This window comes from Aeromonas bestiarum (genome assembly GCF_028751155.1).
Taxonomy (GTDB): domain Bacteria; phylum Pseudomonadota; class Gammaproteobacteria; order Enterobacterales; family Aeromonadaceae; genus Aeromonas; species Aeromonas bestiarum.
This window is the reverse complement of the sequence record NZ_CP064746.1, coordinates 3,812,501-3,925,000: the sequence shown is the minus strand read 5'-3', so window position 1 is coordinate 3,925,000 and position 112,500 is coordinate 3,812,501. Positions and strand designations below refer to the sequence as shown.

General features: G+C 61.1%; 100 protein-coding genes, 2 tRNA genes and 2 rRNA genes (2 of these 104 only partly in view). 67 read left to right on the top strand and 37 right to left on the bottom strand.

What is annotated here, in order from left to right:
* From IU367_RS18035 to IU367_RS18020, 4 genes are all read left to right on the top strand, one after another.
* A 23S ribosomal RNA gene (locus IU367_RS18035) occupies positions 1 to 1,517 on the top strand (it extends 1,373 nt beyond the left edge of the window).
* Between the two features lie 125 nt (positions 1,518 to 1,642).
* Positions 1,643 to 1,757 (top strand): 5S ribosomal RNA (rrf, locus tag IU367_RS18030).
* Positions 1,758 to 1,853: 96 nt separating this feature from the next.
* Positions 1,854 to 1,930: transfer RNA gene (locus tag IU367_RS18025), tRNA-Asp, on the top strand.
* Between the two features lie 178 nt (positions 1,931 to 2,108).
* The gene (locus tag IU367_RS18020) at positions 2,109 to 2,609 is read left to right on the top strand and encodes an NUDIX hydrolase (protein ID WP_274452628.1); all 501 of its coding nucleotides are present in this window, start codon (positions 2,109 to 2,111) and stop codon (positions 2,607 to 2,609) included.
* Between the two features lie 29 nt (positions 2,610 to 2,638).
* On the opposite strand, the gene IU367_RS18015 is transcribed toward IU367_RS18020, so the two are convergent.
* Positions 2,639 to 3,922, bottom strand: coding sequence for a HAMP domain-containing sensor histidine kinase (locus IU367_RS18015; protein ID WP_274452626.1), 1,284 nt, complete (start codon positions 3,920 to 3,922; stop codon positions 2,639 to 2,641).
* Positions 3,919 to 4,599: a response regulator transcription factor gene (locus IU367_RS18010; protein WP_274452624.1), complete on the bottom strand. Its 681-nt coding sequence runs from the start codon at positions 4,597 to 4,599 to the stop codon at positions 3,919 to 3,921. Before IU367_RS18010 ends, IU367_RS18015 begins: the two co-directional genes overlap by 4 nt.
* A gap of 161 nt (positions 4,600 to 4,760) precedes the next feature.
* On the opposite strand from IU367_RS18010, the gene IU367_RS18005 reads away from it, so the two are divergent.
* On the top strand, positions 4,761 to 5,921 hold the full coding sequence (locus tag IU367_RS18005; protein WP_274452622.1) for an efflux RND transporter periplasmic adaptor subunit: 1,161 nt from the start codon (positions 4,761 to 4,763) through the stop codon (positions 5,919 to 5,921).
* 2 nt (positions 5,922 to 5,923) lie between these two features.
* A complete protein-coding gene (locus tag IU367_RS18000) occupies positions 5,924 to 7,870 on the top strand; it encodes a MacB family efflux pump subunit (RefSeq protein WP_274452620.1) in 1,947 nt (648 codons plus the stop codon).
* 307 nt (positions 7,871 to 8,177) lie between these two features.
* Here IU367_RS18000 and IU367_RS17995 read toward each other — a convergent pair whose 3' ends face one another.
* The 5 genes from IU367_RS17995 to IU367_RS17975 all read right to left on the bottom strand — a co-directional run bounded on the left by IU367_RS17995 (position 8,178) and on the right by IU367_RS17975 (position 12,397).
* A complete protein-coding gene (locus tag IU367_RS17995; RefSeq protein ID WP_274452619.1) occupies positions 8,178 to 9,014 on the bottom strand; it encodes a transporter substrate-binding domain-containing protein in 837 nt (278 codons plus the stop codon).
* Positions 9,011 to 9,772 (bottom strand): amino acid ABC transporter ATP-binding protein, encoded by a 762-nt coding sequence (locus IU367_RS17990; RefSeq protein WP_274452618.1) that lies wholly within the window; start codon positions 9,770 to 9,772, stop codon positions 9,011 to 9,013. Before IU367_RS17990 ends, IU367_RS17995 begins: the two co-directional genes overlap by 4 nt.
* The gene (locus tag IU367_RS17985; protein WP_043142248.1) at positions 9,769 to 10,431 is read right to left on the bottom strand and encodes an amino acid ABC transporter permease; all 663 of its coding nucleotides are present in this window, start codon (positions 10,429 to 10,431) and stop codon (positions 9,769 to 9,771) included. The genes IU367_RS17990 and IU367_RS17985 overlap by 4 nt, the downstream gene beginning before the upstream one ends.
* A 92-nt stretch (positions 10,432 to 10,523) precedes the next feature.
* Positions 10,524 to 11,189, bottom strand: coding sequence for an amino acid ABC transporter permease (locus IU367_RS17980; RefSeq protein WP_274452617.1), 666 nt, complete (start codon positions 11,187 to 11,189; stop codon positions 10,524 to 10,526).
* Positions 11,186 to 12,397, bottom strand: coding sequence for a threonine synthase (locus tag IU367_RS17975; protein ID WP_274452616.1), 1,212 nt, complete (start codon positions 12,395 to 12,397; stop codon positions 11,186 to 11,188). Before IU367_RS17975 ends, IU367_RS17980 begins: the two co-directional genes overlap by 4 nt.
* 239 nt (positions 12,398 to 12,636) lie before the next feature.
* Between IU367_RS17975 and IU367_RS17970 the strand changes: the two genes are divergently transcribed.
* The 4 genes from IU367_RS17970 (at position 12,637) to IU367_RS17955 (ending at position 18,628) form a co-directional block, all read left to right on the top strand.
* A complete protein-coding gene (locus tag IU367_RS17970) occupies positions 12,637 to 14,784 on the top strand; it encodes a prolyl oligopeptidase family serine peptidase (RefSeq protein ID WP_274452615.1) in 2,148 nt (715 codons plus the stop codon).
* Between the two features lie 191 nt (positions 14,785 to 14,975).
* Positions 14,976 to 17,126, top strand: a complete 2,151-nt coding sequence (locus IU367_RS17965; protein WP_274452614.1) for an AsmA family protein — start codon at positions 14,976 to 14,978, stop codon at positions 17,124 to 17,126.
* 195 nt (positions 17,127 to 17,321) lie between these two features.
* Positions 17,322 to 17,861, top strand: a complete 540-nt coding sequence (locus tag IU367_RS17960) for a GNAT family N-acetyltransferase (RefSeq protein ID WP_043142235.1) — start codon at positions 17,322 to 17,324, stop codon at positions 17,859 to 17,861.
* Positions 17,862 to 17,893: 32 nt separating this feature from the next.
* Positions 17,894 to 18,628, top strand: coding sequence for an SDR family oxidoreductase (locus tag IU367_RS17955; RefSeq protein ID WP_274452613.1), 735 nt, complete (start codon positions 17,894 to 17,896; stop codon positions 18,626 to 18,628).
* A gap of 57 nt (positions 18,629 to 18,685) precedes the next feature.
* Here IU367_RS17955 and IU367_RS17950 read toward each other — a convergent pair whose 3' ends face one another.
* The 4 genes from IU367_RS17950 to IU367_RS17935 form a co-directional block, all read right to left on the bottom strand.
* Positions 18,686 to 19,780 carry a type I restriction endonuclease gene (locus tag IU367_RS17950; RefSeq protein ID WP_098980718.1) on the bottom strand — a complete coding sequence of 365 codons (1,095 nt, stop codon included), beginning with the start codon at positions 19,778 to 19,780 and terminating at the stop codon, positions 18,686 to 18,688.
* Positions 19,781 to 20,053: 273 nt separating this feature from the next.
* Positions 20,054 to 22,936, bottom strand: coding sequence for a bifunctional [glutamate--ammonia ligase]-adenylyl-L-tyrosine phosphorylase/[glutamate--ammonia-ligase] adenylyltransferase (gene glnE, locus IU367_RS17945; RefSeq protein WP_274452612.1), 2,883 nt, complete (start codon positions 22,934 to 22,936; stop codon positions 20,054 to 20,056).
* A gap of 191 nt (positions 22,937 to 23,127) precedes the next feature.
* A complete protein-coding gene (locus IU367_RS17940) occupies positions 23,128 to 23,574 on the bottom strand; it encodes a GNAT family N-acetyltransferase (RefSeq protein ID WP_043142230.1) in 447 nt (148 codons plus the stop codon).
* 261 nt (positions 23,575 to 23,835) lie between these two features.
* Entirely contained in the window at positions 23,836 to 25,086 is a 1,251-nt protein-coding gene (locus IU367_RS17935) for a methyl-accepting chemotaxis protein (RefSeq protein ID WP_043142228.1), read from the bottom strand.
* Positions 25,087 to 25,117: 31 nt separating this feature from the next.
* Between IU367_RS17935 and IU367_RS17930 the strand changes: the two genes are divergently transcribed.
* The 10 genes from IU367_RS17930 (at position 25,118) to IU367_RS17885 (ending at position 38,654) form a co-directional block, all read left to right on the top strand.
* A complete protein-coding gene (locus tag IU367_RS17930) occupies positions 25,118 to 25,939 on the top strand; it encodes a potassium channel family protein (protein ID WP_274452611.1) in 822 nt (273 codons plus the stop codon).
* A gap of 153 nt (positions 25,940 to 26,092) precedes the next feature.
* On the top strand, positions 26,093 to 26,698 hold the full coding sequence (locus tag IU367_RS17925; protein WP_043554990.1) for a TIGR04211 family SH3 domain-containing protein: 606 nt from the start codon (positions 26,093 to 26,095) through the stop codon (positions 26,696 to 26,698).
* 374 nt (positions 26,699 to 27,072) lie between these two features.
* Entirely contained in the window at positions 27,073 to 30,237 is a 3,165-nt protein-coding gene (gene putA, locus IU367_RS17920; protein ID WP_274452610.1) for a bifunctional proline dehydrogenase/L-glutamate gamma-semialdehyde dehydrogenase PutA, read from the top strand.
* 208 nt (positions 30,238 to 30,445) lie between these two features.
* On the top strand, positions 30,446 to 31,225 hold the full coding sequence (gene nudC, locus IU367_RS17915) for an NAD(+) diphosphatase (protein ID WP_274452609.1): 780 nt from the start codon (positions 30,446 to 30,448) through the stop codon (positions 31,223 to 31,225).
* Between the two features lie 156 nt (positions 31,226 to 31,381).
* Positions 31,382 to 32,449 (top strand): uroporphyrinogen decarboxylase, encoded by a 1,068-nt coding sequence (gene hemE, locus IU367_RS17910; RefSeq protein WP_043554988.1) that lies wholly within the window; start codon positions 31,382 to 31,384, stop codon positions 32,447 to 32,449.
* Positions 32,450 to 32,653: 204 nt separating this feature from the next.
* The gene (locus tag IU367_RS17905) at positions 32,654 to 33,583 is read left to right on the top strand and encodes an ROK family protein (RefSeq protein WP_274452607.1); all 930 of its coding nucleotides are present in this window, start codon (positions 32,654 to 32,656) and stop codon (positions 33,581 to 33,583) included.
* Between the two features lie 46 nt (positions 33,584 to 33,629).
* Positions 33,630 to 34,640 (top strand): erythrose-4-phosphate dehydrogenase, encoded by a 1,011-nt coding sequence (epd, locus tag IU367_RS17900; RefSeq protein ID WP_043142216.1) that lies wholly within the window; start codon positions 33,630 to 33,632, stop codon positions 34,638 to 34,640.
* Positions 34,641 to 34,702: 62 nt separating this feature from the next.
* Positions 34,703 to 35,866, top strand: a complete 1,164-nt coding sequence (locus tag IU367_RS17895; RefSeq protein WP_005318809.1) for a phosphoglycerate kinase — start codon at positions 34,703 to 34,705, stop codon at positions 35,864 to 35,866.
* Between the two features lie 116 nt (positions 35,867 to 35,982).
* A complete protein-coding gene (gene fbaA, locus IU367_RS17890; RefSeq protein WP_042872748.1) occupies positions 35,983 to 37,062 on the top strand; it encodes a class II fructose-bisphosphate aldolase in 1,080 nt (359 codons plus the stop codon).
* A 287-nt stretch (positions 37,063 to 37,349) separates the two neighbouring features.
* Positions 37,350 to 38,654, top strand: a complete 1,305-nt coding sequence (locus IU367_RS17885; RefSeq protein ID WP_274452605.1) for an NAD(P)/FAD-dependent oxidoreductase — start codon at positions 37,350 to 37,352, stop codon at positions 38,652 to 38,654.
* A gap of 51 nt (positions 38,655 to 38,705) precedes the next feature.
* Here the strand turns inward: IU367_RS17885 and IU367_RS17880 are convergent, their stop codons facing one another.
* The 4 genes from IU367_RS17880 to cutA all read right to left on the bottom strand — a co-directional run bounded on the left by IU367_RS17880 (position 38,706) and on the right by cutA (position 41,787).
* The gene (locus IU367_RS17880; RefSeq protein ID WP_043142210.1) at positions 38,706 to 39,119 is read right to left on the bottom strand and encodes a hypothetical protein; all 414 of its coding nucleotides are present in this window, start codon (positions 39,117 to 39,119) and stop codon (positions 38,706 to 38,708) included.
* A gap of 70 nt (positions 39,120 to 39,189) precedes the next feature.
* On the bottom strand, positions 39,190 to 39,681 hold the full coding sequence (locus IU367_RS17875) for a GNAT family N-acetyltransferase (RefSeq protein WP_274452603.1): 492 nt from the start codon (positions 39,679 to 39,681) through the stop codon (positions 39,190 to 39,192).
* Positions 39,671 to 41,473 carry a protein-disulfide reductase DsbD gene (locus IU367_RS17870; RefSeq protein ID WP_274452601.1) on the bottom strand — a complete coding sequence of 601 codons (1,803 nt, stop codon included), beginning with the start codon at positions 41,471 to 41,473 and terminating at the stop codon, positions 39,671 to 39,673. The genes IU367_RS17875 and IU367_RS17870 overlap by 11 nt, the downstream gene beginning before the upstream one ends.
* The gene (gene cutA / locus IU367_RS17865) at positions 41,470 to 41,787 is read right to left on the bottom strand and encodes a divalent-cation tolerance protein CutA (protein WP_274452599.1); all 318 of its coding nucleotides are present in this window, start codon (positions 41,785 to 41,787) and stop codon (positions 41,470 to 41,472) included. Before cutA ends, IU367_RS17870 begins: the two co-directional genes overlap by 4 nt.
* 193 nt (positions 41,788 to 41,980) lie before the next feature.
* On the opposite strand from cutA, the gene IU367_RS17860 reads away from it, so the two are divergent.
* Positions 41,981 to 42,322 (top strand): hypothetical protein, encoded by a 342-nt coding sequence (locus IU367_RS17860; protein WP_042872738.1) that lies wholly within the window; start codon positions 41,981 to 41,983, stop codon positions 42,320 to 42,322.
* Positions 42,323 to 42,417: 95 nt separating this feature from the next.
* Here IU367_RS17860 and IU367_RS17855 read toward each other — a convergent pair whose 3' ends face one another.
* A complete protein-coding gene (locus IU367_RS17855) occupies positions 42,418 to 42,855 on the bottom strand; it encodes a PACE efflux transporter (RefSeq protein ID WP_043142200.1) in 438 nt (145 codons plus the stop codon).
* A 138-nt stretch (positions 42,856 to 42,993) separates the two neighbouring features.
* Between IU367_RS17855 and IU367_RS17850 the strand changes: the two genes are divergently transcribed.
* Positions 42,994 to 43,881 (top strand): LysR family transcriptional regulator, encoded by an 888-nt coding sequence (locus IU367_RS17850; protein WP_043142196.1) that lies wholly within the window; start codon positions 42,994 to 42,996, stop codon positions 43,879 to 43,881.
* 21 nt (positions 43,882 to 43,902) lie between these two features.
* On the opposite strand, the gene ygfZ is transcribed toward IU367_RS17850, so the two are convergent.
* Positions 43,903 to 44,814: a tRNA-modifying protein YgfZ gene (ygfZ, locus tag IU367_RS17845; RefSeq protein ID WP_274452597.1), complete on the bottom strand. Its 912-nt coding sequence runs from the start codon at positions 44,812 to 44,814 to the stop codon at positions 43,903 to 43,905.
* Between the two features lie 113 nt (positions 44,815 to 44,927).
* Between ygfZ and sdhE the strand changes: the two genes are divergently transcribed.
* Together sdhE and IU367_RS17835 are read left to right on the top strand one after the other, a co-directional pair.
* Entirely contained in the window at positions 44,928 to 45,197 is a 270-nt protein-coding gene (sdhE, locus tag IU367_RS17840; protein ID WP_042033786.1) for an FAD assembly factor SdhE, read from the top strand.
* Between the two features lie 18 nt (positions 45,198 to 45,215).
* Positions 45,216 to 45,593 carry a protein YgfX gene (locus IU367_RS17835; RefSeq protein WP_274452596.1) on the top strand — a complete coding sequence of 126 codons (378 nt, stop codon included), beginning with the start codon at positions 45,216 to 45,218 and terminating at the stop codon, positions 45,591 to 45,593.
* A gap of 162 nt (positions 45,594 to 45,755) precedes the next feature.
* On the opposite strand, the gene nadB is transcribed toward IU367_RS17835, so the two are convergent.
* Positions 45,756 to 47,363, bottom strand: coding sequence for an L-aspartate oxidase (gene nadB / locus IU367_RS17830; protein ID WP_043142188.1), 1,608 nt, complete (start codon positions 47,361 to 47,363; stop codon positions 45,756 to 45,758).
* A gap of 182 nt (positions 47,364 to 47,545) precedes the next feature.
* Between nadB and rpoE the strand changes: the two genes are divergently transcribed.
* The 10 genes from rpoE to pdxJ all read left to right on the top strand — a co-directional run bounded on the left by rpoE (position 47,546) and on the right by pdxJ (position 56,294).
* Complete coding sequence (rpoE, locus tag IU367_RS17825) at positions 47,546 to 48,127, top strand: RNA polymerase sigma factor RpoE (RefSeq protein WP_042033782.1); 582 nt, start codon at positions 47,546 to 47,548, stop codon at positions 48,125 to 48,127.
* Positions 48,128 to 48,149: 22 nt separating this feature from the next.
* Positions 48,150 to 48,743: an RseA family anti-sigma factor gene (locus tag IU367_RS17820; protein ID WP_043142185.1), complete on the top strand. Its 594-nt coding sequence runs from the start codon at positions 48,150 to 48,152 to the stop codon at positions 48,741 to 48,743.
* Between the two features lie 21 nt (positions 48,744 to 48,764).
* Positions 48,765 to 49,745 (top strand): MucB/RseB C-terminal domain-containing protein, encoded by a 981-nt coding sequence (locus tag IU367_RS17815; protein ID WP_098980705.1) that lies wholly within the window; start codon positions 48,765 to 48,767, stop codon positions 49,743 to 49,745.
* A gap of 93 nt (positions 49,746 to 49,838) precedes the next feature.
* The gene (locus IU367_RS17810) at positions 49,839 to 50,300 is read left to right on the top strand and encodes a SoxR reducing system RseC family protein (protein ID WP_098980704.1); all 462 of its coding nucleotides are present in this window, start codon (positions 49,839 to 49,841) and stop codon (positions 50,298 to 50,300) included.
* A 118-nt stretch (positions 50,301 to 50,418) separates the two neighbouring features.
* Complete coding sequence (lepA, locus tag IU367_RS17805) at positions 50,419 to 52,212, top strand: translation elongation factor 4 (RefSeq protein ID WP_043142180.1); 1,794 nt, start codon at positions 50,419 to 50,421, stop codon at positions 52,210 to 52,212.
* A gap of 3 nt (positions 52,213 to 52,215) precedes the next feature.
* Complete coding sequence (lepB, locus tag IU367_RS17800) at positions 52,216 to 53,139, top strand: signal peptidase I (protein ID WP_043142178.1); 924 nt, start codon at positions 52,216 to 52,218, stop codon at positions 53,137 to 53,139.
* A complete protein-coding gene (gene rnc, locus IU367_RS17795) occupies positions 53,140 to 53,811 on the top strand; it encodes a ribonuclease III (RefSeq protein WP_043142176.1) in 672 nt (223 codons plus the stop codon).
* Positions 53,812 to 53,869: 58 nt separating this feature from the next.
* Positions 53,870 to 54,775, top strand: a complete 906-nt coding sequence (gene era, locus IU367_RS17790) for a GTPase Era (protein WP_043142174.1) — start codon at positions 53,870 to 53,872, stop codon at positions 54,773 to 54,775.
* Positions 54,776 to 55,483: a DNA repair protein RecO gene (recO, locus tag IU367_RS17785; protein WP_274452594.1), complete on the top strand. Its 708-nt coding sequence runs from the start codon at positions 54,776 to 54,778 to the stop codon at positions 55,481 to 55,483.
* A gap of 73 nt (positions 55,484 to 55,556) precedes the next feature.
* Positions 55,557 to 56,294 (top strand): pyridoxine 5'-phosphate synthase, encoded by a 738-nt coding sequence (gene pdxJ, locus IU367_RS17780; protein WP_274452593.1) that lies wholly within the window; start codon positions 55,557 to 55,559, stop codon positions 56,292 to 56,294.
* A gap of 76 nt (positions 56,295 to 56,370) precedes the next feature.
* Here pdxJ and IU367_RS17775 read toward each other — a convergent pair whose 3' ends face one another.
* From IU367_RS17775 to barA, 3 genes are all read right to left on the bottom strand, one after another.
* A complete protein-coding gene (locus IU367_RS17775) occupies positions 56,371 to 57,300 on the bottom strand; it encodes an N-acetylmuramoyl-L-alanine amidase (RefSeq protein ID WP_274452592.1) in 930 nt (309 codons plus the stop codon).
* 3 nt (positions 57,301 to 57,303) lie between these two features.
* Positions 57,304 to 57,783 (bottom strand): YehS family protein, encoded by a 480-nt coding sequence (locus tag IU367_RS17770; protein WP_005318863.1) that lies wholly within the window; start codon positions 57,781 to 57,783, stop codon positions 57,304 to 57,306.
* A 131-nt stretch (positions 57,784 to 57,914) separates the two neighbouring features.
* Entirely contained in the window at positions 57,915 to 60,626 is a 2,712-nt protein-coding gene (gene barA / locus IU367_RS17765) for a two-component sensor histidine kinase BarA (RefSeq protein ID WP_274452591.1), read from the bottom strand.
* Between the two features lie 230 nt (positions 60,627 to 60,856).
* Between barA and rlmD the strand changes: the two genes are divergently transcribed.
* The 14 genes from rlmD to rpoS all read left to right on the top strand — a co-directional run bounded on the left by rlmD (position 60,857) and on the right by rpoS (position 75,707).
* Positions 60,857 to 62,176: a 23S rRNA (uracil(1939)-C(5))-methyltransferase RlmD gene (gene rlmD / locus IU367_RS17760; RefSeq protein ID WP_274452590.1), complete on the top strand. Its 1,320-nt coding sequence runs from the start codon at positions 60,857 to 60,859 to the stop codon at positions 62,174 to 62,176.
* 273 nt (positions 62,177 to 62,449) lie between these two features.
* Positions 62,450 to 64,660 carry a GTP diphosphokinase gene (gene relA, locus IU367_RS17755; RefSeq protein WP_043142131.1) on the top strand — a complete coding sequence of 737 codons (2,211 nt, stop codon included), beginning with the start codon at positions 62,450 to 62,452 and terminating at the stop codon, positions 64,658 to 64,660.
* Between the two features lie 174 nt (positions 64,661 to 64,834).
* Positions 64,835 to 65,632, top strand: coding sequence for a nucleoside triphosphate pyrophosphohydrolase (mazG, locus tag IU367_RS17750; protein WP_098980696.1), 798 nt, complete (start codon positions 64,835 to 64,837; stop codon positions 65,630 to 65,632).
* Positions 65,633 to 65,773: 141 nt separating this feature from the next.
* Complete coding sequence (pyrG, locus tag IU367_RS17745; protein WP_042872670.1) at positions 65,774 to 67,411, top strand: glutamine hydrolyzing CTP synthase; 1,638 nt, start codon at positions 65,774 to 65,776, stop codon at positions 67,409 to 67,411.
* An 89-nt stretch (positions 67,412 to 67,500) separates the two neighbouring features.
* Positions 67,501 to 68,802 carry a phosphopyruvate hydratase gene (gene eno / locus IU367_RS17740; RefSeq protein ID WP_043142126.1) on the top strand — a complete coding sequence of 434 codons (1,302 nt, stop codon included), beginning with the start codon at positions 67,501 to 67,503 and terminating at the stop codon, positions 68,800 to 68,802.
* A 179-nt stretch (positions 68,803 to 68,981) separates the two neighbouring features.
* Positions 68,982 to 69,299 carry a cell division protein FtsB gene (gene ftsB, locus IU367_RS17735; protein WP_042872668.1) on the top strand — a complete coding sequence of 106 codons (318 nt, stop codon included), beginning with the start codon at positions 68,982 to 68,984 and terminating at the stop codon, positions 69,297 to 69,299.
* Positions 69,292 to 69,978, top strand: a complete 687-nt coding sequence (gene ispD / locus IU367_RS17730; protein WP_098980695.1) for a 2-C-methyl-D-erythritol 4-phosphate cytidylyltransferase — start codon at positions 69,292 to 69,294, stop codon at positions 69,976 to 69,978. The genes ftsB and ispD overlap by 8 nt, the downstream gene beginning before the upstream one ends.
* Positions 69,979 to 70,146: 168 nt before the next feature.
* Positions 70,147 to 70,623 carry a 2-C-methyl-D-erythritol 2,4-cyclodiphosphate synthase gene (gene ispF, locus IU367_RS17725; protein ID WP_042872662.1) on the top strand — a complete coding sequence of 159 codons (477 nt, stop codon included), beginning with the start codon at positions 70,147 to 70,149 and terminating at the stop codon, positions 70,621 to 70,623.
* Positions 70,623 to 71,681: a tRNA pseudouridine(13) synthase TruD gene (truD, locus tag IU367_RS17720; protein ID WP_098980694.1), complete on the top strand. Its 1,059-nt coding sequence runs from the start codon at positions 70,623 to 70,625 to the stop codon at positions 71,679 to 71,681. The genes ispF and truD overlap by 1 nt, the downstream gene beginning before the upstream one ends.
* Positions 71,662 to 72,423, top strand: a complete 762-nt coding sequence (gene surE, locus IU367_RS17715; RefSeq protein ID WP_098980693.1) for a 5'/3'-nucleotidase SurE — start codon at positions 71,662 to 71,664, stop codon at positions 72,421 to 72,423. The genes truD and surE overlap by 20 nt, the downstream gene beginning before the upstream one ends.
* Before the next feature lie 4 nt (positions 72,424 to 72,427).
* The gene (locus IU367_RS17710; protein WP_043142113.1) at positions 72,428 to 73,045 is read left to right on the top strand and encodes a protein-L-isoaspartate(D-aspartate) O-methyltransferase; all 618 of its coding nucleotides are present in this window, start codon (positions 72,428 to 72,430) and stop codon (positions 73,043 to 73,045) included.
* A complete protein-coding gene (locus IU367_RS17705) occupies positions 73,042 to 73,623 on the top strand; it encodes a YqaA family protein (protein ID WP_172955193.1) in 582 nt (193 codons plus the stop codon). Before IU367_RS17710 ends, IU367_RS17705 begins: the two co-directional genes overlap by 4 nt.
* Before the next feature lie 9 nt (positions 73,624 to 73,632).
* Entirely contained in the window at positions 73,633 to 74,676 is a 1,044-nt protein-coding gene (locus IU367_RS17700) for a peptidoglycan DD-metalloendopeptidase family protein (RefSeq protein ID WP_241280531.1), read from the top strand.
* A gap of 47 nt (positions 74,677 to 74,723) precedes the next feature.
* Entirely contained in the window at positions 74,724 to 75,707 is a 984-nt protein-coding gene (gene rpoS / locus IU367_RS17695; protein ID WP_042872653.1) for an RNA polymerase sigma factor RpoS, read from the top strand.
* An 88-nt stretch (positions 75,708 to 75,795) separates the two neighbouring features.
* Here the strand turns inward: rpoS and tsaD are convergent, their stop codons facing one another.
* Positions 75,796 to 76,809, bottom strand: a complete 1,014-nt coding sequence (gene tsaD / locus IU367_RS17690; protein ID WP_043142105.1) for a tRNA (adenosine(37)-N6)-threonylcarbamoyltransferase complex transferase subunit TsaD — start codon at positions 76,807 to 76,809, stop codon at positions 75,796 to 75,798.
* A 179-nt stretch (positions 76,810 to 76,988) separates the two neighbouring features.
* Between tsaD and rpsU the strand changes: the two genes are divergently transcribed.
* The 5 genes from rpsU to IU367_RS17665 all read left to right on the top strand — a co-directional run bounded on the left by rpsU (position 76,989) and on the right by IU367_RS17665 (position 81,890).
* On the top strand, positions 76,989 to 77,204 hold the full coding sequence (gene rpsU, locus IU367_RS17685) for a 30S ribosomal protein S21 (protein WP_005309452.1): 216 nt from the start codon (positions 76,989 to 76,991) through the stop codon (positions 77,202 to 77,204).
* 15 nt (positions 77,205 to 77,219) lie between these two features.
* Positions 77,220 to 77,663, top strand: coding sequence for a GatB/YqeY domain-containing protein (locus tag IU367_RS17680; RefSeq protein WP_043554942.1), 444 nt, complete (start codon positions 77,220 to 77,222; stop codon positions 77,661 to 77,663).
* 88 nt (positions 77,664 to 77,751) lie between these two features.
* A complete protein-coding gene (gene dnaG, locus IU367_RS17675) occupies positions 77,752 to 79,539 on the top strand; it encodes a DNA primase (protein WP_043142101.1) in 1,788 nt (595 codons plus the stop codon).
* Between the two features lie 183 nt (positions 79,540 to 79,722).
* Positions 79,723 to 81,618 carry an RNA polymerase sigma factor RpoD gene (gene rpoD, locus IU367_RS17670; protein WP_290019324.1) on the top strand — a complete coding sequence of 632 codons (1,896 nt, stop codon included), beginning with the start codon at positions 79,723 to 79,725 and terminating at the stop codon, positions 81,616 to 81,618.
* Positions 81,619 to 81,813: 195 nt separating this feature from the next.
* Positions 81,814 to 81,890, top strand: a tRNA-Ile gene (locus IU367_RS17665).
* 148 nt (positions 81,891 to 82,038) lie between these two features.
* On the opposite strand, the gene IU367_RS17660 is transcribed toward IU367_RS17665, so the two are convergent.
* From IU367_RS17660 to purH, 4 genes are all read right to left on the bottom strand, one after another.
* Entirely contained in the window at positions 82,039 to 82,602 is a 564-nt protein-coding gene (locus IU367_RS17660) for a cytochrome b/b6 domain-containing protein (RefSeq protein WP_274452586.1), read from the bottom strand.
* A complete protein-coding gene (locus IU367_RS17655) occupies positions 82,583 to 82,957 on the bottom strand; it encodes a cytochrome b562 (RefSeq protein WP_043142093.1) in 375 nt (124 codons plus the stop codon). Before IU367_RS17655 ends, IU367_RS17660 begins: the two co-directional genes overlap by 20 nt.
* A 280-nt stretch (positions 82,958 to 83,237) precedes the next feature.
* Positions 83,238 to 84,533: a phosphoribosylamine--glycine ligase gene (gene purD / locus IU367_RS17650; RefSeq protein ID WP_274452585.1), complete on the bottom strand. Its 1,296-nt coding sequence runs from the start codon at positions 84,531 to 84,533 to the stop codon at positions 83,238 to 83,240.
* 117 nt (positions 84,534 to 84,650) lie between these two features.
* Positions 84,651 to 86,243, bottom strand: a complete 1,593-nt coding sequence (gene purH / locus IU367_RS17645) for a bifunctional phosphoribosylaminoimidazolecarboxamide formyltransferase/IMP cyclohydrolase (RefSeq protein ID WP_241280526.1) — start codon at positions 86,241 to 86,243, stop codon at positions 84,651 to 84,653.
* Between the two features lie 420 nt (positions 86,244 to 86,663).
* On the opposite strand from purH, the gene zntR reads away from it, so the two are divergent.
* The 3 genes from zntR (at position 86,664) to IU367_RS17630 (ending at position 88,010) form a co-directional block, all read left to right on the top strand.
* A complete protein-coding gene (zntR, locus tag IU367_RS17640; protein ID WP_043142084.1) occupies positions 86,664 to 87,101 on the top strand; it encodes a Zn(2+)-responsive transcriptional regulator in 438 nt (145 codons plus the stop codon).
* Entirely contained in the window at positions 87,091 to 87,657 is a 567-nt protein-coding gene (locus IU367_RS17635; protein ID WP_274452584.1) for a dihydrofolate reductase family protein, read from the top strand. Before zntR ends, IU367_RS17635 begins: the two co-directional genes overlap by 11 nt.
* A 134-nt stretch (positions 87,658 to 87,791) precedes the next feature.
* Entirely contained in the window at positions 87,792 to 88,010 is a 219-nt protein-coding gene (locus IU367_RS17630) for an alternative ribosome-rescue factor A (protein WP_043554937.1), read from the top strand.
* Positions 88,011 to 88,127: 117 nt separating this feature from the next.
* Here IU367_RS17630 and hemW read toward each other — a convergent pair whose 3' ends face one another.
* Both hemW and IU367_RS17620 read right to left on the bottom strand, forming a co-directional pair.
* A complete protein-coding gene (gene hemW / locus IU367_RS17625) occupies positions 88,128 to 89,273 on the bottom strand; it encodes a radical SAM family heme chaperone HemW (RefSeq protein WP_274452583.1) in 1,146 nt (381 codons plus the stop codon).
* An 85-nt stretch (positions 89,274 to 89,358) separates the two neighbouring features.
* Complete coding sequence (locus IU367_RS17620) at positions 89,359 to 89,955, bottom strand: XTP/dITP diphosphatase (RefSeq protein ID WP_098980684.1); 597 nt, start codon at positions 89,953 to 89,955, stop codon at positions 89,359 to 89,361.
* A 236-nt stretch (positions 89,956 to 90,191) separates the two neighbouring features.
* Here IU367_RS17620 and IU367_RS17615 point away from each other — a divergent pair, with 236 nt between their 5' ends.
* The 3 genes from IU367_RS17615 to IU367_RS17605 all read left to right on the top strand — a co-directional run bounded on the left by IU367_RS17615 (position 90,192) and on the right by IU367_RS17605 (position 93,050).
* Positions 90,192 to 91,355 (top strand): multidrug effflux MFS transporter, encoded by a 1,164-nt coding sequence (locus IU367_RS17615; RefSeq protein ID WP_181003709.1) that lies wholly within the window; start codon positions 90,192 to 90,194, stop codon positions 91,353 to 91,355.
* Between the two features lie 102 nt (positions 91,356 to 91,457).
* Positions 91,458 to 92,507, top strand: coding sequence for an oxidoreductase (locus tag IU367_RS17610; RefSeq protein ID WP_274452582.1), 1,050 nt, complete (start codon positions 91,458 to 91,460; stop codon positions 92,505 to 92,507).
* 309 nt (positions 92,508 to 92,816) lie between these two features.
* Positions 92,817 to 93,050, top strand: coding sequence for a hypothetical protein (locus IU367_RS17605; protein WP_043142271.1), 234 nt, complete (start codon positions 92,817 to 92,819; stop codon positions 93,048 to 93,050).
* A gap of 99 nt (positions 93,051 to 93,149) precedes the next feature.
* On the opposite strand, the gene IU367_RS17600 is transcribed toward IU367_RS17605, so the two are convergent.
* Positions 93,150 to 93,701, bottom strand: a complete 552-nt coding sequence (locus tag IU367_RS17600) for a GNAT family N-acetyltransferase (RefSeq protein ID WP_098980682.1) — start codon at positions 93,699 to 93,701, stop codon at positions 93,150 to 93,152.
* A gap of 55 nt (positions 93,702 to 93,756) precedes the next feature.
* A complete protein-coding gene (locus IU367_RS17595; RefSeq protein ID WP_274452581.1) occupies positions 93,757 to 94,311 on the bottom strand; it encodes a GNAT family N-acetyltransferase in 555 nt (184 codons plus the stop codon).
* Positions 94,312 to 94,663: 352 nt separating this feature from the next.
* Here IU367_RS17595 and IU367_RS17590 point away from each other — a divergent pair, with 352 nt between their 5' ends.
* Positions 94,664 to 96,433, top strand: coding sequence for a M4 family metallopeptidase (locus IU367_RS17590; RefSeq protein ID WP_043142062.1), 1,770 nt, complete (start codon positions 94,664 to 94,666; stop codon positions 96,431 to 96,433).
* Between the two features lie 51 nt (positions 96,434 to 96,484).
* Here the strand turns inward: IU367_RS17590 and IU367_RS17585 are convergent, their stop codons facing one another.
* Complete coding sequence (locus IU367_RS17585) at positions 96,485 to 97,384, bottom strand: LysR family transcriptional regulator (RefSeq protein ID WP_043142060.1); 900 nt, start codon at positions 97,382 to 97,384, stop codon at positions 96,485 to 96,487.
* Positions 97,385 to 97,593: 209 nt separating this feature from the next.
* On the opposite strand from IU367_RS17585, the gene mdtH reads away from it, so the two are divergent.
* Complete coding sequence (gene mdtH, locus IU367_RS17580; RefSeq protein WP_098980680.1) at positions 97,594 to 98,787, top strand: multidrug efflux MFS transporter MdtH; 1,194 nt, start codon at positions 97,594 to 97,596, stop codon at positions 98,785 to 98,787.
* Between the two features lie 89 nt (positions 98,788 to 98,876).
* Here mdtH and IU367_RS17575 read toward each other — a convergent pair whose 3' ends face one another.
* The 3 genes from IU367_RS17575 to aspA all read right to left on the bottom strand — a co-directional run bounded on the left by IU367_RS17575 (position 98,877) and on the right by aspA (position 103,052).
* Positions 98,877 to 99,962, bottom strand: a complete 1,086-nt coding sequence (locus tag IU367_RS17575; protein ID WP_274452579.1) for a porin — start codon at positions 99,960 to 99,962, stop codon at positions 98,877 to 98,879.
* A 200-nt stretch (positions 99,963 to 100,162) separates the two neighbouring features.
* Entirely contained in the window at positions 100,163 to 101,482 is a 1,320-nt protein-coding gene (locus IU367_RS17570; protein WP_274452578.1) for an anaerobic C4-dicarboxylate transporter, read from the bottom strand.
* Positions 101,483 to 101,609: 127 nt separating this feature from the next.
* The gene (gene aspA, locus IU367_RS17565; protein WP_043142053.1) at positions 101,610 to 103,052 is read right to left on the bottom strand and encodes an aspartate ammonia-lyase; all 1,443 of its coding nucleotides are present in this window, start codon (positions 103,050 to 103,052) and stop codon (positions 101,610 to 101,612) included.
* A gap of 451 nt (positions 103,053 to 103,503) precedes the next feature.
* Between aspA and IU367_RS17560 the strand changes: the two genes are divergently transcribed.
* Positions 103,504 to 103,980 carry an FxsA family protein gene (locus tag IU367_RS17560; protein WP_274452576.1) on the top strand — a complete coding sequence of 159 codons (477 nt, stop codon included), beginning with the start codon at positions 103,504 to 103,506 and terminating at the stop codon, positions 103,978 to 103,980.
* A 24-nt stretch (positions 103,981 to 104,004) separates the two neighbouring features.
* Here the strand turns inward: IU367_RS17560 and IU367_RS17555 are convergent, their stop codons facing one another.
* Entirely contained in the window at positions 104,005 to 105,357 is a 1,353-nt protein-coding gene (locus IU367_RS17555; protein ID WP_420796486.1) for an MATE family efflux transporter, read from the bottom strand.
* 233 nt (positions 105,358 to 105,590) lie between these two features.
* On the opposite strand from IU367_RS17555, the gene IU367_RS17550 reads away from it, so the two are divergent.
* The 5 genes from IU367_RS17550 (at position 105,591) to IU367_RS17530 (ending at position 110,354) form a co-directional block, all read left to right on the top strand.
* Complete coding sequence (locus IU367_RS17550) at positions 105,591 to 105,884, top strand: co-chaperone GroES (protein ID WP_005318973.1); 294 nt, start codon at positions 105,591 to 105,593, stop codon at positions 105,882 to 105,884.
* A gap of 39 nt (positions 105,885 to 105,923) precedes the next feature.
* Positions 105,924 to 107,558 carry a chaperonin GroEL gene (gene groL, locus IU367_RS17545; RefSeq protein ID WP_043554921.1) on the top strand — a complete coding sequence of 545 codons (1,635 nt, stop codon included), beginning with the start codon at positions 105,924 to 105,926 and terminating at the stop codon, positions 107,556 to 107,558.
* Positions 107,559 to 107,654: 96 nt separating this feature from the next.
* Entirely contained in the window at positions 107,655 to 108,152 is a 498-nt protein-coding gene (locus tag IU367_RS17540) for a putative pterin-binding protein (protein WP_274454393.1), read from the top strand.
* Between the two features lie 23 nt (positions 108,153 to 108,175).
* Positions 108,176 to 110,107: a putative bifunctional diguanylate cyclase/phosphodiesterase gene (locus IU367_RS17535; RefSeq protein ID WP_098980676.1), complete on the top strand. Its 1,932-nt coding sequence runs from the start codon at positions 108,176 to 108,178 to the stop codon at positions 110,105 to 110,107.
* Between the two features lie 58 nt (positions 110,108 to 110,165).
* Positions 110,166 to 110,354, top strand: coding sequence for a hypothetical protein (locus IU367_RS17530; protein WP_080741189.1), 189 nt, complete (start codon positions 110,166 to 110,168; stop codon positions 110,352 to 110,354).
* Positions 110,355 to 110,411: 57 nt separating this feature from the next.
* On the opposite strand, the gene rluA is transcribed toward IU367_RS17530, so the two are convergent.
* Positions 110,412 to 111,068, bottom strand: coding sequence for a bifunctional tRNA pseudouridine(32) synthase/23S rRNA pseudouridine(746) synthase RluA (gene rluA, locus IU367_RS17525; RefSeq protein WP_098980675.1), 657 nt, complete (start codon positions 111,066 to 111,068; stop codon positions 110,412 to 110,414).
* A gap of 109 nt (positions 111,069 to 111,177) precedes the next feature.
* Positions 111,178 to 112,500: the 3' end of an RNA polymerase-associated protein RapA gene (rapA, locus tag IU367_RS17520; protein WP_241280520.1), read on the bottom strand. The gene runs 1,545 nt beyond the window's last position; the window shows 1,323 of its 2,868 coding nt (coding positions 1,546-2,868); the start codon falls outside the window, past its right edge; it ends in the stop codon at positions 111,178 to 111,180.

Genomic DNA, 112,500 nt, shown 5'->3' with positions numbered 1-112,500 from the left:
AGGTTAATATTCCTGCACGACTTGTAATTGCGATGGGGGGACGGAGAAGGCTAGGTGGGCCAGGCGACGGTTGTCCTGGTGAAAGTGCGTAGGTGGTGTTTCTAGGCAAATCCGGAGACACAACACTGAGACACGAGACGAAGCCACTACGGTGGTGAAGCCATTGATGCCCTGCTTCCAGGAAAAGCCTCTAAGCTTCAGATTACAAGTCATCGTACCCCAAACCGACACAGGTGGTCGGGTAGAGAATACCAAGGCGCTTGAGAGAACTCGGGTGAAGGAACTAGGCAAAATAGAACCGTAACTTCGGGAGAAGGTTCGCTCTTGACAGTGAAGTCCCTTGCGGATGGAGCAGTTGGGAGTCGCAGTGACCAGATGGCTGGGACTGTTTATCAAAAACACAGCACTCTGCAAACACGAAAGTGGACGTATAGGGTGTGACACCTGCCCGGTGCCGGAAGGTTAATTGATGGGGTTAGCGCAAGCGAAGCTCTTGATCGAAGCCCCGGTAAACGGCGGCCGTAACTATAACGGTCCTAAGGTAGCGAAATTCCTTGTCGGGTAAGTTCCGACCTGCACGAATGGTGTAACCATGGCCATGCTGTCTCCACCCGAGACTCAGTGAAATCGAATTCGCCGTGAAGATGCGGTGTACCCGCGGCTAGACGGAAAGACCCCGTGAACCTTTACTACAGCTTGGCACTGAACATTGAACCTACATGTGTAGGATAGGTGGGAGGCTTTGAAGGCGTGACGCCAGTTGCGCTGGAGCCGTCCTTGAAATACCACCCTTGTATGTTTGATGTTCTAACGCAGGTCCCTGAATCGGGATCGCGGACAGTGCCTGGTGGGTAGTTTGACTGGGGCGGTCTCCTCCCAAAGAGTAACGGAGGAGCACGAAGGTTGGCTAATCCTGGTCGGACATCAGGAGGTTAGTGCAATGGCATAAGCCAGCTTAACTGCGAGACGGACAGGTCGAGCAGGTACGAAAGTAGGTCATAGTGATCCGGTGGTTCTGAATGGAAGGGCCATCGCTCAACGGATAAAAGGTACTCCGGGGATAACAGGCTGATACCGCCCAAGAGTTCATATCGACGGCGGTGTTTGGCACCTCGATGTCGGCTCATCACATCCTGGGGCTGAAGTCGGTCCCAAGGGTATGGCTGTTCGCCATTTAAAGTGGTACGCGAGCTGGGTTCAGAACGTCGTGAGACAGTTCGGTCCCTATCTGCCGTGGGCGTTGGATGATTGAAGGGAGTTGCTCCTAGTACGAGAGGACCGGAGTGAACGAACCTCTGGTGTTCGGGTTGTCACGCCAGTGGCACTGCCCGGTAGCTAAGTTCGGAATCGATAACCGCTGAAAGCATCTAAGCGGGAAGCGAGCCCTGAGATGAGTCATCCCTGACCCCTTGAGGGTCCTAAAGGGCCGTTGGAGACCACAACGTTGATAGGTGGGGTGTGTAAGCGCGGCGACGTGTTGAGCTAACCCATACTAATTACCCGTGAGGCTTAACCATACAACACCCAAGAAGTGTTCTGAGACTTGTAGCAAGTGCATGAACTACTTACCTAATTCAGTGATAGCGACGAAGCCCAAGGCATCAGTCGTTATTCACGTCAGCTTTCTGGATTGAAGATTTTGCCTGGCGGCCATAGCGCCGTGGAACCACCTGATCCCATGCCGAACTCAGAAGTGAAACGCGGTAGCGCCGATGGTAGTGTGGCATTCGCCATGCGAGAGTAGGACACTGCCAGGCACCCAATTAAACGGTGATGTGAAAACACATAGCCGGCTGCGAGGATGACACCTCAATGAAGCGGCAGACAATTTAGCAAAAAGCTAACCAGACAGCGGAGCGGTAGTTCAGTCGGTTAGAATACCGGCCTGTCACGCCGGGGGTCGCGGGTTCGAGTCCCGTCCGCTCCGCCAAAAACAAGAAGCCCAGTCGAAAGACTGGGCTTTTTTTCGTTTCACTTCTCCTGAATTGCCCTTTCCCTCTTTTATACCCTGCGGATTTATCACGTCATGGGGGTTGTGCCTCAAGGCTTTCCATCAGGGATGGGGTTCGGCATACAATGCACCTTTGGTGTCAGATGGGAGTCACCCTATGCTTTGTCCGCGTTGTGGTTCCGGATCGCTGCAACAGCGCAGCGAGAAAGAGTTTGCCTGTGGCTGTGGTTTTCACTATTTCCAGAATGTGGCGTCGGCCGTGATGGTGGCGCTGTGCTGGCAGGACGAGCTGCTGGTCGCGGTGCGGGCCCGTGATCCCGGCCGGGGCTTGCTGGATCTGCCGGGCGGCTTCGTCGATCCCGGCGAATCGCTGGAGGAAGCCTTGGTGAGGGAGCTCAAGGAGGAACTGGGGCTGGATCTGACGGGGGAGACGCCGCACTACCTGGGCTCTTATGCCAACGTCTATCCCTATGACGATGTGACCTATCACACCTGCGACACCGTCTTTCTGCTGGAGTTGGCAGACAAGCCTGCTGTGGTGGCGGCCGACGATGTGGCTGCCTGCGAGTGGCGCAAGCTGGCCGGCCTTGCCCCTACCGAGTTTGCTTTCCGCTCTACCGGCGCCGCCATCAGTCAATTGCAGCGGCTGCGGGGCTAACCGATAGCAGTGATGACAGGGCGGAGCAGCTAGCCCGGCAGGTGGAGGCTGACGATGAGGCCACCCTCTTCACCGTTTCTGGCCTCGACCCGCCCGCCCTGGGCCTGGATCGCCTTGCGGGTGATGGCAAGGCCCAGCCCATAACCCTTGCCTGCCGCAGGGGAGCCGATCCGCACGAAGGGATCGAAGATGCTGGAGAGCTTGCTCTCATCCACCCCCATCCCCTGATCCGCCACCTCGACGATGAACTCGTCGCCCTGCCGCATCAGGGTCAGGCGGATGGTCTGGCCCGCTTGCGAGAAGCGCAGAGCATTGCGCAGCACGTTGTCGAGGGCCCGGCGGATCAGCTCCGCCTGCCCACAGACCGTGTATTCCTGGGTCTCATCCACCCAGGTTTTGATCTCGACGCCCATGTGCTGCGCCTCGTAGCGGGCATCGCTCACCACGGCGTCGACCAGTCCCTGCAGATCGTAATACTCCTCACTGTCCCGCTCGCCATGGCCGGCGCGGGTGAGGGTCAGAAGCTCGCCGATCATCTTGTCCATGCGCTGGGTCTCGAGCTGGATCCGCGCGAGGGATCCCGCGATCCTGGCCGGATCCTGCTGAGCGAGGCCGATGGCCAGCTGCAACCTGGCAAGGGGGGAGCGCAGCTCGTGAGAGACGTCGTGCAGCAGCTGCTCACGGCTCTCCACCAGCAGTTGCAGCCGCTCGGCCATGGCATCGAAGTCGCGGGCCGCATCGCTGATCTCGTCGTGGCGCCGCCGCATGGCGGGGTAGAGGCGCACTGCCAGATCCCCCTGGGCGAGGCGCTCGAATCCCTGCCGGAAGCGGTTCATGGGGCGGGTCAGGTGCCAGGCGAGCAGGGCGCTGAAGAAGAGGCCGCCAAGCCCGCCGATCCACCACATGGGCGGTGGCATGTTGAGCCAGTTGCGGCGGGGCTGGGGTGGTGCCAGCAACTGCTGCAGGCCGGCACTGTCGTAGTCGAGCCGGTAGTGCTGGCCATCGGCTCCCAGCAGGATGCGGCCGCCCTGTGTTGTGGATTGCTCTGCTGTGACCGGTTCAAGCTGCAGCAGCCTTCGTTCCCGTGCCGGCCAGCTGGCCTGCAGGGCCGCAACCGCAGCCGGTCCCTGCCGCTGCAACAGGCTGGCGGCGGTTGCCAGATGACGCTCGGCCAGCTGACTTGCCATCCGCTGCTCTGGCGGCCCTTCGTGGCGATAGAGGCTGAACGCCACCCACAGCAGCTGGCTCATCATGATGATGGTGAACCAGAAGCCGAACAGGATCTTCCAGAACAGGCGCCCCTTGAGGATCATGCCAGCCGGTATCCTATGCTGCGCACCGTCTCGATGCCGATGGCTTCACCCGCCAGAGCCTGCAGCTTCTGGCGGATATTGCAGATGTGCACGTCGACGCTGCGATCATAGGGCTCGCGCGGGCGGCCGAGCCCGTGCAGGGAGAGCTCATCCTTGCTGACCACTCGCTCCGGCGAGCGCAGCAGCAGTTCCAGCAGGTTGAACTCGGTGGCGGTCAACTCCAGCGGCTGCGCCTGCCAGTGACACTGACGGGTGGCGGGGGAGAGCACCAGCTCGCCAAGGCGCAGGCCCTGCTCTTTGCCCGGATGGGCGGGGGCAGGCTCGACCCGGCGCAGCACGGCCCTCAGCCTGGCCACCAGTTCCCGCGGGTAGCAGGGCTTGGGCACATAGTCATCGGCCCCCATCTCCAGCCCGATCACTCGATCGATGTTGTCCCCCTTGGCGGTGAGCATGATGACGGGGATCCGGCTGTCGCGGCGAATGTGGCGCAGCACCTCGCTGCCATTCAGATCAGGCAGCATGATGTCTAGCACCACGGCGGCATAGTTGCCGGAGAGGGCGTGTTGTACGCCGCTCTTGCCGGTCAGCACATGGGTGGTGGCAAAGCCTTCGCCAGCCAGGTATTCGCTCAGCATGATGCCAAGCTCCAGATCATCGTCCACCAGCAGGATCTTCATCGCTCTTCTCCGTCTCGGGCTGGCGCCATTTTCCCGTGTCCGTCTCCGCCTGACAGCTGCTTTTACGCAATCCTTACACTGCCCTGCAAGAGGCTTAACCGGACATTGGAGTAGATTGCCCGGGTCTGTTTCACCCTCTGTTTTAGCCAAGGATATCCGCGATGGCCCGTGTCCGTCTCCCCGTTGTTCGCCTGCTGCTGCCCGCCCTGGTGCTGGTCGGTGCCGGCTGGCTGTTGCTGCCTTCCACTGCGGCACCAACTGCCTCTTACATCACGGCCCCGGTCGAGCGGCGGGATCTGGAGCAGAGCGTGCTGGCCGACGGCACTCTGCAGGCCCAGAAGCTGGTGAGCGTGGGGGCGCAGGTGTCGGGGCAGATCAAGGCGCTGCACGTGGCGCTGGGGGACGAGGTGAAGCAGGGTGATCTGCTGGTCGAGATCGACGATCTCACCCAGCAGAACGCCCTCAAGGATGCCGAAGCCGCCCTCGACAACGTGCAGGCCCAGCTGGCCTCGCGCCAAGCAACTTTGCGCAACAACCAGCTGGCCTTCGAGCGCCAGCGCAAGGTGCTGGCCCGGGGATTGGGCAGTCAGGCCGACTACGACAGCGCGGAGGCGACCCTGACGGCGACGCGTGCCGACATCCGGGCGCTGACGGCGCAGGCGGTGCAGGCCCACATCGCGGTGGACACCGCCAGAGTGAATCTGGGTTATACCCGCATTGTCTCCCCCATGGCGGGCACCATAGTGGCGATCCCGGTGGAGCAGGGGCAGACGGTCAACGCGGTGCAGAGTACTCCGACCATGGTCAAGGTGGCGCGGCTCGATACCATGACGGTGGAGGCGCAGATCTCGGAGGCGGACGTGATCAGGGTGAAGGCCGGCCTGCCCAGCTATTTCACCGTGCTGGGGGCGCCCGAGCAGCGCTACCAGGCCCGTCTGCGCGCCATCGAGCCCGCCCCCGACACCATCAACGACGACACGACCAGCAGCAGTTCGACCAGCACGGCCGTCTACTACCACGGTCTGTTCGAGGTGGAGAACCCTGAAGGGGCTCTGCGCATCGGCATGACGGCCCAGGTGCACATAGTGCTGGCGACCGAGCGCAACGCCCTGGTGATCCCGGCCATCGCCCTGAGCGGTGACAGGGTGCAGGTAGTGGATGGTGCGGGCCAGCCCCAATGGCGGCAGGTGAAGGTGGGCCTCAACAACAAGGTGGATGCCCAGATCCTGGCGGGGTTGGCCGCCGGGGAGGCCGTGGTGGTGAGCCAGCTGACGGCCCAGCACCAGCAGAGCGGGCGGATGGGCCCGCCGATGGGGATGTGACCATGAGGGAACCACTGCTGCAACTGAGCGGGATCCGCCGCCATTTTGGTGACGGAGAGCGGCGCGTCGAGGTGCTCAAGGGGATCGATCTGACCATAGCACGGGGCGAGATGGTGGCCATCGTCGGCGCCTCCGGCTCCGGCAAATCGACCCTGCTCAATATTCTGGGCTGCCTGGATCAGCCGAGTGAGGGTAGCTATCGGGTGGCCGGACGGGAGGCGGGCCGGCTGACGGCCGATGCGCTGGCGACCCTGCGCCGCGAGCACTTCGGTTTCATCTTTCAGCGCTACCACCTGCTGGGTGATCTCAGTGCCCGCGACAACGTGGCGCTGCCCGCCCTCTATGCCGGGTTGGCCGGCGATGCACGCAAGGCGCGGGCCGAGAGTCTGCTGCAGCGGCTTGGGCTCGGCAGCCGGCTCGACTACAAGCCGAGCCAGCTCTCCGGCGGCCAGCAGCAGCGGGTCAGCATTGCCCGCGCCCTCATCAACGGCGGTCAGGTCATCCTGGCGGACGAACCGACCGGTGCCCTCGACAGCCAGAGCGGCGCCGAGGTGCTCGCCATCCTGGGCGCGCTGCATCGGCAGGGCCACACGCTGGTGCTGGTGACCCACGACATGGCGATCGCCGAACAGGCCGAGCGGATCATAGAGCTCAAAGACGGGGCGGTGGTGGCCGACCGTCGTCGCGAGCCGGCACCGCCGTCCCCTGCGCCAACCACTCCCCGTGCCGACACCGAGGGACGCAGCGCTCTGGCCGGGCGGCTCGGCGCCGCCTTCAAGATGGCGCTGCTGGCCATGCAGGCCCAGCGGATGCGCACCTTCCTCACCATGCTCGGCATCATCATCGGCATCGCCTCCGTGGTTTCCGTGGTGGCGCTGGGGCGCGGCTCCCAGCAGCAGGTGCTGGCCAACATCAGCGCCATGGGCACCAGCACCCTGGAGATCTTCCCCGGCAGCGGCTTCGGTGATCGGCGGGCCGAGGCGATCCAGACCCTGAGAGCCGAGGATGCCGACGCCCTGACCAGGCTCGACTACGTGCACAGCGTGACCCCCAGCCTGACCACCAGCGCTACCCTGCGCCGGGGCAGTCAGGCGGTCTCAGGCACGGTAAACGGGGTGGGGGAGCAGTTCTTCCAGGTGCGCGGCTATCGGCTGCTGCAGGGCATGTTGTTCGATGCCGCCAGCGTGGCCAGCCTGGCGCAGGAGGTGGTGATAGACGCGAGCAGCCGGGATCGGCTGTTCGCGGCGGGGGAGTCGCCGCTCGGGCAGGTGATCCTGCTGGGCACACTGCCGTGCCGGGTGATAGGTGTGGTGGCCCGCAATCAGAGCGGGTTTGGCAGCGATGAGAACCTCAACGTCTGGATCCCCCACACCACGGCCATGAAGCGGATGCTGGGCCAGAGCCATCTGCGCAGCATCAGCGTGCGGGTACGGGATGAGGTGGCGCTGGCCGCCGCCGAGGACGGCCTCACCCGGCTGCTGCGCCAGCGCCACGGCACTCAGGATTTCTTCGTGCTCAATACCGACAGCATCCGCCAGACCATCACCAGCACCAATGCCACCCTGACCCTGCTGATCGCCATGATAGCGCTCATCTCCCTGGTGGTGGGAGGCATAGGGGTGATGAACATCATGCTGGTGTCGGTGACCGAGCGTACCCGCGAGATCGGCGTGCGGATGGCGGTGGGGGCCAGTGCCGGCGACATCATGCAGCAGTTTCTGATCGAGGCGGTACTGGTCTGCCTGCTGGGCGGGGTGGCCGGTGTGCTGCTCGCCCTGCTGGTTGGCGTCTTGTTCGCGCACTTCAGCAGCCAGTTTGCCATGAGCTACTCCCTGGGCGCCGTGCTGGCGGCCTTCCTCTGCTCCAGCCTTATTGGCGTGTTGTTCGGCTTCTTCCCGGCGCGGCGGGCGGCGCGGATGGACCCTATCCACGCGCTGGAGCGGGAGTAAGCACACTCTTAGGCGCCTTGGCGCGCCACCCCATTCGCCTGCGGGGGCGGGAGTTCATCCCTCTTCTGCACCCGGGGCGGATTGGCCAGACGGCACCCTGTGCCAGTCCGGCAGCCTGAACAGTGTCATCGACGTGACACAGCCTGCTCTGCGCGGGTTTTCAACCGGGCCCCGTGGCCCGGTTCTTTTTCCCATGCGAAAAAAAGGCGCCACCCGAGGGGGACGCCTGAAAGGTCAAACCTTGCGGTTTGCGGACCAACGGAACCAAGACTTCACACACTTCACACTCTCAGCACTTCTGGCAGGCTCAGCCCTGCCACTTGCCTCCTTCCACTATCACGTCGTTGGGATTTGTATCGGCGCTCAACTTGTCGCGCACATACTGGTCATACAGCTTGAGCAGGTACTTCTCTTCCCCCAGCTTGGCGAGACGGTCGTTGACCCAGTCACGCAGCTCGATATTGCCCTTCTTCACCGCCGGTGCGATCGGATCTTCCGAGCCCAGCTTCTGGGGCAGAACGCGATAGCCCGGGTTCTCCTTGGCCCAGCTGAACAGCACCAGGTTGTCCTGGGCGTAGGCATCGCCACGACCCTGGGCCAGGGCCTGCAGGGATTCGGTGTTCTTCTCGAACTTGAGTACCTTCCAGTCCGGGTGGTTGCGGGTCAGCCAGATGTCGGCCGTGGTGCCAGTGGTGACGATCAGGGTCTTGTCCGCGAGATCGTCCAGCCCCTTGGCGGCACTCTTCTCCGGCACCAGCACCTGTACCGCCACTCGCAGGTTCGGGTTGGTGAAATCCACCACCTGACGCCGCTCCGGGGTCACCGTCATGTTGGCGAGGATCAGATCCACCTTGTCGCTCTGCAGGAAGGGGATGCGGCTGGCGGGCTCGACCGCCACGAATTCGATCTTGTTTTCATCCCCCAGCAGATCCTTGGCGAAGCGGCGGCCGAGATCCGTGTCAAAGCCCACGTAGTTCCCCTTCTCATCCACGTAGCCAAACGGCGGCTTGTCGGTGAAGACGCCGACGATGAGCTTGTCGCGGGCCTTGATCTTGGCGAGGGAACCGTCCGCCGCCTGGGCGGCGCCGCTGGCGATACCCAGCCCTATCAGGGCACTGAACAGAACCGAGGTGATTTTTTTCATGCTGACTCCTTTCGTTTGATGACATTTGTATAAGAAAACTTGGCGAGGAACTGGCGTGCACGCTGGCTCCTCGGGTTATCGAAGAACTGGTGGGGGGCGCCCAGCTCCAGAATGTGGCCGCCATCCATGAAGACGATGCGATCCGCCACCGCCTGGGCAAACGCCAGCTCGTGGGTGACGATGAGCAGGGTCATGCCGCTGCCGGCGAGATCCCGGATCACCTCCAGCACCTCCTGTACCATCTCGGGATCCAGGGCGGCGGTCACCTCGTCAAACAGCATCACCTGGGGGTTCATGCACAGGGCCCGCACTATGGCGATGCGCTGCTGCTGGCCGCCGGAGAGCTGGCGCGGATAGTCGTGACGCCGCTCCCACAGGCCGATGCGGGTCAGCAGCTGCTCCGCTTGCAGCAGGGCCTCCTGCCGCTCCCGTTTTTGCACCTGAAGGGGGCCGAGCAGCACGTTCTCCAGCACCGTCAGGTTGGGGAAGAGGTGATAGCTCTGGAACACCATGCCGATGCGCTGGCGTACCCGTTGCCAGTCGGTGGCACCATCCAGCAGCACGCCGTCGAAGCGGATCTCGCCCCCCTGAATCGGCTCGAGCCCGTTGAGGGTGCGCAGCAGGGTGCTCTTGCCGCAGCCACTCGGCCCCAGGATGACGATCACTTCCCCTGGGTTCACCGTGAGGCTGACCTCGTCCAGTACTCGGTTTTGGCCGAATTGTTTGCTGACAGCATTGAGTTCAAGCAGAGGTGTCATACCGCATTACCCCATTTTTGCTCCAGCCGGCGCGAGGCGAGCGAGAGCGGATAGCAGACCGATAAGAAGAACAGAAACAGCAGGCCGTAGATGAGCACGGAGGCATAGGTGCGCTCTATGATCTGCTGGCCCACCTTGATCACCTCCACCACCCCGATCAGCACCGCCAGCGAGCTGGTCTTGATGATGCGGGTATAGATGTTGATGGTCGGCGGCGTCAGCCGCTGCAACGCCTGGGGCAGCAGCACGTGGCGATAGAGCTGCCAGGTCGAGAGCCCGAGCGCCAGCCCGGCCTCCTGTTGACCACGGGCCAGGGATCCCAGGCCGCCGCGCACCACCTCCCCCACCTCGCTGGCGCCCCAGAGGGCGAGCACCAGCACGGCGCACCAGAAGGCCGGAATATCGAGGCCGAAGAAGATCGGCAACCCGAAGAAGAAGAGGTAGAGCCACACCAGCACGGGCACCACCCGAAACAGCTCCAGATAAACCCGCAGCAGCCCTCGAACCAACCGGCCTCCCTGTTGCGCCAGCACGCCGTAAGCGACGCCGCCCAGGGTGGCGAACAGGATGGCGAGCAGCGAGATGGCGAGGGTCTGGCCTGCGCCAATGGCCAGCAGAGGCAGCGCCTGCGTCAACAACTCAGTAACCGAACCGGCCATATTGAACCCTCCTTTTCGAGGCTCGCGGGGCGAGTGATGACGATGATGGGGCGATCTGCTCCCTCATCGAAGACAGCCTCAGTCCAGATAACTCAGTGACCGAACTGACCATGTTGCAGCCTCCTTTCAACGACCCGCAGGGCGAGGGACAGCGGCAGGAAGATCAGCACGCACATCAGGGTCAGCACAGCCAGCATCTCGTAGGTCTTGTAGTAGAGGGCTATGTAGTTCTTGGTGGTGTAGAGCAGCTCGGGCACGGCCACCGCCGAGGCCACTGTCGTCTCTTTGAGCAGAAAGATGAAATTGGCAAACAGCGCCGGCAGGCTGGCGAGCCAGGCCTGGGGCAGCTGCACGTGGCGCAGCAACTGCCAGCGGGAGAGACCTATGGCCCGGCCCGCCTCCAGCTGGCTGTGGGGCACCGCCTGCACCCCGGCCCGCAGCGCCTCTGTCAGATAGCCGCCGCCGAGGAAGGTCATGGCGATCACCGCAGTGGCAAAGCCGGACAGCGACAACCCCAGCGCCGGCAGCCCAAAGTAGAGAAAGAACAGCTGGATCAAGAGCGGCGTGTTGCGGGCCAGCTCCACATAGGTGCGGATCACCCTGTTCAGCCAGGGCCTGTGCAGGCTCAGCAGGGTCACGTTGAGCAGAGCCACAGCGAGCGAAGTGAGGATCACTATGGCGCCGAGCTGCAGCGTGACCCAGATCGACTTGCCAAATGCCGGCAGCGTGGTGAGGACAAAGGACCAGTCGAAGCTCATGCCGGTATCCTCCCGTCACGGCGCAGCCGCTGGGACAGCACTGTGATGGCGTCCGGGTACTTGATGCCGGCACCCGTGTTGAGCACCACCACCCGCTCGCCCTCCCGGATCCAGCCCGTTTCGCGCAGCTGACGGGCGGCGGCGAAGGCGGCCGCCCCCTCCGGGCAGACGAAGCTGCCCTCCCGGGAGGCGAGCTGGCGGATCTCGGCGCTAATCGCCCGCTCATCCACGGCGATGGCGCAACCCTCGGTGCGATAGAGGGCGTCCAGCACCAGAAAATCCCCCAGCGCCTTGGGCACATTGATGCCGAAGGCCAGGGTCTGGGAGTCGGGCCAGAAGCGCGACTCGCGCTCCCCCTGCTGCCAGGCCTGCACTATGGGCGCGCAGCCGCTCGCCTGCACCGCCACCAGCCGGGGCAGGTCGCCCTTGATCCAGCCCAGTTCCTGCAACTCCAGCAGCGCCTTGTAGATGCCGATGAGGCCGACGCCGCCACCGGTTGGGTAGAGGATCACGTCCGGCAGGGTCCAGCCGAATTGCTCGGCTATCTCCAGTCCCATGGTCTTCTTGCCCTCGATCCGATAGGGCTCCTTCAGGGTGGATGCATCGAACAGGGACTGCTCCGCCACCGCCTGGGCGACCTGGCGACCGGCGTCGCTGATGAGGCCATCCACCAGATAGAGGCGGGCACCGGCCAATGAGGTTTCCAGCCGGGTGATGGCGGGGGCCGCCTGTGGCATGACTATGGTGCTGCGCAACCCGGCGCGGGCACCGTAGAGCGCCCAGGCCGCACCGGCATTGCCGTTGGTGGGCATGGCGAAATGCGCGATGCCGAGTTCGCGGGCACGGGAGATGCCGACCGCGGCGCCGCGGGCCTTGAAGGATCCTGTGGGTATGATGCTCTCGTCTTTCATCCAGAGATCCGGTATGCCGATCTGCTTGCCCAGGGTGGGCAGGGGCAAGAGCGGGGTGAGCCCTTCCCCCAGGGTGACGACGTGAGCGGGATCGCGTACCGGCAGCAGCTCGTGATAGCGCCACAGGCTGGCGGGACGGCCCAACAGGTCGGTGGGGCGCCAGGCCTGCTTCAGAGCCTCGAGATCATAGCTTGCCAGCAAAGGCGCCCCTGCCTGGCTCAGTTGCTGGGGCTGGTCGGCATCATGGATCTCGCCTGTCTTGCTGCAACGCAGATGTGATAGGTAGCTGTACGGCATGCTTTATCCTGAATGAGTCGTCTGAGTCAGTTGCTTATTCCATCCTGTGACCCAAGTGCCGGATAACAAACAAAATAAAGTGGCAAACTTAAGCGAAAAAATTCATATGACTCCGTTCAGCCATGCCAGTGTCGGCTCAGAGGGAAGTGGCATCCGCCAGCCAAGCCTGTGGGGGGTTGGGCCATCCGGCACTCTTTGCTACCCTGCCTGTTTCACCGACACCGCAGGGAGCCGCATCGATGCGAGCCATTGTCAGCCTGCTGGCCCTGTCACTGCTGAGTGCCTGCAGCGGCCAGTCAACCAAAGAGGATGCCATGTCAGGGAAAGCGCGCCTTCACTACCCCGTTACCCGCCAGAGCGAGCAGCTGGACCACTACTTCGGCCAGGCCGTGGCCGATCCCTACCGCTGGCTGGAGGATGATCGCAGCCCGGAGACCGAAGCCTGGGTCAGGGCCCAGAACCGGGTGACTCAGGGTTATCTGGCTGAGATCCCGTTTCGCGATGCCATCAAGGGCAAGCTGGCCGCCTCCTGGAACTACGCCAAGGAGGGGGCGCCGTTTCGCGAGGGGCGCTACCACTACTTCTTCAAGAACGACGGCCTGCAGAACCAGAACGTGCTGTGGCGCCAGCTGGCGGGCAAGCCGGCCGAGGTGTTCCTCGATCCCAACCTGCTCAGCCCCGATGGCACCACGGCGCTGGATCAGCTGAGCTTCTCCCGTGACGGCAAGACGCTGGCCTACTCCCTGTCGCTGGCCGGCAGCGACTGGCGCGAGATCCACCTGATGGACGTGGAGAGCAAACAGCCGCTGGAAGTGCCCCTCAAGGACGTGAAGTTCAGCGGCATCAGCTGGCTTGGCAACGAGGGCTTCTTCTACTCGAGCTACGACAAGCCGGACGGCAGCGAGCTGTCGGCCAGGACAGATCAGCACAAGCTCTACTTCCACCGGCTCGGCACGGCGCAGGAGGAGGACCGCCTGGTGTTCGGCGCCATCCCGGCCCAGCAACACCGCTACGTGGGGGCGACCGTGACCGAGGATGATCGCTACCTTCTCATCTCGGCGGCGGACTCCACCTCGGGCAACCGCCTCTATGTGAAGGACCTGACCCGGGAGGGAGCCCCGCTGCTGACGGTGCAGGGGGATCTGGCTGCAGACGTGAACCTGGTGGACAACAAGGGCAGCAGGCTTTACCTGCTGACCAACCGGGATGCCCCCAACCGCCGGCTGGTGACTGTGGAGGCGGACAATCCTGGCCCCGAGCAGTGGCGCGATCTCATCCCGGAGCGTCAGCAGGTGCTGACGGTGCACAGCGGCAGCGGCTACCTGTTCGCCGAGTACATGGTGGACGCCACCGCCCGGGTCGAACAGTTCGACCATGACGGCAAGCGGGTGCGCGAGGTGGCGCTGCCGGGACTTGGCAGCGTGAGCGGCTTCAACGGCAAGCAGGATGATCCCGCCCTCTACTTCGGCTTCGAGAACTACGCCCAGCCGCCGACTCTCTACAAGTTCGAGCCCAACAGCGGGGCCATCAGCCTCTATCGCGCCTCGGCTGCCCCGTTCAAACCGGAGGATTATGTCTCTGAGCAGCGTTTCTACCGGAGCAAGGACGGCACCAGGGTGCCGCTCATCGTCAGCTACCGCAAGGGGCTGAAACTCGATGGCAGCAACCCGACCATCCTCTACGGCTATGGCGGCTTCGACGTGAGCCTGACCCCGAGCTTCAGCGTCTCGGTCGCCAACTGGCTGGATCTGGGGGGCGTCTATGCGGTGGCCAACCTGCGTGGCGGTGGCGAGTACGGCCAGGCCTGGCACCTGGCGGGCACCAGGATGAACAAGCAGAACGTGTTCGACGACTTTATCGCCGCGGCCGAGTACCTCAAGGCCGAGGGTTACACCCGCACCGACCGGCTGGCCATCAGAGGCGGCTCCAACGGCGGTCTGCTGGTGGGAGCCGTCATGACCCAGCGCCCGGATCTGATGCGGGTCGCCCTGCCGGCAGTGGGGGTGCTCGACATGCTGCGCTACCACACCTTCACTGCCGGGGCTGGCTGGGCCTACGACTATGGCACCAGCGCCGACAGCGAGGCCATGTTCGACTACCTGAAGGGCTACTCGCCGCTACACAGCGTCCGGGGCGGGGTCAGCTACCCCTCGACCCTGGTGACCACGGCGGATCACGACGACCGTGTGGTGCCGGCCCACTCCTTCAAGTTTGCCGCCACCCTGCAGGCTGACGACGCAGGCCCCCATCCCCAGCTCATCCGCATCGAGACCAACGCCGGGCACGGGGCGGGCACGCCGGTGGCCAAGCTGATCGAGCAGAGTGCGGACATCTATGCCTTCACCTTGTACGAGATGGGTTACCGGCAACTGCCGCGCCAACCATGACCCAGGCGAGATGGGTTACCGGTAGTTGCCGGTCATCCCCTGAGATCAGGGCCCTGCGGGGCCCTTTTTGTTGTCAGCCCCCGGCTGCGACCATCCCTGTCTCGCCGCCATCCGGTTTCGGGCGGCGGGGGCCATCCGCCGCGCCCCCGGTGGTATAGTCAGTCACAGGATCAGCATTCAAGGAGTCCATCGTGAAGAAGATCATCTACATACTGCTGGGGCTTGCGCTGGCCGCCCTGGTATCCATAGTCGCTCTGGTGAGCCTGATCGACCCCAATCAGTTCAAGCCCCAGCTGGTGGAGCAGGTGCGCAAGAGCACGGGCCGCGAACTGGTGATGCAAGGGGATATCGGCTGGCGTTTCTGGCCAAGCCTGGGTCTCTCCCTCGAGCAGGTGGCGCTGCGCAACCCGGCCGGTTTTGCCGAGCCGGATCTGGTGCGCTTCGAGCTGGGCCAGGCCTCGGTGGCCCTGCTGCCGCTGCTCTCCCACCGGCTGGAGATTGGCGAGGTGACGCTGAACGGGGCACACCTCTTCATCCAGACCAAGGCCGATGGCAGCTCCAACCTGAGCGATCTCATCAAGGCGTCCGAGGCTGCCAAGGGCAGCGAGCCCGCGCCAGGTGGCCAGAGCCAGCCCCCTGCGGGTAATGGCCAGACCTGGCAGATCAGCTTGCAGGGTGTGGTGCTGGAGCAGGCCAGCGCCCTGCTGCAGGACGATCGCGACGGCACAGTCTCCCGCCTCGAACAGCTCGACCTCAACCTGGGTCAGCTGGTGGTGGATCAGTGGGTGCCTGTGACCCTGGCCGCCAGGGGCGCGCGCGGGGATCTTGCCTTCGATATCAAGGGACAGACTCAGCTCAAGCTGGCCCGGGAGGAGACAGCCAGCGAACTCAAGGATCTCAGCCTGAGCGGCAGCCTGAGTGCGCCGACGCAGCGGCTCGATGCCTTCTCCCTCAAGGCCGACCGGCTGGCACTGGGGCAGTGGAGCAGCCTCACGCTCAGTCTGCAGGGCGCTCAGGGAGCGGCAGACCAGCCGACTCTGGCCGGTTCCCTGGAGGGGACCCTCAAGGCGCGGCTCGATCAGGGACAGCAACTGCTGGAAGTGTCGGATGCGGTGCTGGCCGCCAAGCTGCAAGGCTCGGCTTTGCCGCGCCCGCAACTGGATCTCAAGCTGGCCGGCTTTGCCCGCGCCGAGCTCGACAAGCAGACCATCACCCTGAGCAAGCTGGTGCTGGATGCCGACAAGACACTGCTGAGCGGGGAGGGAGTTGTGCGGCTCGGCGACGTGCCCAGGGTCGACTTCGATCTCAAGGGCGACAAGCTGGATCTCGACGCCTGGCTCGGCAAACCGGCAGCGACCCAGGCCGCAGCGTCAGCGCCTTCGGCTCCCGCGAAGGCGACAGACAAGGGGGCCGCCCCCAAGCTGGCCCAGGCACTCTCGGCGGTGGAGCCGGATCTGAGCGCCCTCAAGGCGTTTGATCTGGCCGGTCGGCTGCAACTGGGCAGCCTGCGGCTGAAGGGACTGGACTTGAGCGCCGTCGATCTGCAGCTGGCGCTGGCGGGTGGCCAGCTCAGCCTCAAGCAGTTCAGCGCCGGCGTGGCCGGCGGTCAGGTGACGGCGAACGGCGTGCTCGATGCCCGTCAGCAACCTGCCCGCTACCAGGTACACAAGCGGGTGCAGGGGGTGAATGTGCGCCCGTTGCTGCAGACCCTGGCCCAGAGCGATCTGCTGGAGGGCAAGGGAGATCTCGAGGTGCAGGTACAAGGTAGTGGCCTCTCCGAGCAGGCGCTGCGCAGCCGGATGCAGGGCAAGGTGAGCCTCAAGCTGAGCGATGGTGCCCTGCACGGCATCAACCTGGCGGAGATGATCCGCGAGGCGCGGGCCACCCTGACCGGCAAGGGGGCCGAGCAGGTCAAGGAGGCCCGCAAGACCGACTTCAGCGCCCTTACCGCCAGCTTCCAGATTGCCAACGGCGTGGCCCGCACCGACGACATCCAGCTGTTTGCCCCGGCCCTGCGGGTGAAAGGCGAGGGCCAGACAGCTCTGGTGCCGGAAACCCTGGATTTCCTGTTCCTCACCTCCATCGTCGAGAGCAGCAAGGGCCAGGGCGGCAAGGATGTGGATGAGCTCAAAGAGATCACCATACCGGTGCGCATCGGCGGTCACTGGCAGGCTCCCAGCTACCGGCTCGACGTGAAAGCCTTGCTCGGCAACAACAAGCTGCTGGAGGAGAAGGCCCGCAAGGAGGCCGAGCGTGGCCTGAAAAAATTGCTGGGGGACAAGGCCGACAGCGAAGGCGTCAAGGGGGTGGCGGATCAGCTGCTCAAGGGGCTGTTCAAGTAGTTATCCCCCTCTTCATTGCCATTCAGAGCCCGCCCCGAGCGGGCTCTTTGCTGCCGCTCGTCCATGTGTCTGGGCCTGGCTGTTCACTGTCAGATGGGGCTGGCAGCAAGAAAGCCCGGTTGCTTCTGGTTAAAAATAGGGAGGTAGCCTTGGCCCAAAGGTGATATCACTGTTGGTTTACCAAGGAGTAGATGAATGAGCCGAAGTGAAGTCGTGAGAGAGATATCCCATCCGGACTGGCCTCTGGTCTGGCAGATCTATGGCAGCAGCTTCCCGCGCTACGAGCAACGCCAGCCGCAGCATCAGCAGGTCAAGATGGCGGATCCTCACTTTCACTGTCAGCTCTTTTATCAAGGCGATGTGCTGCTCGGCTTCATCTTCTGGTGGGCCTGCGGCGAGCAGATCTATATCGAGCATCTGGCCATCAATCCGGCCCTGCGCGGCCAGAATCATGGCTCCCGCCTGCTCGCCGCCTTCTGCGAGACGGCGGGGTGCACCGTCATCCTGGAGATAGACCCGCCAGAGGATGAGATTGCCATCCGGCGGCTGCGCTTCTACCAGTCGCTGGGCTTTTGCCTCAACGACCATGACCATGTGCACCCGCCCTATCATCCCGACTATCAGGGGCACGGGCTGCGGGTGCTGAGCTACCCAAATCCCATCAACCCCGCTGAGTACCAGCAGTTCAACCGGATGCTGGTGACGCGGGTGATGGATCATGGCTTGACTGCCTGACCGGTAGCCAGGGTGAAGAACAAGGAGGTTCAATGAACAGGAATGTGCTGATCACGGGTGGCAGCCGGGGGATTGGAGCCGCCACAGCCCGCCATCTGGCGGGGCAGGGTTATCACCTCTGCATCAACTATCGGCGTGACCGGCAGGCTGCCGAGGCGCTGGTGGCCGAGATCCGGGCGCAACATCCGGTCGACTGCATAGCGGTGCAGGCGGATATCAGCGTCGAGGCCGAGGTGGTGCACCTGTTCGAGGAGATGGACGCGCGGCTCGGGGTGATCACCCATCTGGTCAACAACGCCGGCATCTTGCAGCCCCAGATGAAGGTGCTGGAGATGAGCGCCGAGCGCATCAACAAGACCCTGACCACCAATGTGACCGGCTATTTTCTCTGCTGCCGGGAGGCGGTGCGGCGCATGACCCGTGGCGGCGCCATCGTCAACGTCTCCTCGGCCGCCGCTCGCCTCGGCGCGGCGGGTGAATACGTGGACTATGCCGCCTCCAAGGGGGCCATAGACGTGCTGACCAGAGGCTTGTCGCTGGAGGTGGCGGCGCAGGGGATCCGGGTCAACGGGGTGCGTCCGGGTTTTATCTACACTGAGATGCATGCCGACGGCGGCGAAGCCGATCGGGTGGAGAGGGTGAAAAGTCAGATCCCGCTGCAGCGGGGTGGTGAGCCGGCCGAGGTGGCCGCCGCCATCGCCTGGCTGTTGTCGGATGAAGCCTCCTACGCCACCGGCACCTTTATCGACCTTGCCGGAGGGCGATAGGCATCTGGCGCAGACTTGGTTGAAAGGGGGCGGAATTAATCCGCCCCCAAACCAAGATTATTCGTAGACGGCAGTGGCTGTCAGTAACTGGTCGGCAAAGGTGAATATTTCATCGATTGAGCCGATGGGATGCCGGGTTTCTTTTTTATCGGCATCAAATAATCCAAGATATTTCTGCTTCGAATTGAAATGTAACCGGCAAAGCGGCTTGCGGTTATTATCGTCGAGCAGGATGCCAAAATAACTCTGGGTGTCTCTTGCCGCGATCCTGGTTACATCAAATTGTTGTCTCAGGATAGCTTTGACGACGTTGAAGCCTTCTACTTCCTCAATGCTGGTATCTATCTTAGATTTTTCTTCATTATTGGTCTCAGGCTCATTGTTATCGCTTGATGTGGCACTATCAAATGCAGGTGGAATGGCCGAGGCGCTGACACTGCTACCAATCGCAGATTTCAATCTGGCATTGATGCTGTCATTGAGGAATTGGCTGAGAGCCTTCTTGGTAATATCGGTAAATGACTGTTTTACCCTTGCGGTAAGTACGCCGTCATAGATCCGGGATGCAAAGAACTTAACAAAATCCTCTTCTGGCGAGCCAAACTGCTCGGCTAGCAGTTTCTTGATCTGGCTGAGGTATTTTAGCTCTCCTGCTGCATCGACCACAGATTCAACATCGAAGGAGGTCTTGGTCAGCTTCAATACCTCAGGCACTATGTGTTCATCGATATCTTCCAGATCCAGCGTTAAAAATGGTTTTTCATCCATTTTGTTTGGCGCATCAAGATCTGTATAGAACTCATATTGTGCACCATTGGTCAGAATGCCGATCCGAGCATTGGTGACTGAAAAATAGCGAAAGAGTTGACCCGAGTGCTTGGCTGACAGCTTTTCACTGTATTTTTTGCACTCAACCAGGATTTGTACCTGTCCATCTTTGAGAATGGCGTAGTCAACTTTCTCTCCTTTTTTGATTCCCGTATCTGCGGTGAATTCCGGAATCACCTCCGTGGGATCAAACACATCATAACCGAGTACACGGTTGAGAAATGGCATGACAAACGCGTTCTTGGTTGCTTCTTCAGTGGTGATCATCGATGACTGTTGAGCAATCTTTTTGGCGAGACTCTGTAGCTGTTCTGAAAAATCCATTTTTTCCTCTCTGCATGGAGACTGGGGCTGGCACTATTGAGTCGATATTCATCCCCGTCATATCGGGGCAGAAACAGGGTGATGACATAGACACAGGTTATCTCTGCTTATATTCAGCAAAGTGCCATACGATGCCAAGGTTGGCATGCCTGAAACAGGATCCAGCTCACCGCTATTGAGTGTTATATGAAAGAAAACTGGGCCAGGGGCTGACATTCATATTGAAAAGGGGCGCTGTAGCGCCCCTTTTCATTGCTCCAGCAGAGCCTTGTTTCACTCTCCCAACAGCAGTTGCCAGACTGCCAGCACATGGCCGCGCTCGGGCTGCAACTGGTCGTCGCCCACCTTGCGGGAGATCTCCGAGAGGTTGAGGCGATGGCCCCGGTTGCGGATCTCCAGATAGGCCTGTTTCAGCCCCTCCGCCTGCTCTAGGGTGAGCACCCCCACCATGACGCACTCATCGAAGATGCGCACGTTATCGGACCAGCGGGTGAGGGGCTCTGGCTCGCCACTGGCGTGGGCCAGCACCAGATATTGGGCGATGAATTCGATATCCACCATGCCGCCGGGGGACTGCTTGAGGTCGAACTCCCCGGCGCCCGCCTTGAGCAGATGATCCCGCATCTTGTGGCGCATCTCGCGCACCTCTTTGGCCAGGGTCGGCAGATCCCGTTCTTTGGCCAGCACGGCGCGGCGGATGCGGGCAAAGTCGGCGATGACCGCTTCGTCCCCGTAGATGGGGCGGGCCCGCACCAGCGCCTGATGCTCCCAGGTCCAGGCCTCGTGCTGTTGATACTGCTCATAGGCCGACAGCGACGAGACCAGCAGGCCGGAATCGCCGGAGGGGCGCAGCCGCATGTCGATCTCGTAGAGGATCCCGGACGGAGTGCGGGTGCTGAACAGGTGCAGGATCCGCTGGGCGAGGCGCAGGTAGAACTGGCGGCTGTCGATGGGTTTGCGCCCGTCTGTATAGCTGTTGGGATCGCCGCCGTGCAGGAAGACGAGATCCAGATCCGAGCCGTAGCCCAGTTCTATGCCGCCGAGCTTGCCGTAGGCCACCACGGCGAAGCCGCGCTGGCCGCTCACCGCCACTTCGGGTGGCACCCCGTAGCGTTCGCTCATCTGGGCCCAGGCCTGATTGACCACCTCCTCGGTGATCGCCTCCGCCAGCCAGGTGAGGTGGTCGCTCACCTTCATCAGCGGCAGGGCGCCGGCGATGTCGGCCGCCACGATGCGCAGCAACTGCACCTGCTTGAACTGGCGCAGCGCCTCCATCTGCTGCTCCACGTCCTCCTCGGGGATGCGCAGCAGGAACTGGCGCAGCTGGGGCTTGTACTGATCGAGCGGGGTCGGGTGGTAGAGGTGCTGGGGATCCAGCAGCTCATCCAGCAAGATGGGGTAGCGGGCGAGCTGCTCGCTCACCAGGTGGCTGGCGTCGCACAGCCGCACCAGCTGGCGCAGGGCGGCGGGATTCTCCGCCAGCAGCTGCAGATAGGCGCTGCGGGTGAAGATGCGGGTCAGCAGCTCGCACACCCGCTCGAACAGGCGGGCGGGCTGTTCGCTGGCGACCACCAGTCGCAGCAGCTCCGGCATCAGCCAGTCCAGGGCGATGCGTCCCTGCGGGCCGACCTGACGGCGCTTGTACTCCTCCTTGAAGCGCAGCAGGGCACCGCAGAGCGGAACCGGATCCTTGACGCCCTGCGCTATGAGCAATTTCTCCAGCTCGGCGGCATCGAGTTCGGTGCGCCAGAGATCGAGCCAGAGCTGTTCCAGATGGGCGGGGGCCTCCTTCTCTTCGCCAACAACGGCGGCAAACTCCTGATGGACGGCGGCCATCTCCTCATCCAGATGAGCCATAAAGGCGCCCCAGTCCGTAAAGCCGAGGGAGGCGATGAGCCGCTGGCGATCCCGCTCCTCGGTGGGCAGGGTCTGGGTCTGCTGATCGCCGATCTCCTGCAGAATATTCTCGACCCGGCGCAGGAAGCGATACGCCACCAGCAAGCGGTCGCAATGCTCAGCCTCAAGGGCGCCGCACAGGGCGATGGCGGCGAGGGCCTCGGGCAGGTGGCGCACCCGCAGGGCGGGTTCGCGGCCGCCGCGAATGAGTTGCAGCGCCTGGGCGATAAACTCCACCTCGCGAATGCCGCCAGCCCCCAGCTTGATGTTGCCCTCCAGCCCCTTGCGACGCACCTCGGCGGCTATCATCGCCTTCATCTGGCGCAGGCCGTCGATGACGCCGAAGTCGATGTAGCGGCGAAACACGAAGGGGCGCAGCATCTCGGCGAGTGCAACGGCGTGCTCGCACTGGGGCCCCAGTACCCGCGCCTTGACCATGGCGTAGCGCTCCCAGTTGCGGCCGTGGTGCTGGTAGTAATCCTCCATGGCGGCAAAGGAGATGGCGAGCGGGCCCGCGTCGCCGAAGGGGCGCAGCCGCATGTCGACCCGGAACACCTGACCATCCTGGGTGGGCTGGTGGAGGGCGTTGATCAGCCGCTGCCCCAGCTTGATGAAGAAGGGCTGGTTGGCCAGCTCGCGCCGTCCGCCGACCGTGTAGCCGTTCTCGGGGAAGGTGAAGATGAGATCGATATCCGAGGAAAAATTCAGCTCGCCGCCGCCGAGCTTGCCCATGCCGAGGATGAGCAGCGGCTGCGGGTTGCCATCCCCGTCCATGGGGGTGCCCAGCTCGCCGCACTGCTTCTGGTAGAGCCAGTCGCGGGCGGAGCAGATGAGGGCATCCGCCAGCTTGGTGAGGTGGATAAAGCTCTCCTCCACCACGGCGTGGCCCAGCAGCTCGCGCCAGGCGATCACCAGCATGCGGCTACGACGGAATTGGCGCAGGGTGCGCTTGAGCGCCTCTTCATCGCTCACCTCGGCGAGCAGGGCAGTCAGATCGCTCTGATAGGCAGGCCAGCGTTCGGACTGTTCGAGATCCCCGGAGGCGAGGATCTGCGCCAGCAGCTCGGGCTGCTTGATGAGCGAATCGGAGACGAAGTCGGAGAGGCCGAGCAGGGTCAGCAGGGTCTGGCGAATCGCATCGGGCAGGGCATCATAGTCGGGCGCCAGCTCGACCAGCCGCTGCCACTGGCGTTGGGCCTGATCCTGCAGCAAGGGTGGAAGAGAGGAGGGGAGGAAGAGAGAAGCTGAATGCTGGGCCACGGTTGCCGTCCTTGTGGTTAACGGATCTGCAGGGTGAATGAAAATGCTGGCAGCCAATCTAGCACTGTCGAGCGGCTCGGCACAGTGCGACGGGCGAGTCGCTCGCAGGTACTCTCATCAGGCTCAGTCTCGCCCCTGCGTCACAGCGCAGGGGCGAGCTGCATGAACCGGCGAGTGCTGTGTGGCCCTGTTCAGGGGCGCAGATAGATCTCGGGATCGTATTTTTCCATCAGGCTGGCCGGTTTGCGCGGCGGCGCGAAGCCAAAGTCGGCGTAGAGGCCGTGGGCATCCGAGGTCGCCAGGCTGAGGCGGCGCAGCCCCTGCAACTGAGGGTGAGCCAGGATAGCCGCCACCAGCGCCTTGCTGTGACCCCGGCCGCGATGGGCGGGCAGCACGAACACATCGGCCAGGTAGCCGAAAGTCGCTCTGTCCGTGATGACCCGGGCGAAGGCCACCTGCTGACCGGCGACATAGCCGCCGAAACAGAGGGAGTGGTTGATGGCTCTCTGTACCGTCGCCAGCGGAATGCCGAGGCACCAGTAGGCCTCCTCGGACAAAAATCGGTGGATCAAGGGCACGTCGAGTCGCCCCTTGTCGTCGCTTATCTCAAGTTGGGAGTGATCTTGTGGGTGCTGCATCCTGGCTCCTTGCCGTGACATGAATAAGAAAGGCCCCTCGCAGGGCCTTCCAGTTTACTCAAATCGCGGTCTCAGGCCAGTTTGAAAGCCTGGATGATGAACGCTGTCCAGGGTCTGGCTGTGGTGCACTATCCGCTCCTGTGTCCTGTCTGCGAGGTAACGCCTGTCAGGCCAGTTTGAAAGCCTGGATGATGAACGCTGTCCAGGGTCTGGCTGTGGTGCGCCATCCGCTCCTGTGTCCTGTCTGCGAGGTAACGCCCGTCAGGCCAGCTTGAAAGCCTGGATATGGGTATCCAGGGTCTGGCTGTGGTGCTCCACCAGCTCGGAGGCTTCCTGCAGCTCCCGCAGCACGACCACGGATCCTTCCACCACCTGCTTGACCTGCTCCAGGTTGCCGCTCATCTCCTCGGCCACCGAGCTCTGCTGTTCGGAGGCGGCGGCGATCTGGCGGTTCATGTCAGCCACCCCCTGTACCCGCTGCACTATGGTGGCGAGCTGATCTCCGGCCTGGGTCACCTGCTCCACCCCCTTGTCGGCCTGTTGCACGCTCTTGGCCATCAGTTCGGCGGCCTGGCGGGCATTGCCCTGCAACTGTTCGATCATCTTCTGGATCTCGACTGTGGCGGCCTGGGCCCGGTTGGCCAGCTCGCGCACCTCGGACGCCACCACGGCAAAGCCGCGACCCGCCTCACCGGCGCGGGCGGCCTCGATGGCGGCGTTAAGCGCCAGCAGGTTGGTCTGCTCCGAGATGCCGCGAATGGTATCCACGACGGATCCAATCTGCTCGACCCCCTGTTCCACCTGATTGACCACTGTGGAGGAGCGCTGGATGTTGCCGGAGAGGGTATCTATGGTGTTGACGGTGGCCGCCACGCAGCGGCTGCCCTCTTCGGCCAGCAGGCTGGTTTCGGCGGTGGCGTGGGAGGCTTGCTCCGCATGGGCGGCCACCTCGCGAATGGCGCCCACCATCTGGCTCATGGCGCTGGCCAGCTGCTCTATCTGGGTGAACTCCTCGCTGATGGCCTCGTTGGCCTCTTCCATGCAAAGGGTGACCTGGGAGGCGATGTCGTTGAGCTCCTTGCAGGCGACGCGCTGGGTGCCGAACACCTGCTTGAGATTCTCCTGGGAGTGGGCCACCGCCTTGGCGATGTCGCCGAACTCGTCGCGGGACTTGAGCAGCACCTTGTGGCTCAGATCCTTGCGGGCGAAGCGTTCAAGCAAGCCCACCAGGTAGTGCACCTGCTTGACCATGAGGCGGGAGCCGGTCAGCAGCAGCACCACGAAGATGACCCCCATCACGGCGGTTTCCATCACCCCGGTCCAGAGCAGGCGATCGGCAATGGCATTGGCCTTGTCGGCATCTATGCCCTCGCTCAGCAGGGTGGTTTCCAGATTGCTGGCGTCGAACCAGAGTTTGATTAGCAACAAAACAGTACTGAACACCATGAGCAGTACCACTTTGGGTACCAGCCGGATATTGCTCATTCGCCGCTCCAGCGGGTTTAACTGCATAATATTTCTCCTTTTAATGGCCGGTTTTCCTTTGTCCTCAGGACTATCGGCATTATCTTCTTTTTTATTAATTCGCACCGTGCCTAAAGTAGGAAAATGTATGCGACATCACTTAACTCACCTGCGCGCCATGGATCTGCTGATGGCGTTTCTGTCGGTGATCTCCGTTGCGCTGGTCTGCGCCCGCTGGTGGGGCCACTCGGACTGGACCCCCCAGACACTGCAGCTCTTCTATGACGTCGACAGTCTGATCTGCTACTTCTTCCTCGCCCACTTCGCCTATGGCTGGGTACGCGCCCGCGACAAGCGGGCCTTCTTCAAGGCGAACTGGTTCTATCTGCCGGGCAGCCTGCCGATGGTGGAACAGCTGCGCTGGGCGCGCCTGATCCAGCTGTGGCGTGTCTATCAGTTGCTGCGGGATCAGCCGGATCTGCTCGGCATGTTCCGCCGCGAGCGCAACGAGACCACCCTCTCGGGGATACTGTTTCTGTTCTTCCTGCTGCTGGGGGTGGGCTCGGGCGTCATGTATCTGATCGAATCGGGCCAGCCCGGCAGCCAGATCCAGACCCCTTACGATGCCTTCTGGTGGACGCTGGTGACCTTGTCGACCGTGGGTTACGGCGATCTGGTGCCCAAGACGGAGGAGGGGCGCTTCGTCGCCAGCCTGCTGATCCTGTTCGGAGTCGGTCTGTTCGGTGCCATCAGCGGCTTCATGGCCAGCCTGTTTCTGCAGCCGGGGCGGGGGGATGGCGAACAGGAGAAGTGGCGGCATCACCAGAGTGCCCAGCAGGATCTGCTGCTGCAGGAGCTGCGAGCCCTGCGTGCCGAGGTGAAGGCGCTGAAACAGAAGTAGCCTGCGGCGTCTGGAATGGTCGCGTGGGGGAGGGGACAAGTTGCGAGCCAGCTCTCAGCTCGGGGGGAGGCGCTTTTCTTTGCTTGTCCTTTGACCCGCTGGCGGCTTAACATTCGGCCAGTCACCTAACCAAATGAAGAGAATCGATCGACCATGCGCGCCCTTCTCGGGATCCTGATCTGCTTGTGTGCCCAACAGGCACTGGCCGATACCCGTTATGTCTCAGACAACATCTTTACCTTTATCCACAATGGTCCGGGTACCCAGTACCGGATCCTCGGCAGCGTCAAGGCTGGTGAACCGCTGGAAGTAAAGGCGGTGAACAACGAGGCCGGCTTCACCCAGGTGGTGGACGGTCGTGGCCGCGATGGCTGGATCAAGAACAGCGAGCTGCAGGGCGAGATCAGCCTGCGCGAGCGGCTGCCTCAGGTCCAGAAAGAGCTGGAGGAGCTCAAGGCTCGCCTGCAGAACCTCAACGGTGACAACGAAAAACGCTTCACCGAGAAGGATGGCAAGATCGCCGAGCAGAGCAAGGAGATCGCCAGCCTGAAGGCCCAGCTCGCCAGCCAGAGCGAGGAGATGGGGAACCTCAAGGAGCAGAACGACGCCCTGACCCAGAGCTATGACAACCAGGAGCACGACATGCAGATGGACTGGTTCATCCGCGGTGGTGCCATGGTGGGCGGCGGCATACTGCTCGGTATCCTGCTCCCCATGCTGCCCCGTCGTCGCAGCCGCGGCGAGCGCTGGATGAACTGATGTGCATGCTGCTATCCATGTTCAGCCCCGTCGTCGCAGCCGTGGCGAGCGCTGGATGAATTGAGCGGCATCTTGCCATCAGCGTGGTAAATGCAGGACCAACGGACCGTTTCTGTCGGTCGGATGAAGAAGGGTCGCAATAGCGACCCTTCTTTTTTGCTCCGCATAAAATTGTATACAAAATAAGGCGATGAAATTGCCCACCTCGCCAGCTCCCGGCTTTAACGCGCGCCAAATGAGCCAATCAGCGATATTTGTTAATATCAGGCAACAATTTCATTTCATCTATGGGGCGATATTGTATACATTGTCGGCGTTTCGGCGGCACGGCCGCCTTCGTCGATATAGCCTGCGGGCGTACAGGAAGACCCCATATGTTCAAAGCCACTCAAGTTCTTGCAGCTGACTACCTTCCCTCCGATCTGGCCGCCCTGCGCGAAGCCATCACCCAGAATTACGTGGTGGATGAAAACGCCTATCTGGCGGAGCTCTCTGCCATGTTGCCGGGGGATGGCGCCTCGCTGGAGCGGGTGACCCAGCGTGCCCGTACCCTGGTGACCAAGGTACGCAAGGAGAGTGGCTCCGGCGACGGCATAGACGCCTTCCTGCAGGAGTACAGCCTGGACACCCAGGAGGGGATCATACTGATGTGCCTGGCCGAGGCACTGCTGCGCATTCCCGATGCCGAGACCGCCGACGCCCTGATCAAAGACAAGCTCTCCGGCGCCAACTGGTCGTCCCATTTTCGCAAGAGCGACTCCACCCTGGTCAACGCCTCCACCTGGGGCCTGATGCTGACCGGCAAGATCATCAAGCTGGACAAGAAGCTGGACGGCAATCCGGCCAACATGCTGGGCCGCATGGTCAACAAGCTGGGCGAGCCCGTGGTGCGCTCCGCCATGTACGCCGCCATGAAGATCATGGGCAAGCAGTTCGTGCTGGGGCGCGACATGAAGGAGGCGCTGAAGGCGAGCCGCAAGTCCCGGGAGAAGGGTTACACCCACACCTATGACATGCTGGGGGAGTCCGCCCTGACCCTGGCCGATGCGGACAAGTATTTCGGCGACTACCAGCGCGCCATCGAGGCGGTCGGCAATGAGCGCATCAGCGACGGCGGCCCGGCCCCCTCCATCTCCATCAAGCTGTCGGCGCTGCATCCGCGCTATGACGTGGCGAACCGCGAGCGGGTGCTCGGCGAGATGAGCGAGCGACTGGTGGGGCTGGTGCGTCTGGCCCGTGACAAGGACGTGGCCATCAGCATAGATGCCGAGGAGATGGACCGACTCGAACTGTCGCTGGACCTGTTCGAGCAACTCTATCGCTCCGAGGCCAACCGTGGCTGGGGCAAGCTCGGCATGGTGGTGCAGGCCTACTCCAAGCGTGCCCTGCCGGTGCTCTGCTGGTTGACGGGGCTGGCCCGCGAGCAGGGGGATCTGATCCCGGTGCGGCTGGTGAAAGGAGCTTACTGGGACAGCGAGCTGAAATATGCCCAGCAGGCCGGTCTGCCCGGCTACCCGCTGTTTACCCGCAAGGCGGGTACCGACATCTCCTACCTCGCCTGCGCCCGCTACCTGCTGAGCGAGCCGACCCGCGGCTTCATCTCGCCCCAGTTTGCCACCCACAACGCCAATACAGTGGTCAGCATCCTGGAGATGGCCGGCGATCGTCAGTTCGAGTTCCAGCGCCTGCACGGCATGGGGGAGGAGCTGCACAACGCCGTGCTCAGCGAATGTCCCGGCCTGCACTGCCGCATCTATGCGCCGGTGGGTGCCCACAAGGATCTGCTGCCCTACCTGGTGCGCCGCCTGCTGGAGAACGGAGCCAACACCTCCTTCGTCCACAAGCTGGTGGATCCCAACACCCCGGTGGACAGCCTGGCCGAGCACCCGCTGCGCACCCTGAAGCGCTATGGCAGCCTGGCCAACGACCGCATTCCGCAGCCGGTGAACCTGTTCAGCGACCGCAAGAACTCCAGCGGCGTCAACATGAACATAGTCTCCATCCAGCGCCCCTTCTTCGCCAAGCTGAAGGAGCTGGAGAGCAAGCAGTGGCTGGCCGGCCCCATAGTCGATGGGGAGACCCTCAAGCGCAGCGAGGCCCGTACCGTGCTGAGCCCGCAGGACGTGAGCCAGCTAGTGGGCAAGATCCACTGGGCCGACGAGCAGGCGGTGGAGCAGGCGCTGGCCTCGGCCCATGCCGCCTTCCCGCGCTGGCGCGAGACGCCGGTGAGCGAGCGCGCCGCCGCGCTGGAGAAGCTGGCGGATCTGCTGGAAGCGAACCGCGAGCAGTTCATCTCCTTGTGTACCCGTGAGGCGGGCAAGCTGCTGCAGGATGGTATCGACGAGGTGCGCGAGGCGGTGGACTTCTGCCGCTACTACGCGGTGCAGGCCCGTGGCCTGATGGGGCAGGCGACTCTGCTGCCCGGCTACACGGGTGAGCAGAACGAGCTGTTCCTGCAGGGCCGTGGCGTGTTCGTCTGCATCAGCCCGTGGAACTTCCCGCTGGCCATCTTCCTCGGTCAAATCGCGGCAGCGCTGGCCACCGGCAACACAGTCATCGCCAAACCGGCGGAGCAGACCGGTCTCATCGCCCATCTGGCTGTGACCCTGGCCCATCAGGCCGGCATTCCGGGCGACGTGCTGCAACTGCTGCCGGGCGATGGCGCCACAGTGGGTGCCAAACTGACGGCGGATGCCCGCATCGGCGGCGTCTGCTTCACCGGCTCCACCGAGACTGCCAAGCTCATCAACATGACCCTGGCCCAGCGTGATGGCGCCATACTGCCGCTCATCGCCGAGACCGGTGGTCAGAACGCCATGATTGTCGACTCCACCGCCCTGCCTGAGCAGGTGGTGCGCGACGTGGTGAGCGCCGCCTTCCAGAGCGCCGGCCAGCGCTGCTCCGCCCTGCGGGTGCTCTACCTGCAGGAAGAGATAGCGCCGCGGGTGCTGGAGATCCTGACCGGTGCCCTGCAGGAGCTGAAAGTGGGCAACCCGGCCGAACACAATACCGACGTGGGCCCGGTCATCGATGCCGAGGCCAAGGCCGGGCTGGATGCGCACCTGGTGCACATGATCCCGCGTGCCCGCCTGATCGCCCAGGCCCCCATGCCAGCCGTGACCCTGGGGGGCCACTTCGTGCAGCCGACCGCGCTGGAGATCGGCTCCATCCGCGAGCTGGTGAAGGAGCAATTCGGCCCCATCCTGCACGTGGTGCGCTACGCCGCCAAGGAGCTGGACACTGTGATCGCGGATATCAACGGCACCGGCTACGGCCTGACGCTGGGGATCCACAGCCGCAACGAATCCCATGCCGAGGAGCTGGCCAGCCGCATCAGCGTGGGCAACGTCTACATCAACCGCAACCAGATAGGCGCCATGGTCGGGGTGCAGCCGTTCGGTGGGCAGGGCCTCTCCGGCACAGGCCCCAAGGCGGGCGGCCCCCATTACCTGAGCCGCTTTGTGACCGAGAAGACCCGCACCATCAACACCACTGCGGTGGGCGGCAACGCCTCCCTGCTGGCGATGGGCGATGCCTGAGCGGCATTGAGATTCCCAAAACCAAGGCCGCCTGCGGGCGGCCTTTCTATTGGTACTACCTTGCCCTTTGGGCTGCCATCTTGGGGTCGCCAGCGGGCCCATGCGGTCGTAATATGGTCGCGACTCGTCACTTTTCACCGAGCCGCGTCCGGTGCATCATGCCGGACAAGCCATTCTCATCTGACGTCGCAACAAGAGTGTTCATCTGATGCCATTAACCGAACAGGCCCGCTGGTTCGTGCTGGGGGGCGATCACCTCGTCCTGCTGGATGAACAGGGGCGCATTCCACAAGGCCCCCGCGCCAGCTTGCCAGCCCATCTGCAATTCGCCACCTTTGAGCATTTTGATGAGTGGGGCGATCTGCCCTGTTATCTGCTGGATCTGGGGGTCGAAGCCGACCCAGGCCGGCTCATGCCGCTGCGCCAGCTGATGGTGGCCGGCGATGAAGAGGGTTTTCGCCTTGGGGGCCGTGCCTGGCAACTGGCCACCTTCCGCCGCAGCCATCGCTTCTGCGGCGAGTGTGGCGCTCCCATGGCGCCCAAGAGCGGGGAGTGGGCACAGATGTGCCGGCAGGGTCATGTCGTCTACCCGCGCATCTCCCCCTGCATCATAGTGGCGGTGCGCAAGGGACCGGCGATCCTGCTGGCGGCCCATCGCCGTCACTATCAGGCGGACGATCCCATGTATACCGTGCTGGCCGGCTTCGTGGAGGCGGGTGAGAATCTGGAGCAGTGTGTGGCGCGGGAGGTGTTCGAGGAGAGCGGCATCCGGGTGCGCAACGTGCGCTACGTGGCGAGCCAGCCCTGGCCCTTCCCCCACAGCCTGATGATGGGCTTCACCGCCGACTACGAGAGCGGCGAGATCCGGGTGCAGGATGAAGAGCTGGTGGCCGCCGACTTCTTCGAGGCAGACCGGCTGCCAAGGCTGCCCCCCCACGGCACCATAGCGCGGCGCCTGATCGCGCTCAGCCTGGGCGAGGCTGGCTGAGGTCGGGTTGAGCCTGGCAAAAAACGGGGCGCTTGTTTGCGCCCCTTCACATCTTTGCACTCCGGCGGCCCTGCGGCGCGTTTGGGCCGCCCGCCGCCGCGCACAAAGTGGTATCATATCCGCCATTTTATGCTGGATATGAACTCAGGAACTGGGATGAAAGAGCTGAAGAACGATCGATACCTGCGTGCCCTGCTGCGCCAGGAAGTGGACATGACCCCGGTATGGATGATGCGCCAGGCTGGCCGCTACCTGCCGGAATACAAGGCGACCCGCGCCGTCGCGGGGGACTTCATGTCCCTGTGCCGCAACGCCGAGCTGGCCTGTGAAGTCACCCTGCAGCCGCTGCGCCGCTATCCCCTCGATGCCGCCATCCTCTTCTCCGACATCCTGACAGTGCCCGACGCCATGGGGCTGGGCCTATACTTCGAACACGGCGAAGGCCCGCGCTTCGAGCGCCCCATCAAATCCATGGCCGACGTGCAGGCGCTGCCCATCCCGGATCCGGAAGACGAGCTCGGCTACGTGATGAACGCGGTGCGCACCATACGCCGCGAGCTCAAGGGCGAGGTGCCGCTCATCGGCTTCTCCGGCAGCCCCTGGACCCTGGCCACCTACATGGTGGAGGGGGGCAGCTCCAAGGCCTTCACCAAGATCAAGCAGATGATGTATGCAGAGCCCATGACACTGCACCTGCTGCTGGACAAGCTGGCGGACAGCGTGATCAGTTATCTGAATGCCCAGATCAAGGCCGGCGCCCAGTCTGTCATGGTGTTCGACACCTGGGGCGGCGTGCTGACCCCGCGGGATTATCGCGACTTCTCCCTGCAGTACATGCACAAGATCGTCGATGGCCTGATCCGTGAAAATGAGGGCCGCCGCGTGCCGGTCACCCTGTTCACCAAGAACGGCGGCCAGTGGCTTGAGCAGATCGCCGCCACAGGTTGCGATGCGCTGGGACTGGACTGGACCATAGACATAGCGGATGCCAAGCGCCGGGTCGGTGACAAGGTGGCACTGCAGGGCAACATGGATCCCTCCATGCTCTATGCCGCGCCAGCGCGCATTCGCGAAGAGGTCGCCACCATTTTGGCGGGCTTTGGCAGCGGCAACGGCCACGTCTTCAACCTGGGCCACGGCATCCATCAGGATGTGGACCCGGAGCACGCCGGCGTCTTCGTCAATGCGGTGCACGAGCTGTCGGCTCAGTATCACGGCCGCTGAGACCGGTGAAAAGCACAGTGAGAACGGGGCCTGCGGGCCCCGTTTTGTTATCCGGCCCGCCCTGGTTTGGGGCTGCATCCCGGCCCCGGCTCGGGTTACACTGCGCCACACTCGCGGATAAATGAAGAGCAAGATGGGCGGTCGCAGCTGAGGCGGAAACGTAGCGTCCTCGCGGCAGCATCCTTGGTCATGGCAGGAGGCAAGATGAGCAAGAAGTCACTGGATTGGGGCATAGATCTCGGTGGTACCAAGTGTGAATGCGTGGTGCTCGATGGCGACGAGGTGCTGCTGCGCCATCGCATCCCCACCGAGCGCCAGGGCGGCTATCAGCACATGATCGGCCAGATCGCCAAACTGGTGGACGAGTGCGCCGCCAGGCTGGGCCAGCGGCCGAGCGTGCTGGGCATGGGCACGCCGGGGGCGCGGGATCCGCAGACCGGGCTGATGAAGAACTGCAACACCACCGAGCTCAACGGCAAGCCGTTCAAGGAAGACCTGGAGCGCAAGTTGGGCGTGCCCGTGCTGATTGCCAACGACGCCAACTGCTTCGCCCTGGCGGAGACCCACCTGGGGGCGGTGCGCCAGCACCATCCCTCTGCACGCGTGGTATTCGGCATCATAATGGGTACCGGGGTCGGTTCCGGCATCGTCATCAATGGCCAGATCCTCAACGGCCACCACGGCATCGCCGGGGAGTGGGGCCACAACGTGCTCTCCCCCGACGGGCCCGAGTGCTACTGCGGCAAGCGCGGCTGCGTTGAGACCTTCATCAGCGGCCCAGCGCTGGAAGCCTGGTATCAGGCCAAGGCCAAGCGTCATCTGTCGCTGGCCCAGATTGCGGCGGCCAGCGCCCACGATCACGTGGCCAAGCTCACCATAGACAGACTGCACCTGCTGTTTGGTCAGGCGCTGGCCAACGTGGTCAACATTCTGGATCCGGATGTCATCGTCATCGGCGGCGGGGTCGGCAACGTGCAGAGTCTCTACAGTGCCGGGCGGCAGACAATTTTGCCCTTCCTCTTTAATCCCCGCTTCGCGACCCCCATTATTGCTCCAGCCCTGGGGGATAGCGCCGGGGTGTTCGGGGCCGCCTTGCTGGCCCGTGGCGTATTCCAGGATGCCCTGCTGTCGTGAGCCATCCATCTGCCCTCTTTGCCGTCGCTAAGGACACACTTTTTCCATGATCAAGATTGCCATCAATGGTTACGGGCGGATCGGCCGCAACGTGTTGCGCGCCCTCTATGAAAGCGGGCGCGATCAGACCATCAAGATAGTTGCCATCAACGAACTGGCGGCGCCCGAAGCCATGGTGCACCTCACCCGTTTCGACACCAGCCACGGCCGCTTCCGGTATCCGGTGCAGCTGGCCGGCAGCAGCATGCTGGTGGGGGAGGATCTCATCTCCCTGTTCGCCGAGCGGGATCCCGCCAACCTGCCGTGGCGGGCGCTGGGGGTGGATGTGGTGCTGGACTGCACCGGGGTATTTGGCTCGCGGGCCGATGCCGAGCGCCACCTGGGAGCGGGTGCGGGCAAGGTCTTGTTCTCCCATCCGGCGGATGCGGACGTGGATGCGACCATAGTCTACGGGGTGAACCATCAGGTGCTGACAGGAAGGGAGCGGATCGTCTCCAACGCCTCCTGTACCACCAACTGCGTGGTGCCCGTCATAGAAACATTGCATCGAGAATTCGAGATAAATTGTGGTACTATTACGACAATTCATTCGGCCATGCATGATCAGCAAGTCATCGATGCCTACCACAGTGACTTGCGTCGAACCCGTGCTGCCAGCCAGTCCATCATCCCGGTGGATACCAAGCTGGCAAAGGGGTTGGAGCGAATCCTCCCCCACTTCGCCGGCAAGTTCGAGGCGATCGCGGTACGGGTACCGACCATCAACGTAACCGCAATGGATCTCAGTATTACTGTTCGTAAAAAAGTGACGGTTACTGACGTAAATCAAGCCCTGCAACGGGCATCCAGAGGTACATTAAGCGGTATTCTGGATTACACGGAAGAGCCATTGGTCTCCGTAGACTTTAATCATGATGCACACTCCTGCATCATTGATGGTACCCAGACCCGGGTCAGCGATGCCAACCTCGTCAAGATGTTGATGTGGTGCGATAACGAATGGGGCTTCGCCAACCGTATGCTGGATACCACCCGGGCCATGATGGCCGCAGGCTGAAAGCCTGCACCGGGCGCAAGGTTACTGTTTTTAACATTACCTGAAAATATAGAGGACTGAATATGTCTGTTATCAAGATGACCGACCTGGATCTGGCGGGTAAACGCGTACTGATCCGTGCTGACCTGAACGTGCCGGTAAAAGACGGCAAGGTCACTTCCGACGCACGTATCGTGGCGACGCTGCCGACCATCAAGCTGGCTCTGGAAAAGGGCGCCAAGCTGATGATCACCTCCCACCTGGGTCGCCCGACCGAGGGTGAATACAACGAAGAGTTCTCCCTGGCTCCGGTTGTCAACTATCTGAAAGACGCTCTGTCCTGCCCGGTCCGCCTGGCCAAGGATTACCTGGATGGCGTAGATGTCGCCGCCGGTGAGCTGGTTGTGCTGGAAAACTGCCGTTTCAACAAAGGCGAGAAGAAAAACACCGAAGAGCTGGCCAAAAAATACGCCGCCCTGTGTGACGTCTTTGTAATGGATGCATTCGGTACTGCTCACCGCGCCGAAGGTTCTACCTACGGTGTGGCTCAATTTGCCCCGATCGCCTGTGCAGGCCCCCTGTTGGCCGGTGAACTGGAAGCCCTGGGCAAAGCCATGCTCAAGCCCGAGCGCCCCATGGTTGCCATCGTGGGCGGCTCCAAGGTCTCCACCAAGCTGACCGTGCTGGAATCCCTCTCCAAGATCGCTGACCAGCTGGTGGTCGGTGGTGGCATCGCCAACACCTTCATCGCGGCTGCCGGTCACAACGTCGGCAAGTCCCTGTGTGAACACGACCTGCTCGACACCGCCAAGAAACTGGCCGCCGAGACCAACATTCCGGTCACCACAGACGTGGTCGTGGGTACCGAGTTCTCCGAGTCCACTCCGGCCACCATCAAGTCCGTCTCCGACGTGACCGACGGCGACATGATCTTCGACATCGGCCCTGACTCTGCCAAGGCCCTGGCCGACATCATCATGAACGCCAAGACCATTCTGTGGAACGGCCCGGTCGGCGTGTTCGAGTTCGACCAGTTCTCTGCAGGCACCAAGGTGATCGCCGAAGCCATTGCTGCTTCCCCGGCCTTCTCCATCGCTGGCGGTGGTGACACCCTGGCCGCCATCGACAAGTTCGGCATCGCCGACAAAGTCTCCTACATCTCCACCGGCGGCGGCGCCTTCCTGGAGTTCGTAGAAGGCAAGGTACTGCCGGCTGTTGCGATGCTGGAACAGCGCGCCAAAGCCTAATTGACCCGAGACGGGGGGCAAAAGCCTCCCGTTTCGTTTATCATGTGGCCGCTGTGCCGGTTCATGATGAACCCCCCATTTTTTATTAACGGCATACGAGAACAGGACGATTAAACATGTCTAAGAAAATTTTCGACTTCGTAAAACCCGGCGTGATCACTGGTGATGACGTTCAGAAAGTATTCGCCATCGCCAAAGAAAACGGCTTTGCTCTGCCGGCCGTCAACTGCGTAGGTACCGACTCCGTTAACGCCGTGCTGGAAGCTGCCGCCAAGGTCAAAGCGCCGGTTATCGTTCAGTTCTCCAACGGTGGTGCCGTATTCACCGCCGGCAAGGGTCTGAAGCTGGAAGGCCAGAAAGCCGCCATCCTGGGTGCCATCTCCGGCGCCAAGCACGTTCACGCCGTTGCCGAAGCCTATGGCATCCCGGTTATCCTGCACACCGACCACGCTGCCAAGAAGCTGCTGCCGTGGATCGACGGTCTGCTGGAAGCGGGCGAGAAGCACTTTGCCGAAACCGGCAAGCCGCTGTTCTCCTCCCACATGCTGGATCTGTCCGAAGAGTCTCTGGAAGAGAACATCGACATCTGCTGCGAGTACCTGACCCGCATGGCCAAGATGAACATGACTCTGGAGCTGGAACTGGGTTGCACCGGTGGCGAAGAAGACGGTGTGGACAACAGCCACATGGATCAATCTGCCCTGTACACCCAGCCGGAAGACGTGGCTTACGCCTACGAGCGTCTGTCCAAGATCAGCCCGCGTTTCACCATCGCTGCCTCCTTCGGCAACGTGCACGGTGTTTACAAGCCGGGTAACGTCAAGCTGACCCCGTCCATCCTGGACGCTTCCCAGAAGTTCGTTTCCGAGAAGTTCGGTCTGCCTGCCAAGTCCCTGGACTTCGTGTTCCACGGTGGTTCAGGTTCTACACTGGAAGAGATCCGCGAGTCCATCTCCTACGGCGTCGTGAAGATGAACATCGACACCGATACCCAGTGGGCTACCTGGGAAGGTCTGTTGCACTTCTACAAGACCAACGAAGCTTACCTGCAAGGTCAGCTGGGCAACCCGGAAGGCGCTGACAAGCCGAACAAGAAGTTCTACGATCCGCGCGTATGGCTGCGTGCCGGTCAGACTTCCATGATCGCCCGTCTGGAGAAAGCCTTCTCCGACCTGAACGCCATCAACGTACTGTAATTCGTTACCGTATCTTGATTGCTGCAAAGGCGCCCCTCGGGGCGCCTTTCGTGTTGGTGGGGGCCAGTGCCAGACCCTGATCGCAGCAAAGACCTCCTGCTGTATCCGGGGAAATGGGTCTGTCGATGGCCGGCCTCAAGCCACAAAAACAACAAAAGGTGTCCTTTGGGACGCCTTTTGCATTTCTGTGATCCACGGAGGCTGGATTGGTGGCGGGGGGCTGGGTATTATCGATGACAGGTTGTTTATTTTAGTAAACGCATGGCTACCAAGGCAGGACGCTGAGTATGCAGGCAGGAAAGCACAACGGACATCAGGAACACGTGGCCTCCTATTACGCGGCCACCCGCAACGACAATCAGCAGTGGCCCGAGCTCAGCGGTGAGCTCAATGCCGACGTCTGCATCATAGGTGGCGGTTTCACCGGCCTTAACACCGCCATCAACCTGGCACAGGCGGGCTACAAGGTGGCCCTGCTGGAGGCGAACCGCATCGGCTGGGGGGCGTCCGGCCGCAACGGCGGCCAGCTCATTCGCGGCATAGGCCACGACACCGGCCAGTTTGCCCGCTGGATCGGCGAGCAGGGGGTACGCGAGCTGGATCTGATGGGGCTGGAGGCGGTACAGCTGGTGCGAGAGCGCATCGAGTACTTCAACATCGACTGCGACCTCACCTGGGGCTATTGCGATCTGGCGACCCGCCAGCGTCATCTGGCCGGGTTTGAAGAGGAGGCGGCGCATCTGGCCAGCCTGGGCTATCAGCACGAGATCAAGCTGGTACCACGGGAGGAGATCCACTCTGTGGTGGGGTCTGATCGCTATATCGGCGGCATGATCGACATGGGGTCGGGCCACCTGCATCCCCTCAACCTGGCGCTTGGCGAGGCGCGTGCCGCCGCCAGCCTGGGGGTCGCCCTGTTCGAACAGTCCAGGGTGGCGCATATCGATTATGGCGATCGGGTGCAGATCACCACGGCCCACGGCCGGGTCTGCAGCGATTATCTGGTGATCGGCTGCAACGCCTATCTCAACGATCTCAATCCCGAACTGGGGGGGAGGGTGCTGCCGGCCGGCTCCTATATTCTCGCCACCGAAGTGCTGGAGAAGCGGCTGCGCCAGCGTCTGCTGCCGCAAAACATGGCGGTGTGCGATCAGAACGTGGCGCTCGACTACTACCGCCTCTCCGCCGACGGACGCCTGCTGTTTGGCGGCGCCTGCAACTATTCAGGAAGAGATCCGAGGGATATCAAGGCCTTTATGCAGCCCAAGCTGCAGCGGGTGTTTCCCGAGCTGGCGGACGTGGCCATCGAGTTCCAGTGGGGCGGCATGATAGGGATAGGGGCCAACCGCCTGCCACAGATTGGCCGCTTGCAGGATCATCCCAACGTCTTCTATGCCCAGGCCTATTCCGGTCACGGCCTCAACGCCACGCACATGGCGGCCAAGCTGGTGGCAGAGGCGATCAAGGGGGAGAGCCGGGGTTTCGATCTGTTCAGCAGCGTGCCCCACATGACCTTCCCCGGTGGCCCAGCGCTGCGCTCGCCCCTGCTGGCGCTCGGCATGCTGTGGCACCGGATGAAGGATCTGCTGTAAGGGGCGAGAAAAACAGCCGAAGGGGTGCGGCTTTGGCCGGCGGGGAGGCGTTTACTGAGGGGGCTCGGCCAGGCGCCAGCCTTGCTCGGTTTTCATCATCCAGACGTCGGCCTGTTGCGGCAGCACCTGGCCCGCCTCGAACTCGCCGTATTTGCGCTCCAGCTCCATCAGTCCCATCTCCTGCTGGAAGGGGCCTACCCTGTCATAGACCAGGTCCTCGTCGTGCTGCACCCGCAACTGATCCAGCCCCTGCTTGAAATGGAGTTGGTAGCTCACCTTGATCAGATAGACCCCCTCCATCCGTTCCTCCTTGTCGATAAGGGTGAAGTCGCTGATCTCGAACAGATGGGTATCTGTCTCTGCCTGCAGCTTGGCGGTTACCTGGGTCTGGATCGCCTCTTCACCGGGACCTGCGTAACAGCCATATAGCCAGAGGGCCAGCAGGGGGATGAACCACTTTTTCATCAAAACTCCGGACAAGTGCGAAACAGGAGGGCAGATTGTGCCATGCGAACGAGCGGTGGCAAACCTCGGCTCACGGCTCCAGAGTGCGTTCTAGCACTATGGCCTCGGCCCGATAGCCAGCCAGCTCGCGGCGATAGCTCTCGGTGAACCCTCTGCGCAGCCAAAAGGAGAGCGCTGTCTCGTTGCTGGCAATGACCGACAGGCGCAGCCTAGTTGCTCCCCAGGAGCGCGCCATCATGCAGGCGTGGAGATAAAGTGCTTGACCCCGGCCGGCACCTTGCCAGGGTTCGCCTACCAGTAACAGACCCAGATAGGCGGTAGCCGGGTCGGGATAGCCGTGCAGCAGGTCGACCACGGCGGTGAGCTCCCCCTCCTCCCAGAGGCCGATGAGATGCTTGTCAGAGAGCGGCAGGTCGGGCGGGCAAGCGAACAGCTCTTCTTCTCCTGCCAGCTCGGAGAGAGGGTCATGGCTCACCGCAGCTTGATAGGCCGGGGCCAGTTCGAACAGACGCTGCAAGGCCGGACCATCGGTTGCCTGCAGCCGACGCAACTCAGTTTGCATCGTTCACCCTATCGAGGTGGTCAGCAAATGCTTCCGGCCCCATAAAGCCGGTCACCCGCTGGCCGCTCACCTCGTTGCCGGCGCGGTCGAAGAAGATCAGGGTCGGCAGCCCCAGCACGTTGAGGCCGTTGAGCAGCTCCACATCGGCATCGTCGTTGGCGGTGACGTCCGCCTGCAGCAGCACCATCTGGCCGAAGCGCTCGCGCACGGCGGGATCGCTGAAGGTCTTGTGCTCGAACTCCTTGCAGGCCACGCACCAGTCGGCATAGAGATCCAGCAGCACCGGCTTGCCGCGGGCGGCGGCCAGCCGCATCTTGAGATCATCCAGCGTCTTGATGCGGATAAACTGCGGCGACTCGCGCTGAGTGCTCGCGGTGGTATCCTGGCTTGGCAGCAGCAGATCCTTGCCCACCACCACGGCACTGATCATCGCCAGCAGCAGCACGAAGCCGCGCAGGCTGCGAGCCACCGAGTGGCTCTGATGCTGGTTGTGATGGTAGAGGTAGCCGCACAGCACCAATCCCCAACCCAGCCAGGCCAGGGTGGCCATCTGATCGCTCCACAGTCGTGACAGCAGCAGTATGGGCACCGCCAGCAGCGCAAAACCAAAGAGTTGCTTGATCACGTCCATCCAGGCGCCGGCCCTGGGCAGCAGCTTGCCGCCCGAGGTGCCGAGCAGCAGCAGCGGCAACCCCATCCCCAGCGACAGGGCATAGAGGGCCGCGCCGCCGAGCCAGAGGTCGCCGCTCTGGGCCACGTAGATCAGTGCGCCGGAGAGCGGGGCCGTGGTGCAGGGGGAGCAGACCAGGCCGGAGATCATCCCCATGATACCGACTCCGAGCACAGAGCCGCCCTGCTGGCGGTTGGAGAGGACGGACAGCCGGGTCTGCAGGCTGCTCGGCAGTTGCAGGGTGTAGAGCCCGAACATGGAGAGTGCCAGCAGCACGAACATGACGGAGAGCCCGATCAGCACATAGGGGTGCTGCAGCGCCGCCTGGAATTTCAAACCCGCCGACGCCACCACCAGCCCGAGCAGGGTATAGGTGACCGCCATCCCCTGCACATAGACGAAGGAGAGCAGGAAGGCGCGGCGGGTGGAGAGGCTATGACCCGCCCCGGCTATGATGCCGGTCAGTATGGGATACATGGGGAAGACGCAGGGGGTGAAGGCGAGGCCGAGCCCCAGCGCGAAGAAGGCGGCTATGCTGAGCCAGAATCCCTGGCTACCGAGGGCGGCGGCCAGCTGATCCTGCTGGCTGCTGGCCGGGGCACCTGCGGCTTCCTCCATGCTGGCCTGCGCGACATCGCTGGTGCTGGCCACCATGGGCTGTACCGCAATCTGCTTGTCGGTGGGCGGGTAGCAGAGGCCGTCGGTACAGCCCTGATAGCTGACGGTGAGGCTGGCCTGCTGGCCCGCCTCGGTCAGGGTGACGGGGATCTGCACCTCCCGGTAGTAGACCCGGGTCTTGCCGAAGAAGTCATCCTGATGCTCGTCACCTGCGGGCAAGACGGGTTCGCTGAAGGCGAGGTTCTCGCCCTTGAAACGGAAGCTGTGGCGATAGAGGTAGTAGTCATCGGCGATGCGCAGGGTCAGCAGCAACTGCTTGCCCTGCTGTTCACTCTCGAGCACGAAGGCGTCGTCGACTTTCAGAAACTTGGGCTGGGCGTTTGCCTCGATACCGAGAGCGCTCAGCAGACTGTCACTGCCGGCCTGAACCGGCGTCGCACTCAGGGTGGACAGCAGCAGGGCGGAGAGCACAAGCAGGGGGGATAGCAGGCGAGACAGCGTCATGAGGTTTCCTGTGTTAACCAGTCGAGATAGGGCTGATGGCCCTGGCTTGTCGGGAGTGCCAGGATCTCCGGCACCTCATAGGGGTGATGGCTGAGGATGCATTGGCGCAAGAGTTCGAACAGGGAGGCCCGCGACTTGATGATGAGCTGGATCTCCCGTGCCCGCTCGAGCTTCCCCTGCCAGCGATAGACGGAGGTGAGACCGGGCACTTGATTGATGCAGGCCGCCAGCCGCTGGTTCAGCAGTTGTTCGCTGATGAGGTCGGCACTGGCCTCATCCGGGCAGGTGCAGAGCACCAGAATGGCATCTGTCATGGTGAAATTTCTCGTCCGTGCGGGGCGGCCAGGCGCCCGTAAACCAGTGGCTACTATACCTAGCGACGGGGCAAATAGCATCTGGCGGCCTTTATCGGCTCGACATGAAAATAAGTGGGGGGCATGAGATAGACGCTGTCAAAGGGACAGGGCAGAATGAGCGGGCTTGTTCCCATTCGACGTAAGGAAATGTATGACCCAACAGAATGAGCAGCAGAGAAACCGCATGTTGAGCCTGTTGCGCGAAGGTGAGCGCCGTATGTTGGTACAACTGGCCGGTCTGCTGCGTACCAGTGCCGATGAAATCAATGCCGAACTGGAAAAAGAGGAGCTGCTGGCTGCCCTGGAGCAACCCGTCACGGTGGAGTATCTCAACGGCGTGGTGCAACACCATCTGTTCGAGCGTCTGCACAAGGGTGACATGGTGGCGGCCCAGCGCCTGCTGAACCAGTACCAGAGCGACCTTGAGGCCATGCTGACCCAGGAGTCGGCCGAGGCGGATGCCCCGACCGAAGAGCTGAAGGCGCAAGCCTGAAGGCTGCGGCAGGCCCGACTGGCTTGCCCTCCTCCAGCACCATCATGCCAGTCGCATGATGGTGCCTCCTTGTTCCTGCCCTGTTTTCCTGTCGTTTAACCCAGAGCGTTCTGCTGCACCTGACCCGGTATCGGGAACACCTTGTCATAGCTCCAGTTGTAGATGAAGGCGTAGACCAGGTAGAACAGCACGAAGCCCAGATCCAGCACCAGCGCCTCCAGCATACTGATCTCGAGCCACCAGGCCATTACCGGCAGGGCGACAAACAGCAGGCCTCCTTCAAAGCCCATGGCATGCCATACCCGCTGCCACATCGTCTTGTGGGTGTGGCCCTGATACTTGAGCAGCAGTTTGTCCACGCCGATGTTGTAGACGTAGTTCCAGACGGTGGCGAGCACCGAGAAGAACAACGCCAGCGGCCCCATATGGTTGAGTCCTACGCCAGTGATCCAGCTTGCCAGGGGGGCGGCGATCAGCAGGCCAATCAGTTCGAAGCCAATGGCGTGGCGCAGGCGGTCACGGGTATTACGCATGGTCTGTCTCTCTCTATCTATCTGTGTCTGAGTGTTTATGGCGGCCAATTTACCGCGAATTTCTGATAGGTTCACGTTGGTATCTATCGCTAAAATAGATAGATTGGCGTGCTGCCAGGTCATGACAGGAGCAATCGAATGAACCCTTCGCTGGAACAACTCAAGGCGCTGCTGGCGGCGGCAGAGACCGGCTCCTTCTCGGCGGCGGCCCGCAAGCTGGGCAAGGCGCAGTCGGTGGTCAGCACCGCCATCGCCAACCTGGAGATAGATCTCGGGCTGGAGCTGTTTGATCGCTCGGCCCGCTATCCCGTGCTGACGGAGGCGGGTACTCGTATCCACCAGGAAGCCTGCATCTTGCTGGCCCAAAGCGAGCGATTGCAGGCGATCGCCGGGGAGCTGGCCGCAGGCATAGAGTCGCGGCTCACCCTGGCCATCGACGATGATTCCCACCTGCCCTGGCTCGGCTCTTTGCTGGAGGAGTTCGCCACTCGTTACCCGGGTGTCGAACTGGAGCTGCTGTTTCCCCTGATGGAGGATGTGACCGAGCTGCTCAAGAGCGGTCGGGCCCAGCTTGGCATCAGCTACCAGAAGGAGCAGCCGGAGCGGGAGATAGCCTCTCGTTCGCTGGGCTCCGTCGGCATGCCGCTGGTGGTCTCCCCCGATCATCCGCTGGCCCACAGGATGCCGCTGCGAGAGATCGATCTGCAAGGGGCCCGCCAGCTGATGGTGACGGGACGGCGGGAGGGCACGGAGCGCCACCGCTTCCGCCTCTCGCCCCAGGTGTGGTGGATCGAGGGGGATCTCGGCATTCTGGAGCTGGTCAAATTGGGACTGGGGTGGGCGGCGATCCCCGATTTTCTGCTGCATCGGCCGCTGGCGCGGGGAGAGGTGGTGGTGCTCAAGCCGGATTTCATCGCCAAGGCAGCGCTGGAGCTGGAGCTGGAATTGCAGTGGCATCGCGCCCGCCCGCTCGGGCAGGCGGGGCGCTGGCTCAAGGAGGCTCTGCTGGCGCGGGTGCCTCGTTAGTGCCTCTTATTGCCGTTCGGGTCAGTCGATCAGAGGGTAGGGCAGGGCTTGCAGAGCGAGGCTGGAGGCCTCCTCCTGCTTGAAACGAAAACGGGCATCGGCCTCTGTATCCTTGGGCAGCACGGCCGTGATCCACACCTGACCAGCCTGTTGCCAGACGTTGAGCACCATGCCGCTGCGCCGCCAGTTGTCACCGAGCTGGATCTCCAGGGCATCGCCACAGGCGACGGGCTCGCTGGCGGTGCCGGCCAGCACGAACAGGGCGCGATTGTTGGCGCCGCGATACTTGGCGCGGGCGACTGTCTCCTGCCCCATGTAGCAGCCCTTGGTGAAGCTGATGCCATCCAGTGCCTGCAGGTTCAACATCTGGGGTATGTACTCCCCCTGATGCACGGCTTCCATATGCGGCATACCGGCCTTGATATCCAGCCCCCACCAGAGTGACTCGCTGCCGGCGGGCAGGTCCAGCTCCAGTGGTTGCTCGCTCACCAGCAGCCAGCGATCCGCTTCGATCCGTACCGCCATGCCCCCCTCGATGAGCCCGCTCTCGGTCAGGCCGAAGCGGGTGGCGATCCAGCCATCCGACCCCTGACCGGCCACGCCGACCGCCTGACCATGGTTCTCGCCTATCTCGACCTTGGCAAATACCGCAAACTTCTTGAGCTCGGGCAACTGACGCGTCAGCACTGAGGGCTTGGTCAGCAACAGCAGGCGATCGTTCAGGCAGAGCAGACGGAAGTCGCTCCACAGCTTGCCCTTGGCATCGCAGTGGCCGCCCAGCGTGCTTTGACCCGGTTGCAGGGCAGTGACGTCACAGGTGACCTGGCCTTGCAGATACTTGACGCGATCCGCACCGGTCAGGCTGGTGATGGCCAGGTCGGTCAGGGAGAAAAGGGTTGGCTCGGCAGGAAAAACAGGCGTTTGCAGGCTCACGATGGTATTCCAGAGACAGAAAGTATGTGAGCTGCATGGTAAAGACGTAAGGAATGTTTGTCAGCCGGAAAATCCAGCTGTTACCATCCCCGGGTCTTTGTAAGGAGAGTTCCATGTTGAGCCCAATTGAAAAATCCCGCCTGAAGTGGGCCTGCCGTCGTGGCATGCTCGAGCTGGATGTGATCTTTATGCCGTTCTTTGAACACGAGTTCGACAGCCTGAGCGATGAGCAGCAGCAGACCTTCATCCGTTTGCTGGAGAGCGATGACCCTGACCTGTTCAAGTGGTGCATGGGCCACGGCGTTCCGGCTGACCCCGCCTTTGCCGCCATGATCCCGCTGATCCTGGAGCGCAATCAGGCGCGCCACGACAGCCTGAGCTGATCCCGGATGCGGGTGGTCATGCCCGTCATTCCCTCCCGGCAGCAGCGCGTCCTGCTGCTGATCCTGTTTCTGCTGTTGTGGTGGCCGGTTGCCAGTCTGATCCATGGCTGGCAGTGGGCTCTGTGGTTGCCCTGCTGGCTGATAGGGGGCTGGCTGGCCTGGTGCAGCACCCGTCACAGTGCCGGTTCACTGGCGTGGGATGGGCAATGGCTGGAATGGCAGGGCCGTCGCTACCAACTGGGCGCGCGCAGCCGCATCCTGCCAGGGGCACTCTGGTTGCAACTGGTAACAGGGGATGGGCTCTATGCTCGTCTCTGGCTCTTCTCCGACGCGCTCGCGCCGGAACACTACAGGGCGCTGGCCCGCGCCATCCGGCTCGCTCCGCCCGCCCGTTAATCGTTTCGCCTGTTTCTCCCCTTCTCCCTCATAACAAATGACCCCGCCGGGGCGAGGTCATCTGGGGGACGGCTAGCGGGCCATTACTCCCGTTCCGGCGTCAGTACCTTGGGCTTGGAGTCCGGCTGCATGTCCGGGTAGTCCGGGATATGGGGTGCAGGATCACTCCCGCTCCGGGGTCAGTACCGTCGGCTTGGAGTCCGGCTGCATGTCCGGATAATCCAGGTTGTAGTGCAGACCGCGGGACTCCTTGCGCTGCAGTGCGCAGTTGACGATGAGCTCGGCCACCTGCAGCAGGTTGCGCAGCTCCAGCAAGTTGTTGGAGACGCGGAAGTGGGCGTAGTACTCCTGCACCTCCTGCTTGAGCAGATCGATGCGGCGCTTGGCGCGGGCCAGGCGTTTGTTGGTACGCACTATCCCCACATAGTCCCACATCATCAGCCGCAGCTCGTGCCAGTTGTGCTGGATCACGACCTGTTCGTCCGAGTCGTCCACCTTGCTCTCATCCCAGGCGGGCAGATGGGGCGGTTCCACGCTCATGGGCAGCTTGGCCATGATGTCGGCTCCCGCCTGATGGGCATAGACCACGCACTCGAGCAGGGAGTTGGAGGCCATGCGGTTGGCGCCGTGCAGCCCCGTATAGGTCACTTCACCTATGGCGTAGAGACCGGGTATGTCGGTCTGGCCGTTGTTGTCTATCATCACGCCGCCACAGGTGTAGTGGGCCGCCGGGACTATGGGCATCGGCTCCTTGGTGATGTCGATGCCGACCGCGAGGCAGCGCTCGTGGATGGTCGGGAAGTGTTTGATGATGAAGTCGGCGGGTTTGTGGCTGATGTCCAGATACATGCAGTCGGCACCGAGGCGTTTCATCTCGTGGTCGATGGCGCGGGCGACTATGTCCCGCGGGGCCAGCTCGGCCCGCTCGTCGAACTCCAGCATGAAGCGGCTGCCGTCGGGGCGGCGCAGATAGGCCCCTTCCCCGCGCAGGGCTTCGGTCAGCAGGAAGTTGGGGTCATCGGGGTGGAACAGGCTGGTGGGGTGGAACTGGTTGAACTCCAGGTTCGCCACCCGGCAGCCGGCGCGCCATGCCATGGCGATGCCGTCGCCCGAACTCACGTCCGGGTTGGAGGTGTACTGATACACCTTGGAGGCACCGCCGGTGGCCAGCGCCACGAAGCGGGCGCGGATCACCTCGACCTGCTCGGCGTTGCGGTTCCAGACGTAGGCGCCCAGCACCTTGTTGCCCGGCAGATTCAGCTTGCGGGTGGTGATGAGGTCGACCGCGTTGAAGCGCTCCATCAGCTGGATATTGGGGTGGGAGCGCACCTGATCGATCAGGGTGAGCTGCACCGCCTTGCCGGTGGCATCGGCCGCGTGGAAGATGCGGCGATGGCTGTGGCCCCCTTCGCGGGTCAGGTGATAGTGGGATTCGCCCTCGGCGTCCTCCTCCTGATCGAAGGGAACTCCCTGCTGGATCAGCCACTGGATGGATTCACGGGCGTTGCGGGCGGTGAACTCCACCACGGCCGGGTCACACAACCCGGCCCCGGCGTTGAGCGTGTCGCTCACGTGGGATTCGATGCTGTCGGTTTCGTCGAAAACGGCAGCGATGCCTCCTTGCGCATAGAGAGTGGCCCCCTCACTGATGGGCCCCTTGCTCAGAACCAGGACTTTGGCCTGGTCTGCCAACCGCAACGCGAGGGACAGACCAGCGGCACCGCTGCCAATGATCAGTACATCGCAAAGGTATTCAACACTTGCTTTCATAAGTATCATTGGCCTGGATTAAGAACTGGCACCATGGTAGCCCAAGCGAGGGCGGTGATGCAGCCTGCGTCACATTTTTTTCAATGCAACCGAACTTTCCCTGATTCCTCCTGTCTGAACTTGTGCGCTTAGGAAGGGCCGGAAAAGAAAAACGATAACCTGATGGGGGTTTTACGGCTCTGATGAGCGACCAGAATCTACTGGACGAACAGCTGGTTGAACGGGTCCAGCGTGGCGATAAAAATGCATTCAACCTGTTGGTAAAAAAATACCAGCATAAAGTGGTCAACCTGGTTGCCAGGTATGTCAACAATCCGGGCGATGTGCCGGATGTGGCGCAGGAGGCATTTATCAAAGCCTACCGGGCGTTGCCGACATTCCGTGGCGAGAGCGCGTTTTACACCTGGTTGTACCGAATCGCCGTGAATACGGCCAAAAATTATCTGACCTCTCAGGGGCGCAGGCCGCCCAGCAGTGATGTAGAGGCGGACGAGGCAGAATACTATGGTGGTGGCGAAGCCTTGCAAGAGGTCGCAACACCGGAAAACCTGGCGCTGACCGACGAGATCAAGCGCACCGTGTTTTCCGCCATAGAAGCTTTGCCTGAAGACTTGAGGACAGCCATCACCCTTCGTGAACTGGAAGGGCTGAGCTATGAAGAGATTGCCGAAATCATGGATTGCCCTGTGGGTACGGTGAGATCCCGTATTTTCCGGGCGAGGGAAGCAATCGATAAAAAGCTGAAACCTCTGATCGAGAATTAACTGGGGAAAGACAGGTTAACTTATGGCAACTAAAGAGCAACTCTCGGCCCTGATGGATGGTGACTTGAGCGATGTTGAGGTTCTGAGCGAGCTGGGAATGGATCCGGCGCTGCAAGATACCTGGTCTCGTTACCACCTGATCGGTGATGCCATGCGGGGGGACCTGCCGGTCAATCTGCAGCTGGATCTCAGTGACAGCATAATGGCTGCGCTGGAAGACGAGCCCACCATACTGGCGCCCAAGCCGGTGGAGAGCAAGCCAGCTGCACCACAGGTTCATACCGGCGCCAAGGTGGTTCCGCTGTTCCGTCGGGTCGGTCAACAGGTGGGGCAATACGCCATCGCCGCGTCGGTCGCCGCCGCCGTCATCTTCGGGGTGCAGCAGTATCAGGGTCATGACGGTATACCGACCAACCCTGTGCTCAACACCATTCCTGTCGGTGGCAGTGCCTCGCCGGTGAGCGTGCACTACCCGCAGGATGGCAACCGGGCGACCGCCCGCCAGCAAGGGTTGAGTGAGCAACAGATGCAGGAGCAGCGTGAGCGCATCAATGCCTTCCTGCGTGACCATCAGTTGCAACAGCGTCTGCTGCAAGACAAGCAGATTCAGGAATAACGCATTTTTAGGGATCAGATCGTGCGCCAGTCCAGCCGTATTTTGCTGGCCTCTCTCCTGCTGATTTGTGCCAAGGCCTCGGCCGACGATAAGTCGGCCGAGGCCTTGTTGCAGCAGATGCAGAGTGCCGTCTCGCAACAGAATTTCGAATTATCCATGGTCAAGGCCCGTCAGGGGCGCCTCGAACCCATGCGTTTCAGTCATGGGGTGATCGATGGCAAGGAGGTGGCCCACCTGAGCTACCTGGACGGCAAGACCATAGAGTACCTGCAGCGCCAGGACGAGTTCACCTTCTTCGAAAATACCCATGAACCCTACACCCTCAAGGGCGCCCGTTTCCCCGGTGTCTGGGCCACTCTGGTGAAGATGCCGCTGCCCCGGGTGCTGGAAAGCTATGACCCCGTGCTGGCCGGCCGCAGCCGGGTAGCCGGTCTGGTGGCGCAGGTGGTCAGGCTGGTGCCCAAAGAGGCGGACAAGTATGGCTTCGTGCTCTGGGTCGATGAGCAGAGCCAGCTGTTGCTGCGGGTGGACATGGTGGATCGGGAAGGCAACCTGGTCGAGCAGGTGCTGGGCGTGGATCTGGACAGGCAGAATGCCCCCGCGCCCTGGCTGGTGAAATTGGCCGGCAGCAAGCTGCCCCAGGCACTGGCGCTGGAGGATGCCTACCCGGCGCCGCAGCAGACGCTGAACTGGCATCTCACCTGGTTGCCGGATGGTTTCAAGGTATTGTCTCAGGACAGGCACCAGCTGGTGACCACCAGCCTGCCGGTGGATTACATGATGCTCTCCGATGGTCTGGTGGATCTCTCCGTCTATGTGGCCAGGGTCGATCCCAAGCAGGCGGTGCGCCAGCAGTTGATCCGCCAGGGGGCGACCTCGCTGGTGAGCTACGTCAACGACGTGGGGGTCGAGATTACCGTGGTGGGCGAAGTGCCGGCCGAAACGGCAAAACGCATCGCCGAGTCGGTGCAGCCTCTGGCCCGCAATGAGACTGTACAGTAGTCGTATTTGCACTCCCGCTTGCTCAAGCGGGGCAGTCATGTTCAGATTGGGTCAATCTGTCCCTCGTTATTGTGGAAACGTCTTGTGAGTGAAATGAGCGAAGAGCTGGCGACCGTGGTGGCCATTGATGGACAACATGCCTGGGTGGAGTGCGAACGGCGCTCCGCCTGCAGCGGTTGTCATCAACAGTCCAACTGCGGTACCGGCACGGTTGCCAAGGCGTTTCCGATGAAGCAGCAACGGCTGCGGGTTGCCCTTACCGCCGAGGTGAGCGTCGGTCAGCAGATCCGGCTCGGCATTCCCCAGGCGAGCATACTGCGGGGCGCCGCCCTGGTTTATGTGTTGCCACTGTTCTGTCTGCTGGCGGGCGCCCTGCTTGGTCAGCTCTGGTTGGCGCCCTTGTTGGCGGGCGGGGAGGGGATCACCATCCTCAGCTGCCTGCTGGGTGGCCTAGTCGGATTTTCACTGGTTCGTTACTTTTCCACTCGACTCGATCAGGGGGCATATGGCCCTCGCATGCTGGGTGTGGTACTCCATACCCGCAACCTCTCCTGACCGTGCAGGCCTGTATTTCTGGTGCTCCGTCGACTAAAGATTGGCCGTCGACCGGGTTATCCAGTAAAATCCTGCCTCCATATCCGGCCCTAACCTAATTTTGAGTGATTCTTGCTCGATGAAACACATTCGTAACTTTTCGATTATTGCGCACATCGACCACGGTAAATCGACCCTGTCGGACCGTCTGATCCAGACTTGCGGCGGGCTGTCCTCCCGCGAGATGCAGGCTCAGGTGCTTGACTCCATGGACCTGGAGCGCGAGCGCGGCATTACCATCAAAGCACAGAGTGTGACCCTGAACTACCAGGCACAAGACGGTAACACCTACCAGCTGAACTTTATCGACACCCCGGGCCACGTAGATTTCTCCTACGAAGTCTCCCGCTCATTGGCGGCCTGTGAAGGGGCGCTGCTGGTGGTAGATGCCGGCCAGGGGGTTGAGGCACAGACTCTGGCCAACTGCTACACCGCCATGGAAATGGAGCTGGAAGTGGTGCCGGTGCTGAACAAGATTGACCTGCCGGCCGCAGAACCCGAGCGGGTTGCCGAGGAGATCGAAGACATAGTCGGCATCGACGCCATCGATGCGGTGCGCTGCTCCGCCAAGACTGGCCTGGGTGTCGATCTCGTGCTGGAAGAGATAGTGGCTCGCATCCCGGCGCCGGTCGGTGATCCCGATGCACCGCTGCAGGCGCTGATCATCGACTCCTGGTTCGACTCCTATCTGGGCGTCGTCTCTCTGGTGCGGATCAAAAACGGTTCGCTCAAGAAGAACGACAAGATCAAGGTAATGAGCACCGGTCAGGTGTGGGGTGTCGATCGTATCGGTATCTTCACGCCCAAGCAGGTGGATACTCAGGGCCTGGGTTGTGGCGAGGTAGGTTGGGTCGTCTGCGGCATCAAGGACATCCACGGCGCCCCTGTGGGCGATACCCTGACGCAAGCCAAGAACGGCGCCGAAAAAGCGCTGGCGGGTTTCAAGAAGGTGAAGCCGCAGGTGTATGCGGGTCTGTTCCCCATCTCCAGCGATGACTACGAGTCGTTCCGTGATGCCCTCGACAAACTGTCCCTGAACGATGCCTCCCTGTTCTTCGAACCTGAGAGCTCCACCGCGCTGGGCTTCGGCTTCCGTTGTGGCTTCCTCGGCATGCTGCACATGGAGATCATCCAGGAGCGTCTGGAGCGGGAATACGATCTGGATCTCATCACCACGGCGCCGACCGTGGTCTATGAAATCGAGCTGAACAATGGCGACACCATCCATATCGACAGCCCGTCCGCCATGCCTCCGGTGAACAACATCAAGGAGATGCGTGAGCCCATCGCCGAGTGCAACATTCTGTTGCCGCAGGAGTACATGGGCAACGTCATCACCCTCTGCATCGAGAAGCGTGGCGTGCAGACCAACATGGTCTATCACGGCAACCAGGTCGCACTGACCTATGAAATCCCGATGGCGGAAGTGGTGCTCGACTTCTTCGATCGCCTCAAATCCACCAGCCGTGGTTACGCCTCGCTGGATTATGGTTTCAAGCGCTTTGAAACCTCCGAAATGGTGCGTCTGGACATCATGATCAACGGTGAGCGCGTCGATGCGCTGGCCATCATCACCCACAAGGAGAACGCCCAGTATCGCGGTCGCCAGGTGGTGGAGAAGATGCGTGAGCTGATCCCGCGCCAGATGTTTGATATCGCCATTCAGGCTTCTATCGGCAACCAGATTATCGCCCGCAGCACCGTCAAGGCGCTGCGCAAGGACGTGACCGCCAAGTGCTACGGTGGTGACGTGAGCCGGAAGAAGAAGCTGCTGAACAAGCAGAAAGAAGGCAAGAAGCGGATGAAGTCCCTGGGCCGTGTCGACGTGCCGCAGGAGGCGTTCCTCGCAATTCTTCATGTAGGAAAGGATTAATCGATGGCAAGCACGTTTTCCCTGATCCTGGTGGTGGTCTGCGCGATCACCGGTGTTATCTGGTGTCTGGACAAGATGATCTGGTCCAAGCAGCGGGCCGCCAAGATTGCCGTGGCCCGTGCCCATGGCGGCGCCCATCTGGATGAGAAAACCCTGGCCAAGGTTGCCCCCATGCCGGTCTGGATCGAACAGACCGCTGGTGTCTTCCCGGTCATCACGCTCGTGCTGATCTTGCGTTCGTTCATCTTCGAACCGTTCCAGATCCCGTCTGGCTCCATGATGCCCACCCTGCTGGTGGGCGATTTCATCCTGGTGCAGAAGTTTGCCTATGGCCTCAAGGATCCGGTGACCAACACCAAGTTCCTCGAGACTGGCGAACCCAAGCGCGGGGATGTGGTGGTGTTCAAGTATCCGCTGGATACCCGGGTGGACTACATCAAGCGGGTGGTCGGCATGCCGGGTGACAGGGTCATCTATCGCAACAAGGAGCTGATGATCCGGCCCAAGTGCGAGGAGCAGGAAGGGAAAACGTGCCCGGGCTTCCAGAAGCTCGACGTCAAGTTTGAACAAAGGGGTGAATTTACCCAGATGGGGATCCCGCTTGACCGCTATACCGAGCAGCTGGGTGAGGTGTCTCACGAGACCCTTCGCAACCCGCTGATGCCCGATATGGTCGGCCGTTATTATCGCCAGCCCGGCACTTACCCCGACGAGTGGGTGGTGCCGGAAGGTCAGTACTTCGTGATGGGTGATAACCGTGACAACAGTACCGACAGCCGTTTCTGGGGCTTTGTGCCCGAACAGAACCTGGTCGGCAAGGCGGTCGCCATCTGGATAAGTTTTGAATTCGAGCGCGAAGAAGGCTCCCTGCTGCCAAGTTGGGTACCGACAGGTGTGCGCTTCAACCGCATTGGCGGAATCAAGTAAATGAATATCAAAATGAACAGACTGCAGTCCCGTCTCGGGCATGTCTTTCGCGATCAGGAATTGTTGACCCGGGCGCTGACTCACCGTAGCGCCGGTTCCCGTCACAATGAGCGACTGGAATTTTTGGGAGACTCCATTTTGAGTCTGGTGATTGCCGATGCTCTGTTCCACCGCTTCCCGCAAGCGGCGGAAGGGGATCTCAGCCGGATGCGCGCCACCCTGGTGCGCGAGAAGACCCTGGCCGAACTGGGCCGGGAGTTTGACCTCGGGGATCACCTGATCCTCGGGCCAGGCGAACTCAAGAGCGGCGGTTTCCGCCGCGAATCCATTCTGGCCGATACGGTCGAGGCGGTGATCGGCGCCGTCTATCTGGATACTGATCTTGAGGCGGTGCGGGTGCTGCTGCTGAGCTGGTATGCCAGCCGTCTGGACGAAATCAAACCAGGCATAGAGCAGAAGGATCCCAAGACCCGCCTGCAAGAAATTTTGCAGGGAAGCCGCAAATCCCTGCCGACCTACACTGTGACCAACGTCAAGGGCGAGGCCCACAACCAGGAATTCACAGTCCAGTGCGACGTGGAAGGCCTGGATGGTCCGCTGGTCGGGGTCGGTACCAGTCGTCGCAAGGCCGAACAGGCGGCGGCGCAGCAAGCATTGGAAAGACTGTCATGACTGCTATTGATGCAAGAGGCCGCGGTCTTTCAACACAACAGGCATTGGAAAAACTGTCATGACAGATACAGATACCACCTATTGCGGCTTTGTCGCCATCGTGGGCCGCCCCAACGTGGGCAAGTCCACCCTGCTCAACAAGCTGCTCGGCCAGAAGGTCAGCATCACCTCGAAGAAACCCCAGACCACCCGTCACCGGATTTTGGGGATCGACACCGAGGAGAACCATCAGACCATCTATGTGGATACCCCGGGCCTGCACATCGAAGAGAAGCGGGCCATCAACCGCCTGATGAACCGCGCCGCCACCAGTTCGCTGGGGGATGTGGCCATGGTGGTGTTCGTGGTCGACGGCACTCACTGGACCAAGGATGACGAGATGGTGCTCGGCAAGTTGCGCCATCTGCCCTGTCCCGTGGTGCTGGCGGTCAACAAGATCGACAACGTCAAGGACAAGGAAGACCTGCTGCCCCACCTGGAGTGGCTGGGCCAGCAGATGAAGTTCTCCCATATCCTGCCCATCAGCGCCGAGAAGGGCACCAACGTGGAGAAGATCCGCGAGTGGTCCAAGGATCTGCTGCCGGAGAACAACTTCTTCTTCCCGGAAGATTACGTGACCGACCGCTCTTCCCGCTTCATGGCCTCCGAGATCATCCGCGAGAAGCTGATGCGTTTCACCGGTGAGGAGCTGCCTTACTCCGTGACCGTGGAGATCGAGCGCTTCAAGGTGGAAGAGAGCGGCATCTATCACATCAACGCCCTGATCCTGGTGGAGCGCGATGGCCAGAAGAAGATGGTCATCGGCAACAAGGGTGAGAAGATCAAGACCATAGGCACAGAGGCACGCATCGACATGGAACGCCTGTTCCAGAACAAGGTGTTCCTTGAGCTGTGGGTCAAGGTCAAGGCGGGCTGGGCCGACGATGAGCGCGCCCTGCGCAGTCTCGGCTATGGCGATGACTGATTGCTGAGTCCAGCCTTCGTCATCCACAGTCGGCCCTATCGGGAGACCAGTCAGCTGGTCGAGGTGTTTACCCAGGATAGTGGCCGATTTACCCTGGTGGCTCGCGGTTCTCGCGGGCCACGCTCCCCTCTGAAGGGGCTGCTTCAACCTTTTTCCCTGCTCACCATCAGCTGGCGCGGCAAGGGGGACCTCAAGAATCTCGTCCAGGTCGAATGTCCGGATCACTCCTTGCGACTCGGGGGCGATCGCCTCTTCTACGGCCTCTACCTCAACGAGCTGGTCTACTACCTGCTGGAAGCCCATACCCCCTTTCCCGAGGTGTTCGACGCCTATGCCCGTGCCCTGATGGCGCTGGCGGATGGCGAGACGCCCGAGCTGCCGCTGCGCCGCTTCGAGTTCCTGCTGTTGCAGGCGCTTGGCTATGCGGTGGACTTCGAGTACGCCGCCGATGACGAGTCCGCGATCCAGCCCGAGCAGCTCTACGGCTTCGAGCGCGAATTGGGCTTTGTCGCTTGCGAGCGGGCGCCGGATCCCCGTACCCTGTTCCTCGGTGCCCACCTGCTGGCCTTCGCCGAGGGGCGATTCGATACCCCTCCCTTGCTGCAGGCGGCCAAGCGTTTCAGCCGGCTGGCGCTCCAGCCCTATCTGGGAAAACGCCAGTTAAAGAGCCGGGAGCTGTTCTTGAAGCGCAAAGCCAGCACACAGTGACATATGGATATCCGCGCTGACGCCAAGGCGGCAGCCGCACAGTTAACAGATGAAGTGTTTCAAGGAGTCATCAATGAGCGAAATCTATCTGGGTGTGAACATCGATCATATCGCCACCCTGCGCAATGCCCGCGGCACCCAGTATCCGGATCCGGTGCAGGCCGCCTTCGTGGCCGAGCAGGCCGGTGCCGATGGCATCACTGTGCACCTGCGGGAAGACCGTCGCCACATCACGGATCGCGATGTCGAGGTACTGCGCCAGACCATACAGACCAGAATGAACCTGGAGATGGCGGTAACCGAGGAGATGATCGGCATCGCCCAGCGCATCCAGCCCCAGTTCGTCTGCTTGGTGCCGGAGAAGCGCACCGAGGTGACCACAGAGGGTGGCCTGGACGTGGCCGGTCAGCTCGACAAGATCACCGATGCGGTGACCCGCCTCGCCGCCGTCGGCGCCCAGGTGTCGCTGTTCATCGATGCCGATCCGCTGCAGATCGACGCGGCTGCCGCGAGTGGCGCCCCCTTCATCGAGATCCACACCGGCCGTTACGCCGATGCCACCACGGATGCCGAGCGCAACGCCGAGTTCAAGCGCATCGCCGCCGGTGCCTCCTATGCCGCCGGCAAGGGGCTCAAGGTCAATGCCGGCCACGGCCTGCACTATCACAACGTCAAGGCCATCGCCGCCATCCCCGAGCTCTATGAGCTCAACATCGGCCACGCCATCATAGGGCGCGCCGCCTTCGACGGCCTGACCAAGGCGGTCAGCGACATGCGCCTGCTGATGCAGGAAGCCCGTCAGGGGATCTGATCCCGCTTCGACGATAAGCCGATCAGCAACAACAAGGGACGCCACGGCGTCCCTTGTTGTTTTTCAGCACTGAGATTCAGGGGGCCGGAAAGTAACGTTCGAGTAACGCCGTGAGTATGGCCTGGCTCTGTTCATCGGGCTCGCCGCTGACCAGGGCGGGACGGAAATGGAGCTGGAAGGCGCGCAGGGCGGCGCGGCTCTGCTCATCCCAGGCGCCGCTTGAGGCGACCCCATAGCCGTAACGGGCGAGTTGCTGTTGCCAGGTGAGGGCATCCCAGGCGGGGGCTGGCTGTTGGCGCAGGGCCGTGACTCTGGCCTCGTCTGGCCAGGCGCCGACCCCGTAGTGCAGGGCGAGCTCGCGCCAGGGGAAGTGGGGGCCGGGATCCTGCTTGCGCTCGGGGGCGACATCGCTGTGGGCCAGCACCTGGGTTGGCGGTATTTGATAGCGCTGCACCAGATCCTGAGTGAGGGCGCCGATGGCGGCGATCTGCGCCCGGGTGTAAGGCTGCCAGCGTCGCTGGTGGGCGGGTAGCAACTCATCTTCCGGCGGATAGCCCAGGTTGACGATTTCGATGCCGAGGGAGCTGGCGTTGAGCCCCGCATACTGGTGCCAGCGACTGCGGCCCGCATGCCAGGCGCGCTGGCTGTCGGGCACCAGCTGGTAGACGGGCAGCGGCGTCTGGTCGGTGTCGCGGGGGATCAGGTAGTGGGCGCTCACCTGGTGGGCCGGTTCGGTCAGCAGGCGCAGAGAGTGAGCATCGTCCTCATCCGTGTAGTGCAGGATCAGGAAGGCGATGCGTTCATTCTGGTTGGCGCTGGGGTAACGGGACGAGAGCTGATAGGGGGCTGGCTGGCAGGCGCTCAGCAGCAGTATGAGGCAGAGTGGCCATAGCCATAGCCGCAGCCACCTGGCCCTGTTTGCGCCCGGATCGGGAAGGCGCGACGGCCAGCGCCGCCCACTGACCAGCGAGAGGCGGGCTGACAGTGAGCGGAGACGCTGGCCCATGACTCAGGCGCGGTACTTGGCGGTGAGGCCGATGAGGAAGTTGCGCAGGATCTGATCCCCGCAATCCTGATAGTGCTTGTGATCCTTGGAGCGGAACAGGGCACTCAGTTCGGACTTGGAGAGGTTGAAGTCGGCGAGCTTGAGGGTGCCGAGCATGTCCTCTTCTTTGTAGTTCAGGCCGATGCGCAGCTTGCGCAGTATCATGTTGTTGTTGATCCGGTTCGGGATCACCTGGGCCGGGGCATCTTCCCGCACACCGCGGCGCGCTATGATGAAGCCGTCGAGGAACTGGCTCAGGGCCGCATCGGGGCAGGCGACATAGCCAGCCTCCTGCTCTTCACCTTCGGCGGCTTCTTTCATCAGCCAGCTGTGCAGCTGGGCGTGAGTGACCGTCAGGTTGCCCTTGGCAAACATCTCGACCATCTGGTCATTGCTGATGGTGAGGGCGTAGCGCAGACGGCGCAGAATATCGTTGTTGGTCATGTTGACTCCTGTAGAAACGGCGCAACTTTACCATCTGGCGCGCCCCGCGTCAGAAAAAGCGGGGCTGGCCCTGTCAGGAAAAGGGGGCAAGGGACTGTTGCCAATGGCGGGCAGCCCTGCATCCCGCTCATTCAGACGAGATAGCGCGGCGCCTCCTGACGCACCTGCTCCATCGCATCCTGCAATTCCAGCAATTCGGGCTCCAGCTCGCTGACCGACACCCCGTCGCGCAGCTGCTGCTCCAGCTGGGAGAGCAGCCGTTGCAGGCCGGGCACCCCGGAATAGGCGCAGCCGCCGTTGAGGCGATGCAGCTGGGCCAGCACCTCGGCATCCTCCACCTGACCGGCGAGGGCCGCCTCCAGCACGGGATCCACCTCGTCGAAACTGGCCATCAACATGGTCAGCATCTCCTTGGCGAGATCCTGCTTGCCGGCGGCCTGACGTACAGCGAGAGACCAGTCTATCTGCTGATCCGCGCGGTTCTGGTGGCGACGGTGGGCGAAGTCGGTGATCAGCTGGGCCAGCATGCTCTCGTCGATGGGCTTGGCCAGATAGTCATCCATCCCCTGCCGGATCAGCCGCTCCCGCTCACCGGGAATGGCGTGGGCGGTCACCGCCACGATCGGCGTCTCTGTGTTGAGGGACTGGCTGCGGATCGCCTGGGTGGCGCTGATGCCATCCATGATCGGCATCTGTATATCCATGAAGATGATGTCGAATGGCTGGCTCTGGGCCAGTCTGACCGCCTCCTTGCCGTTCTTGCACACCACCACCTGGCTCACCATCTCCTTGAGCATGGCGGCGATCAGCTTGAGGTTGGCCGCATTGTCGTCCACCGCCAGCACCTTGACTTGCTGCACCTGGCGCTGGGTCGGGGCGGGCAGTGGCGCGCTCTTGGCTGCCTCGGGGGAGAGCAGGGCGTGCAGCAGCTTGCGGTGGTTGGTGGGCTTGGAGAGACAGTGCTGGGCGCCGTGGGCCAGCATGGCGTCATAGAGCGCGGGCTCGTGGCTGCTGAGCAGCACTATGGTGTTCTGCTGGCCGTCCAGCCCGTCGAGGCGGGCGATCACCTGCTGAGGTGTGTGCAGTGTGCTGCTGCCGATGATCACCATGTCCTGGTTGCTCATCTCGGGCCAGATGGTGTCGATGGCGAGCGACTGCACATCCAGCTGCCACTCCGCCAGCAGGGCGCAGAGGGAGGAGTGGCTGAAGGGATCCGGCTCCAGCAGCCAGACCCGTTTGCCCTGGATGCGATCCAGCGGCAGCTTGTCGGTCTGGGGCAGGGGAGAGACGTCCATGTCCAGGCTGAAGGAGAAGATGGAGCCCTTGCCCAGTTCGGATTCGAAACGGATCTGGCCCCCCATCTGCTGCACCAGCTTCTGGGTGATGACGAGGCCGAGACCAGTGCCGCCATAGCGGCGCGAGATGGAGGAGTCGGCCTGGTTGAAGGCCTGGAACAGCTGGCGCTGCTGCTCTTCCGAGATGCCGATGCCGGTATCGCGGATCAGCACATTGAGCCGCACCTTGTTGCCGTTGCTGCCGCCGGTCTGCTCGATGCGCACATCCACGTTGCCGCGCTCGGTGAACTTGATGGCGTTGCCGGTGAGGTTGGTCAGCACCTGCTGCAGGCGCATGGGGTCACCGGTGAGGTAGTCCGGCACCTCGGCATCTACCTGCAGGGAGAGTTCGAGCTGCTTGTCGTGGGCGCTGGGGCCGAGCAGGTGCATGGTCTCGTTGAGGGTGTCGCGCAGGCTGAATGGTATGTGTTCCAGCTGCAGCTTGCCCGCCTCCAGCTTGGAGAAGTCGAGGATGTCGTTGATGATGCCGAGCAGGTTGCGGGCCGACTTCTCTATGGTCTGCATGTAGTCGGTCTGGCTCGGGGTCAGCGCCGTCTTGAGCAGCTGGCGGGTGAAGCCGATGACGCCGTTGAGCGGGGTGCGCAGCTCGTGGGACATGTTGGCGAGGAACTCGGATTTGACCCGCGCCGCCTCCTGCGCCCGCTTCTTGGCCATGTCGAGCTCGACGTTCTGGATCTCTATCTGTTCAAGTGTCTCCCGCAGATCCGAGGTCGCCTGATCGATGTTCTGCTGCATCTCCTCGTGATATTCCGAGAGCGCCTTGGCCATGGCGTTGATGCCGTTTTTCAGCATGTCCAGCTCGCCGGTGAGCTGGCCGCTGACCCGGGTGTCGAGTCGCCCCTCCCTGATCTTGTGCACCGCCTGCACCATGTCGGTGATGGGCTGGGTCACGCTCTTGACCAGCCTGAAGCCAAACAGGGTACTGACGGCCAGACCGATGAGCACCATGATCACCGCGAAGAAGGTGTCGCGATACTGCAGGATCATGGCCCTGTCTGTGGTCATCTGCATGGAGATGTAGCCGATCATGGGCGGCTCCACGTCGCTGGGCAGCGGGAAGCCATCCATGCTGGTCTCGGCCTGGATCGGGGTGCGCAATATGATGTCGTCACCGTACAGGGTGACGCTGGTCAGCTCGGGGATCTGGCTGCCATCGGGCAGCCGCAGCCGGGTGAAGTCCCTGTGGTAGTTGGACGTCACGAACAGCTGGTTGTCCTGGGTGAAGACGGCGATGGACTTGATGAGCGGCGAATTCTTGCGGTGAGTCAGGCCAATCAGCCGCTTGAGCGACTCCCGGCTGTGCTGGGTCATGCCGTATTCACTGGCGATGGCCAGCGGCTCTATGATGTTGATGCCCTGATCGATCAGGTTGTTTTCCAGCTGCTGGTAGCGGTGGAAGGTGAAATAGCCGGCCATCAGGCCGCCAATGATCAGGGTCGGCAATATGGTAAAGGCCAGCACCCGGGCTCGCAGGCCGTACTTGGTCATGCGAATGGTCCCCCGATGAGCAGGGTGGGCAAGATGGTCAATGGCACGACATGAGCGCGCAGGCCGGATTGGGTCATGCGGATAGTCCCCCGAAGAGCAGGGTTGGCAAGAAGGCAAACGACAGTGGGCGGGCCCGCAGGCCGGATTTGGTCATACTATTATTCTTGTGGGACAATAGCCTGCTGCAGATTCCACAATCATGACATAGCCACCTATAGGCACCAAGTTTTATGGCCCAGTTTTTCAAGCCCCAAAAGAAATCCACCCAGCCCCAACGTATTGAATTTACGGTAGACAGTCTGGATCACCACTGCGTCGGTATCGGCCGTCATCAGGGCAAGGCGATCTTCATTGAAGGGGCGCTGCCCGGCGAGCAGGTCAAGGCCCGCATCCTCGAAGACAAGAAGCAGTATGCCCACGCCGCCTTGCAACAGGTGGTGACCCCGGCAGCCAATCGCATCGCCCCCTTCTGCAGCCACTACCGCGAGTGCGGCGGTTGCAATGCCCAGCATCTCGGTGAGGCGGATCAGCAGGCCGCCAAGGAGGCCGGTTTGGTCAGCCTGTTCGAGCGGCTGGGGCAGATCAAGGCGCCAGCGCTGGAGCCCGTGCTGACAGGGGAGTCTCGCGCCTACCGCCGGGTCTGCCGGCTGGCCATAAAGTTTGACAAGAATGGCCGCTGCACCCGGGTCGGTTTTCGTCGTCGCCAATCCAACGACCTGGTGGAGATCGAGGGCTGCCCCGTGCTGGCCGAGCCGCTCTCTGCCCTCATAGCGCCGCTGCGCGAATGCCTCAATCGCCTCAAGAGCCAGCGTGAGCTGGGCCATGCCGAACTCATTCAGGCCGAGCAGGGGATCATGATGCTGCTGCGCCATACGGGTCGTCCCAACGAGGGGGATCGCGCCCTGCTGGTGGCCTTTGCGCAGGCGCAGGGGATAGACCTCTATCTGCAGGCCGCCGATGAACGCATCGAGCCGTTGCATCAGGTATTCCAGCCATCCTACTCACTGGATGGCCTGTCTCTTGCATTTGCTCCTGGTGACTTCATTCAGGTCAATGGCCCCATCAACCAGAGCATGGTGGCTCAGGCGCTGGCGTGGCTCGGGGCGAGCAAGGATGACAAGGTGCTGGATCTGTTCTGCGGCATAGGCAACTTCACCCTGCCACTGGCCCGTCAGGCCCGGGAAGTGGTGGGCGTGGAAGGGGAGCTGGCCATGGTGGCCCGCGCGGAGGAGAACGCCCGTCGCAACGGCATCGACAATGCCCGTTTCTACAAGGCGGACTTGAGCGGTGACATAGTTGGCATGTCCTGGGCGCGGGAAGGGTTCGATCTGGTGCTGCTGGATCCGGCCCGCCCCGGTGCGCTGGAGGTGATGGGTCACGTCGTGAAACTTTCACCCAAGCGAGTGGTCTACGTTTCCTGTAACCCGGTCACCCTGGCCCGTGACAGCCAGGTGCTGGTGAAAGGGGGCTACCGACTGGTACGTCTGGGGATGCTCGACATGTTCCCCCACACCGGCCATCTGGAGTCCATGGCCCTGTTTGAGCGGTAATGAACGGAGTAATCCAGCTCCTTGGTCTTATGTGTTTGGGGGCCGGATATGTTCTTTTATTCTGGTGTATCTGGCGTCCATCAGGCTGTTTGAGCGGGAGTGATTGGGGTAATCTAGCCCCTCGTAAATCGGCTGGGCCTGTTGGAGAACTCTATTGTCTTTATTGACAATATGCCTTGAAAAGTTCTCCAGATATCCCCATCTGAGGCAGTCTCATCAGGTGAGGGGGAGGAAGCGGCAGCTTTCGGCCCAATAATTTAAAGGATTGATACCATGGTTGCGGTTCGCGATATTCATTTGAAAGACAACTTCACCCTGGAAGAGTGGGTCAGCTCGCTCTCCTTGAGTGACAGTGACAAGGATCAGTTGCGAACCGTCTACCAGTATTGTCTGACGCTCGGTGACGAGGCGCTCACCAACCGCCTGCTGGTGCGTGGTGTCGAGATGGCGGGCATTCTGCTGATGCTCAGCATGGATCTCGGCACCCTCAAGGCCGCCATCATCTACCCCTTCGTCGAAGCCGGCCTCATCAGCCAGGAGCGGATGGACGAAGACTTCGGTCCCAAGATCGCCAAGCTGGTGGAAGGGGTGCTGGAGATGGAAGCCATCCGCTCCCTGCAGACCCTGCACCGCAGCGAGACCTCGCCGGAACAGGTCGACAACGTGCGCCGCATGCTGCTCGCCATGGTCGAGGATGTGCGTGCCGTGGTCATCAAGCTGGCGGAGCGGATCGCCTGCCTGCGGGAAGCGAAGAAGGCGGATGAAGAGACCCGGGTGCTGATGGCCCAGGAGATCACCAACATCTATGCCCCGCTGGCCAACCGGCTCGGCATAGGTCAGCTCAAATGGGAGCTGGAAGATCTTGCCTTCCGTTACCTGCACCCGGACACCTACAAGCAGATCGCCAAGCAGCTCGACGAGAAGCGCCTCGACCGGGAGCGCTACATCCGCGAGTTCGTGCAGTCCCTGCGCGATGCCCTCAAGGAAGCGGATGTGGAGGCCGAAGTCTATGGCCGTCCGAAACACATCTACAGCATCTGGCGCAAGATGCAGAAGAAGCACCTCGAGTTCAACGAGCTGTTCGACGTGCGCGCTGTGCGGGTGGTGACCAAGCGGCTGCAGGATTGCTACGCGGCGCTCGGCATAGTCCATACCCATTTCCACCATATTCCCCGCGAGTTTGACGACTATGTCGCCAACCCCAAACCCAACGGCTATCAGTCGATCCACACAGTGGTGGTGGGGCCGGAAGGCAAGACGGTGGAGATCCAGATCCGCACCGACCAGATGCATCAGGATGCCGAGCTGGGGGTGGCCGCTCACTGGCGCTACAAGGAAGGGGCCCAGGCCGCCAACAAGGCCAACAACTTCGAAGACAAGATCGAGTGGCTGCGCAAGCTGCTCGCCTGGCAGGAGGATCTCTCCGAGAGCGGGTCCCTGCTCGAGGATCTGCGCAGTCAGGTGTTCGAGGACAGGGTCTATGTGTTCACCCCGAAAGGGGATGTCATCGATCTGCCGGCGGGGGCTACCCCGCTCGATTTTGCCTATCACGTACACAGCATGATCGGCCACCGTTGCATCGGCGCCAAGATTGACGGTCGTATTGTGCCCTTCACCTATGCGCTGCAAACCGGCGACCAGGTGGAGGTGATCACCCAGAAGGAGCCGAACCCGAGCCGCGACTGGATGAACCCCAACTCGGGTTTCCTGCGCTCCAGCCGGGCGCGGGCCAAGGTGGCCACCTGGTTCAGAAAGCTGGATCGGGACAAGAACATAGCCGCCGGCAAGGAGCTGCTGGAGAAGGAGCTGGACAGACACAACCTGACCCTCTCCAAGGTGGACAAGGTGGTGCTCGAGCGTTTCCACGCCGAGGAGCTGGAAGACCTGCTGGCCGGTATCGGCAGCGGCGACATCCGCATCAACCAGCTGCTCAACTACCTGGACACCCGTTACAACAAGCCGACGGCGGAAGAAGAAGATCGCCGTGTGCTGGAAAAACTGGAGCAGAAGGCCAATACCCCGTTCCGGCCCAAGCCCAAGGATCACATAGTGGTGGAAGGGGTCGGCAATCTGATGACCCACATCGCCCGCTGCTGCCAGCCCATCCCGGGCGACACCATTCAGGGCTTCATCACCATGGGGCGCGGGGTATCCATCCACAGGGATGATTGCGAGCAGCTCAAGGAGCTCTCCCGTCGCAACCCGGAACGACTGATCGATGCGGTGTGGGGGGAGAACTACTCGGGTGGTTATGGCCTCACCATTCGCATCCTCTCCAACGATCGCTCGGGTCTGCTGCGGGACATCACTACAGTGCTGGCCAACGAGAAGATCAACGTGATGGGGGTGCGTTCGCGCTCCAACGTGCGCGAGCAGACCGCCGAGATCGACATGGAGCTGGAGATTTACAACATCAACGCCTTCAACCGGGCGTTGGCCAAGCTCAGCCAGCTCAACGACGTGATCAGCGCCAAGCGCCTCTGATACCTAACGACCGGCCCAGGGTGGCCGGTCGCTTTTCCCCTGTTTGAACGACCTGAAAGCGGATCTCCCATGTCCCAACGTTACGACCTGCCCCAACGGATCGACATGAGATTGATCGGCTGCGCGGCTTGATGTCGCTTCATCCCCATTTAACGAATCGAAAGTGAGTAGCTCATGTCTCAACGTTACGACCTCTCTCAATTGCTCGATATCATGTCTCGCCTGCGTGACCCGCAAGAGGGTTGCCCCTGGGATCTCAAGCAGAGCTTCCAGACCATAGTGCCGCACACTCTGGAAGAGGCCTATGAGGTTGCCGATGCCATCGAAACCCGCGATTGGCAGGGATTGAAGGGGGAACTCGGCGATTTGCTGTTCCAGGTAGTGTTCTACGCCCAGCTGGGCAAGGAGCAGGGGCTGTTCGATTTCGCCGATATCGTGGATACGGTGAGCGAGAAGCTCATTCGTCGCCATCCCCACGTGTTTTCCGATGCGGATCTTGGTGACGAGCAGGCGGTGAAGGTGAACTGGGAGGCCGAGAAGGCCAAAGAGCGGGCCGCGCTCGACAAGGAGAGCGTGCTGGATGACATACCGCTCGCGCTGCCGGCCCTGACCCGCGCCGCCAAGATCCAGAAGCGCTGTGCCACGGTGGGCTTCGACTGGAAGACGCTGGGCCCTGTGGTGGACAAGATCCACGAAGAGATCGACGAGGTGATGGAAGAGGCGTTGATGGCCGACGTGGACGAGGCGCGGGTGAGTGATGAGCTCGGCGACCTGCTGTTTGCCACCGTCAACCTGGTTCGTCATCTTGGCAAGGATCCTGAGCAGGTGCTGCGGGGCGCCAACAGCAAGTTCGAACGTCGCTTTCGTCAGGTTGAGCAGTTTATCGCCGCGGAAGGGCTGAAAATGACCGATTGCTCGCTGGAAAAGCTGGACGCAGCCTGGGACAAGGCCAAGGAAACCGAACAAAGTTGATTTGGCGCAAGATGAGGGGGCGGTGAGCCTGATAGATTTTTGTTCATTGTTTGGGAGAGGGGGTTTTGGTATACTGTTTCCCCGTCCTGCTTCATCCCCGAAGCACCCCTTAAAATTCCCTAAACTTCTTTCAGGTTCAGCATGACGACAAAATATATTTTTGTAACTGGTGGCGTTGTTTCATCCCTCGGCAAAGGCATTGCCGCAGCTTCTCTGGCAGCCATTCTGGAAGCCCGTGGTCTGGATGTGACCATCATGAAACTGGACCCCTATATCAACGTGGATCCGGGCACCATGAGCCCGACCCAGCACGGTGAAGTATTCGTAACCGAGGACGGGGCCGAAACCGATCTGGATCTGGGCCACTACGAGCGTTTCATCCGCACCAAGATGACTCGCCGCAACAACTTTACCACTGGCCGCATCTACGCCGACGTGCTGCGCAAAGAGCGCCGTGGCGACTATCTGGGCGCCACCATTCAGGTCATCCCGCACATCACCAACGCCATCAAGGAGCGGGTGATTGCCGGTGCCGAAGGCCATCAGGTTGCCATCGTCGAAGTGGGCGGTACCGTGGGCGACATCGAGTCCCTGCCGTTCCTCGAGGCCATTCGTCAGCTGGCTGCCGAAGTGGGCCGCAACAGCGCCATGTTCATGCACCTGACCCTGGTACCTTACCTGGCCGCCGCCGGCGAGGTGAAGACCAAGCCGACCCAGCACTCGGTGAAAGAGCTGCTCTCCATCGGGATCCAGCCGGATGTGCTGATCTGCCGCTCCGACCGTGCCATTCCGGCCAATGAGCGTGCCAAGATTGCCCTGTTCTGCAACGTGCCTGAGCGCGCCGTCATCTCCATGAAAGACGTCGACTCCATCTACAAGATCCCGGCCCTGCTCAAGTCCCAGAATCTGGACTCCTACTTCACCGAGCGTTTCGGTCTGGAGTGCAAGGAGGCCGACCTGTCCGAGTGGGAACAGGTGGTCTTCGAAGAGGCCAACCCGACTGCGGAAGTGACCATCGGAATGGTCGGCAAGTATGTCTCCCTGCCGGATGCCTACAAGTCCGTCAACGAGGCGCTCAAGCACGGTGGCCTCAAGACCCGTCTCTCCGTCACCATCAAGTACATCGACTCCCAGGACATCGAGACCCGTGGCTCCGAGCTGCTGGAGGGCCTGGACGCGATCCTGGTGCCGGGTGGCTTCGGTGAGCGCGGCGTGGAAGGCAAGATCCAGGCGGCCCAGTATGCCCGTGAGAACAAGATCCCTTATCTGGGTATCTGCCTCGGCATGCAGGTTGCCATGATCGAATTTGCACGCAACGTGGCGGGCATGACAGGGGCTCACTCCTCCGAATTCAAGAAAGATTGCGCCTATCCGGTCGTCGGTCTCATCACCGAGTGGGTGGATGACGAAGGCAACGTCGAGACTCGTACCGAGAAGTCTGATCTGGGCGGCACCATGCGTCTGGGCTCCCAGCTCTGCCACCTGGTCGAAGGTTCCAAGGTGCGTCAGATGTACGGCAGCCCGACCATTTACGAGCGCCACCGTCACCGTTACGAAGTGAACAACAAGCTGCTGCCGCAGATTGAAGCGGCAGGTCTGAAAGTGACCGGTCTCTCCGCCGACAAAAAATTGGTGGAAATTATCGAGATCCCGGATCACCCTTGGTTCGTGGCGGCGCAGTTCCACCCGGAGTTCACCTCGACTCCCCGTGATGGCCACGCCCTGTTCGCCGGTTTTGTGAAGGCGGCAGGCGAGTATCAGAAGCGTAATCTGAAGTAATTGAAAATAAATGCGGTTGAGGCTCTGTGCCACAGCCGCTTTTTTTGGCATATTTTTGTTGTTTTTTTACGAAACCTGAGGAAATACACATGTCCAAGATCGTTAAAGTGATCGGTCGTGAAATCATCGACTCCCGTGGTAACCCGACCGTTGAGGCCGAAGTTCACCTGGAAGGTGGTTTTGTTGGTATGGCAGCCGCTCCGTCTGGCGCGTCCACCGGTTCCCGCGAAGCGCTGGAACTGCGTGACGGCGACAAGAGCCGTTTCCTGGGTAAAGGCGTTCTGAAAGCCCTCGAAGCCGTCAACGGCCCGATCGCTCAAGCTCTGCTGGGTAAAGATGCCAAGGACCAGGCCGCTATCGACCAGATCATGATCGACCTCGACGGCACCGAGAACAAATCCAAGTTTGGCGCCAACGCCATCCTGGCTGTTTCCCTGGCTAACGCCAAAGCCGCCGCTGCCGCCAAAGGCATGCCGCTGTACGCTCACATCGCCGAGCTGAACGGCACTGCCGGTGTTTACTCCATGCCGCTGCCGATGATGAACATCATCAACGGTGGTGAGCACGCCGACAACAACGTCGACATCCAGGAGTTCATGATCCAGCCGGTTGGCGCCAAGACCCTGAAAGAAGCCGTTCGCATGGGCGCCGAAGTGTTCCACAACCTGGCCAAAGTGCTGAAGTCCAAGGGCTACAACACTGCTGTTGGTGACGAAGGTGGTTTCGCTCCGAACCTGAAATCCAACGCCGAAGCGCTGGAAGTGATCGCAGAAGCCGTTGCTGCTGCTGGCTATGTCCTGGGTAAAGACATCACCCTGGCCATGGACTGTGCTGCTTCCGAGTTCTACGACGCAGAGAAGAAAGAGTACAACCTGAAAGGCGAAGGTCGTATCTTCACCTCCAACGGTTTCTCTGACTACCTGGCTGACCTGACCACCAAGTTCCCGATCGTTTCCATCGAAGATGGCCTGGACGAATCTGACTGGGACGGTTTTGCTTACCAGACTGCTGAACTGGGCAAGAAAATCCAGATCGTTGGTGACGACCTGTTCGTAACCAACACCAAGATCCTGAAGCGCGGTATCGACAACGGCGTTGCCAACTCCATCCTGATCAAGTTCAACCAGATCGGTTCCCTGACCGAAACTCTGGCTGCCATCAAGATGGCCAAAGACGCTGGCTACACTGCCGTCATCTCCCACCGCTCCGGTGAGACCGAAGACGCGACCATCGCCGACCTGGCTGTTGGTACCGCTGCTGGCCAGATCAAGACAGGTTCCATGAGCCGTTCTGACCGTGTTGCCAAGTACAACCAGCTGATCCGTATCGAAGAAGCTCTGGGTGCCAAAGCTCCTTTCCGCGGTCTGAAAGAAGTTAAAAACCAGGCTTAATTCCAGCCCGCCCTTAATCTGCTCAAAGCCCCGCCAATCTGGCGGGGCTTTTTCGTTTCCGTCATCGCCGGGTGAGGTTTCTGCATTTTTTATTCCGGCCCAGCCCATCCGGGACACAGGCTTCCTTTTGTCTTGCCTGCGAATATGGGAAACTAGGCCGCTTGAAGGAGACTCAGTGCATGCGGCTACTCACTCTTATCCTGCTCTTCCTGTTGGGAGGGCTTCAATATGACCTCTGGCTGGGGAAGAATGGCCTGTCCGATTATCACGAATTGTCCGACGCCATCTCCCGGCAGCAGCAGGACAATCTGGTACTCAAGGATCGCAACAACCTGATTTATCGCGAGATTGACGATCTGACCTCGGGCCTTGAGGCCATAGAGGAGCTGTCGCGCAACGATCTCGGCTACATCAAGCAGGGCGAGACCTTCTACCGGATCATCCCCAAGGATAAGGACAAGGGCTCCAGCTCGGGAGACGCAGCCTACGATGACTGATCGCCAGACCGGGCTGACCGCCATAGTCCCCGCCGCCGGGATTGGCAGCCGGATGGGCGCCGATTGTCCGAAACAGTATCTGCAGCTGGCGGGACAGACCATTCTCGAGCATACCCTCGGCGCCCTGCTGTCACACCCGGCCATTGCCCGGGTGATAGTGGCGCTGGCGCCCCACGATCGCTGGTTTGATGCCCTGCCCGTTGCGACCGACCCGCGTGTCCTGCGGGTAGAGGGGGGCGCCGAGCGCGCCTTTTCCGTTCTCAATGCGCTGCATGTGGCAGAGGGGGAGTGGGTGCTGGTGCACGATGCCGCCCGTCCCTGTCTGACCCACGGCGATCTCGACCGGCTCATCGCCACCGCCATCCAGTGTGGTGGTGCCATTCTCGGCAGCCGGGTGCGCGACACCATGAAGCGTTCAGACGCCATGGGCAACATACTCGGCACCGTCGATCGCGAGCAGCTCTGGCATGCCCTGACGCCGCAGATGTTCCCCGCCCGCACTCTGCTGCGGGCGCTGGAGGAGGGGCTGGCGCTGGGGGCCACCATCACCGACGAGGCCTCCGCCATGGAGCGTGCCGGTTTCACCGTCCGGATGGTGGAAGGACGAGCCGACAACATCAAGGTGACCCGGCCGGAGGATCTCTCTCTGGCGGGGCTGTTTTTAAGCCAGCAGGCATAAGTCGATACACCCAGACAAGGAGCGAGCATGATCCGGATGGGACATGCGGTTGAGGTGCTCAGGGTTTGGGTGGATGAGTCTCCTGCCTGTTTGGAGGATGTCAGGCCGATCTTGAGGTGAACAAGGTTTAGGCAGAGAAGTTTCCTGCGTGTTTGGAGGATGTCAGGCGTGATACGAATTGGACATGGTTTTGATGTACACAAATTTGGTGGGGTTGGTCCCTGCATGCTGGGTGGCGTCGCCGTGCCGTATGAACAGGGCCTGCTGGCCCATTCCGACGGTGATGTGGTACTGCACGCGGTGAGCGATGCCCTGCTTGGCGCCATAGGCGCCGGTGACATAGGCCGCCACTTTCCCGATACCGCCGCGCAATTCAAGGGGATCGACAGCCGGATCCTGCTGCGGGACGTGTTTGCCCGAGTAAAAAAGGCGGGTTATGCCATCGGCAATCTGGACGTGACCATCATAGCCCAGGCCCCCAAGATGGCACCCCATATCGACGCCATGTGCGCCGTGCTGGCCGCCGACCTGATGTGTGATTTGAACCGGGTGAATGTCAAGGCGACTACCACAGAACAACTCGGGTTTACGGGGCGCAAGGAAGGGATCGCCACCGAAGCTGTCGTCTTACTGGTGAAACAATAATGTTGGAACAACTCAGTTATCTGCACGGAGCGCCCGCCGCCCGTGGCATCCTCAAGGCCGAGGCCAGTGATTTCGTGGTGGTTGAGGATCTCGGCTTCGAGCCCTGCGGCGAGGGTGAACACATTTTCGTGCGGGTGCGCAAAACTGGCGAGAACACCGCCTGGGTGGCGGGCCTGCTGGCCGATGCGGCCGGGGTCAATCGCAACGCTGTGACCTGGGCTGGCCTCAAGGATCGCCACGCCGTGACCGAGCAGTGGTTCGGCATTCACCTGCCGGGCAAGGCAGAGCCGAACCTTTCGGTGATCGAGAGTGACAGCATCCAGATCCTGCAGGTGAAGCGCCACAACAAGAAGCTGCGGGTTGGCTATCTCAAGGGCAACCACTTCACCCTGCGTCTGACCGGGCTGGAACAGACCGAGGGACTGGCGTCCCGCCTGCAGGCCATCGCCAGTCAGGGGGTGCCGAACTACTACGGCGAGCAGCGTTTTGGCCGGGGTGGCAACAATCTGGAAGCGGCCAAAGCGATGTTTGCCGGCAAGCGGATCAATGATCGCAACAAGCGCTCCCTCTACCTCTCCGCCGCTCGCAGCATGCTGTTCAATGCCATCGTCAGTGCCCGTATCGAGCAGGGGCTGGCTCATCAGCTGCTGGCCGGTGATTGCGTGATGCTAAAGGGCAGCCACTCCATCTTCAGCGAAGAGTTGCTGACCCCGGAGCTGGAGGCGCGTCTCGCCTCCGGTGACGTGCAGCTGACCGCTCCCCAGTGGGGCCGTGGCCGGCTGGCCAGCCAGGGGGCGGCGGCCGAGTTCGAGCAGGGAGTGCTGGCCGCTTACCCCGAATGGTGCGCAGGTCTGGAGAAGGCCGGGCTGGATCAGGACCGCCGCCCGCTCCTGCTCAAGCCGGAACAGATGAGCTGGCAGCTGGACGGCGAGGCCTTGACCCTGTCGTTCTTCCTGCCGGCCGGTGCCTTTGCCACCAGCGTGGTACGCGAATTAATGCAGGCCGAAGAGGCCGATCATGGTTTCAGGAATCAGTCCGATGCGAATTCTGGTCAGTAATGACGATGGCGTGCATGCCGAGGGGATCCTAGCCCTCAGCGCTGCGCTGACGGCCTGTGGCGAAGTCATAGTGGTGGCGCCGGATCGCAACCGCAGCGGCGCGAGTCACTCCCTGACGCTGGAGGTGCCGTTGCGGGTTACCCGTCTCAGCGAAACCGGTTTTAATGGGATCGAGAGCTATGCGGTGAAGGGGACGCCGACCGACTGCGTGCATCTGGCGGTCAACGAACTGGTGCGCCCTGAACCCGACATGGTGGTGGCTGGCATCAACCACGGTGCCAACCTGGGGGATGATGTCATCTACTCGGGCACGGTCGCGGCGGCGACCGAAGGGCGTCACCTCGGCTTTCCCTCGCTGGCCATCTCGCTGGTAGGCAAGACCCATTTCGCCAGCGCGGCCCACTATGCGGCCCTGCTGGTGAAGGGCATGATGGTGCACCCGCTGCCTGCCGATCAGATCCTCAACGTCAACGTGCCGGACCTGCCCCTCGATCAGATCAAGGGGATCAGGGTGACTCGCCTTGGCAACCGTCATCGGGCGGAATCTGTGATCTGCAGCGAGGATCCCCGTGGTCAGCCCATCTACTGGATCGGCCCCCCCGGCAGCCAGCAGGATGCGGGAGAAGGCACGGATTTCGCCGCCATCGAGCAGGGCTACGTCTCGATCACCCCCCTGACCATCGATATGACTGCCTACAGCAGTCTGGCGGGTCTGGGGGCTTGGTTAGACCTGCAGGGATGAAGGTGTGATAGTACAGCGCCTGTTAAACCAGCTGATCGCACAGGACATTCGTGATTTCCGCGTACTCGCGGCGATTGCGAAAGTGCCGCGCCAGCTGTTTGTGGATGAAGCCATGGCCCACAAGGCCTGGGACAACACGGCGTTGCCCATAGGCCACGGTCAGACCATCTCCCAGCCTTATATGGTGGCGCGGATGACAGAGTTGCTGATCCAGAATGATCCAGCCCACGTGCTGGAGATCGGCACTGGTTCCGGTTATCAGACGGCGGTGCTGGCCCATCTGGTGGAGCATGTCTACACGGTGGAGCGGATCAAGTCGCTGCAGTTCCAGGCCAGACGCCGGCTGCGGCAGCTCGATCTGCACAATGTCTCCGCCAAGCATGGCAACGGCTGGTTGGGCTGGCCCAACAAGGGGCCGTTTGATGCGATCCTGGTGACGGCGGCGGCCAGCGAGGTGCCCACAGCCCTCACCGATCAACTGGCCGATGGCGGCCGTCTGGTACTGCCGGTGGGGGATAGCCAGCAGACGCTGCAGCTGATCGAGCGATCCGGCTCCCAGCTGACCAGCAAGATCCTGGAGCCGGTGCGGTTTGTTCCCCTGATCGACGGAGATGTTGAGTGACCTTGTTTTCTCGTCTGTACGTGCTGGTGATGCAGTGGGCCCGCCACAGGTACGCCCCTTATTATCTGGCGATCACCGCCTTTGTCGAGTCTGTGTTCTGGCCGATCCCGGTGGACGTCATGCTGGCACCCATGGCGCTGGCCAGGCCGCACAAGGCGTGGCACTACGCCGGGTTGGCGACAACCTTCTCCGTATTGGGGGCGTTGTTTGGCTATGCACTCGGCTATGCCCTGTGGGAGCCAGTGGTGCAGCCGTTGGTTGCCTCGGTGGGATATGAAGAAAAAATTAGCCTGGCCCGGCAGTGGTTCGAGCAGTGGGGCATCTGGGTGATTTTTATTGCCAGCTTCACGCCGATCCCCTACAAGGTGTTTACCGTCACGGCAGGCCTGCTGCAAATGGCGCTGTTGCCCTTCATCGTGACCTCGTTGATCGGTCGTGGCATGCGCTTTTTCCTGGTGGCAGGCCTGATGCGCTGGGGCGGTGAGAAGATGGAGCGCAAGCTGATGCACTATGTGGATGTGCTGGGCTGGCTCTGTATTGGTTTGGCCGTTATGGCCTATTTCTGGTTTAGTCGTTAAGGATCCACTATGCGTTCGCGTGTTTGGCAAGGAAGCAGTATCGTCGTGTTGTCATGGCTGCTGCTCGCTTGCTCTTCCAGCAAGACTGCTGCTCCGGTACAGGGATTGGGCAATGATCGCCTCGTCTCCACAGTACCGACTCGTCAGGGGTCGGCTCAGCCGGCCATTCAGGGCAACAGCTACACGGTGAAAAAAGGGGATACCCTCTACTCCATCGCCTTCAACTCGGGCAATGATGTGCCGTCTCTGGCCAGCCTCAACGGCATCAGCCCTCCCTATAACATCTATCCAGGGCAACAGATCCGGTTCGATTCATCCGCTGGCAGTCAGACTGTTGCCCGCAGTGCCGGCACTTACCAGGTGCGGCGCGGTGATACCCTGAGCAGCATAGGCCGTCAGTTTGGCATGTCGAATCAGACGCTGGCACAGAGCAACAGTCTGCAGGCTCCCTATGCACTCCACGTTGGCCAGGTGCTGAACGTGCAGTCTGCCAGCACGGGCGACAGCCAGATGGTTGCCGCGACTCGTCCGGTCACGCCACAAAGTACCGGCCCCAAACCTCTGGCGACAGCGCCATCAGGTACGACCACCCCATTTATCAAACAGAAAACGATTGCTCAGCCATCTTCAAAAGAATACGCTCAGATCAAAGAACAAAAAACAGACAATAAGCCTCAGTCGAGACTTTCTTGGCACTGGCCGACACAAGGCCGGATCGTCGAGGGTTTCTCCGTTGCAGAACAGGGAAACAAGGGCATAGATATCGCTGGTCAGAAGGGACAACCCGTCTACGCAGCGAGTGGCGGCAAGGTCGTCTATGCGGGTAGCGCACTAAGGGGTTATGGCAAGCTGATCATCCTCAAGCATGATGATGACTACCTCTCTGCCTACGCTCACAACGATGAGTTGCGGGTCAGGGAAGGGGACAGCGTCAAGGGCGGAGCAGTCATTGCCAACATGGGTAGCACGGACGCACCGGATGTGCGATTGCACTTTGAAATCCGGTATCGAGGCAAATCGATAAACCCGATGAGCCATTTGCCAAAGCGTTAACCCCAGAGAGTTAAGTCTTACTCTGGTTCAGGTCAGGGAGACACGCCATGAGCCAAGAACAACTGGTTATGCAGGATGCAGAGTTAGAGTTCGATGAGGAGCTGGAGACCCACGAGGAGGAAGAGGTTCGGGAAGTAGCGGCCGAGGTCGAAGAGACTATTTCCGACGAACTGATGGCACCGGAACTGAACAAGGTGATGGATGCCACCCAGCTCTATCTGGGGGAGATAGGTTTTTCCCCCCTGCTCACCGCCGAAGAAGAAGTTTATTACGCTCGTCGTGCCTTGCGAGGCGATAAAGCCGCTCGCAAGCGCATGATTGAGTCCAATCTGCGACTGGTGGTCAAGATCGCCCGTCGCTACAACAACCGCGGCCTGGTGCTGCTGGATCTCATCGAAGAGGGCAACCTCGGTCTCATCCGTGCGGTAGAGAAATTCGACCCGGAGCGCGGCTTCCGTTTCTCGACCTATGCCACCTGGTGGATCCGCCAGACCATAGAGCGGGCCATCATGAACCAGACTCGCACCATTCGTCTGCCCATCCATGTGGTCAAGGAGCTGAACGTCTATCTGCGCACCGCTCGTGAACTCTCTCATCGCCTCGATCATGAACCAACCGCAGAAGACATCGCCTTTGCGCTGGATCGCTCGGTAGACGACGTGAATCGCATGCTCAAGCTCAACGAGAAGATCACCTCTGTGGATACCCCCATCGGCGGCGATCGTGACAAGGCGCTGCTGGATGTGCTCTCTGACGAACGTGGCATGGGGCCCGAGCTGGAGTCCCAAGATGACGACATGCGTGCCAGCATAGTGCACTGGCTGGAGGAGCTTAATCCCAAGCAGCGTGAGGTGCTGGCTCGTCGTTTCGGTCTGCTCGGTTATGAACCGGCCACGCTGGAAGACGTGGGGTCCGAGATCGGCTTGACCCGGGAGCGGGTACGCCAGATCCAGGTGGAAGGACTGCGCCGCCTGCGGGAGATCCTGCTGGGGCAGGGACTCTCCATCGAGGCGCTGTTTCGTACCAATTAGCGAGTACCAATCAGGCCGCATTGGCGCGGCTGACAACAACAAAAAAGGGGCCATGAGCCCCTTTTTCATTGCAACCGGATCCGCAGGATCACACCGGATCCAAGGTGTCCAGCGGCCAGCGCGGCACCGCCTTGACCGCCAGTGGCTCGAATACACCGGCTTTGAGGCGCTGCATGCCGGCATAGGCGATCATGGCACCGTTATCGGTGCAATATTCGGTGCGCGGATAGAACACCTCGCCTTTGAGGCTCTCCATCAGCTCGGCCAGCTGGGCACGCAGGTGACGGTTGGCGCTGACGCCACCGGCGACCACCAGCCGTGTGAGGCCGGTCTCCTTCAAGGCACGGCGACACTTGATAGCCAGGGTATCGACCACTGCATCTTCAAACGCACGGGCGATATCGGCGCGGGTCTGCTCATCGTCGCCGTTGGCGGCAATGGTGTTGGCAGCAAAGGTCTTGAGGCCGGAGAAACTCATGTCGAGTCCGGGCCTGTCCGTCATGGGGCGGGGAAAGTGGAAGCGACCGCTGGCGCCCTTCTCGGCCAGCCGGGAGAGCAGGGGGCCACCCGGGTAGTCCAGCCCCATCAACTTGGCGGTCTTGTCAAACGCCTCACCGGCGGCATCATCGATCGACTCACCCAGCAGCTGATAACTGCCGATACCGTCGACCCGCACCAGCATGGAGTGACCGCCGGAGACCAGTAGCGCCACGAAGGGGAACTCGGGTGCTCTCTCTTCCAGCATGGGAGCCAGCAGGTGGCCTTCCATATGATGCACGGCGATGGCCGGTTTGTTCCACGCCATGGCCAGCGAGCGGCCTATGGTGGCCCCTACCAGAATGGCGCCAACCAGCCCTGGACCCGCGGTATAGGCGATGCCGTCTATGTCATCTTTATCCAGTCCCGCCTCTTGCAATGCGGCCTGGATCAAGGGGATCGTCTTGCGAACATGATCCCGGCTGGCGAGCTCGGGGACGACGCCACCGTAGTCCGCATGCAGCTTGACCTGGCTGTATAACTGATGGGAAAGGATCCCTTTTTGATCGTCGAAGATCGCGATCCCGGTTTCGTCACAGGATGTCTCTATGCCCAATACACGCATTGCTAAAAAATTTCACTGCTAAAATGAGACGGCTATGGTAACCTTCGCGGGTTTTTTAAACCAGAGCGATCTCTGCGGGTTTACTTTCATTCCCTGTCCAGAGTATAATTTCGCACCATTTTAAGACATGCTGATCGACTGATGGTCAGCTAACAATATATCACTGAGGTGAAAGGCACATGCCAGTAATCAAAGTCCGTGAAAATGAGCCGTTTGACGTTGCTCTGCGTCGCTTCAAGCGTTCTTGCGAAAAGGCCGGTATCCTGTCTGAAGTTCGTAGCCGTGAGTTCTACGAGAAGCCGACTACCATTCGTAAGCGCGCCAAAGCGTCTGCTGTAAAGCGTCACGCCAAGAAGCTGTCTCGCGAAAACGCACGTCGTATCCGCCTGTACTAATCGGGAGATAATGCCGTGTCTCTGAAGGATCAACTCAAGGATCAACAAAAACTCGCCATGCTTGCCAGAGATAAGGCTCGCTTGGGAGCGATCCGTTTGTTGATGGCAGAAATCAAGCAACGTGAAGTTGATTCCCGTATCGAGCTCAATGATGAGGATATCCTCGCTGTCGTGACCAAAATGGTCAAACAGCGCCGCGATTCCATCAGCCAATTTGAAGCTGCCGGTCGCCAGGATCTCGCCGACAAAGAGTCCGCAGAGATCGTTGTGCTGCAGGAATTCCTGCCACAACAGCTGACCGCAGACGAAATTGCCGCACTGATTGAGCAAGCCATCGCTGAAAGTGGTGCTGCCGTCATGGCTGATATGGGCAAGGTCATGGCTGTCTTGAAGCCGAAAATTCAGGGGCGTGCCGATGTCGGCGCCGTCAGTGCTCAGGTGAAAACCCGCTTGGCGTAACAGGCAACTCTCTTGTTTGGTCGAAGAAGCCGTGCTTCCCTGGGAATGCGCGGCTTTTTTATTTTCTACGCAGTGAAACAGGACGGTTATGGCAGGCAGGATCCCACAATCCTTTATCGATGATCTGCTCGTACGCACAGACATAGTCGAGCTGATCGACTCGCGAGTGCGGCTGAAAAAAGCCGGTAAGAACTACCAGGCTTGCTGCCCTTTTCATAACGAAAAAAGTCCTTCTTTTACCGTCAGCCAGGAGAAACAGTTCTATCACTGCTTCGGTTGTGGCGCTCACGGCAATGCCATCGGCTTTGTCATGGAGTACGACGGTCTCGAATTCCCCGATGCCATCGAAGAGCTCGCCAGCATGCAGGGCATGCAGGTGCCTCGCGAGCAGAGCATTGGCGGCTCGACCAATAGCCAACCGGCCGTCAGCAAGGATCTCTATGAGCTGATGAACCAGATCGCACGCTTCTACGAGAGCAATCTCAAGAGTGCACCCCAGGCGGTGGAATACTTGAAGGGGCGCGGTCTGACTGGTGAAGTGGTCAAGCGTTTCAATATCGGTTATGCCCCCGCGGACTGGGATCAGGTGAGACGCCGCTTTGGCGCCAGCCGGGATCACGAGCAACTGCTCATCTCGGGCGGCATGCTGATCACGCGTGACAGCGGTCCCGGCAGCTATGATCGCTTTCGCGATCGCATCATGTTCCCGATCCGGGACAAGCGAGGCCGGGTCATAGGTTTCGGTGGCCGGGTGCTGGGAGAGGGGACGCCCAAGTACCTCAACTCGCCGGAAACCCCCATCTTCCACAAGGGGCGGGAGCTGTTCGGCCTCTACGAGGTGAAGCAGGCCCACAAGGATCCTCGCCGGATCCTGGTGGTGGAGGGCTACATGGACGTGGTGGCGCTCGGTCAGTACGACATCGATTATGCGGTGGCTGCACTGGGTACTGCCACCACCACTGACCATATTCACACCCTGTTTCGTACCACGGCTGAGGTGGTCTGCTGCTATGACGGTGACAAGGCCGGCCGTGAGGCGGCCTGGCGGGCGCTGGATAATGCCCTCTCTCATCTGCAGGATGGGCGTGAACTCAAGTTCGTATTCCTGCCCGATGGTGAGGATCCCGATTCGCTGGTCCGCCAGATTGGCAGGGAGGGTTTCGAGGCCCTGCTTGATCAGGCACAGCCTTTCGCCGACTTCATGTTCGAGCGTCTGGGGCGGGATGCGGCACTGTCCGGTGAGGCGGGCAAGTTCGAGGTGGCCAACAAGGCTGCCGAACTGATCCGCCGGGTACCGGAGGGGTTTACCCGTGAGGGGCTGATCACCCGTCTCTCCAGCATGATGCGCTGGGGTGAGAACAAGCAGCGTATTGCCGAATTGTTCGCCCGCAATAGCCAGCCCAAGGCCGAACTCACCAAACCCAAAGCTGCCAAGCTGACGCCGTTGCGTCGGGCACTGGCTCTGATGGTGCAATATCCGGCGGTGACGGCCGAGCTGCCGGCCATGCCTGAGCTGGCCGGGCTGCGGGTACAAGGAATCAAGTTCCTGTTGCAGCTGCATCAGCAGATCCTGGCCCAGCCCGGGATCACCACTGGCATCTTGCTGGAGCACTGGCGCGGCACCAAAGAGGGCGAGATCCTCGCCCAGCTGGCGATGCACGACTTGTTTGAAGAGATCAAGCTCGACCAAGAGCCGGATATTCTGGGAGAGCTGCAGGATACCTTTGTCGGTTTCATCAACCAGTTTCTGAAGCAACGAATTGAAGAACTGCAGGCCAAGGTGGCTCAGGAAGGGCTAAGCTCTGAGGAAACGCAGGAGCTGATGATGCTGATCAGAGAGGTACAGATTGAGAAAAGAAATGAGAGTGGGGCTTGATATTTGAGTGATTAGTCCCAATATGAATACCGTTGCCCGAATCGACGGGATTAAAAGCAAAAATTTTATAACCGCCTGGCCCCGACAATACTGCGGGCAGGGGTTTCTCATGACCGACGCCGCAACCAGACATAGCATGTCTGGCGGTTTTCTATTAGAATTGGCTATTTGCGCAGCAGCGCACTGTACGCGCAACCTAGCAACACCAACCGGATGAGTTCTATGGAGCAAACCCCGCAGTCTCAGCTTAAACTCCTCGTTGCCAAAGGTAAAGAACAGGGCTACCTGACCTATGCCGAGGTGAACGATCACCTCCCGCAAGACATTGTCGACTCTGACCAGATCGAAGACATCATCCAGATGATCAACGATATGGGTATTCAGGTGGTTGAAAACGCCCCGGATGCCGATGACCTTATCATGGCTGAAGGTGGCACCGCCGATGAGGACGCTGCCGAAGCAGCTGCCCAGGCACTGGCATCTGTTGAATCTGAGATTGGTCGTACGACCGATCCCGTCCGCATGTACATGCGGGAAATGGGTACCGTCGAACTGCTGACCCGCGAAGGCGAAATCGACATCGCCAAGCGAATCGAAGACGGTATCAACCAGGTACAAAGCTCCGTTGCCGAGTACCCGGAAGCGATTACCTATCTGCTTGAGCAGTATGATAAATACGAAGCCGAACAGCTTCGTCTGTCCGACATCATCTCGGGTTTCATCGATCCCAACGAGACCGATGACGTCGCGCCGACCGCGACTCACATCGGTTCTGAACTCGGCGAAGACGATCTGGCCGACGAAGACGAAGATGAAGACGAAGATGAAGACGAAGACGGCGAAAGCTCGGACGACGATGGTGACGGTGGTCCGGACCCGGAAGTCGCTCGCGAAAAGTTTGGCGAGCTGCGTGCCCAGTATGAGGTAACGCGCCTCTCCATCCAGAAGAATGGCCGCGCGCACGAAGATACCCAGGCTGCGATTGCCCTGCTGGCCGATGTGTTCCGTCAATTCCGCCTGATGCCCAAGCAGTTCGATCGCCTGGTCAACAACATGCGCGAGATGATGGAGCGGGTCCGCGTACAGGAACGCATCATCATGAAACTCTGCGTTGAGCAGGCCAAGATGCCGAAGAAAACCTTCGTCGCGGCCTTCACCAACAACGAGTGTGAAACTGCCTGGTTTGAATACCAGAAACAGGCTGGCAAAGCCTGGTCTCCGCGTCTGGTCGAGATGGACGAAGAAGTGCTGCGTTCCATCGGCAAGTTGCAGCAGATCGAAGAAGAGACTGGTCTCTCCATTGCCCAGATCAAGGATATCAACCGCCGCATGAGCATAGGTGAGGCCAAGGCCCGCCGTGCGAAGAAAGAGATGGTTGAGGCCAACTTGCGTCTGGTTATCTCTATCGCGAAGAAGTACACCAACCGTGGTCTGCAATTCCTGGATCTGATCCAGGAGGGCAACATAGGTCTGATGAAGGCGGTAGACAAGTTTGAATACCGTCGTGGTTACAAGTTCTCGACTTACGCTACCTGGTGGATCCGTCAGGCCATAACCCGCTCCATCGCGGATCAGGCCCGTACCATCCGTATCCCGGTACACATGATCGAGACCATCAACAAGCTCAACCGTATCTCCCGTCAAATGCTGCAGGAGATGGGTCGTGAACCGAACCCGGAAGAGCTGGCCATGCGCATGGGCATGCCGGAAGACAAGATCCGCAAGGTATTGAAGATCGCCAAGGAGCCCATCTCTATGGAGACGCCCATCGGCGATGATGAAGACTCCCACTTGGGCGACTTCATCGAAGATACCACGCTCGCTTTGCCGGCGGATGCGGCGACCAGTGAAAGCCTGCGCAACGCGACCCGCGAAGTGCTGGCCGGTCTGACCGCCCGCGAAGCCAAGGTGCTGCGGATGCGTTTCGGGATCGACATGAACACTGACCACACCCTCGAGGAAGTGGGCAAGCAGTTCGACGTCACCCGTGAGCGTATTCGTCAGATCGAAGCCAAGGCACTGCGCAAATTGCGCCACCCGAGCCGCTCGGAAGTGCTGCGCAGCTTCCTGGACGAATAGTCCCGGGTATGTGCCAGAGCCGTCGTCTCAAAAGCCCCGCCATGCGGGGCTTTGTTTTATCCGGACTTTACGGGACGTGAGCGGGTTGGCAGGAATATTGGCAGGAAAGTGGACAAAATGTCGCCAAGTGGTTGATCTACCTATAGACTGGCTTCTCTACATCCCCTATAATCCACGCCGCAAAACCAACAATCTGGCCCCTTAGCTCAGTTGGTTAGAGCAGTCGACTCATAATCGATTGGTCGCCCGTTCAAGTCGGGCAGGGGCCACCAAATTCCGTAAAAAGGCCGCTCATCATGAGCGGCCTTTTTGTTTCTGGCTATTTACCAGCATCGATCCAGATCGGCGGAATAGAGGGCAATGGCGAGTCGACAAGGGACAGACCCGGCCAGGGGCGCGCGGGTCTGTCTGACTGACATGTCAGGAGTGCTGGTCCTGACGCGCCGGCGCTTGCTGCGGGCGTGCGCCGCGCACCGCAGGCAACATGCGCGCCACCAGATTGCTACGCTGGCGCCAGGAGGTGAATGCGAGGGCCGTCAGGTGCAGCGCGATCAGCCCTTGCAGCACCCAGGTACACCAGAGGTGCCAGTCGTCGGCCCCCAGTTCGAAACCCAGCTCTGTGTTCTGGAACCAGCCGCTACCGGCGGTGGCCAGTACGGTCAGCCAGAGCGCCCATACCGCCAGCTTGCCGCTGCCGTGATGGCCTGGGGTCGCCGGGGTGCGTTCACGCAACTCCACGGCCTGCTGGCTAAAATCTGCCCGGCTCGGGATCAGGGCTCGCAGCCGGGCATGGCCCCTGGCGAAAGAGAGCCCCCACACCAGGCGCAGGCTGATCAGTGCCATGGCGGCATACCCCAGCCATTCGTGCCACTCTTCCCCGGCCTCGTTGAGCCAGAGGTTGCCGATACAGGCGGCCGCCACACCCCAGTGGGTGAGGCGGACCAGACTATCCCAGTGAAAGGGCTCAGCCTTTTTGCTTGGCATATTTGTGGTACTCCTTCTTCAGGTCATTGACCTTGGCCAGGTGCTCGCGCGCCTTGGCTTCGTCACCCGCCTTGAGGGCTGCCAGGCTGGCATCCAGCTCGGTCTGCACCTCGTTCATGCCTTCCAGAAACTTCTCTTTCTTGGCGGCCGGCATGTTCTTCTGCTTGGCGACGTCGAGCTGAGCCTTCATCTCGTTGATGTGTTTCTCCATGGAGGCTGCGTCGCCGGCCTTGACGGCCTGCTTGTAGTTGAAGCCGATCTTCTTCATCGGTTGTTCCAGCTCGCCGGCCATGGCGGGCAGGGTCATCAGGCCAAACATCAGGGGCAGCAACAGGGGGCGAACAGTTTTCAACATGGGATTTCCTTATTTAACGACATGCTTATCAATTTAGATTGGTTTCTTATGAACCCTTGTTTGGCGTTCATGTCAGGCATGATGCCATGAGCCACCGTGAACTGTTTGTGAAAATTGCTGTTTTTTGTCACAAATGGTAACGCCAGAGGGGAAAATATGAGGGCGGTGGCGAGGGAGCCCCCTGGGGCAAGGGTGAGAGCCGTTAACAAATCCAGCCGGTCGCACCATATGAAAAAGGGCCCGCAGGCCCTGATGATAATCTGTGTGTCACAGGTGGAAATTACTGCTCCTGCTCCTGCTCGCGCTCGATGGCACGCCAGCCGATGTCCTTGCGGTAGAAGAGGCCGTCCCACTTGATGCGAGCCGCCAGCTGATAGGCCCGCTGCTGGGCTTCGGCGACGGTATGGCCGAGGGCGGTGGCGCACAGCACGCGGCCACCCTGGGTCAGGCTGGTATCCCCTTCCAGCCGGGTGCCGGCATGGAATACCTTCTCGCCGGCCACTTCATCCACCGGCAGCCCGCTGATGGGGCGATTGCTGCTGTAGTCGCCAGGATAACCGCCCGCTGCCAGCACCACGCCGATGGCGGCGCGGGGGTCATAGATGGCCTCCTTCTGATCCAGCTTGCCGGCGCAGGCGGCCAGGCAGAGTTCCACCAGATCGGATTGCATCCGCAGCATGATGGGCTGGGTTTCCGGGTCGCCGAAGCGGCAGTTGAACTCGATCACCTTGGGGTTGCCCTGGCCATCTATCATCAGGCCGGCGTAGAGGAAGCCGGTGTAGACATTGCCTTCGGCCGCCATGCCACGCACGGTCGGCATGATCACCTGCTCCATCACCTTCTGGTGCACGTCCGCCGTCACCACGGGGGCCGGGGAATAAGCTCCCATGCCACCTGTGTTGGGGCCTGTGTCGCCATCGCCGACTCGCTTGTGATCCTGACTGGTGGCCATGGGCAGCACGTGCTCGCCATCCACCATGACGATGAAGCTCGCCTCTTCCCCGTCCAGAAACTCTTCGATCACCACCCGGGCACCCGCTTCCCCGAACGCATTGCCGGAGAGCATGTCGCGCACCGCTTCCTCCGCCTCGGCGAGGGTCATGGCGACGATCACGCCCTTGCCCGCCGCCAGACCATCGGCCTTGATGACGATGGGGGCGCCCTTCTCACGCAGGTAGGCCAGTGCCGGCTCCACCTCGGTGAAGTTCTGGTAGTCGGCGGTCGGAATGGCGTGACGGGCCAGGAAATCCTTGGTGAAGGCCTTGGAGCCTTCCAGCTGGGCGGCGGCGGCGGTCGGGCCGAAGATGGGCTGACCGGCGGCGCGGAAGGCATCGACCACCCCTTTCACCAGCGGCGCTTCCGGCCCGACTATGGTGAGGCCTATCTGTTTTTCCCTGGCGAAGGCCAGCAGTCCCTCGATGTCGGTCGCCTCGATGGCGACGTTCTCGACGCCCGGCTCCAGCTGGGTGCCCGCATTGCCCGGTGCCACGAAGACGTGGTGTACCAGTGGGGAGTGTTTGGCCTTCCAGGCCAGGGCGTGTTCACGACCGCCGTTGCCAATGATCAGTACTTTCATCGTATCGCTCGCTTCTATTCGTGGTAACCGGCTCGGCCCGCAGATGGCGCGTCGCCGGTTGAAAATAGTCAGTGGAAAAGAGACAACAAAAGGGCCGCCGGCGGCGACCCTGACCCATCAGTGACGGAAATGGCGCATGTTGGTGAACACCATTGTCATGCCGTGTTCGTCGGCGGCGTCGATCACCTCCTGATCGCGCATCGAGCCACCCGGCTGGATGACGCAGGCGATGCCGGCGGCCGCGGCGGCATCTATGCCATCGCGGAACGGGAAGAAGGCATCGGAGGCCATGACGGAGCCCGCCACCGTCAGCCCTTCATCCTCGGCCTTGATGCCGGCGATCTTGGCGGAGTAGACCCGGCTCATCTGGCCGGCGCCGACCCCTATGGTCTGGCCTTCTTTGGCGTAGACGATGGCGTTGGATTTGACGAACTTGGCCACTTTCCAGCAGAACAGCAGGTCTTTCAGCTCGGCCTCGGTCGGCTGGCGCTTGCTGACCACCTTCAGGTCGCCCTGGGTCACCATGCCAAGGTCGCGCTCCTGCACCAGCAGGCCACCGTTGACCCGCTTGAGGTCAAAGCCCTGGGCCGGCGCAGTCCACTGGCCGCACTCGAGCAGGCGCACGTTCTGCTTGCTGGCAACGGCGTCACGGGCTGCCTGGCTGACGCTCGGGGCTATGATCACTTCCACGAACTGGCGGGCGACTATGGCGGCGGCGGTAGCCCCATCCAGTTCGCGGTTGAAGGCGATGATGCCGCCAAACGCGGAGGTGGGGTCGGTCTGGTAGGCGCGGTCGTAGGCCGTCAGCAGGTCGTCACCTATGGCCACGCCACAGGGGTTGGCATGCTTGACGATGACGCAGGCCGGCTCGTTGAACTCCTTCACGCACTCCAGCGCCGCATCGGTATCGGCGATGTTGTTGTAGGAGAGCGCCTTGCCCTGCAGCTGTTGGCTACTTGCGACTGAGCCCGGTGCGGCCTGCTCTTCGGCATAGAAGGCGGCAGCCTGATGGCTGTTTTCGCCGTAGCGCATGTCCTGCTTCTTGATGAACTGGCTGTTGAAGGTGCGCGGGAAGCGGGACTCGGCATCGCCTTCCTTGTTGTCACCATAGCTAGGCACCATGGTGCCGAAGTAGTTGGCGATCATGCCGTCATAGGCGGCTGTGTGCTCGAAGGCGGCGATGGCAAGGTCAAAACGGGTAGCAAGCTGCAGGCTGTTGCCGTTGGCATCCATCTCGGCGATCACGCGCGCGTAGTCGGCTGCCTTGACGACGATGGCCACGTCTTTGTGGTTCTTGGCGGCGGAGCGAACCATGGTCGGGCCGCCGATGTCGATGTTCTCGACCGCATCGGCCAGGGTGCAGCCCGCTTTGGCCACGGTCGCGGCGAAGGGGTAGAGGTTGACGACAACCATGTCGATGGGGGAGATAGCGTGCTGGGCCATGATGGCGTCATCTTGATCGCGACGACCGAGAATGCCGCCGTGGACCTTGGGATGCAGGGTCTTGACCCGGCCATCCATCATCTCGGGGAAACCCGTGTAGTCGGAGACCTCGGTCACCGGCAGACCCGCGTCGGCGAGCAGCTTGGCGGTGCCGCCGGTGGAGAGCAAGGCCACGCCACGTTCGTTGAGTGCCTTGGCAAATTCCAGGATGCCAGTCTTGTCAGACACACTCAGCAGTGCACGGCGAATGGGTCGAGCTTGTTCCATCACACTATCGTCCTCAGCATAACGGGGACCGTTCCATGGGAGACGAGGCTCAACACAGAGAGTCCCCAAATAAATGGAAGTGGGGGATTTCGCAAACCACTCTCGCCAAAAAGACCTGCTGTTGGCAAACGTGTTTTAGGAAATGCCCGCTTGACGCGACGCTCTCTTGTGGGCGCGTATTCTACACAAAAAATGTGAGCCGTGGTGGATTTTTTAAGGTGACAAAGCCTTGTCTGGTGCGGTGTTAAACGTTTTCTGGCGGTTTTTTGTGAAACGTTTGTCTTTTCAGTGTTTTGATGGAAAAAAGTGACCGCGGCACCTTTTGCTTGCCCGTTTTCTGCCCCTGGCTGGCAATCCATTGGCAAAGGGGCGATAGTGGGTTCCGGTTTTTTGAACGGCAAATCCAATGGGGGAGAGGGCATGTATCGGATCGGGGAATTGGCCAAGGCGTGCGGGGTAAAGGCGGATACCTTGCGTTTTTACGAGAAGAACGGCCTCATCTCGCCCGGGATCCGTAACGAGTCCGGCTATCGCCTCTACGGCGAGCAGGACAGGCGGCGACTGGAATTCATCATACGTGCCAAGTCGGTGGGCTTCTCCCTTGCCGACATAGGTGAGCTGCTGGATCTGGACACCAACAAGGCCAAAGTCACCTGTCAGGAGGTGAAGGCGGTGGCCGACACCAAGCTGGCCCAGGTGGAGCAGAAGATCATGGAGCTGACCCGCTTTCGCGAGAACCTGCGCGAGCTCTCCAACATCTGCTGTGGCGGCCCGCGCTCGGCGGAGCACTGCGCCATCCTCGAGACGCTGGAGTCCGGAGCCCCCTCCCGCCACGAGCATCACGATCATGAGCACTGAATCTATCAGCACCAAGCCGCGCCCCCGGATCTCCGCCTTCCTGGCGCTCTCCCTCGACGGCTTCATCGCCGGGGAGGGGGACAGTCTCGACTGGCTGACCCCCTTTTCCGGTGACTCGCCGGAGGAGACCGGCTACAACGCCCTGATGGCGAGCGCGGATGCACTGCTGATGGGGCGCAACACCTTCGATGTAGTGCGCGCTTTCCCGGAGTGGCCCTACGGTGACAAGCCGGTGGTGGTGCTGACCCACAGGCCGGCCGAGCCGGCTGTGAACGTCTCTTTCCGGCAGGGAGCCCTGGCGCAGGTACTGAGCGAGCTGTGGCAGGAGGGGGCGCGCCACCTCTATCTGGACGGCGGCAATCTGGTGCGCCAGGGCCTGCAAGCCGGGCTTGTCGACGAGCTGACCCTGTTCTGGGTGCCGGTCACCCTGGGGGCCGGGGTGCCGCTGTTTGCCGGGGCCCTGCCCAGCGGCCTCAACCCCGTCTCCAGCACTCTGCTGCCGAGTGGTCTGGTGCGGGTCGCCTACCGGCCGGGATCCTTGCCGCCCGCCGCCTGAATCCTTGCGCCACCCCCGCTTGCACTGGGCTTCGGGGAGGCGCACAATCGGCGCGTTTTTCGCCACCTGGGGATCCACTTCGGCCAGGCGTTGAACAATCGCTTATTAGAGTCAGCCATTGCAAAGGAGCCGATATGGCCAAGCAGAAGGTGGCCATCGCCACCACAGAGCCCGCTCACGATCATCAGCGCGGGGTCATCCAGGACAATCACCTCAAGGCATTGGTGACCTCCCCCCTGTTCCAGGCAAGGGTTGAGCCCAGCAAGAAGGGCAAGGGCAGTTATCAGCGCAAGGCCAAGCACGGCAAGCGGTGGGAGCCCGGCCAACAGCAGATGATGAGCGTCTGCTGCTGAGCGGGTTTCTGCCGAAGGCAGGAAGTAAAAACAATCGGGGCGCCAATGGCGCCCCGATTGTTTTTCTCTGTCTGCAAAACGAGATCCCGGTCTTGCAGCAAGACAGTGAGCTGGTGCTCATTCATCCATAAAGAGCTCGAGCAGCACATTCAGATAGCGATGGCCGAGGGAGGTCAGCTGCCAGCTGTCGCCGAGATCCTCGATCAGCTCCTTGGTCTGGGCAATCGCGAGCATGGTCTCCACCCGCTCCAGGCCCAGGCCGGTGTAAGCCTCGAACTCCGCCTTGGGGGCCGGTTCGAACAACCTGAACCGGTTCATGAAGTACTCCAGCGGCAGTTCGTCCTCGCTCACCTGCCACTGCTTGTCCAGATAAGGACGGGCGGGATCCAGATAGCCTTTCGGGTGTTTCACCTTGGCGCTGCGCAGTATCTGGCCGGAGGCCAGATCCGTCATCTTGCCGTGGGCGCCGCAGCCGATCCCGAGATAATCGCCGAAACGCCAGTAGTTGAGGTTGTGGCGGCACTGATAGCCTGTTTTGGCATAGGCCGAGATCTCGTACTGCTGATAGCCCTGGGCGGTGAGCATGGCGTGGCCCTGCTCGTAGATGTCCCACAGGGTGTCATCCTCCGGCAGTGTGGGCGGCTTGGAGGCAAAGGCCGTGTTCGGCTCTATGGTGAGCTGATACCAGGAGAGATGCGGCGGCTTGCAGTCGATGGCCTGCTGCAGGTCATAGAGGGCGTCGTCCAGGCTCTGATCCGGCAGACCGTGCATCAGATCCAGATTGAAGGTGGGCAGTGCGATGGCGTGGGCCAGTTCGGCGGCCTTGCGTGCCTCTTCGGGGCCGTGGATGCGGCCGAGCCTGGTCAACTTCTCCTGCTGGAAGCTCTGCACCCCGATGGAGATGCGGTTGATGCCAGCCCGCTGGAAGCCGGCGAACTTGTCCGCCTCAACCGTGCCCGGGTTGGCCTCCATGGTGATCTCGCAATCCGCAGTCAGCGCGATACGGGCCCGTACGCCATCCAGCAAGGTTTGCATCGCCTCTACCGTCAACAGGCTGGGGGTGCCACCACCGATAAAGATGGAGGAGAGCGGACGCCCCTGGGCCCACTTCAGATCCTGTTCCAGATCCTCCAGCAGGGCGGCCACGTACTCGAGGTGAGGCAGCTCCCCTTTCTGGGCGTGGGAGTTGAAGTCGCAGTAGGGGCACTTCTGGACGCACCAGGGCACATGGATATAGAGGGAGAGGGGCGGCAGTTGCAGCATGGGGCTTCCAATAATCAAAAATAAAAACGGGGGCTGACGGCCCCCATTGTAGATGACAATGCTTGATTGGCGAGGGGCTACGAACTCAGTGAGTCGCAGCCAGCGCGGCTTTCAGCTTGGCCAGCGCCTGGCCGCGATGGCTGAGCTGGTTTTTCAGCTCGCTCGGCATCTGGGCCGAGGTGCAGTCATGGTCGGGCACGAAGAACACGGGATCATAGCCAAAGCCGTGCTGACCGCGCGGTTCGTCGATGATCATCCCCTCCCAGCTCGCCTGGCAGATGATGGGGGTGGGATCGTCGGCGTGGCGCATGTAGACCAGCACGCACCAGAAGCGGGCGCTCTTGAGGTAATCGGGGGCGCCTTTGAGCTCGGCCAGCAGCTTCTCGATGTTATCCTTGTCGCTGGCATGCTCGCCGGCGAAGCGGGCGGAGTAGACGCCGGGGCGACCGTGCAGCAGATCCACTTCCAGACCCGAATCGTCGGCGACGGCGGGCAGACCCGTGATGCGGGCGGCGTGGCGGGCCTTGATGATGGCATTCTCGACGAAGGTGGTGCCTGTCTCTTCGGCATCAGGCACAGCGAACTCGCTCTGTGGGATCACCTGGATCTTCATATCGGCCAGCATGGCGGCCAATTCCTTCACCTTTTTCTGGTTACCTGTTGCCAGGACAAGCTTGTTCATCGAGCACCTCCGCAAAAATAATCTGCGCATTCTATGCGGGGCACGCCTTGAGTAAAAGCGCCAATTGCCCTCAATACCGCCCTGGCTTGCCACTTCTGTGACCCCGGTGGAGATGCGAACAACATACATGTTTCCATATAGGAATAACCAAAGTGATTAAATACCATTTCAATTCATTACTGTGAGTCAGTAGACTCGCGCCCCAATCGATTTTCCCTTACGGCTTGAGGTGACTGATGCCATTGATTCTTCTGCTTGTCCTGCTGGTGCTGTTCAGTCCGTTGGCCATCGACATCTACCTGCCCGCCATCCCGCAGATGGCCGAGCAGCTCGGTGCCGAGGTGACCCTGATGCAGGGCACCATCACCTGGTTCCTGTTCAGCATGGGACTGGGTCAGCTGCTGGTAGGGCCGCTCGCCGACCGTTATGGCCGCAAGCCCATCGCTCTGGGCGGCGTGCTGCTCTACGGTCTGAGCGCACTGGCGGCCGGTTTTGCCGCCAGCCTGGGTGAGCTGATGCTGGCTCGGGTGCTGCAAGGCTTCGGTGCCTGTGCCACCTCGGTCGCCGCCTTCTCTGTGGTGCGTGACAGCTATGGCCCCAAGAAGAGCGGCCAGATGATCTCCTACCTGAACGGCGCCATCTGCTTCATTCCTGCGCTGGCGCCGCTGCTCGGCGGCTGGCTCACTGCCAAGGCGGGCTGGTCTGCCAACTTCTGGTTCATGGCCGGTTATGCGGTCGTCGTCGGCAGCTGGCTGCTGTGGCGCATGCCGGAGACCCGCCCGGAGGAGACCAGCAGCAGCGGCCCGCTCATCAGCTGGTCCCGCTACAGCCCTGTGCTGCGCTCCCCGAGCTTCCTGTTCAACGCCTCCCTCTGCATGCTGGCGATGGCGGTGATCCTGGCCTATGTCACGGCGGCGCCGGTGCAACTGATGGTGAAGCTGGGGCTGGACATGAGCGGCTTCAGCTACTGGTTCACCGCCAATGCGGCGCTGAACATACTGGCCTGTTTCCTGGCGCCCCGCTTCATCGCCAGAGTGGGGCCGAGACGCACGCTGCGTATCGGCCTGCTGGTGATCACGCTGTCGGCCATAGCACTGACCCTGGTGCAGCACGTCGAGCATCCGCTGGCCATGATGGGGCCAGTGTTCTTCTCCAGCATCGGCTTTGCCATGGTGCTGGGGGCGGCAGCCGGCATGGCACTGGCCCCCTTCGGCCACTGCGCCGGGACGGCGGCGGCCCTGCTCGGTCTGTTCCAGATGAGCGGCTCTGGCGCCCTGGTAGGGATCACAGGTTGGTTGATGCCGGATCCGCTCAATCAGCTGGCGCTGCATATGTGGCTGCTGTTGCCGCCCCTGTTGCTGCTGTTGACCCGGCAGGGCCGGCGCTTGTGTTTGCAATAAATCCTGTGCTCTGATGGGCACACTCAGGGGGCCATGAGCCCCCTTCTCTTTTGCAGGCGATACCTCGCCTGACCCTAATGACAGACCCGTGGAGAAAACCGGATGAGCCAGACTCTCAACGCCGCCCTGGTGGGCTATGGCTTCGCAGGCCAGACCTTTCACGCCCCCTTCCTGACCAGTACTCCGGGGCTCTCCCTCGGTTGGGTAGTGAGCCGGGATGCCGCCAAGGTGCAGGCCGAACTGCCCGGTTGCCGGGTCGGCTCGCTGGAGCAGGTACTGGCCGATCCTTCGGTGGATCTGGTGGTGATCGCCACGCCGAACGATACCCATGCCCCCATCGCCCGTCAGGCGCTGCTGGCCGGCAAGCACGTGGTGATCGACAAGCCGTTCGCGCTGGATCTGGCCGAGGCGAAGTCCCTGGTGGAGCTGGCCGGGAAGCAGCAGCGGCTGCTCAGCATCTTTCACAACCGGCGCTGGGACGGGGATTTCCTTACTGTGCGCCGCCTGCTGGCAGAAGGTGCCCTGGGGCAGATCGCCCAGTTTGAATCCCACTTCGATCGCTATCGCCCACAAGTGCGCCAGCGCTGGCGCGAGGCGGGTGGCCCGGGCTCGGGTCTGTGGTTCGATCTCGGTCCTCACATCCTGGATCAGGCGTTGCAACTGTTCGGCCAACCAGACTGGCTGCAGGCGGATTTGGCGCAGCAGCGCCCAGGTGCTCTGGCGGATGACTACTTCCACCTGGTGCTGGGCTATGGCGAGTTGAGAGTGATATTGCACGGCAGCTGTCTGGTGTCGGCCACCATACCCCGTTTCGTCATCCACGGCAGTGAAGGCTCGTTTATCAAGTTCGGCATGGATGTGCAGGAAGATCAGCTCAAGCTCGGCAAGCGGCCACCGGCGGCGGACTGGGGCCTCGACAGCGAACCCGGCCAGCTCAGCCGCATTCGGGATGGTCAGCTCCAGCAGCAGACTGTGGTCGGTGAGGCCGGGGATTACGGCGCCTACTATCGCGGCGTCTGCGCCGCCATCAAGGGGGAGGGAGAGAATCCGGTGCCGGCCAGCGAGGCACTGGCGGTGATGGCGCTGCTGGATCTGGCCCGTGACAGCCACCAGCAAGGGAAACGGCTGGCTTGTCAGAACTTGTCTGACTGAGATGCATACCTCGCCTCCCATCCGAATGGGGATAATCGCCGTTTATCGCCAGTAATCACGCCAGTCGCGGTGTTTTATTGTACAGGTTGACTGAATGGTGAGTGTTTTGTATTAATGTTTGTCGTTGTAGCAGTTCTTTTCATCCAGCCAACGAGAAAATATCATTGTGATACTCGTTTTCATTGGGCGCGTATGGGGATATATTTCGCGCGCCTCTTGGCTCCCGGCCTATGGGTTTCTAACCGGGTGAAAGGACGCACTGTGATGGTTGAACGAACCATCTCTCCATATTTTTTTGAGGGTATGCACATGAACAAAGTACTGGTAGCCGGTATCCTGGGTCTGATGTTGACCGCTTGTGGTCAGAAAGAAGAAGCCGCCGCTCCGGCTGCTACTCCGGCCGCCGACGTTGCTGCAACTGTTGAGAAAGCCGCTAGCGAAGCCACCTCTACCGTAGAGAAGGCTGCTTCCGAAGCGACTGCAACCGTCGAGAAAGCTGCCTCCAAGGTTGAAGCCGCAGTGAGCGATGCCAAGGCCAACTAAGCCTGCACCTCTGCTGAAGACGGGTCCGGAGCCAAGCTCCGGACCCGTTTTTTTATGCCTGACGGGCAAGGTCCCCGCGGTTGGCCAGCCCCTTCTTGCCTAGACCGCCGGGTTGAGCCGGGCGGTGAGAACATGATCCTCCCAGCGGCCATTGATCATCAGATAGTCCCGGGCCAGGCCCTCCCGCTCGAAGCCGAGGCGCTCGAGCAGGGCACCGCTGCGCCGATTGGTGGGCATATAGCTTGCCATGACGCGGTGCAGGCCGTGCTCCCGAAACAGGTACTCGATGCCGGCCTCGACCACCTCCTGCATCAGGCCCTGGCCTTCATGGGCCTGATCGATGGCATAGCCAAGATGGCAGGCCTTGAACATGCCCATCAGTATGTGGGTGAAGTTGCAGGTGGCGATCACCTGCTCGCCCTGGGGATCGAGCGCCACCAGATGAACGGCGCTGCCGTTGAAGAACTGGCCATAGCTGTCGCGCAGGCGGCCATGCCAGTGGCTCAGGGTATAGAAACTCTCGTCCCGGCTGGGTTCCCAGGGGGTGAGGTGAGCGCGATTGCGCAGATAGAAATCCAGCATCAGGTCGGCCCGCTCGGGCGGCAATACGGTGAGTCGGGTACGGGCCGTGCTGAGGTGCGGTAGTGCCATCAAGGTTCCCTCTGTGGATTCATAGGCATGGTGCCGGCCAGGGCGGCCTCGGCCATCAGTGATCTCGTTGCCTTAGCCACTCATCGCGCAGCAGGCCGTAATGGACGTGATCCACCACCCTGTCTGCCAGCCGTTCGGCCCGCCGGCTGATCCCCTCCTTCTGCATGCCGAGTCGCTCGCACACAGCCCGGCTGGGCTCGTTTTCCACCGCCGCGCTGATCTCGACCTTCTCCATCCCCATCTCCTCGAAAGCGTGGTGGATCAGGGCCTGACAGGCGCGGGTGATGATGCCGTTGCCCTGCCAGCGTTCCGCCAGCCAGTAGCCTATGGTGACCTTGGCCAGCGCCTGATCGATCTGGTTGTAGCCGATGACGCCGACCACCTCGCCCTGATACTCGATGGCGGTGGTCAGCCCCTCGCCACGGGCAAATTTCTCGATGGCATGACGGATGAAGGTGGCGCTGTCGGTCGGTTGCTGTATGTAGGGGGGCCAGGGCAGCCATTGGGTCAGGTAGTCGCGGTTCTCCCGGCACAGGCCGAAGAGTTCGCTGGCCATGTCGGGCTGCAGGAACAGCAGCGCCAACTCATCGTCCAGTTGCCATGAAAACATCCTTACCTCCCTGCCGCGTCTTGGCCCGGTGCGGGCCGCCAAACAGCCAATGTAGCCAATCAACCCCTTGTGCGCCAAGGACTTTCAGTCTCTCGCCTGCGTTCGCTATCCCCATATGGAGGGGCCTGTCTTGGGGGCTGTACGAGGCCTTGTCATTCTCCACCCTTTTTTAGCGTCATTCACTGCCTTTGGTTATGTTTTCGCTACCAAACATATGAAACAGCAGATCCTGCTGCCGGTTCGTGCTGCGCTGTCACATATGACAGGCAGCAATTTCGATCGTGCCAACTAGTGTAGGAACGCCGGGCAACGGACCCGGCGTGCAATCTTCATCGACTTAAGGAAAGACGAGATGAACAAAGTCTATTTGGCCGTGGTATTGGCCTGCTGGGGAAGCGCAGCCTTGGCTGCAGAACAGGTTGACGTACATCAGGTGGCGGGCATTCAGGGGGCACCGAGCGGTGCCGCTGGGGTGAGCGCGCTGGCCGGGGATGGCGAGTTTCGTCAGGTGCGGGCGGTCAAGCTGCCCAATGGCCAGCAGCGGGTGCGCTATGAGCAGACCTGGCACGGCATCCCGGTCTGGGGCCAGGTGCTGGTGGCCGAACAGTCCCTCGGTGGTCAGATAAGCCAGGTCTCCGGCCAGATCCTGCGCCAGATCGATGCCGACGTGGCCAGCCCGACCGCCGCCCTGTCACCGGCCGATGCCGCTGGCAAGGCCCGTGCCGGGGCCAAGGGTAGCAACGAGCGGGTCAAGCTGTTCGTGATGCAGGATGAGGCCGGTCAGGCCCGTCTGGTCTATCTGGTATCCTGGCTGGCGGCAAGCGAGCAGCCGAGCCGTCCCTTCGTGGTGATCGATGCCCAGAGCGGGGCCGAGCTCAAGCGCTGGGAGGGGATCAACCACAAGGACGCCACAGGCCCGGGTGGCAACGTCAAGACCGGCAAATACTTCTACGGCTCCGACTTCGGCCCCCTGCTGGTGGACGACAGCTGCCGCATGACCAGCCCGAACGTGGACACGGTCAACATGAATCACGCCACCACGGGTGGTGCCGTACACCAGTTCACCTGCCCGGAGAACACGGTCAAGGAGATCAACGGTGCCTACTCGCCACTCAACGATGCCCACTACTTCGGCAACGTGGTGTTCGACATGTACCGCAACTGGTACAACACGGCGCCGCTCAGCTTCAAGCTGAAGATGCGGGTGCACTACAGCCGCAACTACGAGAATGCCTTCTGGGACGGCAGCCAGATGACCTTTGGCGATGGCGCCACCACCTTCTACCCGCTGGTGAGCCTGGACGTAGCCGCCCACGAGGTGAGCCACGGTTTCACCGAGCAGAACTCGGGCCTGGTCTACTCGGGCCAATCGGGCGGCATCAACGAGGCCTTCTCCGACATGGCGGGGGAAGCGGCTGAAAATTACATGAAGGGCAGCAACGACTGGCTGGTCGGGGCCCAGATCTTCAAGGGCAACGGCTCGCTGCGCTACTTCGAGGATCCGACTCGTGATGGCAGCTCCATCGGTCATGCCAGCGATTACTATGACGGCATCGACGTGCACCACAGCTCGGGTGTCTACAACCGTGCCTTCTATCTGCTGGCCAACACCAGTGGCTGGAATACCCGCAAGGCCTTCGAAGTGTTCGTGCTGGCCAACCGTCTCTACTGGGGCGCCAACACCACCTACGATCAGGGCGCCTGTGGCGTGACCAAGGCGGCCACCGATCTGGGCTACAGCCTGACTGACGTGGCAGCAGCCTTTACCACGGTCGGGGTCAACGCCTCCTGCGGTACCACACCGCCACCACCGGGCAGCGTGCTGCAAAACGGGGTCCCGGTGAGCGGGCTCTCCGCCGCCAAGGGTGGCAAGGTGAACTTCACCATCGACGTTCCGGCCGGCAAGAGCCAGCTGGTAGTCGCCAGCAGTGGCGGCACAGGCGATGCGGATCTCTATGTGAAGTTCGGGGCGCTGCCGACCGGCACCAGCTATGACTGCCGCCCCTACAAGAGTGGCAACACCGAGACCTGCACCCTGAATTCGCCCAAGGCGGGTACCTGGTATGTGCAGCTGAGCGGCTTCAGCGCCTTCTCCGGGGTGACCCTCAAGGCGACCTACTGATCCCTGCTTGATGTGACCTAGCGTTTGGCGCCGGACTTGTCCGGCGCTTTTTTATGCGGGTTTGCCAGACCAGCGCCGGGCCAGGGTGCGAGCGGCTTCCAGCACCCGCTCCTTGGCGGGGTTGGGCCGCTTGCCGCTGCGCCAGGCCATCATGACATCCCAGTGATCCTGCGGCAGATCCACCACATCCAGCTGGACCAGGCGGCCAAACTCCAGGTCCCGGCTGATGGCGAGCGCCGGCATCAGTGTGATGAAGCCGTGCTCCAGCGCCAGTTCCCGCGCCGCGCTGGCGGGCTGGATGGCGTGCAGCGGGCTCGCCACCTGGCGCAGCAGTCGCAGTTGCAGGATCAGCTCGTCGCAGCCTGTGCCCCACTGCTGGGGGGCCAGCCGTTCGTTGGCTATGTCCTGCAGGGTCAGCCCCTGCCGCCCGGCCAGCGGATGGGTGGCGCAGGCCACCGCTATGATGGGGGAGCGGTAGAGCAGTTCGAGCTGGATGCCGGCGATGGCCGGGCATTTGAGGATGAAGCCGACGTCTGTCTCACCGGTCAGCAGCTCCTGCATTATGATGCCGGAGTGATCCGTGTTGCAGCGGATCTCGAACGCTTCATCCACCAGCGCCAGCAGCAGGGGGCCAAACACCACTGTGGTCAGGGAGGGCAGGCAGGAGAGCTTGATGCGGGGCAGGGCAGGCGCCCCCTGCATCGCCAGGCGTCCCCCTTCCAGTGCACTCAGGGCTGCCGCCGCCGCAGGCAGAAACTGCTCGCAGGCTGGGGTGGGCGTGGCGCCGCGTCTGTGGCGGCGAAACAGGGGTTGTCCCAGCGCCTGTTCCAGCACGGCGATCCGCTGGCTGACCATGGGTTGCGACCAGCCGCGAATGGCCGCCGCCTTGCTGAAGCTGCCGCGATTGACCACATCCAGTAGTAATTGCAAGTCATCCAGAGTCATAGCCATAACGTAATCCAATATGAAATATAGCCAGTTGTCGGCTACCACTATATCTGGTGGCCTTCCAGAATAGCAGTATCAATCGTTGTGCATTGGCATATTGCCATGCCGGGTCAGAGGGTTGCAGTCACCCTTGACCCGGTTTGGCGACGGCGTCATCCGGGCGATGAGACGAGCGAGTTGGATGTCATTAGCGAAGCAGGGGTCAGGCAGTCATGGTAGAGCGGGCGAGGCGGTTGGGGCGGTGGTTTTTGGCGTTGGATTCCCTCTTGGTGATCCTGGGTTTTTTCGTGGTGATGCCCATGATCAGCCTGCGCTTCGTGGATCAGCTTGGCTGGGCGGCCGGGGTGGTCGGTCTGGCGCTGGGGCTGCGTCAGCTGACCCAGCAGGGGTTGGGGGTGCTGGGGGGATCGCTGGCGGACAAGTTTGGCGCCCGGCCACTCATAGTGGGCGGCATGTTGTTGCGGGCCGCGGGCTTTGCCAGTCTGGCCTATGCCCAGAGCGGGCTTGAGCTGATCCTCTCCTGCATCATCTCGGGGTTGGGGGGCTGTCTGTTCGACCCACCCAGGGCCGCCCTGGTGATCAAGTTCACCCGTCCGCGCCAGCGGGGTCGCTACATTTCCCTGTTGATGATGCTGGAGAGCGCGGGCGCCGTGGTGGGGGCTCTGCTCGGCAGCTGGCTGCTCAACTTCGACTTCGAGTATGTCTGCCTGCTGGGGGCCGGTCTGTTTGTCTGTGCGGCCCTGTGCAACCTGCTGATCCTGCCGCCCTACAAGCTCTCGCAGCGGCCGACGCCGATCCGGGCCGGCCTCGGCCAGGTGCTGGCGGACAAGGCCTTCTGCCGGCTGGTGCTGATCCTGAGCGGCTACTACGCGCTCTGGGTGCAGGTGATGCTGATCTTCCCCATACTGGTGAAACAGATGGCGGGCAGCACCACGGCGGTGGGCTGGATGTATACCTTGGAGACCGCCATCTCGCTGGCGCTGCTCTACCCTCTCGCCCGTTATGGCGAGAAGCACTTCAAGCTGGAGAGCCGGCTGATGGCGGGCGTGTTGCTGATGACGGCCGGTATCGGGCTGGTGGCGTTTGCGACTACGTTGCCCGCCGTCTTCATGCTGCTTGCCTGTTTCTATCTGGGGATCGTCATCGCCGAGCCGGCGCGGGAGACCCTCATGACCAAGCTGGCGCAGCCGGGCGCGCGTGGCAGTTACATGGGCTTCAGCCGGCTGGGGCTGGCGCTCGGTGGCATGACGGGATACGTGGGGGGCGGTGCCCTGCATGATTACGCCAATGCCCAGGGGCAGCCCTGGTTACCCTGGCTGGTGCTGGGGACGGTCGGCGTGACGACCTTGCTGCTGCTGGTGAACTGCTTTCACCGCGAGCCGAGTCTGGCGCGGGTCAACATCTGACAGGCAATAAAAAAACCGGCCGCAGGGCGGCCGGAAGTAATTCAAACAGTAGACATTGGTATCACAGGGTATAACTGACTTCCAATTACTTAGAAGTTGTACTGCAGGGCCACGGCGACCACGTCGTCGGTGTTTTTGCCCAGCGAGTTGGTGTGGGTACCGTTGACGTTGTCCAGCAGGTTGATCTTGTAATCAACATAGGCGTTGAAGTTGTCGGTGAAGTTGTACCAGGCACCGATGGATACGTATTCGGTGGCGGTGTCATCGATACCGCGAGCATTGTCCTTCACGTCGGTGCGCAGGTAGGCCAGAGACGGCTTGAACTTGCCAACTGTGTACTGGGCCACGGCTTCGTAGCCATCCATCTTCTCGGCGTAGCCGTTGTTGACGAACAGGTGGTCTTCACCGTGGGAGTAGGTCGCGGCCAGGTAGAGATCGCCGGCTTCGTACTTGGCGCCCACGCCGTACAGCTTGGCATCGCGGTCGCCACCGAAGGCGGCGTTGTCAGCCTGCTCGTCGGTCTTGCCAGCCTGGTTATAGGCGGCACCCAGACTCAGACCCATGTCGAAGTCATAGTTGGCGGACAGGGCGAAGCCTTCAGCAGACCCTTCAGAATTCCAGTTGCTGTTCGGGCCGTGAATCACGGAACGGTCGGCGTTCTGCGGATCGTTGTTGCCGGTGAACTGGGCACCCAGGGTCAGACCCTGATAGGTGTAGATGTACTGGGCCAGGCCGTTGGTACGGCCGGTGCCGAATACTTCGGTGTCTTTACCCAGGCCGTCACCGCCCCACTCAGGCAGCACGTCTGTGTAGTTGTTCACGGCTTTGGTGAACAGACCATCCTGACGGCCATAGCTGAAGGCACCGAAACGATCGTGCTTGATGCCGGCGTAAGCCAAACGCAGCTCGTCGTTGTCGGAGCCGGAGACCGGCAGGTTGTATTCAGCGAAGCCGAACGCGGTCAGCTCGTTGTCGATCTTGGTTTCGCCGCCAACGTGCAGACGGAAGTAGCTCTGATCACCTTCGGCGCCGTTGTCATCGGTACCGTAGTACATGCCTTGAGCACGGCCACCGATCTCGAGTTTGGTGCCATTCTGGTCATAGACGGTAGCGGCTTGCGCACCACCGGCCAGCAGCACGCTGGAGATGGCCATAGTCAATGCGGTCTTTTTCATTGTTCATTCCTCTGGTGTAAACACTGTCGGACCTGTGCTCGGCCCTGTTGATCGGTCTCTGTTCCGATGCCCCAGAGTAGATCTGCGAACCTTGATAGAAACTGAAGCGCATGAGGATTAATTAATGATTTGACGTAAAAACGAGGCATAAAAAACGGCCCAGAGCGGGCCGTTTGAAGGTTTATGGCATGAAATGCTGATCAGAGTATCAGACCGCCGAAGAAGAAGCCCAGTGCCACGGCGAAAGCGATAGTTGCTGTGCCGGGGATGAAGAAGGGGTGGTTGAACACGGCCTTGCCGATGCGGGTCGAGCCTGTGTCGTCCATCTCGACCGCGGCCAGCAGGGTCGGGTAGGTCGGCAGTACGAACAGGGCGCTCACGGCAGCGAACGAGGCGATGGCGGTCAGCGGGCTGACACCCAGTGCCAGTGCGGCCGGCATCAGAGCCTTGGTGGTGGCACCTTGTGAGTAGAGCAGCATGGCGGCGCAGAACAGCACCACGGCCAGCAGCCAGGAGTACTGGTTCAGCAGGTCGCCGGCGATCAGCTGTATGGTGTCCATGTTGCCTTTCACGAAGACGTTGCCCAGCCAGGCCACACCCAGTACGCAGATACAGGCGGACATACCGGACTTGAAGGTCGGCATGTTGGTCACTTGAGTGGCGTCCAGTTTGCAGACTAGGGTCATGATGGTGGCAGCAGCCAGCATGATGCCCATGATGGCACCGTCACGGGGGATCGGCGGATTGGCGATCAGGCCCACTTTGCCCGAGATGGCGGTGGCATAGGCCATGACGGCCACGATGGCGGCGATGAAGATCCAGACAGAAACCTTGGCGTAAGGCTTCAGCTCCAGCTTGGTGGTGCCACGCAGCTTGATCAGCCCCTTGGCTTTACGCTCCAGATAGACTTCATCCAGCTCCAGCGGTTTGCCCATCATGTTGGCAATGAAGGCGCCCAGGATACAGGCGAGGAAGGTGGACGGAATGCAGATGGCCAGCAGGGTCAGGTAGTCGACACCGAACGGCTCCAGCATGCCGGAGAAGGCAACCACGGCCGCGGAGATCGGGGAGGCTGTGATGGCGATCTGGGAGGCGACAACCGCGATGGAGAGCGGACGGGAAGGACGAATGCCCTGCTCCTTGGCCACTTCGGCGATCACCGGCAGGGTGGAGAAGGCGGTGTGACCGGTACCGGCCAGCATGGTCATCAGATAGGTGACTATGGGGGCGGCGAAGGTGATGTACTTGGGATTCTTGCGCAAGGCCTTTTCTGCCAGCGACACCAGGTAGTCCATGCCACCGGCCAGTTGCATACAGGCAATGGCACAGATGACGGACGCGATGATCATGATCACGTCCCAGGGGATGAAGGTGACCAGCTGGTCGCTCGGAATTTGTACCCCCAGACCCCAGGTCAGTACCAGCACACCCAGACCACCGGCAAAGCCGATACCGATACTGCCTATCCGGGCTCCCAGATAGATAGCGGCGAGCACGACAAGTAACTCGATAACAATCATAGTGAACACTCCATTTTCCAGTTTTTTTAGGTTTTATTTGGCAGAAAAGCCAATTCCCGATGGGGCTGGGTGAGACCGATCGGGAACTGACTTTATGGGCCGGGATAAACCCGGCCCATTTGCTCGCTTATACGGTGGCTTCGCGGGTGTAGCGCTTGGCTTTGTATTGCGGGTTCATCAGGTTCTCGATGGAGAGAATTTCATCCAGCTGCTCTGCAGTCAGCAGGCCGCGTTCCAGCACGACTTCACGGACGTTCTTGCCGGTCTGGGCGCAGATCTTGCCGACTATGTCCCCTTCGTGGTGGCCGATGAAGGGGTTCAGGTAGGTCACGATACCGATGGAGTTCAGCACGTGGTTCATGCAGATTTCCGGGTTGGCAGTGATGCCTTCGACGCACTTCTCGCGCAGGGAGATACAGGCTTTTTCCATCAGGCTCAGGGATTCGAACATGGCCTGACCAATCACCGGCTCCATGACGTTCAGCTGCAGCTGACCGGCTTCGGCGGCGAAGGTGATGGTGACGTCGTTACCGAATACCTTGAAGCAGCTCTGGTTGACCACTTCCGGAATGACCGGGTTGACCTTGGCCGGCATGATGGAGGAACCGGCCTGCATTTCCGGCAGGTTGATCTCTTTGAGCGCGGTGCGCGGGCCGGAGGAGAGCAGACGCAGATCGTTACAGATCTTGGACATTTTCATGGCCAGACGCTTGATGGCGCCGTGCAGCATCACGTAGGCGCCGCAGTCGGAGGTCGCTTCGATCAGATCTTCAGCCGGTACGTAGGCACGACCGGTGATCTCGGCCAGGCGCTTGATGGCCAGGGCTGAGTACTCGGGCGGGGTGTTCAGGCCGGTACCGATGGCGGTCGCGCCCAGGTTCACTTCCAGCAGCAGCTCCTGGCAACGCTTGATGGACTTGATCTCTTCACGCAGGGTGACGGCGAAGGCGTGGAATTCCTGGCCCAGAGTCATGGGAACCGCGTCCTGCAGCTGGGTACGACCCATCTTCAGGATGCTCTTGAATTCGGCGGCCTTGGCATCGAAGGCGGCGATCAGCGCTTCCAGCGCATGCAGCGTGGTGTCAGTGCTGTTCACCACGGCAACGCGAAAACCGGTAGGGTAGGCGTCGTTGGTGGATTGGCACTTGTTGACGTGGTCGTTTGGGTTGATGACGTCGTAACGGCCTTTCGCCAGACCCATGATCTCGAGGGCTATGTTGGCCAGTACTTCGTTGGTGTTCATGTTGACGGAGGTGCCGGCACCACCCTGATAAACGTCGACCGGGAACTGGTCGAAGCATTTACCGGTGTTCAGCATCAGGTCGCAGGCTTCTACGATCTTGTCAGCAATCTCAGGACGGATGGTGCCCAGTTCGCCGTTTGCCATGGCGGCGGCCTTCTTGGTCAGTACCATGCCGCGGACGAATTCCGGAACGTCAGAAATCTTCTGAGAGCTGATCTTGAAGTTCTCGACAGCGCGCAGGGTGTGCACACCGTAGTAGAAATGATTGGAAACTTCTTTGGTGCCCAGCAGGTCTTCTTCAATGCGGACGTTCTTGATGTCGCTCATTGTAATGCCTCAGAAATCAGATAAATGGAAACGATCCTCACCGAGTGGTCGCGAGTTCCTTACGCACGGCTCATCCTGAAGCACCACACATCGAGTGGGGCAGTTGGGGGCTTTTTTGCTCCCTTAATTACTGGCGTCGATATTACCTCAATTGAGGTATCTGATATTAGACCTGGATCACTAAATTTGAGACAACCTCAAATAACTTGTGGTCATTAAACAGATATTGCAATCGAACGATTTACTTTGACAGAACAAGGACTTCAATCACAGTCCAGCAGGCCGTTTTTTCTGAATATCCGGCGTTCTATCACCCTTCAGACTTGAAAAACGAGGGGGTACCCCCATTTTAATTATCAAGGACCTATATCATGGTGGGTTGGCAGCAAGATTATTTCGGTGGCTGCCACCGACCTGAGATTCATTCAAATTCACCCGCACTGAGGTTGTTATGGGCAAGTTATTTCTGTTGTTGGTCGGTCTGGTGCTGCTCGAGCTAACCGTGATGATCGAGGTGGGTTCCGTGATTGGCGCCTTGCCAACCGTCGGCTTGCTGGTGCTGACCGCCGTGATCGGGTCATCGCTGGTGCGCAGTGAAGGCATCAAGACCCTGCTCAATGCGCAGCAAAAGATGCAGCAGGGCGAGATGCCGGGCCGCGAGGTGATAGGGGGCATGATGCTGGCGCTGGCCGGCTTGCTGCTGATCATCCCGGGGTTTGTGACCGATATCTTCGGCATCCTGCTGTTGCAGCCCTGGCTGCGCAACAGGTTGGCCGACAAGCTGGTGGGCAGCGGTCAGTTCAGGATGCAGATGGGCGGTTTTCAGGCGCAGCAGCCTACGTTCGAGGCGCGTCCCGGCGAGGGACAACCGGGTGAGGCCAATCGTGGCGGGACCACCATAGAAGGCGAGTTTGAACGTAAAGAATAAACCTCAGTATTGAGACTGTGCCTGTCAGGGTCTGCCCTGATGGCACAGCCGTTCGAAGCGGTGACGGGCATACCACCAGGCCAGTATGCCCGCCGCCAGATTGGCCAGCAGTATCCCCAGATAGACCCCCTGTTCCCCACCCAGTTCCGCCCCCAGCCAGGCCCCTGGCAGCAAGAAGACAAACAGTCGCAACCCGTTGAACAGAAACGAGACGCTCGAGGCCCTGACACCGTTGAGCGCCGAGGCCAGCAGCATCACCATGCCCTGGAAGCCGTAACCTATGGGCACCAGATGCAGATAAAGGATGATGAGACGGACCACCTGCGGGTGATCACTGAACAGGTTGGCGATGAGTGGTGCCAGCAGCCAGGTCAGGCCGTAGACACCGAGTTGGAACAGCAGGGCGAAGCGCATGCAGAACTGCAGCGCCGCCTTGGCGCGGGCCGGGTTGCCCGCTCCGCAGTTTTGAGAAATGAAGGGGGCCAGCACGGAAGAGAGCGCCATCATCACGATCAGCAGCAAGGCTTCCACTCTCGATGCGGCGCCATAGGCGGCCACCACCTCGGTGCCCAACCCGGCGAAGATGGTCATCAGCACGGCATTGGCCAGCGGGTTGAGTATGTTGGTAAAGGAGGCCGGTACCGCCACGTGCAGCAGGGCGCGCCAGTGAGCCAGCAACTGCGGGCGCGGGGATAGGCGCCAGCGCAGCAGGCCTTCCCGATGGCGCAATATATAGAGGCTGACCAGCATGGCCATCAACCAGGAGATCGAGGTGGCAATGGCAGCCCCGCGGATCCCCCACTCGGGAAAAGGACCTATGCCGAAGATGAGCAGGGGATCCAGCACACCGTTGACCAGTCCCGCCACCCCCATCACCAGGCTCGGGGTCTTGGTATCCCCGGTGGCCCGGATGGCGGCATTGCCCACCATGGGCAGCGCCAGCAGAGGCACAGTGAGGTACCAGATAAGCATGTAGTCGTGGATCAGCGAGATGAGCTCACGGCTGGCCCCGAGCAGGGTGAAGAGGGGAACTATCGTCAGGGCGCCCAGTACGGAGAGCAGGGTGACCAGCACCACGGCTAGGAACAGGCTGTCGGTGGTGATGCGGGCGGCCTCGTCATGCCGGCCCTGGCCGAGCGCGTGACCAATCACGGCCGAGAGTCCGGCCCCCAGCCCCATCGCCAGCGAGGTCACCACGAAGGTGACCGGGAACGTGAAGCTGATGGCCGCCAGCGCCTGGGTGCCCAGCATGCCGATGAAGAAGGTGTCGACCAGGTTGAAAGCCAGTATGGCGACTATGCCGAGTATCATGGGGCCCGTCATGCGCAACAACACGGACGTCATGGGGGCGGTCAGCATGGGATTGGGTCGGGTCACGGGCTCGTCTCTTGCATCTGGCGAAGTGCGTCCTGGCTGCAAGCAGCGCAAATCCGGTTTCCTGACCGGGACACGGGCGATTCATCGAAGATATTCATAGTACGTGAAAATATTTTTTTTGTATTTGCCCTTGAAGGGTTAACAAAAACGCCCCACATCAGAGGCATATCTAATTTGGCCAGGAATGGCCATTCCTCAAAGCAACACAGAGACTCATTTTGGGAGAGTTATCGATGAAAATTCGTCCACTGCACGACCGCGTCATCATCAAGCGCATCGAAGCTGAAGCCAAATCCGCTGGCGGCATTGTCTTGACTGGTACTGCGGCCCAGAAGTCCACCCGTGGTGAAGTACTTGCCGTGGGGACTGGCCGAATTCTGGACAATGGCGACGTCAAAGCCCTCGCCGTCAAGGTGGGTGACAAGGTGATCTTCAACGAAGGCTACGGTGTGAAGACCGAGAAGCTGGATGGTCAGGATGTACTGATCCTGTCCGAGACCGACATCCTGGCGATTGTCGAAGCGTAATTCACCCTTTTCCCCGAATTGATTTAAGGATTGAAGAAAATGGCAGCTAAAGAAGTCAAGTTTGGCAACGAAGCACGCATCAAGATGCTGGAAGGCGTCAACATCCTGGCCGATGCCGTCAAGGTCACCCTGGGCCCGAAAGGCCGCAACGTGGTACTGGACAAGTCCTTCGGTGCCCCGACCATCACCAAGGATGGCGTCTCCGTTGCTCGCGAAATCGAGCTGGAAGACAAGTTCATGAACATGGGTGCCCAGATGGTCAAGGAAGTTGCTTCCAAGGCCAACGATGCCGCCGGTGACGGTACCACCACGGCGACCGTACTGGCTCAGGCCATCGTCAACGAAGGCCTGAAGGCCGTTGCCGCCGGCATGAACCCGATGGATCTGAAGCGCGGCATCGACAAGGCCGTCATCGCTGCCGTTGCCGAGCTGCAAGTGCTGTCCCAGCCGTGTGCCGACAACAATGCCATCGCTCAGGTGGGTACCATCTCCGCCAACTCCGATGAGAAAGTGGGCAAGCTGATTGCCGAAGCCATGGATAAAGTCGGTCGTGATGGCGTCATCACGGTTGAAGACGGTCAGGGCCTGGACGACGAGCTGGCTGTAGTAGAAGGCATGCAGTTCGATCGCGGCTATCTCTCTCCCTACTTCGTCAACAAGCCGGAAACCGGTTCCGTCGAGCTGGATGATCCTTTCATCCTGCTGGTTGACAAGAAAGTGTCCAACATCCGCGAGATGCTGCCGGTGCTGGAAGGCGTTGCCAAAGCAGGCAAGCCGCTGCTGATCGTTGCCGAAGACGTGGAAGGCGAAGCGCTGGCTACCCTGGTGGTCAACACCATGCGCGGTATCGTGAAAGTGGCTGCCGTCAAGGCACCTGGTTTCGGTGACCGTCGCAAGGCCATGCTGCAGGATATCGCCATGCTGACCGGTGGTACCGTGATCTCCGAAGAAGTGGGGATGGAGCTGGAAAAAGCGACTCTGGAAGATCTGGGCCGTGCCAAGCGCATCGTCATCACCAAAGAAAACACCACCATCATCGATGGCGTGGGTGATGCTGCCCTGATCGAGAGCCGTGTGGCCCAGATCCGTCAGCAGATCGAAGATACCTCTTCCGATTACGACCGTGAGAAGCTGCAAGAGCGCGTAGCCAAGCTGGCTGGCGGCGTTGCCGTGATCAAGGTCGGCGCCGCTACCGAAGTCGAGATGAAAGAGAAGAAAGCCCGCGTTGACGATGCCCTGCACGCAACTCGCGCAGCCGTAGAAGAAGGCGTGGTTGCCGGTGGTGGTGTCGCGCTGGTGCGCGTCGCTGCCAAGCTGGCCAATCTGCGCGGTGACAACGAAGACCAGAACGTGGGTATCAAGGTTGCCTTGCGCGCCATGGAAGCACCGCTGCGTCAGATCGTCATCAACGCCGGCGAAGAAGCCTCCGTCATTGCCAACGCCGTGAAGAATGGTGAAGGCAACTTCGGTTACAACGCTTACACCGAACAGTACGGTGACATGCTGGCCATGGGTATCCTGGATCCGACCAAGGTGACCCGCTCCGCGCTGCAGTTCGCCTCTTCCATCGCCGGCCTGATGATCACCACAGAGTGCATGATCACCGAGCTGCCGAAGAAAGATACTCCTGCCATGCCTGACATGGGCGGCATGGGTGGCATGGGCATGATGTAATTCTGCCATGGTTACCAAACGGCTCGCTTTTGCGAGCCGTTTTTTTTTATGGCGACTAAACTGAGTCTATCGTTGGCAACTTTATCTGAGGTGAATATGCGTGTACTGGGTTTGATTACATTACTGTTTTCTCTGGCAATGCCAGCCATGGCCCTGGAGGCGCCGCAGGGACCCGTCATCTTGAAGGTGACCGGCAATGTGATGCCCGCCGAGGCGACCGAGGGGGTCGTTGCCTTCGATCTGGCCATGCTCAAGGCGCTGCCACAGCACGAGATAGTGACGAGCAACCCCTGGGTCGACAAACCGCACAAGTATGTGGGGCCCAAACTGGCGGATGTGCTGGCTGCCGTAGGGGCGGATGGCAAGGCCATTACTCTGACTGCATTGAACAGTTTCCAGATCAGGATCAACTGGGATAAGGTCAAACAATATGATCCCATTCTGGCCTGGCAGGATGACGGGGTTACCATGCGGGTACGGAATAAGGGGCCGCTTTGGTTTATTCTACCGCTGGATCAGTATCCTGAGCTGAAACGGTCAGAATTTACCGACATGATGATCTGGCAACTGAGTTCGGTTGATATCCAGCATTGATATAATGGTTTGCGGGAGTGCGGGTGAAAGCAAAGACCAAGGCGTGGCCTTTACTTGTGGTGCTTTATCTATCCATCCTGTTGTTCACGGGAAGTACCCTGTATTGCCTCGCGCAGATACAGAATGCGACCCGGGTGATGGAGAAATATACCTATGATGTCTCCTGGGCCCTGATGCAACTGCAGCTGGAGTTGGGGCGCTTCCTCAACTCCGTCGAGATCTATCATTATGGTGGTATCGATCACGACACCCTGATGCTGCGTTACGACATCCTCTGGAGCCGCACACCGATCCTGCTCAGTGGCCAGCTGCGCCAGAGCATGAAGGACAAGCAGAAGACACTGCGGCTGGTGCAGCTGATCGAAAGCAATATCCGCGAGATGGAGCCCAACATCACCCAGTTGAAGTCTGGCACGCCGGACTATCAGCAAATAATGATGCGACTGGCCCCCTTGCAGGAACCCCTTTCTTACTCCCTTGCGTCTGTCATGCAGAAGAACATCAACGTCTATTCGGGCAATGACAAGCGTTTCGGCCAGCTGCGCAATGCCCTGCTGTTCATGGTATCCGGCCTGGTGCTGTCGGTGATGCTGCTCAGTGGCCTGCTGATCCGCGAGGCTCGCCGGCACTTCCGTGCGGCACGGGTCGATCCCCTGACCGGGCTGGCCAACCGGCTGGCGCTGCTGGAGAAAATGGAGTCCTACGCGACCAAGGAGACACCGTTCGGGCTGGTGCTGGTGGATATCAACGATTTTCGCGATATCAACAGCAAGTTCGGCTACAACACAGGTGATTTCCTGCTGCAGGAGTTGGCAAAGAGGATCCGCAGCCTGTGTGAAAACGGCGAGTGGGTCGCGCGCCTGGGGGGCGATCAGTTTGCCATGATCCAGCGCGAGAGCAGTGATCTGCGGCAGGTGAGGGAGCTGGTGGCCCGTCTGCTCCATGCACTCAAGCAGGACATCATCATCGACAATTATCCGTTCCGGCTGGAGGTGGGGATCGGCATCGCCTTCTTCCCGATGGATAGCAAGTTGACGCAGGAGTTGCTCAGCCGGGCCGAGCAGGCGCTGTTCCACAGCCGCAAGACCCATGTCCCTTATGTCATCTATGACAATTCGCTGCTCAATGAGACGGCGCGTCGCAAGCATCTGGCCAGCGACATGATAATGGCGCTGGAGCACAACGCACTCGAGCTTTATTACCAGCCCATCGTCAATCTCGAAAGTGGCCGCTGCGAGGCGGTCGAAGCGTTGCTGCGCTGGCGCCACCCTGAATTGGGTTTCATTCCGCCCAATGAGGTGATCCAGGTGGCGGAAGAGTTCCAGCTGGCCGAGAAACTGGGCAGCTGGGTGCTGAATACCGCCTGTGAGCAGCTCTATCAGTGGCAGCAGCTCGGGCTGGTCGACTTGCAGATGTGCGTGAACATCTCGCCTGGCATGTACCAGCGCAACTTGTTGAAGTTGGTGGCCAAGGCCTTGATGGAGCACCATATCCCGGCTGCCAGTCTGGTACTGGAAGTGACGGAAGACACCACCATGCGCGAGGTGAAAAATTCCTTGCAGCTGATGCAGGATCTCAATCAGCAGGGGGTACAGCTGGCACTGGATGACTTCGGGACCGGCTACTCATCTCTCAGTTATCTGCAGAAACTGCCGGTCAGCAAGGTGAAGATAGATCGCTCTTTCATTCAGGGGATCGATACCTCGGTAGAAGCCTCGGAACTGGTCGCCAACATTTGCCGCATGGGCTCCATGCTGGGCAAGAGTCTGGTGTGTGAGGGAATCGAAACCCAGGCCCAGCTCGATGTGCTGCGCACCCTCACCGACATTCATCTTTACGGACAAGGCTATCTGTTCAGTCGCCCCGAGCAGGCAGAGAAGGTCTATCAGACCTTGTTGGAGATGGAAGAGCAGTGGCTGGAGCGGCGTCAACCCAACAAGACGTATTTAATTTAGCCAAAATGATTCATGTCTGGCACAGGATGGCCGATAGTCTTAGGGCAGGAGGTACACCATGGATATATCTAGTTCTGCATCAACGTCATTTGGTTCTGCTTTGCTGACAGCCAGTCTGGCCAAGAAACAGCAAACCCAGGATGGTGAAGCCGCATTGAAACTGCTCCAGACGGCGGCTCAATCAGCCCCGACCGCAGCGACATCGGCCAGCTCCACACTGGGGAGTAAAATCGATATTCGCGTCTGATCATAATGAAAAAGCCCCCATCAACTGATGGGGGCTTTTTTATGTCCACGATCTGGCCTATAGCGGAAAAGGTGCGGGAGCTTCAAAGGTCATCCGCTCGCCGCTGCGCGGGTGGCTGATGGTCAGCATGGCCGCATGCAGGTAGAGATGGGGGGCCGCCGCCAGCGCGTCCGGATGGGCATAGAGGTTGTCACCCAGTATGGGGTGCCCCAGCTCCAGCATATGGACTCGCAACTGATGTGAACGGCCTGTGATGGGGGTCAGCTTGATCAGGCTGTTGCCGTTCTCCACCTTCAGTTTCTGCCACAGGGTCAGGGCGTGGCGCCCCTCCTCAAAGTCCACCTTCTGTTTCGGACGGTTGGGCCAGTCGACACAGAGCGGCAGATCTACCTGACCCGAGTCCGCTTCCGGCTCGCCCCACACCCAGGCGAGGTAGTGTTTCTCGGTCTCCCGCTCGCGAAATTGCCGGCTCAGCTCCCGATGGGCATTGGGAGTAAGAGGGATGACAATGACGCCTGTGGTAGACATGTCGAGGCGATGGGCTGCCGCCGCCTTGGGGTGCTGCTGCTTCACCCGATGCAGGACGCTGTCTTCATTCTCGGGGCCGCGCCCGGGGACGCTCAGCAGGCCAGTGGGCTTGTTGACCACCATGATGTCCTTGTCCTTGAACAGGATATCGAGCCAGGGTTCCAGAGGCGGTGAGTATTCAAACATAAATGTCTCGCATCAGAAGGTGGGGGCAAGCCCCCATCGGTTATGGGTAACCACAATCATAAAGGGCATGGGATCCCGCGTGAGCCGGTCATGTCTCTTCAGTATCGCGTCAGTTATGGGTGACCACGATAAAGCGGATGGCATCCAGCTTGAGTTGGGTCTGATCGATCAGGTGGTGCAATTCTGCCTGCAGATTGCGCAGATAATCCAGTTCGCTGTCGCGCACGTTCGGGTTGACCGCCTTGAGTGCTTCGAGACGATCCAGGTCCTGCTGCAGGGTCTGCGCCATCTGGGCACGCGCCTTGTCGACAATCCCGGCTTTCAGCTCTTCGGCAATCGGCTGGCCCTTGCCAATCAGGCCGTGGATCACCGGCTGGGAAGCGGTTACCAGCTTACTGCCAAGGTGGCGGTTGACCGGGGTCAGCTGGCGGTTGAAGGCATCAAATGCCACCTTCTCACCCAGGTTCTGGCCGTTCTTGTCCATCAGCAGGCGAATTGGCGTCGGCGGCATGAAGCGGTAGAGCTGGGGATGAGCCGCAGACTCGGCCACGAAGATGAGCTCAAGCAGGATGGAGCCGACCGGCAGCGCCTTGTTCTTGAGCAGAGCCACCGAAGTGGCGCCGATCTCGGAGCCCAGGATGAGGTCGATGCCACCGCGCATCATGGGGTGATCCCAGGAGAGCAGCGCCATGTCATCCCGCGACAGTGCGGTCGGACGATCGAAGGTGATGGTCATGCCATCCTGGGGCAGGCCCGGGAAGCTGGAGACCAGCATGTGATCCCCCGGCGTCAGCACCAGAGCATTCTCGCCACGGTCATCCTGATTGACGCCGATCTCGTCGAACATCTTGAGCGCGAAGGAGATCATGCCGGTGTCATCGTCTTCGGCAGTCAGCTTGTCGACCAGTTGCTGCGCAGCCACGCCACCGCTGGAGTGGATCTCCAGCAGGCGATCGCGCCCCTGCTCCATGCGGGATTTTAGCGGCTCGTGGATCTCCCGTGTCCTGGCCAGAAGGGCATCCAGAGCGGCTTGATCACCCGTGTTGGCGGCAAGCAGTTCGAACAGCTCGTCACGCACGGCTTCAAATACCGGGCGGGCGGTCGGACAGGTCTGCTCGAACGCATCCAGGCCATCGTGGTACCAGAGCTGCAAGGCACGCTGGGCAGTTCCTTCCAGATAGGGAACGTGGATCTCGACGGTATTTTGCTGACCGATGCGATCCAGACGGCCGATGCGCTGTTCCAGCAGATCCGGGTTGAGGGGCAGATCGAACAGTACCAGATGACTGGCAAACTGGAAGTTGCGGCCCTCTGAACCTATCTCGGAACAGAGCAGCACCTGAGCCCCGCTCTCTTGCTGGGCGAAATAGGCGGAGGCCTTGTCTCGCTCCAGAATGGACATTCCTTCGTGGAATACTGTGCCGCGGATCCC

Coding starts and splice junctions, on each gene's coding strand:
- IU367_RS18020 (WP_274452628.1), top strand. CDS start 2,109: ATGCTTTGTCCGCGTTGTGGTTCCGGATCGCTGCAACAGCGCAGCGAG.
- IU367_RS18015 (WP_274452626.1), bottom strand. CDS start 3,922: ATGATCCTCAAGGGGCGCCTGTTCTGGAAGATCCTGTTCGGCTTCTGG.
- IU367_RS18010 (WP_274452624.1), bottom strand. CDS start 4,599: ATGAAGATCCTGCTGGTGGACGATGATCTGGAGCTTGGCATCATGCTG.
- IU367_RS18005 (WP_274452622.1), top strand. CDS start 4,761: ATGGCCCGTGTCCGTCTCCCCGTTGTTCGCCTGCTGCTGCCCGCCCTG.
- IU367_RS18000 (WP_274452620.1), top strand. CDS start 5,924: ATGAGGGAACCACTGCTGCAACTGAGCGGGATCCGCCGCCATTTTGGT.
- IU367_RS17995 (WP_274452619.1), bottom strand. CDS start 9,014: ATGAAAAAAATCACCTCGGTTCTGTTCAGTGCCCTGATAGGGCTGGGT.
- IU367_RS17990 (WP_274452618.1), bottom strand. CDS start 9,772: ATGACACCTCTGCTTGAACTCAATGCTGTCAGCAAACAATTCGGCCAA.
- IU367_RS17985 (WP_043142248.1), bottom strand. CDS start 10,431: ATGGCCGGTTCGGTTACTGAGTTGTTGACGCAGGCGCTGCCTCTGCTG.
- IU367_RS17980 (WP_274452617.1), bottom strand. CDS start 11,189: ATGAGCTTCGACTGGTCCTTTGTCCTCACCACGCTGCCGGCATTTGGC.
- IU367_RS17975 (WP_274452616.1), bottom strand. CDS start 12,397: ATGCCGTACAGCTACCTATCACATCTGCGTTGCAGCAAGACAGGCGAG.
- IU367_RS17970 (WP_274452615.1), top strand. CDS start 12,637: ATGCGAGCCATTGTCAGCCTGCTGGCCCTGTCACTGCTGAGTGCCTGC.
- IU367_RS17960 (WP_043142235.1), top strand. CDS start 17,322: ATGAGCCGAAGTGAAGTCGTGAGAGAGATATCCCATCCGGACTGGCCT.
- IU367_RS17955 (WP_274452613.1), top strand. CDS start 17,894: ATGAACAGGAATGTGCTGATCACGGGTGGCAGCCGGGGGATTGGAGCC.
- IU367_RS17950 (WP_098980718.1), bottom strand. CDS start 19,780: ATGGATTTTTCAGAACAGCTACAGAGTCTCGCCAAAAAGATTGCTCAA.
- IU367_RS17940 (WP_043142230.1), bottom strand. CDS start 23,574: ATGCAGCACCCACAAGATCACTCCCAACTTGAGATAAGCGACGACAAG.
- IU367_RS17935 (WP_043142228.1), bottom strand. CDS start 25,086: ATGCAGTTAAACCCGCTGGAGCGGCGAATGAGCAATATCCGGCTGGTA.
- IU367_RS17925 (WP_043554990.1), top strand. CDS start 26,093: ATGCGCGCCCTTCTCGGGATCCTGATCTGCTTGTGTGCCCAACAGGCA.
- putA (WP_274452610.1), top strand. CDS start 27,073: ATGTTCAAAGCCACTCAAGTTCTTGCAGCTGACTACCTTCCCTCCGAT.
- nudC (WP_274452609.1), top strand. CDS start 30,446: ATGCCATTAACCGAACAGGCCCGCTGGTTCGTGCTGGGGGGCGATCAC.
- hemE (WP_043554988.1), top strand. CDS start 31,382: ATGAAAGAGCTGAAGAACGATCGATACCTGCGTGCCCTGCTGCGCCAG.
- IU367_RS17905 (WP_274452607.1), top strand. CDS start 32,654: ATGAGCAAGAAGTCACTGGATTGGGGCATAGATCTCGGTGGTACCAAG.
- epd (WP_043142216.1), top strand. CDS start 33,630: ATGATCAAGATTGCCATCAATGGTTACGGGCGGATCGGCCGCAACGTG.
- IU367_RS17895 (WP_005318809.1), top strand. CDS start 34,703: ATGTCTGTTATCAAGATGACCGACCTGGATCTGGCGGGTAAACGCGTA.
- fbaA (WP_042872748.1), top strand. CDS start 35,983: ATGTCTAAGAAAATTTTCGACTTCGTAAAACCCGGCGTGATCACTGGT.
- IU367_RS17885 (WP_274452605.1), top strand. CDS start 37,350: ATGCAGGCAGGAAAGCACAACGGACATCAGGAACACGTGGCCTCCTAT.
- IU367_RS17880 (WP_043142210.1), bottom strand. CDS start 39,119: ATGAAAAAGTGGTTCATCCCCCTGCTGGCCCTCTGGCTATATGGCTGT.
- IU367_RS17875 (WP_274452603.1), bottom strand. CDS start 39,681: ATGCAAACTGAGTTGCGTCGGCTGCAGGCAACCGATGGTCCGGCCTTG.
- IU367_RS17870 (WP_274452601.1), bottom strand. CDS start 41,473: ATGACGCTGTCTCGCCTGCTATCCCCCCTGCTTGTGCTCTCCGCCCTG.
- cutA (WP_274452599.1), bottom strand. CDS start 41,787: ATGACAGATGCCATTCTGGTGCTCTGCACCTGCCCGGATGAGGCCAGT.
- IU367_RS17860 (WP_042872738.1), top strand. CDS start 41,981: ATGACCCAACAGAATGAGCAGCAGAGAAACCGCATGTTGAGCCTGTTG.
- IU367_RS17855 (WP_043142200.1), bottom strand. CDS start 42,855: ATGCGTAATACCCGTGACCGCCTGCGCCACGCCATTGGCTTCGAACTG.
- IU367_RS17850 (WP_043142196.1), top strand. CDS start 42,994: ATGAACCCTTCGCTGGAACAACTCAAGGCGCTGCTGGCGGCGGCAGAG.
- sdhE (WP_042033786.1), top strand. CDS start 44,928: ATGTTGAGCCCAATTGAAAAATCCCGCCTGAAGTGGGCCTGCCGTCGT.
- IU367_RS17835 (WP_274452596.1), top strand. CDS start 45,216: ATGCCCGTCATTCCCTCCCGGCAGCAGCGCGTCCTGCTGCTGATCCTG.
- nadB (WP_043142188.1), bottom strand. CDS start 47,363: ATGAAAGCAAGTGTTGAATACCTTTGCGATGTACTGATCATTGGCAGC.
- rpoE (WP_042033782.1), top strand. CDS start 47,546: ATGAGCGACCAGAATCTACTGGACGAACAGCTGGTTGAACGGGTCCAG.
- IU367_RS17820 (WP_043142185.1), top strand. CDS start 48,150: ATGGCAACTAAAGAGCAACTCTCGGCCCTGATGGATGGTGACTTGAGC.
- IU367_RS17810 (WP_098980704.1), top strand. CDS start 49,839: ATGAGCGAAGAGCTGGCGACCGTGGTGGCCATTGATGGACAACATGCC.
- lepA (WP_043142180.1), top strand. CDS start 50,419: ATGAAACACATTCGTAACTTTTCGATTATTGCGCACATCGACCACGGT.
- lepB (WP_043142178.1), top strand. CDS start 52,216: ATGGCAAGCACGTTTTCCCTGATCCTGGTGGTGGTCTGCGCGATCACC.
- rnc (WP_043142176.1), top strand. CDS start 53,140: ATGAATATCAAAATGAACAGACTGCAGTCCCGTCTCGGGCATGTCTTT.
- era (WP_043142174.1), top strand. CDS start 53,870: ATGACAGATACAGATACCACCTATTGCGGCTTTGTCGCCATCGTGGGC.
- pdxJ (WP_274452593.1), top strand. CDS start 55,557: ATGAGCGAAATCTATCTGGGTGTGAACATCGATCATATCGCCACCCTG.
- IU367_RS17775 (WP_274452592.1), bottom strand. CDS start 57,300: ATGGGCCAGCGTCTCCGCTCACTGTCAGCCCGCCTCTCGCTGGTCAGT.
- IU367_RS17770 (WP_005318863.1), bottom strand. CDS start 57,783: ATGACCAACAACGATATTCTGCGCCGTCTGCGCTACGCCCTCACCATC.
- barA (WP_274452591.1), bottom strand. CDS start 60,626: ATGACCAAGTACGGCCTGCGAGCCCGGGTGCTGGCCTTTACCATATTG.
- rlmD (WP_274452590.1), top strand. CDS start 60,857: ATGGCCCAGTTTTTCAAGCCCCAAAAGAAATCCACCCAGCCCCAACGT.
- relA (WP_043142131.1), top strand. CDS start 62,450: ATGGTTGCGGTTCGCGATATTCATTTGAAAGACAACTTCACCCTGGAA.
- mazG (WP_098980696.1), top strand. CDS start 64,835: ATGTCTCAACGTTACGACCTCTCTCAATTGCTCGATATCATGTCTCGC.
- pyrG (WP_042872670.1), top strand. CDS start 65,774: ATGACGACAAAATATATTTTTGTAACTGGTGGCGTTGTTTCATCCCTC.
- eno (WP_043142126.1), top strand. CDS start 67,501: ATGTCCAAGATCGTTAAAGTGATCGGTCGTGAAATCATCGACTCCCGT.
- ftsB (WP_042872668.1), top strand. CDS start 68,982: ATGCGGCTACTCACTCTTATCCTGCTCTTCCTGTTGGGAGGGCTTCAA.
- ispD (WP_098980695.1), top strand. CDS start 69,292: ATGACTGATCGCCAGACCGGGCTGACCGCCATAGTCCCCGCCGCCGGG.
- truD (WP_098980694.1), top strand. CDS start 70,623: ATGTTGGAACAACTCAGTTATCTGCACGGAGCGCCCGCCGCCCGTGGC.
- surE (WP_098980693.1), top strand. CDS start 71,662: ATGCGAATTCTGGTCAGTAATGACGATGGCGTGCATGCCGAGGGGATC.
- IU367_RS17700 (WP_241280531.1), top strand. CDS start 73,633: ATGCGTTCGCGTGTTTGGCAAGGAAGCAGTATCGTCGTGTTGTCATGG.
- rpoS (WP_042872653.1), top strand. CDS start 74,724: ATGAGCCAAGAACAACTGGTTATGCAGGATGCAGAGTTAGAGTTCGAT.
- tsaD (WP_043142105.1), bottom strand. CDS start 76,809: ATGCGTGTATTGGGCATAGAGACATCCTGTGACGAAACCGGGATCGCG.
- rpsU (WP_005309452.1), top strand. CDS start 76,989: ATGCCAGTAATCAAAGTCCGTGAAAATGAGCCGTTTGACGTTGCTCTG.
- dnaG (WP_043142101.1), top strand. CDS start 77,752: ATGGCAGGCAGGATCCCACAATCCTTTATCGATGATCTGCTCGTACGC.
- IU367_RS17660 (WP_274452586.1), bottom strand. CDS start 82,602: ATGCCAAGCAAAAAGGCTGAGCCCTTTCACTGGGATAGTCTGGTCCGC.
- IU367_RS17655 (WP_043142093.1), bottom strand. CDS start 82,957: ATGTTGAAAACTGTTCGCCCCCTGTTGCTGCCCCTGATGTTTGGCCTG.
- purD (WP_274452585.1), bottom strand. CDS start 84,533: ATGAAAGTACTGATCATTGGCAACGGCGGTCGTGAACACGCCCTGGCC.
- purH (WP_241280526.1), bottom strand. CDS start 86,243: ATGGAACAAGCTCGACCCATTCGCCGTGCACTGCTGAGTGTGTCTGAC.
- zntR (WP_043142084.1), top strand. CDS start 86,664: ATGTATCGGATCGGGGAATTGGCCAAGGCGTGCGGGGTAAAGGCGGAT.
- IU367_RS17635 (WP_274452584.1), top strand. CDS start 87,091: ATGAGCACTGAATCTATCAGCACCAAGCCGCGCCCCCGGATCTCCGCC.
- IU367_RS17630 (WP_043554937.1), top strand. CDS start 87,792: ATGGCCAAGCAGAAGGTGGCCATCGCCACCACAGAGCCCGCTCACGAT.
- hemW (WP_274452583.1), bottom strand. CDS start 89,273: ATGCTGCAACTGCCGCCCCTCTCCCTCTATATCCATGTGCCCTGGTGC.
- IU367_RS17620 (WP_098980684.1), bottom strand. CDS start 89,955: ATGAACAAGCTTGTCCTGGCAACAGGTAACCAGAAAAAGGTGAAGGAA.
- IU367_RS17615 (WP_181003709.1), top strand. CDS start 90,192: ATGCCATTGATTCTTCTGCTTGTCCTGCTGGTGCTGTTCAGTCCGTTG.
- IU367_RS17610 (WP_274452582.1), top strand. CDS start 91,458: ATGAGCCAGACTCTCAACGCCGCCCTGGTGGGCTATGGCTTCGCAGGC.
- IU367_RS17605 (WP_043142271.1), top strand. CDS start 92,817: ATGAACAAAGTACTGGTAGCCGGTATCCTGGGTCTGATGTTGACCGCT.
- IU367_RS17600 (WP_098980682.1), bottom strand. CDS start 93,701: ATGGCACTACCGCACCTCAGCACGGCCCGTACCCGACTCACCGTATTG.
- IU367_RS17595 (WP_274452581.1), bottom strand. CDS start 94,311: ATGTTTTCATGGCAACTGGACGATGAGTTGGCGCTGCTGTTCCTGCAG.
- IU367_RS17590 (WP_043142062.1), top strand. CDS start 94,664: ATGAACAAAGTCTATTTGGCCGTGGTATTGGCCTGCTGGGGAAGCGCA.
- IU367_RS17585 (WP_043142060.1), bottom strand. CDS start 97,384: ATGGCTATGACTCTGGATGACTTGCAATTACTACTGGATGTGGTCAAT.
- mdtH (WP_098980680.1), top strand. CDS start 97,594: ATGGTAGAGCGGGCGAGGCGGTTGGGGCGGTGGTTTTTGGCGTTGGAT.
- IU367_RS17575 (WP_274452579.1), bottom strand. CDS start 99,962: ATGAAAAAGACCGCATTGACTATGGCCATCTCCAGCGTGCTGCTGGCC.
- IU367_RS17570 (WP_274452578.1), bottom strand. CDS start 101,482: ATGATTGTTATCGAGTTACTTGTCGTGCTCGCCGCTATCTATCTGGGA.
- aspA (WP_043142053.1), bottom strand. CDS start 103,052: ATGAGCGACATCAAGAACGTCCGCATTGAAGAAGACCTGCTGGGCACC.
- IU367_RS17560 (WP_274452576.1), top strand. CDS start 103,504: ATGGGCAAGTTATTTCTGTTGTTGGTCGGTCTGGTGCTGCTCGAGCTA.
- IU367_RS17550 (WP_005318973.1), top strand. CDS start 105,591: ATGAAAATTCGTCCACTGCACGACCGCGTCATCATCAAGCGCATCGAA.
- groL (WP_043554921.1), top strand. CDS start 105,924: ATGGCAGCTAAAGAAGTCAAGTTTGGCAACGAAGCACGCATCAAGATG.
- IU367_RS17540 (WP_274454393.1), top strand. CDS start 107,655: ATGCGTGTACTGGGTTTGATTACATTACTGTTTTCTCTGGCAATGCCA.
- IU367_RS17530 (WP_080741189.1), top strand. CDS start 110,166: ATGGATATATCTAGTTCTGCATCAACGTCATTTGGTTCTGCTTTGCTG.
- rluA (WP_098980675.1), bottom strand. CDS start 111,068: ATGTTTGAATACTCACCGCCTCTGGAACCCTGGCTCGATATCCTGTTC.